Origin of the sequence: Cutibacterium porci, assembly GCF_009696315.1 — a bacterium.
In the GTDB taxonomy this organism is placed as follows: Bacteria; Actinomycetota; Actinomycetes; order Propionibacteriales; family Propionibacteriaceae; genus Cutibacterium; species Cutibacterium porci.
The window spans coordinates 1-111,830 of the sequence record NZ_VUMG01000003.1 but is presented as its reverse complement, the minus strand read 5'-3'; the positions used below and the strand labels follow the sequence as shown (position 1 = coordinate 111,830).

General features: G+C 59.9%; 110 protein-coding genes, 2 tRNA genes, 1 rRNA gene and 3 pseudogenes (1 of these 116 running past the window's edge). 54 read left to right on the top strand and 62 right to left on the bottom strand.

Features of this window, described 5'->3' with window-relative positions; translation table 11 throughout:
• The 3 genes and pseudogenes from FYJ43_RS07955 to FYJ43_RS12435 form a co-directional block, all read left to right on the top strand.
• Nucleotides 1-241: pseudogene (locus tag FYJ43_RS07955) on the top strand (hypothetical protein); its annotated part reaches 712 nt to the left of the window's first position; the annotation flags it as partial.
• A gap of 19 nt (nt 242-260) precedes the next feature.
• Nucleotides 261-1,124: a bifunctional methylenetetrahydrofolate dehydrogenase/methenyltetrahydrofolate cyclohydrolase gene (locus FYJ43_RS07950; RefSeq protein ID WP_154563768.1), complete on the top strand. Its 864-nt coding sequence runs from the start codon at nt 261-263 to the stop codon at nt 1,122-1,124.
• On the top strand, nt 1,121-1,453 hold the full coding sequence (locus tag FYJ43_RS12435) for a DUF3017 domain-containing protein (protein WP_154563766.1): 333 nt from the start codon (nt 1,121-1,123) through the stop codon (nt 1,451-1,453). Before FYJ43_RS07950 ends, FYJ43_RS12435 begins: the two co-directional genes overlap by 4 nt.
• Nucleotides 1,454-1,668: 215 nt before the next feature.
• Here the strand turns inward: FYJ43_RS12435 and FYJ43_RS07940 are convergent, their stop codons facing one another.
• From FYJ43_RS07940 to FYJ43_RS07930, 3 genes are all read right to left on the bottom strand, one after another.
• Complete coding sequence (locus tag FYJ43_RS07940) at nt 1,669-3,012, bottom strand: aldehyde dehydrogenase EutE (RefSeq protein ID WP_154563764.1); 1,344 nt, start codon at nt 3,010-3,012, stop codon at nt 1,669-1,671.
• A 427-nt stretch (nt 3,013-3,439) separates the two neighbouring features.
• Nucleotides 3,440-4,423 (bottom strand): malate dehydrogenase, encoded by a 984-nt coding sequence (locus tag FYJ43_RS07935; protein WP_154563762.1) that lies wholly within the window; start codon nt 4,421-4,423, stop codon nt 3,440-3,442.
• Between the two features lie 179 nt (nt 4,424-4,602).
• A complete protein-coding gene (locus FYJ43_RS07930; RefSeq protein ID WP_154563760.1) occupies nt 4,603-5,454 on the bottom strand; it encodes a formyltetrahydrofolate deformylase in 852 nt (283 codons plus the stop codon).
• A 195-nt stretch (nt 5,455-5,649) separates the two neighbouring features.
• Here FYJ43_RS07930 and FYJ43_RS07925 point away from each other — a divergent pair, with 195 nt between their 5' ends.
• The 11 genes from FYJ43_RS07925 (at nt 5,650) to metG (ending at nt 20,550) form a co-directional block, all read left to right on the top strand.
• Entirely contained in the window at nt 5,650-7,860 is a 2,211-nt protein-coding gene (locus tag FYJ43_RS07925; protein WP_154563758.1) for an NADP-dependent isocitrate dehydrogenase, read from the top strand.
• Complete coding sequence (locus FYJ43_RS07920) at nt 7,857-9,002, top strand: hypothetical protein (protein WP_326833478.1); 1,146 nt, start codon at nt 7,857-7,859, stop codon at nt 9,000-9,002. The genes FYJ43_RS07925 and FYJ43_RS07920 overlap by 4 nt, the downstream gene beginning before the upstream one ends.
• A 128-nt stretch (nt 9,003-9,130) precedes the next feature.
• Nucleotides 9,131-10,498, top strand: coding sequence for a hemolysin family protein (locus FYJ43_RS07915; protein ID WP_326833477.1), 1,368 nt, complete (start codon nt 9,131-9,133; stop codon nt 10,496-10,498).
• A complete protein-coding gene (locus FYJ43_RS07910) occupies nt 10,495-11,733 on the top strand; it encodes an aminoglycoside phosphotransferase family protein (RefSeq protein WP_326833476.1) in 1,239 nt (412 codons plus the stop codon). The genes FYJ43_RS07915 and FYJ43_RS07910 overlap by 4 nt, the downstream gene beginning before the upstream one ends.
• Nucleotides 11,734-11,921: 188 nt before the next feature.
• The gene (locus tag FYJ43_RS07900) at nt 11,922-13,043 is read left to right on the top strand and encodes a BMP family lipoprotein (protein ID WP_326833475.1); all 1,122 of its coding nucleotides are present in this window, start codon (nt 11,922-11,924) and stop codon (nt 13,041-13,043) included.
• A 130-nt stretch (nt 13,044-13,173) separates the two neighbouring features.
• A complete protein-coding gene (locus FYJ43_RS07895) occupies nt 13,174-14,766 on the top strand; it encodes an ABC transporter ATP-binding protein (RefSeq protein WP_326833474.1) in 1,593 nt (530 codons plus the stop codon).
• A complete protein-coding gene (locus FYJ43_RS07890; protein WP_154563754.1) occupies nt 14,763-16,007 on the top strand; it encodes an ABC transporter permease in 1,245 nt (414 codons plus the stop codon). Before FYJ43_RS07895 ends, FYJ43_RS07890 begins: the two co-directional genes overlap by 4 nt.
• A complete protein-coding gene (locus tag FYJ43_RS07885; RefSeq protein ID WP_154563752.1) occupies nt 16,004-17,362 on the top strand; it encodes an ABC transporter permease in 1,359 nt (452 codons plus the stop codon). Before FYJ43_RS07890 ends, FYJ43_RS07885 begins: the two co-directional genes overlap by 4 nt.
• Before the next feature lies 1 nt (nt 17,363).
• Nucleotides 17,364-17,777: a cytidine deaminase gene (locus FYJ43_RS07880; RefSeq protein ID WP_326833473.1), complete on the top strand. Its 414-nt coding sequence runs from the start codon at nt 17,364-17,366 to the stop codon at nt 17,775-17,777.
• Nucleotides 17,774-18,670, top strand: coding sequence for a ribonuclease H family protein (locus tag FYJ43_RS07875; RefSeq protein WP_154563750.1), 897 nt, complete (start codon nt 17,774-17,776; stop codon nt 18,668-18,670). Before FYJ43_RS07880 ends, FYJ43_RS07875 begins: the two co-directional genes overlap by 4 nt.
• 101 nt (nt 18,671-18,771) lie before the next feature.
• The gene (metG, locus tag FYJ43_RS07870) at nt 18,772-20,550 is read left to right on the top strand and encodes a methionine--tRNA ligase (RefSeq protein ID WP_154563748.1); all 1,779 of its coding nucleotides are present in this window, start codon (nt 18,772-18,774) and stop codon (nt 20,548-20,550) included.
• Here the strand turns inward: metG and FYJ43_RS07865 are convergent.
• From FYJ43_RS07865 to FYJ43_RS07845, 5 genes are all read right to left on the bottom strand, one after another.
• A complete protein-coding gene (locus FYJ43_RS07865; protein ID WP_154563746.1) occupies nt 20,537-21,184 on the bottom strand; it encodes a 3'-5' exonuclease in 648 nt (215 codons plus the stop codon). The two genes, metG and FYJ43_RS07865, sit on opposite strands and share 14 nt — an antisense overlap.
• A gap of 158 nt (nt 21,185-21,342) precedes the next feature.
• The gene (locus FYJ43_RS07860; RefSeq protein ID WP_154563744.1) at nt 21,343-23,028 is read right to left on the bottom strand and encodes an MFS transporter; all 1,686 of its coding nucleotides are present in this window, start codon (nt 23,026-23,028) and stop codon (nt 21,343-21,345) included.
• A 30-nt stretch (nt 23,029-23,058) separates the two neighbouring features.
• Nucleotides 23,059-23,694 (bottom strand): uridine kinase family protein, encoded by a 636-nt coding sequence (locus FYJ43_RS07855; protein WP_195839961.1) that lies wholly within the window; start codon nt 23,692-23,694, stop codon nt 23,059-23,061.
• A gap of 61 nt (nt 23,695-23,755) precedes the next feature.
• Nucleotides 23,756-25,432 carry a phospho-sugar mutase gene (locus tag FYJ43_RS07850; protein ID WP_154563742.1) on the bottom strand — a complete coding sequence of 559 codons (1,677 nt, stop codon included), beginning with the start codon at nt 25,430-25,432 and terminating at the stop codon, nt 23,756-23,758.
• Nucleotides 25,433-25,459: 27 nt separating this feature from the next.
• A complete protein-coding gene (locus tag FYJ43_RS07845) occupies nt 25,460-26,272 on the bottom strand; it encodes a purine-nucleoside phosphorylase (protein ID WP_154563740.1) in 813 nt (270 codons plus the stop codon).
• A gap of 183 nt (nt 26,273-26,455) precedes the next feature.
• Here FYJ43_RS07845 and FYJ43_RS07840 point away from each other — a divergent pair, with 183 nt between their 5' ends.
• On the top strand, nt 26,456-27,835 hold the full coding sequence (locus FYJ43_RS07840) for an NAD(P)H-quinone dehydrogenase (RefSeq protein ID WP_154563738.1): 1,380 nt from the start codon (nt 26,456-26,458) through the stop codon (nt 27,833-27,835).
• A 12-nt stretch (nt 27,836-27,847) separates the two neighbouring features.
• On the opposite strand, the gene FYJ43_RS07835 is transcribed toward FYJ43_RS07840, so the two are convergent.
• Both FYJ43_RS07835 and FYJ43_RS07830 read right to left on the bottom strand, forming a co-directional pair.
• Nucleotides 27,848-28,570: a hypothetical protein gene (locus FYJ43_RS07835; RefSeq protein WP_154563736.1), complete on the bottom strand. Its 723-nt coding sequence runs from the start codon at nt 28,568-28,570 to the stop codon at nt 27,848-27,850.
• A gap of 56 nt (nt 28,571-28,626) precedes the next feature.
• Complete coding sequence (locus FYJ43_RS07830; RefSeq protein WP_326833471.1) at nt 28,627-30,396, bottom strand: acetyl/propionyl/methylcrotonyl-CoA carboxylase subunit alpha; 1,770 nt, start codon at nt 30,394-30,396, stop codon at nt 28,627-28,629.
• A 217-nt stretch (nt 30,397-30,613) separates the two neighbouring features.
• Between FYJ43_RS07830 and FYJ43_RS07825 the strand changes: the two genes are divergently transcribed.
• Together FYJ43_RS07825 and FYJ43_RS07820 are read left to right on the top strand one after the other, a co-directional pair.
• On the top strand, nt 30,614-31,150 hold the full coding sequence (locus FYJ43_RS07825; protein ID WP_154563734.1) for an NUDIX hydrolase: 537 nt from the start codon (nt 30,614-30,616) through the stop codon (nt 31,148-31,150).
• On the top strand, nt 31,147-32,145 hold the full coding sequence (locus tag FYJ43_RS07820; protein WP_154563732.1) for a magnesium transporter CorA family protein: 999 nt from the start codon (nt 31,147-31,149) through the stop codon (nt 32,143-32,145). The genes FYJ43_RS07825 and FYJ43_RS07820 overlap by 4 nt, the downstream gene beginning before the upstream one ends.
• A 122-nt stretch (nt 32,146-32,267) precedes the next feature.
• Here the strand turns inward: FYJ43_RS07820 and FYJ43_RS07815 are convergent, their stop codons facing one another.
• A complete protein-coding gene (locus FYJ43_RS07815; protein WP_326833470.1) occupies nt 32,268-33,881 on the bottom strand; it encodes a thioester domain-containing protein in 1,614 nt (537 codons plus the stop codon).
• A 641-nt stretch (nt 33,882-34,522) separates the two neighbouring features.
• On the opposite strand from FYJ43_RS07815, the gene FYJ43_RS07810 reads away from it, so the two are divergent.
• On the top strand, nt 34,523-35,326 hold the full coding sequence (locus FYJ43_RS07810) for a hydroxymethylpyrimidine/phosphomethylpyrimidine kinase (protein WP_326833469.1): 804 nt from the start codon (nt 34,523-34,525) through the stop codon (nt 35,324-35,326).
• Nucleotides 35,327-35,409: 83 nt separating this feature from the next.
• On the opposite strand, the gene FYJ43_RS07805 is transcribed toward FYJ43_RS07810, so the two are convergent.
• The gene (locus FYJ43_RS07805) at nt 35,410-36,138 is read right to left on the bottom strand and encodes an SDR family oxidoreductase (protein ID WP_154563728.1); all 729 of its coding nucleotides are present in this window, start codon (nt 36,136-36,138) and stop codon (nt 35,410-35,412) included.
• Nucleotides 36,139-36,292: 154 nt separating this feature from the next.
• On the opposite strand from FYJ43_RS07805, the gene FYJ43_RS07800 reads away from it, so the two are divergent.
• The gene (locus FYJ43_RS07800) at nt 36,293-36,712 is read left to right on the top strand and encodes a hypothetical protein (RefSeq protein ID WP_154564377.1); all 420 of its coding nucleotides are present in this window, start codon (nt 36,293-36,295) and stop codon (nt 36,710-36,712) included.
• Between the two features lie 63 nt (nt 36,713-36,775).
• On the opposite strand, the gene FYJ43_RS07795 is transcribed toward FYJ43_RS07800, so the two are convergent.
• The 3 genes from FYJ43_RS07795 to FYJ43_RS07785 are packed head-to-tail and all read right to left on the bottom strand — an operon-like array spanning nt 36,776 to nt 39,220.
• Nucleotides 36,776-37,369, bottom strand: coding sequence for a Maf family protein (locus tag FYJ43_RS07795; RefSeq protein WP_229771701.1), 594 nt, complete (start codon nt 37,367-37,369; stop codon nt 36,776-36,778).
• A gap of 49 nt (nt 37,370-37,418) precedes the next feature.
• A complete protein-coding gene (locus FYJ43_RS07790; protein ID WP_154564376.1) occupies nt 37,419-37,634 on the bottom strand; it encodes an acyl-CoA carboxylase subunit epsilon in 216 nt (71 codons plus the stop codon).
• Between the two features lie 11 nt (nt 37,635-37,645).
• Nucleotides 37,646-39,220, bottom strand: a complete 1,575-nt coding sequence (locus tag FYJ43_RS07785) for an acyl-CoA carboxylase subunit beta (protein ID WP_154563724.1) — start codon at nt 39,218-39,220, stop codon at nt 37,646-37,648.
• Between the two features lie 281 nt (nt 39,221-39,501).
• Here FYJ43_RS07785 and FYJ43_RS07780 point away from each other — a divergent pair, with 281 nt between their 5' ends.
• Entirely contained in the window at nt 39,502-40,248 is a 747-nt protein-coding gene (locus FYJ43_RS07780; RefSeq protein ID WP_326833548.1) for a biotin--[acetyl-CoA-carboxylase] ligase, read from the top strand.
• 47 nt (nt 40,249-40,295) lie between these two features.
• Nucleotides 40,296-41,012: a Type 1 glutamine amidotransferase-like domain-containing protein gene (locus FYJ43_RS07775; RefSeq protein WP_154563722.1), complete on the top strand. Its 717-nt coding sequence runs from the start codon at nt 40,296-40,298 to the stop codon at nt 41,010-41,012.
• Here the strand turns inward: FYJ43_RS07775 and FYJ43_RS07770 are convergent.
• Complete coding sequence (locus FYJ43_RS07770; RefSeq protein WP_154563720.1) at nt 40,999-41,535, bottom strand: PH domain-containing protein; 537 nt, start codon at nt 41,533-41,535, stop codon at nt 40,999-41,001. The genes FYJ43_RS07775 and FYJ43_RS07770 overlap by 14 nt on opposite strands.
• A 90-nt stretch (nt 41,536-41,625) precedes the next feature.
• On the opposite strand from FYJ43_RS07770, the gene FYJ43_RS07765 reads away from it, so the two are divergent.
• Together FYJ43_RS07765 and purE are read left to right on the top strand one after the other, a co-directional pair.
• The gene (locus FYJ43_RS07765) at nt 41,626-42,798 is read left to right on the top strand and encodes a 5-(carboxyamino)imidazole ribonucleotide synthase (RefSeq protein WP_154564372.1); all 1,173 of its coding nucleotides are present in this window, start codon (nt 41,626-41,628) and stop codon (nt 42,796-42,798) included.
• A complete protein-coding gene (gene purE, locus FYJ43_RS07760) occupies nt 42,791-43,378 on the top strand; it encodes a 5-(carboxyamino)imidazole ribonucleotide mutase (protein WP_154563718.1) in 588 nt (195 codons plus the stop codon). The genes FYJ43_RS07765 and purE overlap by 8 nt, the downstream gene beginning before the upstream one ends.
• Nucleotides 43,379-43,437: 59 nt before the next feature.
• On the opposite strand, the gene FYJ43_RS07755 is transcribed toward purE, so the two are convergent.
• Both FYJ43_RS07755 and FYJ43_RS07750 read right to left on the bottom strand, forming a co-directional pair.
• Nucleotides 43,438-46,395 carry a glycoside hydrolase family 2 TIM barrel-domain containing protein gene (locus FYJ43_RS07755; protein ID WP_154563716.1) on the bottom strand — a complete coding sequence of 986 codons (2,958 nt, stop codon included), beginning with the start codon at nt 46,393-46,395 and terminating at the stop codon, nt 43,438-43,440.
• A 141-nt stretch (nt 46,396-46,536) separates the two neighbouring features.
• Complete coding sequence (locus tag FYJ43_RS07750) at nt 46,537-47,784, bottom strand: LCP family glycopolymer transferase (RefSeq protein WP_456064353.1); 1,248 nt, start codon at nt 47,782-47,784, stop codon at nt 46,537-46,539.
• Between the two features lie 105 nt (nt 47,785-47,889).
• On the opposite strand from FYJ43_RS07750, the gene FYJ43_RS07745 reads away from it, so the two are divergent.
• Nucleotides 47,890-48,912: a glycosyltransferase family 2 protein gene (locus FYJ43_RS07745; RefSeq protein ID WP_154563714.1), complete on the top strand. Its 1,023-nt coding sequence runs from the start codon at nt 47,890-47,892 to the stop codon at nt 48,910-48,912.
• Nucleotides 48,913-48,914: 2 nt separating this feature from the next.
• On the opposite strand, the gene FYJ43_RS07740 is transcribed toward FYJ43_RS07745, so the two are convergent.
• Nucleotides 48,915-49,637, bottom strand: coding sequence for a TIGR03089 family protein (locus tag FYJ43_RS07740; RefSeq protein WP_154563712.1), 723 nt, complete (start codon nt 49,635-49,637; stop codon nt 48,915-48,917).
• 76 nt (nt 49,638-49,713) lie between these two features.
• On the opposite strand from FYJ43_RS07740, the gene FYJ43_RS07735 reads away from it, so the two are divergent.
• The 5 genes from FYJ43_RS07735 (at nt 49,714) to FYJ43_RS07715 (ending at nt 56,814) form a co-directional block, all read left to right on the top strand.
• Nucleotides 49,714-50,790 carry a mannose-1-phosphate guanylyltransferase gene (locus FYJ43_RS07735; RefSeq protein ID WP_154563710.1) on the top strand — a complete coding sequence of 359 codons (1,077 nt, stop codon included), beginning with the start codon at nt 49,714-49,716 and terminating at the stop codon, nt 50,788-50,790.
• Entirely contained in the window at nt 50,787-51,470 is a 684-nt protein-coding gene (locus FYJ43_RS07730; RefSeq protein WP_326833468.1) for a hypothetical protein, read from the top strand. The genes FYJ43_RS07735 and FYJ43_RS07730 overlap by 4 nt, the downstream gene beginning before the upstream one ends.
• A gap of 134 nt (nt 51,471-51,604) precedes the next feature.
• The gene (locus tag FYJ43_RS07725; RefSeq protein ID WP_154563708.1) at nt 51,605-51,862 is read left to right on the top strand and encodes a WhiB family transcriptional regulator; all 258 of its coding nucleotides are present in this window, start codon (nt 51,605-51,607) and stop codon (nt 51,860-51,862) included.
• Nucleotides 51,863-51,991: 129 nt separating this feature from the next.
• Nucleotides 51,992-55,318: a glycosyltransferase family 2 protein gene (locus tag FYJ43_RS07720; protein ID WP_326833546.1), complete on the top strand. Its 3,327-nt coding sequence runs from the start codon at nt 51,992-51,994 to the stop codon at nt 55,316-55,318.
• Nucleotides 55,315-56,814, top strand: a complete 1,500-nt coding sequence (locus FYJ43_RS07715) for a DUF5719 family protein (protein WP_154563706.1) — start codon at nt 55,315-55,317, stop codon at nt 56,812-56,814. Before FYJ43_RS07720 ends, FYJ43_RS07715 begins: the two co-directional genes overlap by 4 nt.
• Nucleotides 56,815-56,819: 5 nt before the next feature.
• On the opposite strand, the gene FYJ43_RS07710 is transcribed toward FYJ43_RS07715, so the two are convergent.
• Nucleotides 56,820-57,239, bottom strand: a complete 420-nt coding sequence (locus FYJ43_RS07710; protein ID WP_154563704.1) for a metallopeptidase family protein — start codon at nt 57,237-57,239, stop codon at nt 56,820-56,822.
• Nucleotides 57,240-57,378: 139 nt separating this feature from the next.
• Between FYJ43_RS07710 and FYJ43_RS07705 the strand changes: the two genes are divergently transcribed.
• The 5 genes from FYJ43_RS07705 to aroQ are packed head-to-tail and all read left to right on the top strand — an operon-like array spanning nt 57,379 to nt 60,529.
• The gene (locus tag FYJ43_RS07705; RefSeq protein ID WP_326833467.1) at nt 57,379-57,756 is read left to right on the top strand and encodes a DUF3499 family protein; all 378 of its coding nucleotides are present in this window, start codon (nt 57,379-57,381) and stop codon (nt 57,754-57,756) included.
• A 10-nt stretch (nt 57,757-57,766) separates the two neighbouring features.
• Complete coding sequence (locus tag FYJ43_RS07700) at nt 57,767-58,045, top strand: Trm112 family protein (RefSeq protein WP_154563702.1); 279 nt, start codon at nt 57,767-57,769, stop codon at nt 58,043-58,045.
• Nucleotides 58,042-59,061 (top strand): phosphoheptose isomerase, encoded by a 1,020-nt coding sequence (locus FYJ43_RS07695; RefSeq protein WP_326833466.1) that lies wholly within the window; start codon nt 58,042-58,044, stop codon nt 59,059-59,061. The genes FYJ43_RS07700 and FYJ43_RS07695 overlap by 4 nt, the downstream gene beginning before the upstream one ends.
• Complete coding sequence (locus tag FYJ43_RS07690; RefSeq protein ID WP_326833465.1) at nt 59,058-60,071, top strand: cation diffusion facilitator family transporter; 1,014 nt, start codon at nt 59,058-59,060, stop codon at nt 60,069-60,071. The genes FYJ43_RS07695 and FYJ43_RS07690 overlap by 4 nt, the downstream gene beginning before the upstream one ends.
• Complete coding sequence (gene aroQ / locus FYJ43_RS07685) at nt 60,068-60,529, top strand: type II 3-dehydroquinate dehydratase (protein ID WP_154563700.1); 462 nt, start codon at nt 60,068-60,070, stop codon at nt 60,527-60,529. The genes FYJ43_RS07690 and aroQ overlap by 4 nt, the downstream gene beginning before the upstream one ends.
• Here aroQ and FYJ43_RS07680 read toward each other — a convergent pair.
• Nucleotides 60,523-60,765, bottom strand: coding sequence for a DUF3039 domain-containing protein (locus FYJ43_RS07680; protein WP_154563698.1), 243 nt, complete (start codon nt 60,763-60,765; stop codon nt 60,523-60,525). The two genes, aroQ and FYJ43_RS07680, sit on opposite strands and share 7 nt — an antisense overlap.
• Nucleotides 60,766-60,851: 86 nt before the next feature.
• On the opposite strand from FYJ43_RS07680, the gene FYJ43_RS07675 reads away from it, so the two are divergent.
• Both FYJ43_RS07675 and malQ read left to right on the top strand, forming a co-directional pair.
• Nucleotides 60,852-61,661, top strand: a complete 810-nt coding sequence (locus tag FYJ43_RS07675; RefSeq protein ID WP_326833464.1) for an RDD family protein — start codon at nt 60,852-60,854, stop codon at nt 61,659-61,661.
• A 102-nt stretch (nt 61,662-61,763) separates the two neighbouring features.
• Nucleotides 61,764-63,872 (top strand): 4-alpha-glucanotransferase, encoded by a 2,109-nt coding sequence (gene malQ, locus FYJ43_RS07670; RefSeq protein ID WP_154563696.1) that lies wholly within the window; start codon nt 61,764-61,766, stop codon nt 63,870-63,872.
• 67 nt (nt 63,873-63,939) lie between these two features.
• Here the strand turns inward: malQ and FYJ43_RS07665 are convergent, their stop codons facing one another.
• Both FYJ43_RS07665 and FYJ43_RS07660 read right to left on the bottom strand, forming a co-directional pair.
• A complete protein-coding gene (locus tag FYJ43_RS07665; RefSeq protein WP_154563694.1) occupies nt 63,940-64,215 on the bottom strand; it encodes an HU family DNA-binding protein in 276 nt (91 codons plus the stop codon).
• Between the two features lie 194 nt (nt 64,216-64,409).
• The gene (locus tag FYJ43_RS07660; RefSeq protein WP_154563692.1) at nt 64,410-65,750 is read right to left on the bottom strand and encodes a nicotinate phosphoribosyltransferase; all 1,341 of its coding nucleotides are present in this window, start codon (nt 65,748-65,750) and stop codon (nt 64,410-64,412) included.
• Nucleotides 65,751-65,833: 83 nt separating this feature from the next.
• On the opposite strand from FYJ43_RS07660, the gene clpS reads away from it, so the two are divergent.
• A complete protein-coding gene (gene clpS / locus FYJ43_RS07655) occupies nt 65,834-66,136 on the top strand; it encodes an ATP-dependent Clp protease adapter ClpS (RefSeq protein ID WP_154563690.1) in 303 nt (100 codons plus the stop codon).
• Nucleotides 66,136-66,696 carry a DUF2017 family protein gene (locus FYJ43_RS07650; RefSeq protein ID WP_154564362.1) on the top strand — a complete coding sequence of 187 codons (561 nt, stop codon included), beginning with the start codon at nt 66,136-66,138 and terminating at the stop codon, nt 66,694-66,696. Before clpS ends, FYJ43_RS07650 begins: the two co-directional genes overlap by 1 nt.
• A 3-nt stretch (nt 66,697-66,699) precedes the next feature.
• Here the strand turns inward: FYJ43_RS07650 and FYJ43_RS07645 are convergent, their stop codons facing one another.
• Genes FYJ43_RS07645 through FYJ43_RS07635 form a run of 3 tightly spaced genes read right to left on the bottom strand, consistent with a single transcriptional unit; the run spans nt 66,700 to nt 69,570 of the window.
• Nucleotides 66,700-67,242 (bottom strand): NifU family protein, encoded by a 543-nt coding sequence (locus FYJ43_RS07645; RefSeq protein ID WP_154563688.1) that lies wholly within the window; start codon nt 67,240-67,242, stop codon nt 66,700-66,702.
• A complete protein-coding gene (gene feoB / locus FYJ43_RS07640; RefSeq protein WP_229771678.1) occupies nt 67,242-69,206 on the bottom strand; it encodes a ferrous iron transporter B in 1,965 nt (654 codons plus the stop codon). Before feoB ends, FYJ43_RS07645 begins: the two co-directional genes overlap by 1 nt.
• A gap of 52 nt (nt 69,207-69,258) precedes the next feature.
• The gene (locus FYJ43_RS07635) at nt 69,259-69,570 is read right to left on the bottom strand and encodes a FeoA family protein (RefSeq protein WP_407643735.1); all 312 of its coding nucleotides are present in this window, start codon (nt 69,568-69,570) and stop codon (nt 69,259-69,261) included.
• 178 nt (nt 69,571-69,748) lie between these two features.
• On the opposite strand from FYJ43_RS07635, the gene murI reads away from it, so the two are divergent.
• Genes murI through FYJ43_RS07605 form a run of 6 tightly spaced genes read left to right on the top strand, consistent with a single transcriptional unit; the run spans nt 69,749 to nt 74,723 of the window.
• The gene (gene murI / locus FYJ43_RS07630) at nt 69,749-70,603 is read left to right on the top strand and encodes a glutamate racemase (RefSeq protein ID WP_326833463.1); all 855 of its coding nucleotides are present in this window, start codon (nt 69,749-69,751) and stop codon (nt 70,601-70,603) included.
• Nucleotides 70,604-70,634: 31 nt separating this feature from the next.
• On the top strand, nt 70,635-71,399 hold the full coding sequence (gene rph / locus FYJ43_RS07625; RefSeq protein WP_326833462.1) for a ribonuclease PH: 765 nt from the start codon (nt 70,635-70,637) through the stop codon (nt 71,397-71,399).
• Nucleotides 71,396-72,010: an RdgB/HAM1 family non-canonical purine NTP pyrophosphatase gene (rdgB, locus tag FYJ43_RS07620; protein ID WP_154563684.1), complete on the top strand. Its 615-nt coding sequence runs from the start codon at nt 71,396-71,398 to the stop codon at nt 72,008-72,010. The genes rph and rdgB overlap by 4 nt, the downstream gene beginning before the upstream one ends.
• Nucleotides 72,011-72,823 carry a thymidylate synthase gene (locus FYJ43_RS07615; protein WP_154563682.1) on the top strand — a complete coding sequence of 271 codons (813 nt, stop codon included), beginning with the start codon at nt 72,011-72,013 and terminating at the stop codon, nt 72,821-72,823.
• A gap of 32 nt (nt 72,824-72,855) precedes the next feature.
• Nucleotides 72,856-73,326: a dihydrofolate reductase gene (locus FYJ43_RS07610; protein ID WP_154563680.1), complete on the top strand. Its 471-nt coding sequence runs from the start codon at nt 72,856-72,858 to the stop codon at nt 73,324-73,326.
• Nucleotides 73,323-74,723 carry a DNA polymerase IV gene (locus FYJ43_RS07605; RefSeq protein WP_154563678.1) on the top strand — a complete coding sequence of 467 codons (1,401 nt, stop codon included), beginning with the start codon at nt 73,323-73,325 and terminating at the stop codon, nt 74,721-74,723. The genes FYJ43_RS07610 and FYJ43_RS07605 overlap by 4 nt, the downstream gene beginning before the upstream one ends.
• Nucleotides 74,724-74,734: 11 nt before the next feature.
• On the opposite strand, the gene FYJ43_RS07600 is transcribed toward FYJ43_RS07605, so the two are convergent.
• A complete protein-coding gene (locus FYJ43_RS07600; RefSeq protein WP_154563676.1) occupies nt 74,735-76,636 on the bottom strand; it encodes an alpha/beta hydrolase in 1,902 nt (633 codons plus the stop codon).
• 184 nt (nt 76,637-76,820) lie between these two features.
• Here FYJ43_RS07600 and dcuC point away from each other — a divergent pair, with 184 nt between their 5' ends.
• Together dcuC and FYJ43_RS07590 are read left to right on the top strand one after the other, a co-directional pair.
• Entirely contained in the window at nt 76,821-78,188 is a 1,368-nt protein-coding gene (dcuC, locus tag FYJ43_RS07595) for a C4-dicarboxylate transporter DcuC (RefSeq protein WP_154563674.1), read from the top strand.
• A 38-nt stretch (nt 78,189-78,226) separates the two neighbouring features.
• A complete protein-coding gene (locus FYJ43_RS07590) occupies nt 78,227-79,117 on the top strand; it encodes a MurR/RpiR family transcriptional regulator (protein ID WP_154563672.1) in 891 nt (296 codons plus the stop codon).
• Here the strand turns inward: FYJ43_RS07590 and FYJ43_RS12475 are convergent.
• The 5 genes and pseudogenes from FYJ43_RS12475 to bcp form a co-directional block, all read right to left on the bottom strand.
• Nucleotides 79,107-80,147 carry a lyase family protein gene (locus tag FYJ43_RS12475; RefSeq protein WP_326833545.1) on the bottom strand — a complete coding sequence of 347 codons (1,041 nt, stop codon included), beginning with the start codon at nt 80,145-80,147 and terminating at the stop codon, nt 79,107-79,109. The two genes, FYJ43_RS07590 and FYJ43_RS12475, sit on opposite strands and share 11 nt — an antisense overlap.
• Nucleotides 80,105-80,471 (bottom strand): annotated as a pseudogene (locus FYJ43_RS12260) (hypothetical protein). The gene FYJ43_RS12475 and the pseudogene FYJ43_RS12260 overlap by 43 nt, the downstream one beginning before the upstream one ends.
• A gap of 659 nt (nt 80,472-81,130) precedes the next feature.
• The gene (locus tag FYJ43_RS07580; RefSeq protein WP_154564354.1) at nt 81,131-81,949 is read right to left on the bottom strand and encodes a lysozyme; all 819 of its coding nucleotides are present in this window, start codon (nt 81,947-81,949) and stop codon (nt 81,131-81,133) included.
• A 184-nt stretch (nt 81,950-82,133) separates the two neighbouring features.
• Nucleotides 82,134-82,215 (bottom strand) — tRNA-Leu (locus FYJ43_RS07575).
• Nucleotides 82,216-82,263: 48 nt separating this feature from the next.
• Nucleotides 82,264-82,749, bottom strand: a complete 486-nt coding sequence (gene bcp, locus FYJ43_RS07570; RefSeq protein WP_154563668.1) for a thioredoxin-dependent thiol peroxidase — start codon at nt 82,747-82,749, stop codon at nt 82,264-82,266.
• A gap of 83 nt (nt 82,750-82,832) precedes the next feature.
• On the opposite strand from bcp, the gene FYJ43_RS07565 reads away from it, so the two are divergent.
• Entirely contained in the window at nt 82,833-83,399 is a 567-nt protein-coding gene (locus FYJ43_RS07565) for a DUF3618 domain-containing protein (protein ID WP_154563666.1), read from the top strand.
• A 62-nt stretch (nt 83,400-83,461) separates the two neighbouring features.
• Here the strand turns inward: FYJ43_RS07565 and FYJ43_RS07560 are convergent, their stop codons facing one another.
• From FYJ43_RS07560 to FYJ43_RS07550, 3 genes are all read right to left on the bottom strand, one after another.
• Nucleotides 83,462-84,331: a carbohydrate ABC transporter permease gene (locus FYJ43_RS07560; RefSeq protein ID WP_154563664.1), complete on the bottom strand. Its 870-nt coding sequence runs from the start codon at nt 84,329-84,331 to the stop codon at nt 83,462-83,464.
• A complete protein-coding gene (locus tag FYJ43_RS07555) occupies nt 84,328-85,365 on the bottom strand; it encodes a carbohydrate ABC transporter permease (protein ID WP_154563662.1) in 1,038 nt (345 codons plus the stop codon). The genes FYJ43_RS07560 and FYJ43_RS07555 overlap by 4 nt, the downstream gene beginning before the upstream one ends.
• Before the next feature lie 114 nt (nt 85,366-85,479).
• A complete protein-coding gene (locus FYJ43_RS07550; protein WP_154563660.1) occupies nt 85,480-86,793 on the bottom strand; it encodes an ABC transporter substrate-binding protein in 1,314 nt (437 codons plus the stop codon).
• Nucleotides 86,794-87,440: 647 nt separating this feature from the next.
• Between FYJ43_RS07550 and FYJ43_RS07545 the strand changes: the two genes are divergently transcribed.
• Nucleotides 87,441-88,088 (top strand): tyrosine-type recombinase/integrase, encoded by a 648-nt coding sequence (locus tag FYJ43_RS07545; protein WP_195839940.1) that lies wholly within the window; start codon nt 87,441-87,443, stop codon nt 88,086-88,088.
• Nucleotides 88,089-88,120: 32 nt separating this feature from the next.
• Here FYJ43_RS07545 and FYJ43_RS07540 read toward each other — a convergent pair whose 3' ends face one another.
• The 24 genes and pseudogenes from FYJ43_RS07540 to FYJ43_RS12595 form a co-directional block, all read right to left on the bottom strand.
• The gene (locus FYJ43_RS07540; RefSeq protein WP_154563656.1) at nt 88,121-88,411 is read right to left on the bottom strand and encodes a hypothetical protein; all 291 of its coding nucleotides are present in this window, start codon (nt 88,409-88,411) and stop codon (nt 88,121-88,123) included.
• A gap of 3 nt (nt 88,412-88,414) precedes the next feature.
• Nucleotides 88,415-89,269: pseudogene (locus FYJ43_RS07535) on the bottom strand (peptidoglycan recognition protein family protein); the annotation flags it as partial.
• Complete coding sequence (locus FYJ43_RS07530) at nt 89,266-89,616, bottom strand: hypothetical protein (protein WP_154563652.1); 351 nt, start codon at nt 89,614-89,616, stop codon at nt 89,266-89,268. The pseudogene FYJ43_RS07535 and the gene FYJ43_RS07530, both read right to left, overlap by 4 nt.
• 1 nt (nt 89,617) lies before the next feature.
• The gene (locus FYJ43_RS07525) at nt 89,618-89,992 is read right to left on the bottom strand and encodes a hypothetical protein (RefSeq protein ID WP_154563650.1); all 375 of its coding nucleotides are present in this window, start codon (nt 89,990-89,992) and stop codon (nt 89,618-89,620) included.
• Nucleotides 89,989-91,209, bottom strand: a complete 1,221-nt coding sequence (locus FYJ43_RS07520; RefSeq protein WP_154563648.1) for a hypothetical protein — start codon at nt 91,207-91,209, stop codon at nt 89,989-89,991. Before FYJ43_RS07520 ends, FYJ43_RS07525 begins: the two co-directional genes overlap by 4 nt.
• Nucleotides 91,206-93,323 (bottom strand): phage tail protein, encoded by a 2,118-nt coding sequence (locus tag FYJ43_RS07515; protein WP_154563646.1) that lies wholly within the window; start codon nt 93,321-93,323, stop codon nt 91,206-91,208. The genes FYJ43_RS07520 and FYJ43_RS07515 overlap by 4 nt, the downstream gene beginning before the upstream one ends.
• Before the next feature lies 1 nt (nt 93,324).
• Nucleotides 93,325-93,462, bottom strand: a complete 138-nt coding sequence (locus tag FYJ43_RS07510; protein ID WP_154563644.1) for a hypothetical protein — start codon at nt 93,460-93,462, stop codon at nt 93,325-93,327.
• On the bottom strand, nt 93,459-93,731 hold the full coding sequence (locus FYJ43_RS07505; protein ID WP_154563642.1) for a hypothetical protein: 273 nt from the start codon (nt 93,729-93,731) through the stop codon (nt 93,459-93,461). The genes FYJ43_RS07510 and FYJ43_RS07505 overlap by 4 nt, the downstream gene beginning before the upstream one ends.
• 6 nt (nt 93,732-93,737) lie before the next feature.
• Complete coding sequence (locus tag FYJ43_RS07500; protein ID WP_154563640.1) at nt 93,738-94,130, bottom strand: HK97 gp10 family phage protein; 393 nt, start codon at nt 94,128-94,130, stop codon at nt 93,738-93,740.
• A 7-nt stretch (nt 94,131-94,137) separates the two neighbouring features.
• The gene (locus FYJ43_RS07495) at nt 94,138-94,572 is read right to left on the bottom strand and encodes a hypothetical protein (protein ID WP_154563638.1); all 435 of its coding nucleotides are present in this window, start codon (nt 94,570-94,572) and stop codon (nt 94,138-94,140) included.
• Nucleotides 94,569-94,931, bottom strand: a complete 363-nt coding sequence (locus tag FYJ43_RS07490; RefSeq protein WP_154563636.1) for a hypothetical protein — start codon at nt 94,929-94,931, stop codon at nt 94,569-94,571. Before FYJ43_RS07490 ends, FYJ43_RS07495 begins: the two co-directional genes overlap by 4 nt.
• Nucleotides 94,928-95,248, bottom strand: a complete 321-nt coding sequence (locus tag FYJ43_RS07485; protein WP_154563634.1) for a hypothetical protein — start codon at nt 95,246-95,248, stop codon at nt 94,928-94,930. The genes FYJ43_RS07490 and FYJ43_RS07485 overlap by 4 nt, the downstream gene beginning before the upstream one ends.
• 2 nt (nt 95,249-95,250) lie before the next feature.
• Complete coding sequence (locus tag FYJ43_RS07480) at nt 95,251-96,798, bottom strand: HK97 family phage prohead protease (RefSeq protein WP_195839939.1); 1,548 nt, start codon at nt 96,796-96,798, stop codon at nt 95,251-95,253.
• Nucleotides 96,791-97,918, bottom strand: coding sequence for a phage portal protein (locus FYJ43_RS07475; RefSeq protein WP_154563630.1), 1,128 nt, complete (start codon nt 97,916-97,918; stop codon nt 96,791-96,793). The genes FYJ43_RS07480 and FYJ43_RS07475 overlap by 8 nt, the downstream gene beginning before the upstream one ends.
• A gap of 26 nt (nt 97,919-97,944) precedes the next feature.
• Complete coding sequence (locus FYJ43_RS07470; protein ID WP_154563628.1) at nt 97,945-98,148, bottom strand: hypothetical protein; 204 nt, start codon at nt 98,146-98,148, stop codon at nt 97,945-97,947.
• Complete coding sequence (locus FYJ43_RS07465) at nt 98,148-99,608, bottom strand: terminase large subunit domain-containing protein (RefSeq protein ID WP_154563626.1); 1,461 nt, start codon at nt 99,606-99,608, stop codon at nt 98,148-98,150. Before FYJ43_RS07465 ends, FYJ43_RS07470 begins: the two co-directional genes overlap by 1 nt.
• Nucleotides 99,601-99,924, bottom strand: coding sequence for a hypothetical protein (locus FYJ43_RS07460; protein ID WP_154563624.1), 324 nt, complete (start codon nt 99,922-99,924; stop codon nt 99,601-99,603). The genes FYJ43_RS07465 and FYJ43_RS07460 overlap by 8 nt, the downstream gene beginning before the upstream one ends.
• A gap of 124 nt (nt 99,925-100,048) precedes the next feature.
• The gene (locus FYJ43_RS12600; protein WP_195839938.1) at nt 100,049-100,342 is read right to left on the bottom strand and encodes an HNH endonuclease; all 294 of its coding nucleotides are present in this window, start codon (nt 100,340-100,342) and stop codon (nt 100,049-100,051) included.
• Complete coding sequence (locus FYJ43_RS12050; RefSeq protein WP_195839937.1) at nt 100,339-101,169, bottom strand: hypothetical protein; 831 nt, start codon at nt 101,167-101,169, stop codon at nt 100,339-100,341. Before FYJ43_RS12050 ends, FYJ43_RS12600 begins: the two co-directional genes overlap by 4 nt.
• Nucleotides 101,166-101,357 carry a hypothetical protein gene (locus tag FYJ43_RS07450; protein WP_154563620.1) on the bottom strand — a complete coding sequence of 64 codons (192 nt, stop codon included), beginning with the start codon at nt 101,355-101,357 and terminating at the stop codon, nt 101,166-101,168. Before FYJ43_RS07450 ends, FYJ43_RS12050 begins: the two co-directional genes overlap by 4 nt.
• On the bottom strand, nt 101,354-101,557 hold the full coding sequence (locus tag FYJ43_RS07445; protein WP_154563618.1) for a hypothetical protein: 204 nt from the start codon (nt 101,555-101,557) through the stop codon (nt 101,354-101,356). Before FYJ43_RS07445 ends, FYJ43_RS07450 begins: the two co-directional genes overlap by 4 nt.
• Nucleotides 101,554-101,775, bottom strand: a complete 222-nt coding sequence (locus FYJ43_RS07440; protein ID WP_154563616.1) for a hypothetical protein — start codon at nt 101,773-101,775, stop codon at nt 101,554-101,556. Before FYJ43_RS07440 ends, FYJ43_RS07445 begins: the two co-directional genes overlap by 4 nt.
• Nucleotides 101,772-102,557, bottom strand: a complete 786-nt coding sequence (locus FYJ43_RS07435) for a hypothetical protein (RefSeq protein ID WP_154563614.1) — start codon at nt 102,555-102,557, stop codon at nt 101,772-101,774. Before FYJ43_RS07435 ends, FYJ43_RS07440 begins: the two co-directional genes overlap by 4 nt.
• Nucleotides 102,554-102,757, bottom strand: a complete 204-nt coding sequence (locus FYJ43_RS12595) for a helix-turn-helix domain-containing protein (protein WP_195839936.1) — start codon at nt 102,755-102,757, stop codon at nt 102,554-102,556. The genes FYJ43_RS07435 and FYJ43_RS12595 overlap by 4 nt, the downstream gene beginning before the upstream one ends.
• An 89-nt stretch (nt 102,758-102,846) precedes the next feature.
• Here FYJ43_RS12595 and FYJ43_RS12590 point away from each other — a divergent pair, with 89 nt between their 5' ends.
• On the top strand, nt 102,847-103,152 hold the full coding sequence (locus FYJ43_RS12590) for a helix-turn-helix transcriptional regulator (protein WP_154564352.1): 306 nt from the start codon (nt 102,847-102,849) through the stop codon (nt 103,150-103,152).
• On the opposite strand, the gene FYJ43_RS07420 is transcribed toward FYJ43_RS12590, so the two are convergent.
• The 3 genes from FYJ43_RS07420 to FYJ43_RS07410 form a co-directional block, all read right to left on the bottom strand.
• Nucleotides 103,114-103,186, bottom strand: a tRNA-Lys gene (locus FYJ43_RS07420). The two genes, FYJ43_RS12590 and FYJ43_RS07420, sit on opposite strands and share 39 nt — an antisense overlap.
• Before the next feature lie 56 nt (nt 103,187-103,242).
• Nucleotides 103,243-103,971 (bottom strand): type 1 glutamine amidotransferase, encoded by a 729-nt coding sequence (locus tag FYJ43_RS07415; RefSeq protein WP_154563610.1) that lies wholly within the window; start codon nt 103,969-103,971, stop codon nt 103,243-103,245.
• On the bottom strand, nt 103,968-105,122 hold the full coding sequence (locus FYJ43_RS07410) for a MurT ligase domain-containing protein (RefSeq protein ID WP_154563608.1): 1,155 nt from the start codon (nt 105,120-105,122) through the stop codon (nt 103,968-103,970). The genes FYJ43_RS07415 and FYJ43_RS07410 overlap by 4 nt, the downstream gene beginning before the upstream one ends.
• 337 nt (nt 105,123-105,459) lie before the next feature.
• Between FYJ43_RS07410 and FYJ43_RS07405 the strand changes: the two genes are divergently transcribed.
• From FYJ43_RS07405 to FYJ43_RS07390, 5 genes are all read left to right on the top strand, one after another.
• Complete coding sequence (locus tag FYJ43_RS07405; RefSeq protein ID WP_154563606.1) at nt 105,460-106,056, top strand: hypothetical protein; 597 nt, start codon at nt 105,460-105,462, stop codon at nt 106,054-106,056.
• The gene (locus tag FYJ43_RS07400) at nt 106,046-107,638 is read left to right on the top strand and encodes a Y-family DNA polymerase (protein ID WP_154563604.1); all 1,593 of its coding nucleotides are present in this window, start codon (nt 106,046-106,048) and stop codon (nt 107,636-107,638) included. Before FYJ43_RS07405 ends, FYJ43_RS07400 begins: the two co-directional genes overlap by 11 nt.
• Nucleotides 107,635-111,039, top strand: a complete 3,405-nt coding sequence (locus tag FYJ43_RS07395; RefSeq protein ID WP_154563602.1) for an error-prone DNA polymerase — start codon at nt 107,635-107,637, stop codon at nt 111,037-111,039. The genes FYJ43_RS07400 and FYJ43_RS07395 overlap by 4 nt, the downstream gene beginning before the upstream one ends.
• Before the next feature lie 56 nt (nt 111,040-111,095).
• On the top strand, nt 111,096-111,308 hold the full coding sequence (locus tag FYJ43_RS12045; RefSeq protein ID WP_195839975.1) for a hypothetical protein: 213 nt from the start codon (nt 111,096-111,098) through the stop codon (nt 111,306-111,308).
• A gap of 261 nt (nt 111,309-111,569) precedes the next feature.
• Nucleotides 111,570-111,830: ribosomal RNA gene (locus FYJ43_RS07390) — 16S ribosomal RNA — on the top strand; the annotation flags it as partial.

The window sequence follows — 111,830 nt, the reverse complement described above, 5'->3', positions numbered from 1 at the left end:
CCTGCTGCGCGACGGTGCTTTCCCACCCGGGCGCTGACGGGCTAGCAGACCAGTTACGAAAGGTCGGTGTGGTTGGGCCACTGCACTGGGATCGGCCACAGCATCTCGACGTCGACTGGCCCGAAGATCTCGTCAGTCTGCCTCCTGTGATGGATGAGGCGACGATAGACCGGGTTATTGATGTCACTCAAAGTTGGTCGAGGCAATGGCGCTGTCGTGGAAAGATAGTGACTTGTTGAGGTGTGACACAAGGAGGATCCATGACCGCCCAGAAACTCGACGGCAAGGCAACGGCTGCCGCGATCAAGTCCGAGCTAGCCGAACGGGTAACAGCCCTGCGCGATAAAGGCGTTGTGCCGGGGCTAGGGACCGTGCTCGTCGGGGACGACCCGGCATCGCACCAGTACGTCGCTGGCAAGCATCGCGACTGTGCGCAAGTGGGCATTGAATCGATCCGTGTTGACCTGCCTGCTGATGTCACCGAGGATGACCTTGCCCAGGAAATTCGCGGACTCAATGCCAACCCGCATTGCACCGGTTACATTGTTCAGCTGCCGCTGCCCAGCCATATTGACACCAACTGGGCATTGAACCTGATCGATCCCGATAAGGACGCCGACGGTTTGACGCCAGCATCGTTGGGGCGACTTGTCCTTAACGAGCCGGCCCCACTTCCGTGTACCCCGCGCGGCATTGTCGAGTTGCTGGTCCGCCACGGCATCGAGCTGCAGGGTGCCAACGTGTGCGTGGTCGGACGTGGCACGACGGTGGGACGACCGCTAGGACTGCTGCTGACCCGCCGTTCTGAGAATTGCACTGTTACCCTTTGCCACACTGGTACTCGTGATCTTGCTGATCACACCCGCCAGGCCGACATCATCATCGGTGCTGCTGGGTCTGCGGGGCTGATTGATGCCAGCATGATTCGTGACGGCGCGGTTCTTGTCGACGTCGGTGTGTCACGGTCTGCCGAGGGCAAGATCCAGGGTGACTTCACTGCCGATGTGTGGGAAAAGGCCGCGTGGGTCTCGCCGAACCCCGGTGGCGTCGGCCCGATGACTCGCGCCATGCTGCTGTCCAATGTGGTAGACCGAGCTGAGCAACTCGCTGCGGATCTGTCATGACGGGCCATGCCGCCGGCCTACCCGCCAGCACCGCCACTCGACACGCCCGGCGAAGCGAGCGTTGCGCTCAATCGCAGGAGCATCTCCAATCGTGGTGGGCGCTCGCTGTCTGTTTGGTCGGCGTTGCTGCCTCGGCCGTCATCATGGGCATTGGGCACTGGCGTCGTGGCGCGATGGTCTTCGCGGCGTCAGTGCTCATGGCAGGGGTGTTGCGGGCAGTGTTACCCGACCAATTGGCCGGACTGCTAGCGGTTCGGGGACGATGGGCCGATTCGGCGCTCCTCTTAGGGTTAGGGACAGTAATGGTCGTCGTTATTCTCACACGGTGACGCAGACCCGCCCGCTACAACGAATCTGCCCGCGACGACGAATCTGCGCCATGCCTCAGCTACGCTCAAGATAGCGGCGAGGCATGGCGCAGGTGCTCCAGCGGCAGCGTTACAACACGCTGTCAATGTGCGTCCACGCAGTGTCAATGTGCGTCCAAGACGCAGTGTCAATGTGCGTCCAAGACGCAGTGTCAATGTGCGTCCAAGACACAGTGTCAATGTGCGTCCAAGACGCAACGCCTCCGACGGGCGAAGCTGCGGGGCGACGTCAGTCCCTCACCGGTGGGGCCCGCGATGGTGAAGGTGGCGAACCCCTCCCCGTTAATGCCAATACCGGCGAAAGATGGCCCATTCTTGACGAAGATTGTCGTCTGGATACGCCGGGCCATGAGATCCAACCGTGACACATCTTTAGAGTGCATGATCGCGGTGTGACGGTTGCCGTGCTCCAACTCGACGGCCAAGTCAATCGCGGTGAGGTAATCGGTGACGGGCACCACCGGCACCACAGGCATCAGCATCTCCACCTGCACGAACGGGTCAGACGGGTCAGTAACCATCGTCACCAAGCGAGCGTCTTGGTTAGGCTCAATTCCGGCAGCGCGCAGGATCTTCTGGGCATCTTGGCCAACCCATGCGGTATTCGGTCGCGTACCAGAAGGATCGAGTAGCAACGAACGCAGCGTGGCGAGTTCGTCGGGATCACTGACGATCTGTGCGCCATTGGCCGTCATAGCTGTCATGAGCTGGGGCAGCACATCGGCGACGACGATAATTTCCTTCTCTGCGGTGCACGGCAGGTTGTTATCGAAGCTAGCCCCCTGGACGATGTCACTGGCGGCCTTCGCAATGTCAGCGGTCTCGTCGACGACGACAGGTGGGTTGCCTGACCCGGCGCCGATGGCCTTCTTGCCGCTCGACAACACCATGTTGACGATCTGCGGGCCGCCGGTCGCGACGAGCATCGTGATGTCGGGGTGATTGATGAGAGCCGTGGTAGTTGCTGGGGTCGGCTCGGCGATGAGAGTGATGAGGTTCTCAGGAGCTCCCGCCTCGATCATCGCGCGATTGAGTACGTCGACCAGCCATGCGCTGAGGCGACGGGCTCGCGGGTGAGGGCTGAAGACAACGGTGTTACCGGCAGACAACATGCCGACGGTGTTGCAGAGGATCGTCTCAGTGGGGTTCGTCGTCGGAGTGATGGCGCCGATGACTCCGTAGGGGGCGTATTCGAGGGTGGTTAAGCCGTCGTCACCTTGGCGCGCCTCCATGACGAGGTCCTCAACCCCGGGGGTGCGGGTTGCCGCATAGAGATTCTTGAGGACCTTGTGGTGGGCGTTACCCATCCCAGTTTCCTCGACGGCAGCGGTGGCCATGTATTCCAGACGCTCCTGCTGGCTGGCTGATTCGCGTACGGCCTTGATGAAGGTGCGACGCTGCGCCAAGGAGCAATCAGAGAAGGCGACGAAGGCCTCGCGGGCGGCGGCTACTGCGGCGTCGACGTCAGTGAATACTCCAGCAAGCTGGGTGCTGGTGGGAGGGACTGCGGTGGTGGTCATAGCTGCTGGCTCCTTCGGGTGTGGAGTCCTGGGGAGATCCGCCTCCTTGCGGTGGACTTCAGGACACCTGATGCATCGACCATAGGAATGGCCACAATCGTTCGTCCAGAGCAAAAACCAGAACGGGTCCGAAGTGCAGTTGAGGCATGCCTGAGCGTGCACTAATGCGCATTTCTGCGGGAGTCTCAAGTGTGGCCTTTGCCACTGTGGACCAGGAGGGGAAAAGGAGCTGCAAACCGCCTTATATCAGGGTGATAAGCATCATTACTGACGACGTTGGATGCATAGTGGAGTGCACATTCGTGCACAGGTGTGGTGCATCTCTCTCGACGGTCGGTAATCGGTCGCGCACACCGATTTTTCACGCCACGACGCACACAACGGGCCCGAAGACGACGTCTCCGGGCCCGTTGTGATTTCAGGTCGATCAGATGAGGCCGAGCTCCTTGACGGCGTCACGCTCGCCAGTGAGCTCCTTGGCAGAAGCATCCATCATGGTGCGCGAGAAGTCGTCGATCTCGAGGCCCTGGACAATCTCAACTTTGCCGTCGGTGATGGTCACCGGGAACGAGTAGAAGAGGCCCTCGGGTACTCCGTAGGAGCCATCAGACGGGATCGCCATGGACACCCAGTCACCCTCGGGGGTGGTGCCCATCCAGTCGCGCATGCACTCGACGGTGGCGTTAGCAGCAGAAGCAGCCGACGATGCACCGCGGGCGTCGATAATGGCGGCACCACGCTTTGCGACGGTCGGGATGAAGTCGTCCTTGATCCACGCCTCGTCCACCAGATCGGCGGCTTTCTGGCCAGCGACCTCGGCGTGGAACACGTCGGGGTACTGGGTCGAGGAGTGGTTGCCCCAGATGGTCATGTGGCGCACGTCGTTGACGGTCTTACCTGTCTTGCGGGCAAGCTGCGTCTTGGCGCGGTTGTGATCCAGGCGCGTCAGAGAGGCGAAGTGATCGTTCGGGATGTCGACCGCGTTGGTAGCGGCGATGAGGGCGTTGGTGTTGGCGGGGTTGCCCGTGACGAGAACGCGGACGTCATCGGCAGCAACGTCGTTGAGGGCCTTGCCCTGGGCGGTGAAGATGGCACCGTTCTTGGTCAACAGGTCGGAACGCTCCATACCTGCCTTGCGGGGCATAGCGCCGACGAGGAAGGCGGCATTGACGCCGTCGAAGACCTTCTTCGGATCGTCGCCGATCTCGATATTCACGAGGTTCCCGAAGGCGCAGTCGTCAAGCTCCATGACGACGCCCTCGAGGGCCTTGAGGGCCGGGGTGATCTCGAGAAGACGAAGCTCGATGGGAGTGTCTCCGAGCAGCGATCCGGAGGCAATGCGGAACAGCAGGCTGTAACAAATCTGGCCGGCAGCTCCGGTGACAGCAATCTTGACTGGGGTCTGGGTCATGGATCTCTCCTTGAAAGTCCTCGATGACACTTGGCTATTGCGAAGCCTACTCGCGGTGACGGCGCGAAGTTGGCTGGGGGACTCATTCGTATCAAGAAGTACGTCACCTATATAAGTTGGGTAGGTTGGGCGCCCACTCAGTGTGGGATCAGCGGGCCGCGTGGGGCGTCGTGGGATCGCTACTGCAAGATGACGGTGCGCATTCCGTCGAGGAACGTGCGGTGTTCTGCGAACAGTCGGACGGCCTCGTTAAGGGTTGCGGACTCGGTGTCCTGGCCAACAGCGGTGAGTTGAGCCACTGTTTGAGAATGGGTGACTCGTTGCACTCGCTGTTCGATGATGGGGCCCTCATCAAGGTCGACGGTGACGAAGTGGGCCGTCGCGCCGATGAGCTTGACCCCGCGGGAATGGGCCTGACGATACGGGTTGGCGCCCTTGAATCCGGGGAGAAATGAATGGTGAATGTTGATGCACCGACCTGAAAGGCGTTCGCATAATTCGGGAGAAAGAATCTGCATATAGCGGGCCAATACGACGAGCTCGACGTCGAGATTGCTGACGGTTCGTAACACCTCCTGCTCGAAGGAGGCTTTAGATTCCCGGTCGACTCTCTGCCACTGGAACGGGACCTTATAAAAGGCGGCTAAATCAGCGAGGTCAGGATGATTCGCCATGACCTGGACGACGTCGATCGGCAGACGGCCAGCATCGCGGTTAAACAGCAGGTGAGAAAGGCAGTGGGGTGCTTTAGAGGCCAAGATGAGGGTGCGGACGGGACGCCCCAGCTCGTCGACGCAGAAGGTTGCGTGGTATTTTCCGGCAAGCTCTCTGAGGGCGGATTCCAGCTCGGCGCGGCTGCTCGCTGACTCGACCTGCAACCGGATGAAGAAGTTTCCGGTATCGGTGCTGGTGAATTGCTGACACTCTGTGAGGTTTCCGCCCACCCGGGCGCACGCCCCGGTAACGGCATGGACAAGTCCAGGGCGATCTGGGCTAGTCCAGGTGACGACGAGCTCATGGGATTCCAGCATGACCGGTACGGTAGTCGAGCTCGTCGCACCAGGTGTGAGGTCTCGCGAGCTGGATCATGGTAATCCAGTGTTGTGCGGTGTTCCCTTTCGGCGCGTCAGAGATGTCCACAGTCTCCACTATTCTGAGCATGAAGTGCCGCTAGAGGCCCTGCCGGGGTGCACCGCGGCGTTCCTCTCGACCACAGGAGTTCGTGCATGCCTACCATCGTCTGGACCAAGATTGACGAGGCTCCCGCCCTCGCGTCATATTCCTTACTACCCATCGTGGAGGGATTCCTCGACGAGTCGGGTATTGACATTACGACCTCGGATATTTCGTTGGCAGGGCGCATTCTGGCCCAGTTCCCGGATCGTCTGAATGAGGATCAGAGAGTTGCCAACCATCTGGCTGAGCTGGGCGATCTCACCGGTTCCCCGGATGCCAACATCATCAAGCTGCCGAATATCTCTGCATCAATTCCACAGCTGAAGGCTGCTATTGCCGAGTTGCAGTCCCAGGGCTACGACCTTCCGGATTTTCCCGACAAGCCTTCCAGCGACCAGGAGAACGAGATCGCCGCTCGTTACGCCACCGTGCTGGGATCAGCGGTGAACCCGGTGCTGCGTCAGGGGAACTCCGATCGTCGAGCCCCCGCTGCCGTCAAGGCTTACGCCAAGGCTCATCCCCACAAGATGGGGCCGTGGAGTGACCAGGTCAAGGCGCGAGTCGCATATATGGATCAGGGAGACTTCTTCGATCACGAGGAGTCATTCGTTTCCCATGGGCAGGATCTCGACGTCGTCCTCGTCGGACCTGACGGTTCCGAGACGGTCTTGGCTCGTGGCATCGAGACCCTCGACGGCGAAATTGTTGACGCTACGTTCTTGTCCGTTGATGCCCTCGACGAGTTCTATGCCTCCTCCCTAGCCCAGGCTAAGGAAGAGAATTTGCTGTGGTCGGTTCACCTCAAGGCGACGATGATGAAGGTCTCCGATCCGGTCCTCTTCGGCCACGCGGTGCGCACCTTCCTGGCTGATGTTTTCGATAAATTCGGTGACGACCTCAACTCGGTAGGCGTCAACCCCGATCTGGGGTTGGGTGATCTTTACTCTCGTCTTGAGAAGCTTCCGGAAGAACGCGCAATCGTTATTAAGGAGGCCATTGATTCAGCTTTCCAGGCCCGACCAGCCCTGGCCATGGTGGACTCTGACAACGGCGTCACCAACCTGCACGCCGGAAACCTCGTCATTATTGATGCTTCCATGCCCACCGTCGTCCGTGATTCTGGATGCATGTGGAACTCCGAAGGCAAGCGTCAAGAAACCCTGGCCTGCATTCCCGATCGTAGTTACGCCACAATATATGCCGCAATCATGGATGACTGCCGCGAACATGGTGCCCTTGATCCAGCGACGATGGGCGACGTCCCGAATGTCGGTTTGATGGCTCAGAAAGCGGAGGAATATGGCTCGCACCCGACCACATTCATTGTCGCTCACGATGGGCGCATTGAGGTGCGCTGCGGCGATGAAGTGCTGACGAGTCAGCAGGTCGAGGTCGGCGATATTTGGCGTATGAGTCGAGTCCGCGACATTCCAGTGCGCGACTGGGTGCGTCTGGCTGTCGAACGGGCGCGCATCACCAATACCCCGGCAGTGTTTTGGCTTGACGACAACCGCGCCCACGACGCTCGGGTTATCGAGAAGGTCAAAGCCTACCTGCCGGAATACGACACCGAGGGGTTAGATATTCGCATTCTGGCTCCTGCCGACGCTATGAAATTCACGCTGGCGCGCATTCGCCGTGGGGAAGATACGATTTCGGTAACTGGCAATGTGTTGCGTGACTATCTCACCGATCTCTTCCCGATTCTGGAGATTGGTACTAGCGCGAAGATGCTGTCAATCGTCCCGCTATTAGCCGGCGGTGGTCTGTTCGAAACCGGTGCCGGAGGCTCGGCTCCCAAACACGTCGCCCAGTTCGTGGCCGAGGACTACCTGCGATGGGACTCGTTAGGTGAGTTCTGCGCCCTGGGCGCGTGCCTCGAACATATTGACCAGACCAGTGAGGGAACCAAAGCGGGAGTACTTGCCGCGACCCTTGACAAGGCCATCGGCGCGTTTCTCGAGAACGATCGCTCCCCGGCTCGCAAGCTCGGCCAGATCGACAACCGAGGGTCCCATTACTGGCTAGCCCGCTACTGGGCCGCCGAATTGGCTGCCCAGCAGGATGACGCCGAGCTTGCTGACCGGTTCTCCGATGTCGCAACCGAACTAGCGGCACGCGAGAGCCAGATTCTCAAGGAACTCAACGAGGTTCAGGGCAATCCGGTCGAGTTGGGTGGGTACTATCACCCCGACGAGGAGCTCGTCGAGGATGCCATGCGACCTAGCACTACCCTCAACGCCATTATTGAATCTCTGTGAGGGTAGATCCGATTCTGGCTCATGATGAGGCGGTAGACCGACGCCGGTGGTTCAACACCATTGGCGTCGGCCTCGCTGTGTGGGTGGCTCAACGTCTCGCACTCATCGTGGCTATGGCTTGTGACGGTCCGATCATTCCGAGACTGACTCGGTGGGACGGTAAATGGTATTCCGTCGTTGCGGCTGGCGGATATCACTGGCCCCGACCCCTTTTTGGCCATACCAATCCATGGATATCTGATCTGGCTTTCCTGCCGGGGCTACCAGCTCTTGGCAGGGGCATCATCCTAATCACGGGTTTGCCGCCGCGTACAGCGATCTTTATCGCCGGTCAGATGGGTTTTCTGGCAGCCGCTGCGGTCATTGCTGCGGTTGGGTTCAAAGTGGCGACACCGACGGTAGCTGTGCTGCTAGTGGCCTGCTGGGGTGCCGCACCGCGCGCCGTCGTTGAGTCAATGGGCTATACCGAAGGCTGGTTCATTGCCCTTGTAGGGCTAGGACTGCTCGCAATCCTGTCTGGACGGCCGATTACCGCCGGGGCATTCGTCGCCGTTGCTGGTCTGTTCCGGGCATCCGTTGCGCCCGTATGCATTGTCTTCGGTATCGCGTGGCTGACGAGCGTGGTCCGCAGAGAGTCAGGGCAGCGATGGCGTCGTTTCGTTGGGATGGCGCTAAGCCCGTTGGGATTGCTGACGTGGTTCGTCATTGTTGCCTGCCGTACTGGTAGATGGAACGGTTACTTGCTCGTCCAAAAGGCATGGGGGAGCGAGATGGGTACCTTGCGCGACACCTGGGATGTCCTCCAGTCACGGATGGATGTGGTCCCGTTTGATTGGCGCTATATCGGGCTCATTGCTTTGACGTGGTGTCTCTATCTCGTTCTGGGTATCGTGATGGCGCGCCGACGTGAACCAGTGTGGTTGACGGTATATGTGCTTGTGACTGTGATCTTCGTCGCTCACATGCAGGGTTACTTCAACTCCAAAGCCCGGTTCCTGTTGCCTGCTTTCCCCGCGTTTCTGCCGGTGGCGAGACTACTCGACCGGGCTCCACGATGGCTCCAGGCGGTGTTCGTCCTCGTCATATCGGCAGTATCGACGTGGTGGAGCCTCGACGTGTTAGGGCATAGTCTCTCCCCCTGATGTGCTGTGCCGTGGAGTTCTGTTGGAGTGAACCCCTATTCTTAGTCCTATGCACAACGATGACCGGGAGGGCGATAGTCCCGTCACCTTCGTTATTGCCTCTGTGACGAGAGGAATGGTGAAGGTCCGTGGCTGAGGCCCTTAAGAACGCCGCCCTTATTCTGCTATTTATCCTCGTGGGCGGGGTGTTTTCGGCTGCTGAGATGGCTCTGGTGAGCCTTCGTGATTCTCAAGTCAAACACTTGGCAGCGACTCGTGGGTCTCGCGGTCGCTCTATCGAAAAGTTGCAATCTGACCCCAATCGTTTCCTTTCTGCGGTGCAGATTGGCGTCACCGTGTCGGGCTTTCTCGCCTCGGCTTTCGGTGGCGCAACGGTTGCCAGTCAGCTCGCGCCGGTCTTTGAGTCCTGGGGAATGTCGACATCGGTAGCTGCAACAGTTGCCCTCGTCATCATCACGATTATTATTTCCTATTTTTCAATCGTGCTAGGCGAACTTGTAGCCAAGCGATTGGCTATGCAGCGTGCAGAAGGATTCTCCTTGGCGCTTGGCCCAATGGTGAATGGCATCGCGACGTTGTTTCGGCCCGTTATATGGTTCCTGGGAGTGTCCACGGATATTGTTGTCAAGATTCTTGGTGGTGATCCGGCCGCAGCTCGCGAAGAGGTGACGGACGAGGAGATTCGTTCCATGGTCGTTTCGTCAGCAACCCTGGGCGATGAGGAGCGCACCATTCTTGACGAAGTATTTGCCGTGGGTGAGAAATCCCTGCGTGAGGTGATGGTTCCGCGCACAGAGGTTGACTTTCTGCAGGGATCCATGAAAGCTGTTCAGGCTGCTCAAGTGGTTCGAGATGGAGCCCATTCTCGGTATCCGGTGATCGATGGATCGGCTGATCGGGTGCTCGGATTCGTCCATGTTCGTGATCTACTCGAACTTGATCCTCAGATTCGTGCCAGTCGGGTATCTCAATTGGTGCGTGCTGTCATCTCATTACCCGATACCGTCAAGGTACTTAAAGCGCTTACCGAGATGCGTCGCACTAACGCTCACCTAGCTATTGTGCTTGATGAATACGGTGGCACAGCTGGCATTGTCACCTTGGAAGATCTCGTCGAGGAAATTGTTGGCGATATTACTGACGAGTACGACACTATTGAGCCGTCTGATTTGGCGCACGTCAGGCAGCGCGATATTGACGGTTTGACGACCCTTGAGGAGTTTTCTGACAAGGTCGGTTTAGTGCTTCCTGAAGGGCCTTACGACACGGTTGCAGGGTACTTTATGGCTCAAACTGGCGAGGTTCCTACTAAGGGCGCCCAGGTTGACGTCCACCTTGATCCGGTTGGATATGTCGCCGATGAGGATGGCGACGTCGAGCCCGCTCCCAATTTTGAGTTGACAGTTACCGAGGTTGACGGTCTGCGAGCCGCCTGGTTGAGGATCCGTCGCTTGCCGGTGGCCTCTCGGACTGAGCGCGAGGTGGCGAGCGCGTGAAGCGGCCTGCGTGGCTCGGTGGTCCCGGAAAAGATGCCGACGGGGCGCTCCTGCTGACCGGCCCGGAAGCCGGTGAGCTACTGAAGGCAGCTGTCGATCATGCTGGTGGGAGCCTTCTTGATTGGCATCTCGACCACGTTGACGCGAATCCAGGCGAATCCACGACGGCGACCTATCAGGCTCGGGTGCAGTGGGCTTCAGGGCAGCGGCAGGAGCTATTCGGCATGAGCGCCCGGGCGAGTGGCCCTGCCGTGACCGATTCACGCGCCGATATTTATGTTGACGGGTCCCGAGAGGTTGCCGTCTGGCGTTATCCCGACGACCCCGATCTGCCTGGGCTGTCTCGTGCGGCGTATCCAGAGCAAATGGCGGCCATTATCTCCGATCTGAATCTGGTGGATACCCCGGTGACTGCCCAGCAGATTAACCTGCGCATGATCGGGTACCGGCCGCGACGTCGGGCGGTGCTGTGCGTTGAGGTCGACAATCGACGCTTCTACGTCAAGGTGCTGCGCGACGGCATCTTCCAGGCGACGTTGGCGAGGCATGACCTGCTGACCCGTGCGTCGGTGCCGAGCCCCCGGGTGGTCGGTACCACCGACGACAATTTGCTGTTTCTCACCGAGCTGCCGGGATGTCCGCTCAGTAAGGCGCTTTTTGAGCCAGGAGACCCGTGTACCGCAGAGGGCCTCGTCGACCTTCTTGACCAGTTACCTCCTCAGGTGTGTGATCTTCCGCGCCGGTCGCCGTGGAGCGAGTCGGTCGACCATTACTGCCGCATGGTTGCAGCTGCCATGCCGAACCAGAGTGAGCGGTTGGAGAGAATGGCCCAGATCATTACCCAGGGGCTGTCAGGGGTGCCAGAAGGTAATGAGCCCACTCATGGGGATTTTCATGAGGGACAGATTCACGTGTGGAATGGCCACGTGTGCGGAATCCTTGACGTCGACACTATCGGCCCAGGACGCCGAGCCGACGATCTTGCGTGTTTGGTGGCTCACTTATCGACGGTACAGCGCATGAATGCGTCTCAGGCCAATCGCATGCGCCAGATCCTGGCCGCGTGGGTGCCGGTGTTCGATTCTCGGGTTGACCCGATCGAGCTACGACTTCGCTCTGCGGCGGTCGCGATTTCGCTGGCCACCGGGCCATATCGCAGCCAAGAGGATCACTGGCAGGCCGAGACCTTGTCGATCATTGACGCGGCTGAGGCTCTGGTCAATCAGGTGGTCTAGCGTCGTCGTTGCGTCATGAATTGCCGAGCGGCCACAGAAGCGTGACATTTTCCCACTTCTTGGGGTCAGTTTGAGCGTTAAGGTGTCGATTCCACCACTCAGGGGTTACAGTTTTATGGCCCGCGTGGCGAAACCTGCCACGCGGGCTTCCTAATCGTTGGATCATCGTCTGCTCCAGGAGGCAGTCCGTGAAGAAGTCACACCTCGCTATCCCCGCTGTTTTTGCTGCAGCGGCCATGTCGCTGTCGGCCTGTGCGCAGGCTCCTGACGCGTCCACGGGTTCCTCTGCGAGCTCCACCACCTCGGCTGCTGGAAACGGCAATGCGAACTCCGGTGAGTTCAAGGCCTGCATGGTTTCCGACTCGGCTGGTTTTAACGACAAGTCTTTCAACGAGACGTCTCTACAGGGTCTGAATAAGGCCGCTAGCGACCTCGGTATCAAGACCGCCAAGGTTGAGTCGAAAGACGATAAGGATTACGCCACCAACCTGCAGTCCATGGTTGACGCTAAGTGCTCGATCATCGTCTCCGTTGGTTTCTTGCTCGAAAAGCCCACCATCACCGCTGCGAAGGCAAACCCGAACGTCAAATTCGCCATCGTCGATGACAACCCGGCCAATCCTCCTGAGAACCTCAAGCCGTTGATCTTCAACACTGCCCAGTCCTCTTTCGAGGCCGGCTACCTCGCTTCCGCACTGACGAAGACCGGCAAGGTTGCCACCTTTGGCGGCATGAAGATCCCGACCGTCACGATCTTTATGGACGGCTTCGCCCAGGGCGTCGACTACTACAACAAGCAGAAGAACAAGTCGGTCCAAGTCATTGGTTGGGATGCCCAGAAGCAGGACGGCCAGTTCGTCCCGCAGCCCAACCCGTTCCAGAACGTTTCGGGTGGCAAAACCACTGCTCAAGCACTACTCAACCAGGGAGCCGACATCATCCTTCCGGTGGCGGGCAATGCTGGAAACGGTGCTTTGCAGGCCGTGAAGTCCTCGGGAGGAAAAGCTAACGCTATCTGGGTCGATGGTGACGGTTGCAAGACTCAGCCAACCTACTGCTCCAGCATCATCACCTCAGTGTTCAAGGGCATGGATGTTGCTGTTTTCGACGCGATTAAGGCTGCTAAGGACGGCACATTCAATAACGAGCCGTACGTCGGTTCCCTTGAAGACGGTGGTACTGGCCTGTCGCCGTTCCACGAGTTTGATTCCAAGGTTCCTGCCGACGTCAAAGATGAGTTGAAGACGATCAAGGACGACATCAATTCCGGCAAGATCAAGATCACCTCGAAGGCCCAGCCCACGAAGTGAGTCTGAGCGCGAACTCGGTTCGCTCAGCCGCTGTGCAACATTGTGAGCCGACGACGCGCCGATCTCCTGTGGAGGTCGGCGCGTCGTCGTCGGCGCACGCGACATCACCAGACGTGGAAGGATCTGCCCCGTGACCACCACCAACACCACCGCTGCTCCACCCGGTGACAATGCACCCCTCAAAGAAGGGTTGAGCCTGCGAGGCGTCACGAAGAGATTCGGGACCTTGACGGCCAACGACCATATCGACCTTGACATTGTTCCTGGGAAGATCCATTGTTTGCTCGGCGAAAACGGTGCCGGCAAGTCGACCCTCATGAATATCTTGTACGGTCTGCTGCCCTCTGACGAAGGGCAGGTCTACATCGACGGAGTGGAGCAGCACTTCGATAATTCCAAGCAGGCCATGGCGGCCGGTATTGGGATGGTCCACCAGCACTTCATGCTCGTCAACGTGTTTACGGTGGCTGAAAACATTGCGTTGGGACGAGAAGAATCGACGGCAGGAGTGTTGTCGATGCGACGGGCGCGCGCGAAAGTGAGCGAGCTGTCTCAGCGGTACCACTTTGACGTCAACCCAGACTCGGTGATTGAGAACCTGCCAGTTGGGGTCCAGCAGCGTGTCGAAATCCTGAAATCGTTGGCCAACGACGCCAAGTACCTCATTTTTGACGAGCCAACCGCTGTGCTCACTCCGCAGGAAATCGACGAGCTCATGGCCGTCATGAAAACTCTGCGTGATGAGGGTCGCGCCATTGTTTTTATTACCCACAAGTTACGCGAGGTTCGCGCTATCGCAGACGACATCACTGTGGTCCGGCGGGGACGTATTGTCGGTCAGGCCAGCGCTAACCAGTCTGAGGCCGAACTCGCCGAAATGATGGTGGGGCGAGCGGTCAAGCTTGTCGTCGACAAAGACGAAGCCAAGCCGACCGATCCTCGCCTGGAAATCGAAAACCTTACGGTGGCCGATGACCGCGGATCCGTCGTTGTTGACGGCGTGTCCCTGTCCGTCGCAGGTGGTGAAATTCTCGGTGTTGCTGGGGTACAGGGCAATGGCCAGACGGAGCTTGCATCCTCGTTGCTTGGGCTCATCAAGCCGACGTCGGGAACAATCCGCATTGATGGCAAGGACACCACGGGGGCGCCTCCTGCCAAGGCTATTGAGGCCGGGCTCGGGTTCGTTCCCGAGGACCGTCAGCGGGACGGTTTTGTCGGGGAATTCTCCATTGCCGAGAACCTTGTACTGAACCAGGTTGGTGCGTACTCCAAGCACGGGAACCTGCAGCTCAAGCGGATCGCCGACAACGCGCACGACCGCGTAGAGGAGTTTGACATTCGTACCCCGTCGGCCTCGTTGCCGGTGTCATCGCTGTCAGGTGGTAACCAACAGAAGGTCGTGTTGGCACGTGAGCTTTCGCGCCCGTTAAGTGTTCTGGTTGCGTCCCAGCCGACTCGCGGAGTCGACGTCGGTGCTATTGAGTTCTTGCATAAACGTATCGTTGACGAGCGCGACAACGGTACGGCGGTACTCATCGTTTCCACCGAACTTGACGAGATCGAGGCGCTGTCAGACCGCATCGCCGTGATGTACCGCGGTCGTATCGTCGGCATCGCCCCGGCGGGAACTCCCCGTGACGTTCTCGGCCTCATGATGGCCGGATTCAGTTATGACGAGGCGTGCGACAGCGTCGCCCAGGGACACAAGGAGGTCTCGGAATGAGTGCCCCGAAGTCGACTGCGTCGAAAGATGCCCCTTCGTCGACGGCAGCGGCCCCTGCGAAGCCACGCCGCTTCATGGCCGACGTATGGGTGACGGTCGCCGCATTTGTGCTGGCGTTCATCGTCTCAGCCATTGTCATGGTGGCTGCCGATCCCGAGATCAATAAGGAGTGGAGTTACCTCTTTTCTCGCCCCGACGCTCTGACCGACTCGTGGGCCCAGATTTCTTCGGCCTACGCAGCCCTGTTCCAGGGAGCTTTCGGGTCGTGGCAGGCTTTCACGGCGACGACGGCCCAGTCGGCTCCTCTCATATGTGGCGGTCTTGCCATCGGTCTGGGTTTCAAAGCTGGCCTGTTCAACATTGGTGGTCAAGGTCAGGCAATTGCCGGGGCGACTCTCGCCGCATGGGTTGGGTTTAACTTCCACTCCTTGCCGTTGCCGATTCACCTGCTCTTTGCCGTGATTGCCGGTTTCGTTGGTGGGGCGATCTGGGGCGGTATTGCTGGCGTTCTCAAGGCTCGTGCTGGTGCCAACGAGGTCATCGTGACGATCATGCTCAACTACGTTGCGAGTGGTTTGCTGGCCTGGTTACTGACGACCAAGGCCTTCCAGATGCCTGGCCGTACTGACCCGATTGCTCCAATCGTTGACTGGAACGCCACGTTCCCAAGGATGGTCGGGTCTCAATTGCACCTCGGATTCTTCCTGGCTTTGCTGCTCGCCGTAGGCACTTGGTGGTTACTTGACCGCACTGTCCTTGGCTTCCAGATCCGTGCGGTGGGCTCTAACCCGAACGCCTCGGCTACCGCTGGTATGAATACCAACTCGATTATTGCGTGGACGATGGTCATCTCTGGTGGCTTGGCTGGTATGGCCGGCGTCGAGGTGGCTCTAGGCCCTATCTCCGGTGCCACTCCGACCCAGCTATCTATCGGGCTGGTGGGAACAATCGGCTTTGACGCCATCACGGTGGCTCTGCTGGGACGTTCTAAGCCGCTCGGCATCGTCCTCGCTGGCCTGTTCTGGGGTGCGATGAATCAGGGCGGATTGCGTATGCAGGCCATGACTCAAACCTCGCTGGATCTGGTTCGGGTTATCCAGGCTGTGATCGTCATGTTCGTGGCCGCTCCGATGCTGGTTAAGACGATCCTGCCGTTCCTCAAGACGCGCAAGGAAAAGCACACCAATAAACGTGACCGTGGGCCGGTCCCCGCTGACACGACGAAGGGAGCCTTGGCATGAGTCCGGCATCACGCGTTCCGCGTCCCATCACCTCTGACATCACCAAGACCGGTATCGACCTTCCTGCCGAGGCCAGCGAGGCCCTCGATAAGGAATTGGAGTTCGAGCAGTTGGAATCCCGTGAAGCTCGTACTCATCGGCTGTCTACCGGAGTGCTTATCGGCATCATGGCATTGGTGCTGTTTTACCTGCTAACTAAGACGTCAGGAGAGGCGCATTTTGCTTTTACCGACGCCCTCGCTGGTAAAGAATTGGGTACCCTGAAGGTGTCGGGATTCCCGGTCGTACTCGTCAGCGCCATCGCGTGTTTGCTGGCGGCCGGAGCGTTCTTTATGGGACGCAGTCGTCATACCCTCACCGTCACCGCCGGTGTTGTCGCCGGAGCCGCTATCATCGTCGGCTTCCTGAGCTGGGCGGCCGCTGGGCGCGGCTTGCCGTTTCAGGTTGCAGGTCAGCTTCAGGGCACCCTGTCGGTGGCAACTCCGCTAGTCCTCGGTGCGCTGTGCGGTGTCATGTGTGAGCGTGCTGGCGTCGTCAACGTCGCCATTGAAGGCCAAATGCTCACCGCCGCCTTTGCGGCAGCCCTCGTCGGATCCATGACACAGTCGGTCTTCGCTGCGATCCTGTCCGCGATCATCGCGTCTGTGCTGACTGCTGCCTTGCTGGCTGTCTTTACCATCAAGTATGTCGTCGATCAGGTTGTCATGGGCGTGGTCGTCAACCTTTTTGCATCCGGTCTCACAGGATTTTTCTACACCCAGCTGCTTTCTCCGAATGCTGAAGAATACAACACTGCGCCAATTATGGAGGCCGTCGCAATACCGGGGCTCTCGAAGATTCCGTTCTTCGGACCTATTTTCTTCGATCAGACAGTGCTGGTGTACATAGGATTCCTGTGCATTCCACTGGTGTGGTTCCTGCTGTGGCGTACGAAGTGGGGGCTGCGGGTACGCTCTGTCGGTGAACATCCTGAGGCTGCTGACACTGTTGGCATTTCGGTCGCGGGAGTGCGATGGTCCGCAGTGCTCGTCGGTGGAGTTTTCGCAGGCCTAGGCGGTGCTTATTTCACCATTGGAACTGTCGGATCGTTTTCGAAGGACATCACCGTGGGTAACGGCTTCATCGCCCTCGCTGCCCTCATCATGGGCCGGTGGCGTCCAGGGCTGGCCGCCGTCATGGCGTTGTTCTTCAGCTTCGTAACCCAGCTGTCCACCGAGCTATCGACGATTAGCGCGCCTATGCCGTCGCAGTTCCTGCTCATCTTGCCGTACATTGCGACGATCGTCGCTGTGGCCGGTCTGGTTGGCAAAGTCAGGTCGCCAGCGGCTGACGGTACCCCCTACATCAAGGAGTGACGTGAACGTCGACTGGGACGAGTTGCGCCGCCGAGCTCGTGAGTTGACCAAGCGAGCGTATGTGCCGTATTCCCACTTTCCAGTGGGGGCGGCAGGGCTCGCTGAGGACGGTCGCGTCGTCGTCGGATGCAATGTGGAAAATGCTGGTTATGGTGTCACGTTGTGTGCAGAGTGCGGGCTTATTAGTGACCTCGTAGCTGGGGGAGGCGGACGCATCCTCGCTTTCTGCTGCGTTGACGGCAGTGGGGAGACGATCATGCCGTGTGGGCGCTGCCGCCAGCTACTGTGGGAGCATGGCGGCCCGGACATGCTTATAGACACTCCAGTCGGGATTACGACGATGACCGAGGTGCTACCGCAAGCCTTCGGCGTCGATAACCTTGACCGTGTCGCTCACCAGCAGGAGAAGTCATGATAGTAGCCGCAGCCGACGGATCCTCCCTCGATAATCCTGGACCGGCCGGCTGGGCTTGGTATATCGACGACGACACCTGGGCTGCCGGTGGCTGGCCGCGCGGCACAAACAACATGGGTGAGCTCAAGGCTGTCCTCGAAGTGTTGCGCGCTACCCGTGACGTCGATCAGCCGCTGACGATCTTGTGCGATTCTCAATACGCTATTAAGTGCTGCACCATATGGATTTCCGGGTGGAAACGCAAAGGGTGGCGTAAGCGTGACGGCAAACCGGTGCTCAACCGGGACTTATTAGAGCCCATTGATGAGGAACTGGCCGGGCGGGATGTGACCTTTGAATGGGTGAAAGGGCACGCTGGCCATGCCATGAACGAGGCCGCCGATCAGCGTGCCCGCGCTGCCGCTACCGCGTTCCGAGACGGTACCCCAGTCGATCACGGTCCAGGTTTCGGTAGTGCCGTTCGCGAGTCGACGTCGGAACAGGAAAGTCCGGTACCCAGCGTTGTGCAGGAGAGACTATGTGATCTACCTGAGCGTCCCGCCACCGCTGACCAGGAGCTCATCGGCACGCTTACCGGCTTGGAACGTCGCCTCCTCGACACTGACGCCGTGGCCCACCGCAGCGCTGTAGAAGAACTTGTTGCCTCGGACTTCGTCGAGCATGACGGGACGGGCAGACTGTGGACGCGTGGTCGGGCCTTGGCCGATATGCCAGCCCCAGAGGTGACGTCCAGCATTGAGATTCTCGGAATGGTGAGGGTCGGGCCACAGGATGTCCTGCTGCGATGGCGAGCTCGGGCTGGGTCACGGGTAAGCCTGCGAGTTTCTCTGTGGCATCGTGACCCAGATAGGGGCTGGCAATTGAGGTTCCACCAAATTACCCCGGTTCGTTGACGGGTAGCGCGCACCTGCGCGAATATCGTCGATCGCGACAGGGCGCTGGGCTGTTTTAGACACTGTCATGTTCGGCGACGTCAACCGATAGAGTAAGCCACATGTGTGCCAACGTTCTTGCCGCTGTCGCGTGGCCCTACGCTAATGGGCCCCGACATATCGGCCATGTGTCCGGATTCGGTGTCCCCTCTGACGTCTTCGCCCGGTACATGCGAATGTCGGGGCACCGGGTTCTCATGGTCTCTGGTTCGGATTGTCATGGCACTGCTATCTCAGTCAAAGCCGATCAGGAGGGGCTGACGGCTCAAGAGTGTGCTGAGAAATACCACCGCATCATCGCGGCGGACTTGCAAGGGCTCGGGTTGTCGTACGATCTGTACACCTCGACGATGACCGATAACCACGCTCACGTCACGCAAGAAATCTTTACCCGTCTCTACGACAACGGTTACGTTGTCAAGAAGTCCGAGATGGGGGCTTTCGAACCGTCAACTGGACGCACGCTGCCCGATCGCTACATCGAGGGCACCTGTCCGGTGTGTGGGTACGACGACGCCCGCGGTGACCAGTGCGACAACTGCGGTCGCCAGCTTGACCCAGCCGACCTCATTAATCCCAGGTCAAAAACCACCGGGGCGGCCCCCGACTTCCGTGAGACCGAGCATTTTTTTCTCGATCTCCCCGCTCTGGCGGAATCATTGACGTCGTGGATTGATACTCGCACCGACTGGCGACCCAATGTCTTGAAGTTTTCCCACAACTTGCTCGAAGAACTGCGTCCGCGCGCTATTACCCGCGATCTCGACTGGGGAATCCCGGTGCCGGTAGAAGGCTGGCAGGACAATCCGATGAAGTCGATTTATGTGTGGTTTGATGCCGTTATCGGCTATTTATCTGCCTCGATAGAGTGGGCACGCCGTATTGGTAAACCTGACGCTTGGCGCGAGTTTTGGAATGACGAAGATGCCCGGTCTTATTACTTCATGGGCAAGGACAATATCGTCTTCCATTCGGTTATTTGGCCCGGTATCCTATTGGGTACAAATGGTCGTGGTGATAAGGGGGGAGAACCGTCAGAAGAGCTCGGGATCCTCGACCTTCCTACCGAGATCGTGTCCAGCGAGTTCTTGACGATGAGTGGTTCCAAAGTGTCGAACTCTCGCGGTGCCACTATTTTTGTTGGTGATTTCTTGCGCGAGTTCGGTCCCGATGCGCTGCGCTATTTCATTGCGGTGGCTGGTCCAGAGAATCAAGATACTGACTTCACCTGGGAAGAGTTCGTCCGTCGTGTGAACTTCGAGCTTGCCAATGAATGGGGAAACCTCGTTAACCGGTCCATCTCGATGGCTTTTAAGAATTGCCGCAAGATCCCAGCTGCTGGTGAGCTGACGGACGCCGACCGTGAGTTGTTAGATGCCTCCTCAGCTGGATTCGATACCGTGGGCGAGCTGCTTTCCCACGCGAGGTTCAAGGCTGCTATCACTGAGGTGATGAGGATCGTCGGGCTTGCCAACGCCTATATCTCTGCTGAGGAGCCCTGGAAACTCAAGGACAACCCTGAACGCCGCGATACCGTGCTGCACGTGGCGTTGCAGGTCGTCAGTGACGTGAACACCATGATGACTCCGTTCATGCCCCATTCGGCGCAGAAGATTTATGAGGCCCTTGGTGGTGAGGATGTGTGGGCGGCTCAGCCTGAGCTCATCGAGACCGATGGGGCACCAATCCTCATGGGTGATTACGCCACCGAGCAAGCCTCGTGGGGTCGTCACGAGATCGCGGTGGGAACTCCGCTGGCCAAGCCGAGCCCGATCTTCCGCAAGCTTGACGCCACGCTCGCCGAGACCGGCCCTGAGTGGGCTCCGGTTAATCCGCAGTGAGCCAGCTCGCTTGCGCCCGTCTCTGTAACTCGCAGACGATGAGGGCGCAGGCTTCGGCGTCGGAGTCGGCTCGATGGTGGTTGAGCTGGTAATTCGGGGCACAGGCGTGAAGCACGGTGGGAAGCTTGTAGTTGGGTAGCCCAGGAATGAGGCGCTGTGCTGTCCGGTACGAGCAGAAGAAGGGTGAGGGCAGGGTGGCAGTGCCGAAATACTCGTCAAGCTGTCGCCACACCCGGGAATCGAAAGCAGCATTGTGGGCGTATGTGGTGGTGCCGTCGACGAAGCGTGAAACGGTATCGGCGATGTTGTCCCAGCTGGGGGCATCCGCGACGTCAGCTGCTGAGATGCCGTGCAGATAGGTGAACTCGAAGGAGTCCCATCCCTTGGGCGGACGAATCAGGGTGTTCAATCGATCGACGATCTGTCCGTCACACACCTTCACCATCGCTAGTTGACAGGCCGATACCCCGCCCATCCGGTTGGCTGTCTCGAAGTCCACCGCGACGAAACTCCGCTCGGCAATTTGCGTGGCAGAGGGGACGAAAAAGGACCGATGCTGAGCCTTCCTGGTCGGCGTGGAGCCTGCCGGTGTGGCGTTGCTCGCGCCTCGCCCGGGCCATTTCTGCGCCGTCATCCGTACCTCCGCTATAGCCTTCTATCGTGACGCCGCCCGAAAGCGACGTGCGTCAGGATAGTTCCCGGTTGCGACACGGGATCCGCTGCGGCGGCATCGTCGAGGGGGCAGCTATGTTTGCCACTCCCCGCAGTGCGGGCTCGCCAGACGGATGCCCGCTAGTCGCCCTGCTTGCGTGCCTCGTGCCGTACCATGATCGCGCCGAGCAAACCGATCACCAGAAACAGAGACGATAATCCGATCGACCACGCCGCTGCGTGAGCGAAACCGGTCTCCAGACTGTTGATGACGGCGTCGCGGGATTCACCGAGTGGGCCAAGGCTGGACGCATTGCGAAGTCCTGGAATAGCTGAACCGGCTGAATCTTCGGTAGCGCGAATGAGCTTGTCAAGGATACTGGCCGGTACGGTGGTGACCGATGCCACGGCGTCGGGGATGGTGTGGTTCATCGCCGATCCCAGCGCCGACCCAGCAATAGCGGCACCGAGGGCTGACCCGAGCTGACGCACCGTTGACTGGGTGGCTGAGCCCGCCCCGGACTGGTCGGCAGGAATATCGTGTAACACCGTCGAGGTCAGTTGGGCTGAGGCCAGGCCGAGTCCAACGCCATAGACGACGAGGGTGACAACGATCAGCCACGTTGATCCCTGCATCCCGACAACCCCGGCCAGGAGGCCGACGCCGAGAACCTCAAGGGTCAACCCGAGGATTACCACTCCAGCCGCACCCATCCTCGCGGCTAGGTGGCGTGCCGACGCTCCTGAGAAGAATGCACCCAACGCCATCGCTGCCAGCACAATGCCGGTACGTACCGTAGAAAGACCGAGCGAGTTCACGAGGAACAGCGGCAGCACGAACATGAGTGAGAACTCGCCGATAGCGACCGTTGCTGCGGTGAGATTACCCCAGGAGAATGTGCCCACCCGGAACAGGGATAAGTCGAGTAAGGCGTCACGACCGACCTTGGCACGGTGTTTTTCCCACACAATGAACAGCACAATAAAGAACACACCGATGGCGATCGACCATGGTACGGGGGAGATGGACCAGCTGGCTGGCCATCGCCACCCGAAGACCTTCAAGGTTTCTTTCTTGCCCCACCACCCCAGAGAGGTAGCTTCAATTAACCCAAAGACGAGCAGACCAAAGCCGATGGCCGAGGTCAGTAAGCCGTCGACGTCGACCCCTCTTTCAGCAGGTTTGCCACGGGTTTGCGGCACCCATGCGGCAATGCCGATGAATACGAGCAGTCCCAGCGGCAGGTTGACCCAGAAAATCCAGCGCCACGATGCGTATTCGGTCAAGATTCCACCTAGTAGCGGGCCGAGGGCCGCCATACCGCTCATAACAGCACCCCATACGCCAAACGCGGCAGCGCGGTCTTTTCCCCGAAAGAGCGAGTTGACTGATGACAGGGTGGACGGCAGCACGAGGGCGCCACCGACGCCTTGGACAGCACGTGAAGCGATGAGAGAACCAGGTCCCGACGCTGTCGCGGCGAGTAGGGATCCTCCGACGAAGAGGACGACTCCAGCCGCAAAGGTGGTTCGGCGCCCAACCCGGTCACCGAGGCGCCCGGCTCCAAGAAGGAGAGCAGCGAAGATGACGTTGTATATCGCATTGACCCACTGAGCGTCAGTGAGGTTGAGATCGAGGGCAGAAATCATCGTCGGCAGCGCGACTCCGACAATTGTGCCGTCTAAGACGATGAGTGAAAGCCCCGCAGCGAGGACAGCAAGGGCCTTCCAGCGGCCAGGGAACGGCTGGGCGGGAATGGAGGTGGCGTCCGACACGACAATCCTTTCGACCCGGTCGATACTACGAAGGTGGCGTCCCATCGGCATCGGCCAAAAGGTTGAAAAAGCGTCCGGCAGTCAGCTCATGAGAGCCGCAACGGCAGCGCTTGCTCGCCTCATACTCATGGGCTGAAATCCCACGACGATGGCTCGCGATCGCATGGCTGGCTCAGCCCGGCACAACGCCAGACCCCGGCGAACCAGTACCCGACGGGATTTCCGTTGCTGGCGCACATCTCGGATGAGACGCCGGACGAAATTGAACCAGCGCGGTCGGTCCAACCAAATAGGGACCACGTTGAGACCGATCTGTAGGCATGGCTCCAACACGTCGAGGGCAAAAATCCCCTCTGCGAGGATTACCGGTGCATCGTCCGCCTCGACGACGTGGGTGCCGTCGGCCCGGGACTGCGCGATGTCGTAGCAGGGGACGACGGTGTGCCCAACGGTGGCGAGTTCTCGCAGGGCCTCGACGGCTGCCGGAAGTTTCCAGGATGCGACGTCGTCCCAGTCGACCATGTCGTGTATGCGGGGGAGCCCGGGCTCATCGAGATCTCGGTAAAAGTCGTCGAGGCGTAGCTCGGGCACATGTGCCATGTGAGTGAGACGGGATTTCCCAGATCCAGAGGGTCCTGCCAGCAGGATGATCGTGCGCGCCACGGCTGCCGAGTCTATCGGGAACGTGGGCTTGCCCGTTGCGGTGAATGGTCTCAGGCCCTGATACCCACAGAGCCTCCGTAGCGCAGCATCGCCTTCGTCGTCTTCTCCGGCAAGCTCAGATGCCGAGGGTCTGGGACATCTCGTCGCGCAGGGTTGCCATGTCTGTGTCGAGACGCGCCTTGGTGGCTGACAGATCGGCTGCCGATTCCTCCGGGGTCGCACGTACTTCGAGGTAGCACTTGAGCTTGGGCTCGGTGCCAGATGGCCGGGTGACGACGTGAACGCGAGGTCCCGTCAGCTCAATCGCGTTCTGCTGTGGTAGCCCGGAACCATTACTGGGATCGTTGAGGTCACAGACGTCGACGCGGTCACCTAATAGTGTCGCGGGAGGGTTGCTGCGCAGACGGTCCATGGAGTCGGCGATGATCGACATATCGGTGACGCGCACCGACAATTGGCTGGTGCGGTGCAGACCATGGGTGGCCCAGATCTCGTCGAGCCGGTCGGCGACGGTTGTGCCGGACGCTTTGAGCTCGCCAATCAGCCGCATAATCGTCGCCAGGGCGGTGATGCCGTCTTTGTCTGGCACGTAGGAAGGATCGCAGCAGTACCCGATGGCCTCCTCATAGCCAAAGACAAGTCCAGGAACGCGACCGATCCATTTGAATCCGGTCAGAGTCACGCGGTGTTCGCGACCGCAAGCCTGAGCCATCCGTCCCAGACATGTCGACGAGACGACCGAATTGGCGTAAACCCCATCGAGGCCGCGACGCAGAGCGTCGTCACCAAGTAATGTGCCCAACTCGTCGCCGGTAAGCATCCGCCAGTCCCCGTCAATGACGGCAGCGACGGCACAGCGGTCGGCGTCGGGATCAGACGCGATGACGACGTCGGCGTCATGCTCGCGTGCCCGTGCAATGGCTAGATCAATTGCGCCTGGCTCTTCGGGGTTCGGGAACGCGACCGTCGGGAAGTCTGGGTCCGGGTCGAGCTGCTCGGTCACTCCGACAAACTCGGGCAAGCCCGTCTTCTCGACCAGCCGACGCACAACCCGTGTCCCGACGCCATGCATCGCGGTGTAAACCCACGTGACGTCAGAATTGGCTGCGGTCAGCTCGGCGGCCCGACACACGTAGGCATCAATGAGCTCGTCGCCGATGAACTCGACGTCGTTACCGCGAGGAATGGCGCTCACCGGCTTCTCAGACACCACCTCGATTTCGTGGGCGATTTCGGTGTCAGTGGGCGGGATGATCTGAGAACCGTCACCCAGATAAACCTTGTACCCATTATCGGCGGGCGGGTTGTGCGAGGCGGTCACCATGACGCCGGCAACTGCCCCATAGTGCTTGATAGCAAAAGCTGTCACCGGCGTCGGGATGGCGGAGTCGGCCAGCAACGCGTGGAATCCTGCTCCGGCCATGATCTCTGCGGTATCGCGTGCGAAGACGTCCGAGTTGTGTCGGGCGTCGAACCCGATGACGACGCTGCCTGCCTGGTGGCCGTGAGAGTGCAGCCAGGCGGCGAAACCGGCTGCCGCACGCTGCACGACGATCCGGTTCATTCGCGACGGGCCAGGGCCGAGCGCCGCACGCAGGCCGGCGGTGCCGAAGGTCAATGGGCCAGCAAAGGCGTCCTCCATCGCTGCGATGGCTTCAGCGTTACCGGACTGGGCACGGGCGAGCAGATCTGACAGTTCAGCGCGGGTGGCCGCGTCGGGATCCTGGTCAAGCCAGGCCTGAACCTCTGTGACGAGCTCGGGACGAGGCCCCTGAGAGCAGGTGGTGGTCATGATTCCTCGATGGGGTTATGGGACGGATCAGATGGCAGCGGTGATATCGGCGAGCAGACTGGCTAGCCGGGGAGCAGCTTCCTCGCCTGCAGCGATGACCTCGGCGTGGTTCAGCGGAGCGTCGGTGACCCCGGCCGCATGGTTTGTCACGAGGGACAGCCCGAGTAGATCGAGACCGGCTTCGCGGGCGGCAATGGCCTCTAAAGCGGTCGACATTCCGACGAGGTCGGCGCCGATAATACGAGCCATGCGTACCTCAGCCGGCGTCTCGTATTGGGGGCCGCGAAATTGAGCGTAGACACCGGTCGGAATGCCAGGTGCGATCCGTTCGACGACCTCCAGCAAGCTTGGGGTCCAGGCCTTCGACATATCAATGAAGGTGGCGCCGCGCAGTGGGGTAACACCGGTGAGGTTGATGTGGTCGCTGATAGCGACGACGGTTCCAGGCCCCCACGATGGGTCGAGGCCGCCGCAGCCGTTCGTGAGGATCATCGTGCTCGCGCCTAGCGCGGCGATAGTGCGCACCCCGTGGACCACCGGCTCAACGCCACGGCCTTCGTAAAGGTGAGTACGTCCAGTGAGGACGACCGCAGTTTTCCCGGTGGGTAGGGCTACCGCCACGAGGTCGCCGCCGTGTCCGGCAACAACGGGTGTAGAGAATCCGGGAAGCTCACCCAGGGGGAGCCGTCCGAGAACAGTGCCTAGGCGGTCAATTCCAGCCGACCATCCTGAACCAAGGACAAGGCCCATATCGACGCTGGCGAGGGACAAGCGGGAACGGATGGCATCGGCAGCATCGTGGGCGATGGCATGGGGGTCGGTGAACTCCGGTGACGTCATGGGGTTAACCCTAGAGGTTTTCGCCGTCCTGAGAGCGCGAACCCCCTATGGTGCGATTTTCGTCGGCTGAGATAGCTGTCGGGGCTCTCAGTGCCGAGATGCGCCAGGAGCCGACAGTTTTCTCATAGCGGCGATTTCTCTCGATGTCGACAGATGAGCCGTCGCGGCTGAAAGAATGCCGTTATGACGTCCATGGTGATCATTGGTGCAGGGCCCGGAGGATATGAGGCTGCCAGCGTTGCGGCAGCTGGCGGTGTTGATGTCACTGTCGTTGAACAGACTGGTATCGGAGGCGCGGCTGTCCTTACCGACTGCGTTCCGTCGAAAACACTCATTGCTACTGCTGAGGTCACGTCGATGTTGCGCCGCGCAGCTGAGCTCGGATTGCGTCATACCGAGACATTTGAGGTTGATCTCGACGCCGTCAACTCTCGGGTGCGCCGGCTTGCCCAAGCCCAGTCTGATGACATTGGCCGTGGCCTTCAACGCAAGGGGGTGCGGCTGATCCGTGGGCGGGCGCGCCTGACGACGGGAGCACCAGGGCACCTTCATCGGGTTGTTACCGATGATGGCGAGACCATCGACGCCGACATCGTGCTGTTGGCTACCGGCACCACCCCACGCGAGCTGCCTGAGGCCCACTGCGATGGTGAGCGCATCCTCACGTGGAAGCAGGTGTACTCGATGCGGCAGGCTCCTGAGCACCTTATTGTGGTTGGGTCTGGCGTGACCGGCGCCGAGTTCGCCTCGGCCTACGATTCGTTGGGGTGTCGGGTGACGCTAGTGTCCTCGCGTGACCAGGTTCTCCCCGGTGAAGATCCCGATGCAGCACAGGTATTGCAACAGGTCTTTGAATCTCGTGGAATGGAGATTCTGTCGCGTTCTCGCGCAGTATCTGCGGTCCGTGACGGGGACGGCGTCGTGGTGGGGCTAGAGGATGGCCGCGCTGTGCGTGGGTCCCACGTCCTCATGGCGGTTGGGTCGATCCCCAACAGCGCGGATCTTGGTTTAGAAGAGGTCGGTGTGGCCGTCGGTCCGCGGGGTCACATTATCGTCGATAAAGTTTCGCGCACCAACGTTCCGGGTATATATGCTGCTGGGGATTGTACCGGCGTGTTCGCCTTGGCGTCGGTCGCAGCTATGCAAGGACGTATCGCGGTGTGGCACGCCCTTGGTCAGGCGCTTCAGCCGCTGGATCTGTCGTTAGTGTGTTCCAACGTTTTTACCTCTCCAGAAATTGCCACTGTCGGTGTGACGCAAACCGACGTCGATTCTGGACGGGTGCAGGCAAGGTCCACGTGCCTGGATCTGTCCACCAACCCGCGTGCCAAGATGCAGGGGCTTCGCGACGGTTTCATCAAACTTTTCTGCCGCCCAGCGACGGGAAACATCATCGGAGGAGTGGTTGTATCACCGCGGGCCAGCGAACTTATCCATCCCATTTCCGTGGCAGTAGCTGAACGCATCCCCGTCGATGCTTTCCAACACGACTTCACCGTCTACCCATCGCTGTCAGGGTCTATTTCGGAGGCAGCTCGTCGGTTGCAGACGTTTGTGGCCTGAGCGCCGCCGGGATCAGAAATCGTCGAAGAGGGCGGAGAAGAGGCCCAGCCCGACGAGGCCGAGACCGCCAACAGTCAAACCGCTAATGACAGGGTCAGATTCGTAACGGCGGTAGTATCCCTGCACCCACGGGGCATAGTCGGGGCCAGCCTGCCAGTAAGGTAGCTGGACACCATTGACGTCGACGGTGCGAATCCAGGGGGAACGACCCTGCTGAACGCGCTGGGCGTCGGCGGCACATGCGGGTACTTTGCGCGCTACCCCGCCGTCGGGAGAGTACAAGACGTCAGTGGTTGACGGGCCGTGGGCCGGATCAAAGAAACATGGTGGACGCACCTGGGGGACAGGTTCGCCATTAGCGCGAGCCCGCACGCAGGCAATGGCGTGACGACCCTCCTCAAGTGTTTCCGTCACAAGCGGGATCGAGCGGGTGCTCTTGTCTTGGGCCATTAATGTCTTGGCGCGGTCATAGCAATCAAGGGCCATATTCCAGTCTTTGCGACCGTCATCCGATATGTCCTTGCCAACCATGTCCATGTCGAGGTCCCGCAAGGCTTCCCCGAATGTGGTGACGTCTTCTTCGGTTTCCTGCCGCATCTGGGAGACTTTGGCCTCGATAGCTTTCGCGCGCTCAGCCTCCACCTCGCGGGACTGACGCTGGGCGCGCATGAGGGATGCTGTCGTCGCTACCAGCCCTACGAAGAAGAGAACGAACAGCAGGAAATCACCGGACATAGTCACCAGAATGCCGTCTCGAGGCGACGCTCACAAGCAAAACCATGCTCTGAGCCTCACTTGTCGACAATCTCGCAGATGACCTCGCCGGAGGAGACCGTCGAACCGACCGTAGCACCGAGGTTGCGAACAATGCCCGAGCGGTGGGCAGCGATGGGCTGTTCCATCTTCATGGCCTCCATAACGACGAGTTGGTCGCCTTCGTTGACTTCTTCGCCCTCCACAACATTGACCTTGACGATTGTTCCCTGCATTGGACTTGCCACGGAGTTGCCGGTCGCTGCGGCGCGACGCCCGGCGCGATTACGACGGGTGGGGCGGCGGGACGCGGTGTTGGGGGCCTGACGGGCGCCGTGCAAGGAGGCGGGGATGCGCACTTCGACTCGCTTGCCGTTGACCTCGACGACGACCTCACGGGGTGGCTCGGAATCGGCAGATTCGCCCAGGGACCCGTTGTATGGTTCGATCTGGTTGTCGAATTCGGTTTCGATCCAGTCGGTAAAGACGCCAAAATGACCATCGGTGGCGGTGAAAGCTGGGTCGCGAACCACGGCCTGGTGGAAAGGAATGACTGTCGGCATTCCGTCAATGACAATTTCGTCAAGGGCACGAGCCGCTCGGGCCAGGGCCTGCTCGCGGCTATCACCCGTGATGATGAGTTTGCCGATGAGAGAGTCAAAGGCACCCGGTACCGTCATGCCTGAGTGGTAACCCTCGTCCATGCGCACGCCGGGGCCGTACGGTGGCTGCCACGAGGTTAGGGTTCCGGGAGCTGGCATGAATCCCATTCCGGGATCCTCCGCATTGATGCGGAACTCGAAGGAGTGACCGCGAAGCTGCGGGTCCTTGGGCTCAAGGTGGCCACCCTGGGCGACGTGGAACATCATCTGCACCAAGTCGACTCCAGCCACTTCTTCGGAGACGGGGTGCTCTACCTGCAGCCGGGTATTGACCTCTAAAAAGCTAATCGTTCCGTCCAGGCCGACGAGGAATTCGCAGGTTGCGGCACCGACATACCCGGCTTCTTTGAGGATGGCGCGAGACGACTCGTAGAGTCGGGTCAGCTGCTCGTCGCTGAGGAAAGGAGCGGGCGCCTCCTCGACGAGCTTTTGGTGTCGACGCTGCAAAGAACAGTCACGAGTCGAGATGATTTGCACGGTGCCGTACTGGTCGGCGATACACTGAGTTTCGACGTGGCGCGGCTTGTCTAAGTAGCGCTCGACGAAACACTCTCCGCGCCCGAAGGCAGTGACGGCTTCACGGACCGCTGACTCATACAGGGGAGCTACTTCGTCCATCGAGTGGGCGACTTTGAGGCCGCGCCCGCCGCCGCCGAAGGCCGCTTTAATGGCGAGCGGTAGGCCATGCTCTTTCGCGAACTCAACGACTTCGTCGGGTCCGTTGACCGGATCAGCAGTGCCCGGCACGAGTGGTGCGCCAACTTTTTGCGCAATGTGACGGGCCTGCACTTTGTCGCCCAGGACGCGGATGGCATGGGGCGGCGGGCCAATCCACAAGAACCCAGCGTCGATGACGGCTTGGGCGAAGTCGGCGTTTTCGGAAAGGAACCCGTATCCGGGATGAATTGCGTCGACCTCGGCGCGGCGAGCAATGTCAAGGATCTTGTCGACGTCGAGGTAAGTCTGGGCAGGGGTAACGCCGTTGAGAGCGAAAGCCTCATCGGCGAGTTTGACGAATAACCCCTCAGAATCAGAGTCCGCATAGACGGCTACGCTCGTAATGCCGGCGTCTTTGGCGGCACGGATGACGCGCACCGCGATCTCGCCACGGTTCGCGATGAGTACCCGCTTGATGGTCCTATCCACGGTTCCTCCGATCGACTCTTGGGGCGGATGCCCTCACGGCGAGTCTAGGGGGTCAGCCAACCTTGCACGCTCATTGTCCATCTGTTCTCGGTCCAGCTGTCCTCATTGCACCGTTGACGGGGGCATCTGTGCGTACGCAGGCGTACAACTTGCTAGCGGTGGCATAACGTGTTGCTGATGGTCCGGGGAACCCGTCGAGGAGGCTAGCGTGGCTGTCATGGCGACACCACAGTTCATCCTGGACCTGAGACGTCACATCGGTCATGCGCCGTTGTGGTTGGCCGGCAGCAGCGCCGTCGTGGTGCGTGACGGTTTGCGGGGCCGTCAGGTCCTGCTCGTGCAGCGGGCCGATAACGGGGAATGGACCCCAGTGTGCGGAATCATCGAACCGGGAGAGAGGCCCGACGAAGCCATCCTTCGGGAGATTCACGAAGAGACAGGGGTCATGGCAGAAATTGTGCAATTAGTTCGAGTCAACGTCGCTGCCCCGATTACTTATCCGAATGGGGATCGCTGTCAATTTCTTGACCACGATTTTCTGTGCCGGTGGGTGAGTGGTGAGCCTCAGGTTGGTGACGATGAATCAAGTCATACTGCATTCTTTGATCTGGACGAACTGCCTGACATGAAAGCGTGTCATCGCCGCCGTATTGAAACGGCCATTCACCCGCCACAGTGTGTGATTATGAGTTCGGATGCTGAGTATTCGGACGTTACGGAAAATGTTGACGTGACGTATCAGGAGATCCGATGAGTTTGCCGCGGCTTTCTTCCCGGGTATGGAAGGACGGTTCGGTTGTCGCTGAATCAGTGTCCCTGGAGACCCTTAGCGACGAATTATCCAATGATCAGACGCTGTGCTGGTATGACTTGGCAGCTCCTAACCATGAAGACATCGACATATTGGCTGACGAACTTCATCTAGATTTCCACACCGTTGAGGACGCCGAAGCTCCTGGAGAGCGCCCGAAGGTGACGCGATATCCGGACCATCTCTTCCTGACGACTTATGCCGCCGTGATTGGTGAGACGGATGATCCCAATAGTCGCCTTGTCGTTTCTCGGCTTTCGGTGTGGGTATTTGCGCATGGGGTAGTGAGTGTTCACCGCGACGATGTGCCAGAAATTGCGGATGTTCTCAAACGTCTCGATGCGAATCCCGACCTCGTTTCGAATGGGCCAATGGGTATCGTCCATGCCATTCTCGACGTCCTAGTTGACGGACATTTCGACACCGTTCAGCATATCGATGACGTCGTTGAGGACGTGGAGGATCAGCTTTTTGACGACTCCATTGATACCCAACAGGTACAATTTCGGGTGTATCGCCTTCGCAAGGAGCTGGTGCAGTTTCGCCGGATCGTACTCCCGATGCGTGAGATTGTCTCCACAATAAGCCGACCGAGCCGGGAGGTTGTTGCCGTCCCGCGTGTACTTGAACCTTATTTCAACGACCTCTACGACCACTCAATGCGTGTTTCTGAGTGGTCTGATTCCCTGCGAGACCTGGTGGCGACTATTTTCGAGACAAATCTTTCGATTCAAGACGCCAAGCTCAACATCGTTATGAAGAAGTTGGCTGGATGGGCTGCGATTATCGCCGTGCCAACTCTTATTACTGGCTGGTTTGGTCAGAATGTACCTTTCTTGGGAGATGGACGTCCGCTCGGGTTATGGATCTCGATTGCGCTTATCGTCGTTTCGAGTGTCGTCCTGTACCTCATTTTCCGTAAGGAGGATTGGATCTGAGAGCCACGATTACGGTGCAACCACCGTGGTCTCGACGAAGCCGAGCTGTCACACAACGGGGGTGCCCACCAAAGTGGACACCCCCGTTGTAACGGATCCGCTATAGGATCATCAGGCCCTCATCAGACACCCGTCTTCGGCATGTACCTCGGGTGGCTCGGACCAACCGGAACCGAGATAGAGGAGGCAACCGGGGTCACCAGCGGAGAGACCGGAGTCGACACGGTCGCCGGAGCGGGGCTCGTGACGATGGTGGTTTCGCTGGGTTGGCCGCACTTTTCTTGGGACAGGACGTTGCCGTTCTTGTCGGTAAGGGTTTCTTGCCAGTAGTAGGTGCCGGGTTCGTTGACGGTGACCGTCGGGGATTCGATGGTGATCGCCGTGGTGTAGTTTCCGGCTTTGACGCTGACGGGTGCGGTGACTGCTGTCGGGGTGGTGCACTCGTTGGTGTTGGTCTTCTTGTAGAGCGCGAAGACGATGGTTGCGCCTTCGGGGACTGTGCCGGTCACCTTGGCGGTGTCGCGGAACGGTTTGCCGACGACGGCGTTCTGATCAGCGGTGGTCGTCACGGTGACGGTAGCCGCCGGAGTCGGCGTCTCGGTCGGCGTGACGGTTGGCGTCGGTGTCACGGTTGGGGTGACGGTTGGCGTCGGTGTCACGGTTGGGGTGACAGTCGGCGTGGTGGTCGGGGTGACAGTCGGTGTCACGGTTGGGGTGACGGTTGGCGTGACGGTTGGCGTCGGGGTCACGGTTGGGGTCACCGTCGGCGTGGTGGTCGGGGTGGACGTCGGTGTCACCGTCGGGGTGGTCGTCGGTGTCACGGTTGGTGTCGGTGTGGGAGTCGGATTGGCGACCGGCTCGACCGGGACGATGACACGGTTCTGGTGCCCCGAATTAACGCCGGTCTTATTTGGACCCAGATTCAGAGTGGCACCCGCTAAATCGGTAGTGCCCTTGCCGTCAGGATTTGAGAGTAGAGGATCCGTAACCGGAACGGCCTTAGTAATGAGATAGTCGTAAAGGCTGACTATACGGTTCTTTTTCTCGTCGGATACCTGGACTAGTGAACCATTGACGAATTCTGTGATATCGCTTGAGTCCAGTGTGTAGCCATCGCTAAAGTGCCAGATGGCGGCCTGCGTGGCGGTTACGGCATCCTTATTGTCTAATCCGGTCGCGGCACTGTTGCCGTTGGCGGCATTAGCTTTCTCTGCGAGATCACTGAGTGATACGGTAGGGAATCCGTTCTTAGCAACCCACCCGATCATAGGGAGTTCGGTAGTGAGAGCGGCATTGTAATGCGGTTTAAATTGATCCCACGTGGTAAGAGCGCCAGTGTCTTGTGTGCCTCGCCCTTGCGCACTCTTCATCTCGATACAGTAGGTGAGAATCGGATCGCCATCTACAGTCTTAGAGTTATTGGCTGTGTCCGTTGGATGCAGTATGGATATATCAGCCATAGCGGCGGCTGTCCCGTTTTCGAAGTTATATCCAACGTAATAGCTGACTTCGCCGCGACTGATGGGATCGGCTACGTAAGAAGGGAGCTTCTTATAGAAAGGAGCTGTCGAGAATGCGGTAAGAGAGGCAGTGGCTTGATCCCCTGCCTTTGCGTAAATTGCATTTGCGTCTTGTGCATGTGATGAGGAGGAATTACCCAAAATGGCAGCGCCGGCAATTAAGGCTCCGGCGAGCACTGCAGTCGTTGGAGACTTTAAGGCTCTCTTTGTAATCACTAGTGTTCCTTTTGTGGTTCGTATTTAGTTCTACTAAATAGACTCGCGATGTGTTCTTGTGGAGGTGGGGCTATTTACGTCGATATTAAGCCGCACTATGCCACGAATTTGGATGCACTTCCCTCCAGGATCTAAATGACCTACGCATGTCGCACGTGAAACTATCAGGGCGAATACGTTGACTTCAACGCGAGCGCTATAATTCACAGGCTTTCATAGGAAACCACAGGTTTATCACGGGATAGTGACAGCGAATAGATAGAGGTCTTGTGTGATTAGAGGCTGTGATTCCAGGGGGCGCGGGATTTAGGATACACCGCCATTGAGTAAATCACTCAATAGTTATGCCGTACTCTTAATAAAACTGCATTTAGTATATAGAATTAGCGCCACGATAAGGGCAGTGACAAGACCAAAAGAATGCCGAATTAAGTGAGAATGGTATCAAACGATCTATGCCGAGAGCTTAACCGCAGTATAAATCAAGACGGCAGTCGTCATCAAGTTAGCCCAGGCCGCGCAACACCCCATGCCGCTAGGTAGCCGTCAACCCCTCTCCCTATGGCGCCTGTCTGCTGGCGCATCAGCGGCAAAAGGCTAGGTGAGCTACATGTCTGGACAGTTCTTCTACACTTGTCGATGTGACGAAGATTGCACTTGCTATTGCCGGGTCTGAGGCCTCTGGTGGCGCTGGAGCCCAGACTGACCTCAAGACCTTTCATCAACTTGGAGTGTTCGGGTGCACGTCCCTGACCTGCATCGTCTCCTTCGATCCTCACAATGACTGGGGGCATCGGTTCGTGCCGGTCGATCCGCAAGTCATCCACGATCAGATCGAGGCCACAGTCGCTGTCCATGGCCGAATCGATGCCGTGAAGATCGGTATGCTCGGTACTCCGACAACGATTGGCGTCGTGGCTGAGGCCCTTGAAAGATACGACTTTCCGAAGGTGATCCTCGATCCCGTCCTCATCTGCAAGGGCCAGGAGCCCGGCGCGGCTCTGGATACCGACAACGCCCTGCGCGAGAAGATTCTTCCGCACGCTGACGTCGTAACCCCGAACCTTTTTGAAACCCAGACCCTCGCCGGGGTCGATGAGATCACCTCTGTCAACGCCCTCAAAGATGCAGCCAAGAAGATTGGTGACCAAGGAGTCCCGGTCGTCATCGCCAAGGCCGGCACCTTGCTTGGTACCGGTACCGCTCTTGACGTCTACTACGACGGTCACGACTGCGAGGTTCTTGAGGTTCCTGCCGTTGGCCAAGAGAGGGTTTCCGGAGCCGGATGCACCTTGGCGGCTGCGATCACGGCGGAGATTGCCAAGGGTGCGAACGCACTTGATGCGGCCCGAACTGCCAAACAGGTCGTCGTCTCGGCGATTGAGAACCGGATGCACGGTAACGCCCCGTTCGACTGCGTCTATCAGGGCCACTACCAGGCCTGAGCTTGGCGAAGCATGCCAATTCGGCCTCGGCACCTCATGGTGCCGAGGCCGCTTACTACAACCACCGTGGCAGTGCGCGGCGGTCAGTTTCGGAAGACTGGACGGATCGACAACTCCTCTATCATGGCCTCTGGGCTAGCCTCCAAGGCCGCGCGCACTGCAGCGGCAACCGACTGCGGGCGCAGATGCTCGGAGGCCACATAGGGACGTCCGGACTGGGCCTGAAGCTCCACCTGCATGTCCGTGTCGACGCGACCAGGGTGGATCGACGTCACCCGGACTACCCCACGCTCCTCCTCACGCAGCGCATGGGTGAGGGCCCGAAGTGCATACTTCGAAGCAGCGTACAGACCACCACCAGCGGGGGTCCGCAAGAATCCCGATCCGGAATTAATCATGACGACATCACCGTGGCTAGCTCTTAGCAGGGGAAGCACGAGGCGAGTGAGGTCGGCGACGGCGATAACGTTGATCTCTAGCACTCGTCGCCACTCGTCTCGGCTCTGGGAAGCGATGGGGGATTGCGCGGCGACGCCGGCGCTGTTGACGAGCACATCAAGGTGGTGAAGACGGGAGACAGCTGCGGCGGTGGCCTCCTCATCGGCCAGATCCGCAATAAACGGGGACGCGTCAGGCAATGCCGAAACCACCTTGTCGACGGCATCTCGGTGGCGTCCTCCCACAATGATGTGGTGGTCGCGTCCTAGATCCTCAGCGATGGCTCGCCCGATGCCACGAGTGGCCCCGGTGACAAGGACCGTTTTGGTGTCGCGGTTGGAGCGTGACGTATGCGACGTTGTGGGAATGTCCATGACGCCACCGTACTCGTCGTGCAGCGCTATGGGGCTGCCGGTATCGACGTGCCAAGGATGTCGAATTGCGGCTGGGGTGAGGCGGTCCACACTGCATGTCGTGCATGGTGCTGTGGGCGAGCTACGAGGCGCGACCAGCGATAACATCGGCGGCATGAATGGCAGGGCAGTGATAGCGATAGCGGCTCTGCTCGTCGTGGCAGGGTGCACTCCCTCGCACCAGAGTACTGTTCCGAGTCCTGAGGCTGTGTCCGCTACTCCTGCTCCTGCCGGGGCGGAAACGCTGGCAGATCTGGGGTTTCAGTATGGCCCTCGGAATTTTCGGCTGCCCAAGGGCCTGGTCGTAACGATGCGGGTCGATCACGTCAATAACATCACTGTGCTGACCGAGCCGGATACGTCTGGCAATGTGCATGACTTCTTGGCCGACAATTTGTCGGCGTCGGGTTTCACCGTGACGGGAAATGCCAACGGGGCGTTGACCTTTATTTCAAACCGTGACGACACTAAAGGATGGAGTGGCGCCTTTGCCAGTTCCGATGAGGCGGCGGGGCTAACGCTGCGTCACGGCTAAAGCTATGGCAGCACCGGGATCAGTCCAACGGCGTATGCACGCCGACTGCGTGATACCTGTCCGTCAGGCCAGATGCCCACCCTTCGGGCCGTTCCATAGTGAGGACCATTCGACGTCGAGGTCTAAGAGCATCTGGCGTAGCAGGGGCAGGGAGATGCCAGTGACGTTATGCGGATCGCCGTTGATACGGGTGATGAAGGCGCCGCCCAAACCGTCGATGGTGAATGCCCCGGCCACCTTGGCAGGTTCGCCACTGTCCACGTAGGCGTCGATCTCGGCGTCGGTAAGGTCTGCGAAGGTGACGACGGTTTGCCCAACCCTGGTCTGCTCACGCAACTGCCCGTTCGCAATGACCGCGACGTGATGGCCGCTGACCAGCACACCCTGATGGCCGCGCATCCGACGCCACCACCGTCGGGCGCGTTCGGCAGTATGAGGCTTGCCGAGGATGCGTCCGTCAAGGTTAAGAACGGAATCGCATGCCACCACAATCATCCGGTCAGCGCAATAGTCTTCAAGAAGTGTGGACTCGATGACTGAGTGGGCCTTGAGGCGGCACAACCTCGCTGTCATGGTGACGGCGTCTTCCCCGGGCACACGACTCTCATCAGCTCCCGATGCGATAACGATGGGCTCGATACCGGCGGAACGCAGCATACGTAGCCGGGCAGGGGATTTCGAGGCGAGAACGAAACACGTCGTCATGTCAGTAGCGTCGCAGAGATCCGCGCCAAGCTGCCTGGCCTGGCATAAAGGGTTCGCGAATAGTACGCCAATATGATTTCCAGCCGAACGCGATCGGACGGTCGTCAGGCACGTAGGCGTTCGGGCTCGGGCGAGTGAGCTCGGCCAGTACCGCCACCAAGGCACCGAGCTCTTCGTCGGTGAGATTCCCCTTCGTCACTGTGATCGCGTCATCCATAGTGTTCTCACTCACAGCGGGATGTTCCCGTGCTTCTTGGGAGGCAAGGCCTCGCGTTTGGTACGTAATAGCCGAAGAGTGCGGATGACTGAAGCGCGCGTCTCGTGTGGATGAATGACCTGGTCGATCCATCCTCGCTCGGCGGCCTGGTACGGGTTCGACAGGGTCGTCTCGTATTCGTCAATGAGTTCCTTGCGCTTGTTCTCTGGGTCAGGATCGGTGGCAAGGGTGCGCCGATGAAGAATGCTGACGGCCCCTTCAGCCCCCATGACGGCGATCTGAGCGGTTGGCCAGGCAAGATTGACGTCGGCACCGAGGGTTTTGGACCCCATGACGATGTAGGCACCGCCGTAAGCTTTGCGGGTGACGACAGTCAAGAGCGGTACCGTGGCCTCAGCGTAGGCGTAAATGAGCTTGGCGCCGCGCCGAATAATGCCGTCATGCTCTTGCTCGACTCCGGGCAGGAAGCCTGGGGTGTCGACGAAGGTAAGCACCGGGATGTTAAAGGAATCGCAGGTACGTACAAACCGGGCGGCCTTCTCGGAAGCGTCAATGTCAAGAGTGCCAGCATTGACCATCGGCTGATTGGCGACGATGCCAATGACGCGGCCCTCAATGCGCCCGAATCCGCAGATGACATTGGGGGCAAAGAGTTCGTGGATCTCCAGGAAAGTGTCCTCGTCAAGCACGGTCGTAATGACCTCATGCATGTCGTAAGGCTGATTCGAGGAGTCTGGAATAAGGACGTCGAGCTTGCGGTCGTGATCGGTGATCGTCAGGTCTGCCTCACCGTCGTCGTAGAACGGCGGATCCTCAAGGTTGTTCTGTGGCAGGTAGCTGATGAGATCACGGACAAACTCGAGAGCATCGTCCTCGTCATTAGCTAGGTAGTGGGAATTGCCCGATTTAACGGAGTGGGTTCGTGCCCCGCCCAGCTCCTCTAGAGAGACATCCTCACCGGTGACCTGTTTGACGACGGCAGGGCCAGTGATGAACATCTGGGAGGTCTGGTCGACCATGATGATGAAGTCAGTGAGGGCGGGAGAATAGACGTGACCTCCGGCTGCCGCACCCATGATGATGGAGATCTGGGGAATCACACCCGAGGCTCTGGTGTTGCGGCGGAAAATGTCGCCGAAGCGGGCAAGAGACGCCACACCTTCCTGAATACGGGCACCGCCGCCCTCATTAATACCAATGAGCGGACAACCGGTCTTGACCGCGAAGTCAATGATTTTGCAGATTTTCTCGCCGTAGACCTCGCCGAGGGACCCGCCGAAAATAGTGACGTCTTGGCTGAATACACAGACCGGACGGCCATGAATTGCACCGACGCCAGTGATGACGCCGTCGGTGTACGGACGTTTGCGGTCCATGCCGAAATTCGTTGAGCGGTGCCGGGCGAACTCGTCAAGTTCAGCAAACGAATCTTCGTCTAGCAACCGCAAGATGCGCTCCCGTGCGGTCATCTTTCCGGCGGCATGCTGCTTTTCGATGGCCGAGGGGGATGCGGCATTGACGGCCTCGTCGATCCTCCGACCGAGGTCGGCGATCTTTCCTGCCGTGGTGTGGATGTCGATCTCCATATGCCGAGACTATCCGCCGCCGACGACACACGTGGCGTAGGGCCGTTCCGCGGGACGCGTTACCGCAGGATTTATGGCATGGGGCACGGTCGTGTCGTGCCTGCTCAAAGATGCACCACGTCATAAATCGCGCTGATTCAGCCTGGACCGGCACTTCGCAAGCCAGTACTTCTGGATAGTCTGAACAGGTGCCATCCACACCGTCGCCCACCGCAGACCGCGTTATTGACCGCGCCGGGGACACCCTTTTTACCGGGCCGCGCGGGGGAGGAATCGCCTGCATTGATTCCACCGGGTCCACCAACGCCGACATGGCTGCCTTCGTCCGGCAAGGTGGAACGTCGTTCCGTCTCCTCGTTGCTGACCACCAAGACAGCGGCCGTGGACGATTCTCCCGCAGCTGGCAGGATGTTCCCGGTACGGCCCTGGCGATCTCAGTTCTGGTGCCCAACGATCGTCCACCGCAGGATTGGGGTTGGCTGTCGATGGTGGCGGGCCTTGCAGTCGTCAGGGTCATTGAGGAGGTTGGCGGGGCCGACCGTTCTCGGGTGACGTTGAAGTGGCCCAATGATGTGTTGGTGGATCTGGGCACCGACCATGGCGGCAAGGTGTGCGGAATCCTCTCAGAGCGCGTCGATGGCCCAGCTGGTCCACATGCCATCATCGGTATTGGCATCAACGTTTCGATGGGACGCGACGAGTTGCCACTACCGACGGCGACCTCATTAGCGCTGTGCAGGCTCCATCACGACAAGAATGAGTTGTTAGCCAGCCTCCTCGTGCACCTTGACGAGCTACTGACGGTCTGGTTAGACACCGGAACTGTACGTGACGAGTATGTGGCGCGTTGCGACACCATTGGTACTCCGGTTCGCCTGACCTTCGACCCAGATACGATCGGCGGCGGGGCACAAGCCGTTGAGGGCATCGGTGTCGGCGTTGACATTGATGGCGCCATCGTGGTGGACACCTCTTCTGGTCGTCGCAGCTTCAACGCAGGCGACGTCAGTCATTTACGAACCAGGTGAGATCCATCACGGCTCCCTCATCGTTCCCACCATCTAGACTGCCGACCATGACGACCCATATCTTGGCTCTTGGCGGCGGTGGCTTCTCGATGTCGAACCGTGGCGAACCTACTGCCCTCGACCGTCACATCCTTGACCTCTCTGGAAAGTCTTCCCCTCTGGTGTGTTTTGCACCGACCGCAGCTGCCGACGACCCGGTCTACGTCAACCGTTTTCTCGCTGCTTACTCGGCCCTCGGCGTGCGCACCATGGTGTTGACGCTGTGGCAGGGCGCGGCTGAGTCAGTGGAGCGCCTGTCCCAAGCTGATATCGTCGTTTCCGGTGGTGGGTCGGCCGCAAATCTCATGGCGCTGTGGAAGATGCATGGGGTCGATCACGAGATCCGGCGCATGATTGCGGCCGATAGTGACATCGTCCTCGCCGGGGTCTCTGCAGGCGCAGCATGTTGGTTTTCAGGCTGCCTGACTGACGCCTTTGGAGACCTGCGAGCCTGGCGTGGTGGAATGCGGTTGCTGGACGGGTCCTTCTGCCCGCACTTTGATGGTGAATCCGAGCGGGCACCCATATACGCTCAGGCTGTCGCCAACGGGGTGCTTCCTGCCGGGTACGCGGTCGATGATGGGGCCGCAGTGCATTTCGTCGATGGTGAGTTCGCTGGTGCCGTCGCTGAGCACGAAGGAGCTGAGGTCTCGAGGTTCTCCGCATCCGAAGAGCCCACATCGTCGGGAATCTTGCGCGAAGAACTTGACGTCACCGTGCTGTGACCGAGATGTCATCGTCGTCCAGGTAACCGCCATACCCGGCATATTCACCGTCGGTTAGCTCCGCGAGCAGATCGGCGATGCGACGCGGGCCAGGGACGTCGTTGAGCACCATCTGGTCGGACGCACTAGTGAGAATGAGTCTTCCGCAGCCCATCATTCGGTCACTGATCCCGGCTTGCCACGACACATCGACAAGACTGTCAACCATGATGTCGTGACCGCGCCGAACGACGACACCGTGGCGCAGCATGACACGACGGTCGGTGATCGTCATTGTCGTTGTGAACCACGTCAGCCACGGGACGACGGTGCCGATGATGACAATCGTGGCTGCAAGTGCGGCGACGATCGGCCAGTACTGCGTACGCATGGCGGTCGGCATGAGTCCAAGCAGGGCGGCCGCACCGACGATTCCAATAAATCCCACGACGACGGGCCAGAAGAGAGCTTTGGCGTGGCGACGGGTATGCACGAGCACCGTTTCGTCACGGTTTCGCCTCAGTGGCTGTCCGACTCGCACCATGCCTCCAGTATGGACGATGCGCCATCGGCGGCGATGATCGCACGGGCCCCGCCGTCAGTGGTGGGCATTGTGGGGCTGGTGGCCGTTACGATGAACGTCGTGACGTCCTACACCATCGGAATCATTGGCGGCGGGCAGCTAGCCCGCATGATGCATCAGGCTGCAATCGGATTGGGGGTGCGTACCCGCCTGCTAGCTTCTGGCCCTGACGAGTCTGCGGCCCAGGTCATGTCTGACGTCGTCGTCGGCTCCCACCTCGACCATGACGCCGTCATGAGTTTCGCCGCGGGTTGTGACGTTGTTACGTTCGATCATGAACACGTACCAACAGCCCTTGTTGAGGAGATGGAGCAGGCTGGCTACGCCGTCCGGCCAGGATCAGCTGCCATGGTTCATGCCCAGGACAAAGTTGTCATGCGCGAGTTCATGGCGCGCGCGGGATTCCCGAATCCCGCGTGGACCGTCTGTGACACCCCGGCAGATCTCGTCGCTTTCGGCAATGACCACGGTTGGCCCGTCATTGCCAAGACGTCCCGTGGCGGATACGACGGCAAAGGAGTTTTTAAGATCGACGGCCCCGAAGGTGTTAGTGAGCCCTTTGACGCTGCCGGGGGCTTAGCTGACGGAAAACAGCCGATTCGTATCCTCGCCGAGGAATTCGTCGACTTCCGACGCGAACTCTCCGCGGTCATTGTGCGCTCCCCGTCTGGCCAGGGTGCTGCATACCCAGTTACCGAAACTATTCAACGTAACGGGGTATGCGCCGAAACAATTAGCCCAGCCCCTGGCCTGTCCTCAGACCGTCAAGTTGAGCTTCAGACCATGGCTCTCGATATCGCTGGACGCCTCGACGTCGTCGGGGTGCTGGCGGTCGAATTAATGGAGCGCGAGGACGGCTCAGTCGTTGTCAATGAGCTGGCGACCCGTCCTCACAACACCGCTCATTGGACGATTGACGGGGCAGAAACGAGCCAGTTCGAAAACCACATGCGTGCTGTGCTTAACCTGCCGCTCGGCTCACCAGCCTTGACCGCCCCCGTTGTCGTCATGGCCAACGTCCTCGGTGGTTCCGAGGACGACCTGACTGGGGCTTTGCAACATTGCTTCGCTCGTGACCCAGAGCTTCGCGTCGAACTGTACGGAAAGTCCGTGCGGCCCGGTCGCAAAGTTGGTCACGTCACCTGCCTTGGCAACGACGTTGAGACGACTCGTCGCCGGGCCCGCCACGCTGCCGCCTACCTCATGGGAGAACACAATGCCTGAGACCACGAACAACCGCACACCGCGCCGAGGCAAGAAGGCCGAGACATCGGCTGGGGCCGCGCGCCGACTGGCAGGTGACACGAGTGGCCCGCACGTGTCGATCATCATGGGCTCAGACTCTGATTGGCCGACGATGGAGCCCGCAGCCCAGGTACTCACTGATTTTGGGGTGGGCTTTGAGGCTGACGTGGTGTCGGCCCACCGTATGCCTGAGGACATGGTCGAGTTTGGTCGAGGCGCGCACGAGCGCGGTATCAAGGTGATTATCGCTGGCGCCGGTGGCGCTGCCCATCTACCCGGTATGGTCGCTGCACTGACGCCACTGCCGGTCATCGGAGTTCCTGTGCCGCTCGCTCACCTTGGCGGTATGGATTCCCTGCTGTCGATCGTTCAGATGCCAGGCGGTGTGCCAGTGGCGACGGTTGGCGTCGGTAATGCCAAGAACGCCGGTCTGCTTGCAGTGCGGATTCTCGCAGCGTCGAACCCTGAACTATGCGAGGCGATGGTCAGATACCAGACCGAATTGCACGATATGGCGGCGGGTAAGGGCGAGAAGGTGCGTCGCCACTCCCATCCCTGAGTGGACGTCGATGCTCAGATGGCCCAGAACCACGGTGGTTCTGGGCCATCTGTGATCTGTCAGACCAACAACAGGGTTAGCGACAGGTCAACCGGTTGGGCGTACAGCCGGTGAGACATGATTGGCATCGGGCCACAGGACGTCGATCCCAGCGGAGCCGAGATGGCATCCACTGTGAGCCACGTGTGTCCGTCAGGTTCCAGCTGCCAGGTATGAGTCGCGTCCATCAAAGCCTGTGATGTCCACGGCCGAGCTGCGAATGCTGGCTTGCTTCCGTCGGCAATGAGCCGCAGGCCGCCGTCGGGGCCACTCAATGTTAATTCGTGGATTCCCTGACGAAGACCATTCTCCTGGGGCATGACATACGGGGTTTGTAGGTCAGCTACCGTGCTATTCCATCGTCCCCATATAGCGGCGCGCTGAGAGTCGGGGTAATTCTCGGTCGGGCCGAGCCCAAACCACGAAACGTTGGTCCATTCTGCCGGCAGACCCATCGTCACGCCGATGCGCCCAAGCATCGCGGGCCAATGGCCGCGTGGATCGACGTGGAGGCCAAGATGAATCCCCTCAGAACCATCGTCGGTGCGGATGGCACGCCACGTCCACGTCGCCAGCATGGAATTGCTGGCAGCGGCGGCAGCGCTGCGCGTAACGACAACGAGGTCGTCACCATCCTGACGCACCGACGTCGTCGTATGGACGAGCCGGTTGAGGCCAGCCGCGAGCGCGACGTCACCAATGTTGTCTCGAGCCAGCGAGCTAGCCCGATCATTGTCAATGGGGGCGCGGAAAAGGTCGAGAACAGGGGCGACGAGGTCTGCGCCGCCCCATGTGACAAGGCGGCCGCGGCGGTCGAAATGCGCAGGTCCAAGGCTCCAACCGTGACCGTCTCGACGCGGCTGGGATGACGTCGACACGTGGAGACTGGGCCGCGATGGTGGAGTCAACAGGGCCGACGTGCGAGCTACAACATGGCCTGCCGGTGCCCAGATGGTGTCGTCAATGAGTCTGGCATCCACGACGACAACCATTCGATCCGTGACGTCGTCTGGACGGGGTACGGTCCCGGTCCAGGTGTGGTGGGCGGCCAGGGCACCGACGTCGAGCATTCCCGCTTGGACGCACTCGCCGTCGTCGAGGATCTGCCACCTGAATTCAAGGTCGGATAGGTCTGCGAAATCGCGTCGGTTAATGACGGTGACGCCGTTACCATCGTGCTGATGGTCACCGTCAATCTCGATGCGCACCGCTCCCATTGTTGCCGCGAACTCCAGTAAGCCTGGGGAAGGGGTGCGATCGGGCATCACAAGCCCATCACAGACGAAGTTTGAATCATGCAGGGGCTCGCCAAAGTCACCTCCGTAGGCATAGCCACGTCCAGTGTCGATGCCGTGATCGATCCACTCCCAGACGAACCCGCCGTGCATCCGGTCGCGGTGGAAGTGCGGGTCGAAACAGCGTTCCTCGTAGTCGGCAAGTTCGCCTGGGCCATTGCCCATCGCGTGAGCGAACTCGCACATGAGGAAGGGCAACCCACGTTCGCGTCCAGTTTGTGGAGCAGGATCGGCTCCAGGCATGACCGTGCGATCACGCACAGCCTCTACCCATTCCATAGCCGGATACATGATCGACCACACGTCGCAGATGGCGTGGGCGTAGTCGCCCTCGTAGTGAGTGAAACGGGATGGGTCCCGATGCTTGACCCACTCGTTCATGAGGCGAATGCCTTCGCCGGTGTGGGACTCGTTGCCCATGGACCAGCCGATGATGGCGGGATGGTTCTTGTCGCGTTCGACAGTGCGCTGGATGCGGTTGAGCAGGCAGTCGTACCAGCGGTCGTCGCCGGTTGGGTTTCCTTTCCAATCGCTCCACTCGAACCCGTGCGTCTCAAGGTCACATTCGAGGAGGACCCAGACGCCATATTCGTCACACAGATCAAGGAAACGGGCATTCGGTGGGTAGTGCGAGGTACGAATGGCATTGATGCCGTGGCGCTTCATGAGTTCAAGGTCTGCGCGCATCGTCTCTTCGTCGAGGGTGCGCCCGGTGCGCGGATGCCACTCGTGGCGGTTGACCCCGCGGAAAATGATCTTTTCTCCGTTGACGACGATGTTGTCTGCGTCAATAGCGACAGTCCGAAACCCGATCCTGACGGTGACGGTCTCGGTGCTGGTGGAGACCGTGGCGTCGTAGAGCTTGGGGGTTTCGGCGGTCCACGGCTGCGCGTTGGGGATGGTCACCGTGGTATTGCAGCTGGTGGTGACGTCGAGTTCGGGGATGGTCACGGTTGCGCCCTCTGGTCCATCAATGAGGAGCGTGGCGCCGTCGTCCCACGATGCGTGGACGAAGAGGTCGTCAATTCCATCATGGGGCCTAGCCAGGAGGGTGACTTCGCGGAAGATACCCGACATTCGCCACATGTCCTGGTCTTCGAGGAATGTACCGTCGGACCACTGACTGACGGCCACAGCGAGGACATTGCGACCCGGTCGTACGTGAGCAGTGACGTCGAACTCGGCGGTCAAACGCGACCCCTTAGTCCATCCGAGCTCGGTCCCATTGAGCCAGACTCGGGCAAAGGAATCAACGCCCTCGAAGCGCAGTAGCACTCGCTCGGCGTCGGTGAAGTCGCTTCCGACGTCAAAAGTGTGTCGGTAGCACCCAGTGGGGTTCTCATCGGGGACGACGACGTCTTCGTCTGGTGCGGGAACCGGGATGGGGTAGTTGACGTTGAGGTAGGCCGGGCGACCAAAAGGTGCGTCTCCGGCTGGGTCGGTCATCTGCCAGCATGACGGCACGGCGAGGTCGACGAAATCTCGGTCGTCGAACTCGGGGTCAGTGAAGCCCTCCGGTGTCTCGTGAGGCGAGTCAACTAGGCGAAATCGCCAGGTCCCAGACAGGTCGAGGGCGGGGGCGTCAGTGTGCAGATGAGCTCGGGGAGCTATCGGACCGTCCCAGGGGATGAGGTTCGTGAGGGCATCGTCGTATCCGTGTGCGGTGTCGGCATTGGCAACCATGACATCCACCATAGAGCGTCACGATGAAAACGTGTACATCGCGCTCTGAAAGGACGCTCGCTGGGCAAGGTCATCGCAGTGAGGATGGTGAGGGGGGGGGGAGCGCCCTGCGGCGTCACGCGCCGGTGAGGTGTGCAGGTATCAGGACAGTGCAGTCACCTTTGAGGTATCGCCGTTGCGCAGGTCATCCCATAGTTGGTTGGCTTTGTTGTCGTTCCACAACACCGACGATCCAGCTGACGTGTACGCAGAGGCGGTCGAGATCGGGACGGTCATTTTGATTCCGTCGTTTCCAGAGACCTTCATGAGCCCTCGTGCTGTTTTGAGAGCAGTAAATGTTGAGGTGTCGTTACCGAGCTTGATAGCTCCCGCGGCAGCCATATTCACCTTCCAGTAACGCACCGGGTTAATGAACGTCCACGGGCTGAGAGCTTTTTTAGCTACTTGGGATGCTACTTTTTGCTGCCTCTTGACGCGGCCTAGGTCTCCCTCAGCGTCGGCTTTCCGCATGCGCACATACCCGAGGGCCTGGACGCCGTCGAGGTCCTGGGTGCCGGCTGGAAGATTGGTGTGAGAGTCCTTGTCAACCATTGGTTTATCGAGGGTTACTTGGACTCCGCCAACGGCGTCAACCATCTGGACGAAGCCGCCAAATCCAATCTCAACGTAGCCATTAATACGCAGGTTCGTGACTTTCTCTATTGTTTCAACAAGAAGCTTTGCTCCGCCCATTGAGTAGGCTGCATTGAGCTTGTTGTGGCCATGCCCTGGAATACGCAGAAAGGTATCTCGCGGCAGGGAAATCAGCACATTCTTGCCTTGTGGTGGCATATATAACAGCAGCATCGTGTCAGTGCGTAAACCGACCTCGGTGCCAGTGCCCAATTGCTTTTGTTGCTTGGTAGTGAGGTTCTGGCGCTCATCGGTGCCAACCAGGAGAACAAGGGTGCCCGGATGATCTGCGCCTCGCGGTCCGTCCGGGGTCGCGTCAACTGTCCCAGTATGGCTCAGCGCATATGACGGTACCGCGACGAGCCACACGAGCCATGCCAATAACAGCACCATGATGACCTTGCCAGGGTGGCGGCGTCGACGAGTTGAACGGCTGGCGCCCCGATGTCGCTGTGCGGTCTGGCGTGGGGACCGGTACTGAGCGGTGGGACGGCGCCGAGAAGCTTGCGGATGTGAGACTGGATCGGGCCTCGGGGCTTGACGCGGCTTGGGATGCTGGCCGCCACGCGGACGACTCGCCCCGCCACTCGATGCGCGGCGCGGTGGGCCCACTGGATCAATGCGAGTCGCGTCGTCGTCAACCCCGTATAGCCAGTCCAAGTCAGACTGACGAGATCGCTCGTCGCGGGGCCCGTGCCCAGTCCCTCGATAAGACATGAACTCCACGGTAGCCGTAGGTCCATGCAGATCCGTGAGGCTGAGCGGGCGAGTCTCGTGTGCCTCGGGATTCGCAGGCATGTGGGACCTGGCACAATGGCCTACATGCCGTCATACCTTGCGCCTCCGGTCAGTGTTGTCATACCGGTCAGGAATGAGGAACGATATCTAGAAGAGTCGGTTGTTGGAGTCATCAACCAGGGCTATCCAGGTTTATTAGAAATAATCCTCGCCATCGCACCCAGTACTGATCGCACTGCCGAGATAGCTCACCATCTGGCAGCCCAAGACGACCGCATCCGCGTCATTGACAATCCTGACGGCACCACTCCCAAGGCGCTCAATCTCGCTGTAGCCGTCTCCCAATACGACATTATCGTTCGCGTTGATGCCCACGGCGAGCTCGGCCCGGAATACATTGCAACTGCCGTCGAATTGCTGGAACGTACCGGTGCCGCCAATGTTGGCGGAATCATGGACGCGCAGGGTTATACCCCCTTCGAGCAGGCTGTGGCGGTGGCTTATACCTCCAAGCTGGGTTTGGGCAGCAGCGCGTTCCATCAGGGAAATGCTCCTGAAGGACCGGCTGAAACGGTCTTTCTCGGCGTCTTTCGCAAGGCTGATCTGGAGGCTGTTGGCGGTTTTTGTCCGGAGTTTGACCGTGCTCAGGACTGGGAGCTCAACTATCGGTTGCGCCAATCTGGCCGCGAGGTGTGGTTTAGCCCGAATCTTCGCGTGACCTACCGGCCTCGCTCGACTGCCAAAGCACTAGCGAAACAGTTTTTCCGTACTGGGCAGTGGCGTCGCGAGGTGATGCGTCGCCATCGTGATTCAGTGAGTCTGCGGTACTTGGCTGCCCCCATCGCCGTCGCGGGCATCACGGCGGGGACTGCTCTTGGCCTCGTCGGGGCCGTTCAGGCCGCCAAGGGTAAGACGCTCAAGCGCTGGCCGCTGATAGGCTGGGCGGCCCCGTTGGGCTATGCCAACATCGTCGGGGTCGGGTCGGCGGTTATGAAACGCGACATGGATCCCGGCGTCCGAGCCCGTTTGCCCCTCGTCTTGGCGATTATGCACATGAGTTGGGGGGCCGGATTCATCGTTGGCCTGGGTGATCGCTCACACAACTGACGTCATACCTCGGTGGCGCCTTCCTGGGTCGCGATGGCAGCCACGTCGTCGGCGGATTCGACGAGAACCAGCGAGCCACCACCGAGGAGGCAACCGACGAGGGTCGTGGCTACCAGCTCGCCGCCCCCGAGACGGATGCGATCAGGAGAGAGCACGACCGGCTGGTTCAGTGGCGCGACGCCGAATAGGTGTTCCCCCGTCCAGTCGTGGCGGCCGCTGAGCCATACCTCGTCGGCCATGGCAGGCCGCGCAGCGAGAAGGTCGTCAGGGCCAGCGAGAACGTCTGCATTGTCGATCGCTCCTGGCAACAGGGTCTCGCAAGCGGTAGCAAGGGGTGTCAGGCTGCACTGGATGAGGACGTCGGCGGAGCTGACGGTGTCGGCGTCAGGGCCAATAACCTCGACGGCGGGCTCAGCGTGGCCAGTGACATCGGCTCGAAGCCCGGCCCACCACGAGGCCAGCAGCCACACACAGCTTGTCCAATGGCCGGGGCGAGTAGCGCATATGGAAAGACGGGCGACACCTCCCGGCTCGACTCCTTCACTATCGAGCAGATGAACAGACTTCGTGACCCATGTCAGCAAGGTTTGAGCTGACAGCTCACCGCGATCAGCGCCGTGATACCACGTCAACAATGGCAGGGCCCCAGCCACCTGGCTGCGCTGCCACAGGGCTGTCAGAGGATCATGGCTGCGAGCCGGTGTCGGTCGAGTAAGGGAAACCATGGCACCTATTGTGAAGGATGAGACGCTGTGGTGCGTCTACCACGATTGCGTCGTTGCGGACGGATAATCTGTCAACATGCAGCACGTCCTCATCCTGGCCGGAGGATCCGGTACTCGTCTATGGCCGTTGTCCCACCAGGGAGAACCCAAGCAGTTATTGGAGTTTATTGACGGAGTCAGCCTGCTTCGGATGGCCTACGAGCGGGTTGCTGGGGTGGTACCCGATGCCAATATTTTGGTATGCACCGGTGCCTCGTATGCCGATACTGTCGCCACGTTGTTGCCGGAAATACCCGCCGAGAACATTCTGGGGGAGCCAGTGGGGCGTGACTCCCTCAACGCCGTGGCATGGCCAGCTGGGCTCATTGCCGATCGCGATCCTGAGGGCGTCATGGCTGTCGTCACCGCGGATCACATCATTCGTCCTGTCGACGATTTCCGGATGGCCCTGCAATATGGTTTTGACCTTGCTCAGGCTGATCCCACAACGTTGGTGACATTCGGCGTCGTCCCGACTGAGCCCAATACTGGATTCGGATACCTTCACCGGGGCGCACCATTGGAGCCCGGCTCGCGTGCACACGAGGTGCTCGAATTCGTCGAGAAACCGAGTATCCAGGTGGCCCGTCAATACTTGGATTCGGGCGAGTATTGGTGGAATTCCGGCATGTTTGTGTGGCGGGCATCAACCCTGCTGGATTGTTTATCCCAGCTCAAACCGCAAACGCGTCGTTATGTTGATGAATTGGTGACTGATCCATCTCGATTGACTGAGATCTATCCGCTCATGGAAAAGGTTTCGGTTGATATAGCTGTGATGGAGCCAGCATCTCGCGGTGGATGTGGGGTTCATGTTGCAGCCGTTCCGTTGGAGATTCAGTGGTATGACGTTGGCTCCTATGAGGCGCTGGCTCCTCATCTACCTGGCGACGGGATGGGTAATAGCGTGACGGGTTTGACGATCTCGATTGACTCCACGGGAAACCTGCTTATCAACGACCGTCCTGACGCCGTCTTGGCTGTCGCCGGCTTGCACGACATGGCCGTCGTGAGCACCGATCGTGCCACCCTCGTGGTGCCGTTGTCGCAATCGCAGCAGGTCAAGGCCTTAGTTGCCGAGGTTGCCGCCAAAGCGGGGGGGCAATACGCGTGAGGGATGCCCGAGAAATTCGCGAGCCTCTCGCGTGGACAGTTATCGTCGTCAGTATTGGCTTTCTTGCTGCATTCGTAGTGCATGTGATTGTGATGTTGACTCACGATCACAGTGGACTGTTCGAGATGGCTCGAAGCTTATCGGGTACGTCACTGGGAATCGGTATGATTCTGTTGCTTTTGGCGGCAGTTCTGGTGTGCCGGTTTATTCGTCCAGTGACGCCACATGCCGAATTACTCGGTCGGGTATCTGCTCTTATTGTCGCTATTTCAGCTGGATGCGATCTTATCCTTGCTTTGCTGTCGCCAATTCACGGTCCAGGCGGGGCATTTGGGGCGATTCTGGGAATCTTTGGAGATCTTTTAGCGATCGCCGTCAAAGTGCTTGCTGCCTGGGTCTTATTGGCCTTAACGAAGCCCGAGGCAGTCTCCACTAACGACGTCGATGATTCTGGAAATGAGCCTGAAGCCGCCCACGATGACGTCCAGCTCCTGTCTGGAGATCAGGCAGAGGTTCCAGACGATGGCGTCAGCTGGCCGGAGGGAGTCGGTGCGGTGTGGACGAGGGCCGGAGACGCCGCGAGCGGTGCGGGGGCGTCGCCATGGGATCACAATGATGCTGGCAGTAGCTGGACGTCAGACTCGTCGGGGGCTGGCTCACAGCAGACATCCCAGGCGTAGAACCACACATCAATGGTGCGACACGCCACTGCCTGCGTGGTTTTTCACGAGACGAAGTCGCGCGCTGAATCTCACGCGTGTAGTTTGTGCATCGGCGCGGAACCCGCCGCGTCTGATCTCGAGGAGCTTCCCCCATGGACGAGATTTTGACGTTGCTTGCCGGAGGCGGTGACGACGAGCCGGAGTGGCACGACAAGGCATTATGTGCCCAGACCGATCCGGAGGCATTCTTCCCTGAAAAGGGCGGATCCACCCGTGAAGCCAAGCGCATCTGTGATGCCTGTGAGGTACGCCAGGAGTGCTTGGAGTACGCGCTTGAAAATGACGAGAGGTTCGGAATCTGGGGCGGGCTGTCTGAGATGGAACGGCGTCGGCTGCGCAAGAGGGCGTGATCTGACAACGCCGCGGCTGCCGCTGAAACCCGGTAGAATGCCCTGTCTGCCCAGGATGAGTAATGCGTCATATGATCAGGTGGCGCGCATCCCGTGCTCCATGACGTCGACGAACAGGTGGCCTGCCAGGTGAGTGACGAGAAGTACTCTGCGCAGACTGGGTCCGGTGAGAGCCGCCAGTCTGACCGCGGCGATGCTCCCCGCACCGCGGAGGGATTGACTGACTGGACTATCCCTGTCATCCCGTCAGTGCAAGTTGATCCCGAGGATTGGGCGTGGGCCCACGAGCGACGCACGCCCGTAGATCCCGACATCACGGCCGACCAGGTTGCGACTATCCTTCTCGTCCACCAGGCGGCAGAGTGGTTGCCGCGAACTCTCAGCGCCTTGCGACGGAGTCAAGAACGCGCGGCAGTACAGATTGCCGTCGACCTCGGCTCGACGGACGGTTCTTCCACGCTACTCACGGATGCTGTGGGCGAAGGACTGCTAGAAGAGTGTGTGACGGCACGCGCGGACACCGCTCCTGGCGAGGGCATCAAGCTGGCGATCGACAGGCTTCCCGACGACGTCACCCATATCTGGATCTTGCACGATGACGCGGAGGTGCGTCGCGATTCTCTCACGTGCATGTTGCGAGAGGCTTCGCGTAAACCCCACCCTGACGTCTTATATCCCACATTGCTTAAGCCAGCCCGGCATAACTACCCGGAGTTCATTGATGAGCTGGGCCAAAGCGTCAGTACGAGCGGTGCTCGCATTCTGCCGGTTGTTGACCTCGGCGATATTGACCAAAAGCAGGCTGATCCAGGCCCGATCTTGGGCGGCTCCACAGCTGGCATGTTCATTCGACTAGACGGGTGGCGTCGTCTTGGTGGATTCGACCCAGCACTTCCCCTTTTTCGTGACGGCGTCGACTTTGGCTGGCGAGCCAACGAAGCTGGCATGGTAGTTCGCACGGCGCCGAGTTGCACTATTCATCACCGCCAGGCGGGTCGAGGCTGGCAGCGGGAATCGCATTTGGCACCTCGTCCAGACGTCACTGACCGCCTGGCAGGGATGCGCATGGTTGCAGCTCGGACAGGTCATCCCATCCGCAGCAGTCTGGCCTTCCTGCTAGCTAGCGTGTGGCGTTTCCTCGTTCTCCTCATCGGGAAGGCCCCGTCGCGTGCTGCCGATGAGTGGCGGGCCGGTTGGCAGCTATGGCGGTCGCGTTCAGTGACCCGCGAGATGACGAGGCGCCTGCGGGATTTTCACGCGCAGTGCGATCCCGACGATCTTGAGAACACGAATCGTCTCATTCCAAGCCGACGTAGCGTTTGGGCTCGCGCAGTCGACCGCTACGCCGGGGACTTGTCCGACCGGATCCACCCGTGGCGCAATGAGGATGGGGCAACGATCGACGATCTCACGGGTGACGATTTCACTGTCCGCGACCACCGCTCCGTCGTCAACCCCTACACCGTCATGGTCAGTCTTCTGGCTGTGGTTGGGCTCGTCGCATGCCGCGGTCTCTACGGGCCAGGCAAGGCGACGTCGACGTGGCTCGCACCAGCCCCAGACGGATTGGCCGGAGCATGGCATCGTTGGTTAACGGCTGTTCCCGGCACATCTGGAGCAAACGCGCCGTGGCTGGCGTGGCCAGCGTTGGGGTCGGTGCTGACGATTGGACAGCCGGAGGTGTTAGTCCGGATTCTGCTCGTCGTGGCACCGCTGCTTGCGGCGATGTCGGCGCATCGACTATTCCGTCGCGTGGTCGGCCTTGGTGCTACGGCGGTGTTACTCGCGACCTTTTGGGGCCTGCTTCCCGTGCTCACCGGTGGTCTAGCTCGCGGTTCGGTGACGGCGCTAGCCCTGGGGGTGATCCTGCCTCACATGGCCCTGCATACCTGGCGGCTACTCAATCCCGAGACTGTCGACGTCGCCGAGTTGCGCGGTGCTGGTAGGGGTAGACGTCCGGTGGGAAACGTTTCCTCAGCGGGTGGTGTGGCTGTCTGGTCAGCTCTCGCTATGAGCCTTGTCCCGGCACTGTGGATATACCCGGTTTTGGTGGCCGTCGGCGTCCTGATGAGTCGTCCTCGACGCGTGCTGCTCGGAGCCATTGTTGCATTAGGACCACTGTTGGTTATCGCGCCGTGGATTCCTCGGCTCATCAGCGATCCAGGACGCCTAGCGACTGGGGCAGAACCCCTACTTAGTCCGGCTATTGAGACCCGAGCAGGATTGTGGCTACTCGTTGGCCGCGCGATCGTACCCGGTACTGCTCCTACTGCGTTCGCCATGGTGGCGATGGTGCCGTTGTGGATTGCTGCGTTGTGGGCGGTGTGGCGTCTCGTTATTGATCGTTCGGCATCTACCGGATCCCTGACCGGCCATCCTCGGGGTTGTGTATTAGCCCTCATCATGGTCTACCTGGTATGCCTTGCTCTCGCTGGTGTGGCGTCGCGTACCGTGATCACTGTCTGGGGTGAGCAAGTACACCCAGCCATCGAGCCGTGGCAGTTGCTAGGCGTTGGGGTGCTGCTATTGCTGGTAGCAGCTGCCCGTCAGTCGGCCCTGTTGAAGGGTGCCGAAGCCGACCACCTGCCCGCTGATGAATCCCCGACTCTCGGCCAGTTGCTTGTCAGCATGGGCAACCGATGGTTGCCGGGGGTGCTGGCCATATCTGTGGCCGCCAGTGGTGTGTGGTGGCTTGTGGGAGGCGCTCGTGGCCCGATGTCCACGACCGATGCCCTGCGCCCGGCCTACGTCACAGCAGTCGAGAATTCTGCTCGCCACACCCGCACACTTATGGTGAATGTGCAAGGCGCCGACGCTCAGTGGAACCTCGTCGATTCTGATACCCCGAGCTGGGGAAGTGGTGAGCGCCCGACGATCTCATCTGACAGCCGCATCGCTGATCCGACTGCTGACCTTGCCCTCGCGGTGGCGACCGGAGCTGTCCCAGATGACCTGGCTGACCGTCTGGCTGGTTTGGGTATCGGCCATCTGTGGCTGCGGGGTGCAGGGGCTGACGTGGTATCCCAAGTTGGTAATGCTGCAGGTTTGACTGCCGCAAATACTGATCCCACGACGACGGTGTGGACAGTCGACGGAAATCCCTCGCGGTCCCTCCTGAGTCGTGGTGGCGACGACGTTCCGGTCGCTGGAAAAGTGTCTCAGTCGGGAACCCTGACGATCCTCGAGCCGCGCGACGATCGTTGGAAGGTTGAGGTTGGGGGAACACAGTTGAGCCCAGCGCCGCACCGTGGAATAGGACAGTCCTACCGGGTGGGCTCGGCTCGCGGTGATCTGACGTGGTCGATGCCAACCCAGGGCTGGGCCTGCGCTAGTGAGCTGATTGCCTTTCTTGTCTTGATGGTGCTGGCTGGGCCTCAAGCTACTCAACGCGGCCGCACCGCTGCCCCCCGTCGCTCCGCGCCAGCTACACCGCGTCGTCATCAGGAGGAGTCATGAGCGATCGTCCCCGTCGCGCCCTGACAGATGACGAGGAGCCTGAGGAGATTCCTGAGGCTCGTGCCGCTGACGTGACGCCAGCGCGTCGCGCGGTCGATCCCGACGACGTCAGTGCCCGGCCGCCCGCGCATGCCGCCCGCGCCCTGCCTGAGGAGCCTGATTCTGACAGCCACGATGACCAGGGAGACAAGAAGGGTAGGGACAAGAAGGCTAGATACCTGTGGAAAGGGCCGGTGTGGGCAGTAACACTGGCCGTCGTAGCCGTCGCGATCTCGGTGGCCACGTCAGCGATTCCGGCCACCCCGCGCTCTGCTCCGAAGGCCCAGCCCATCTCGTCGGGGCGCACCCTGGTGTGCCCGCCCTCTCAGGGAAAAGCCAGCCTCGCTGCAGGCTCCGTGGCTGGAAAACTCCAAGTTGGCACCTCGGTCGGTAACCTCGCTGATGTCACGGCACCGGTCGTCACAAAGCTCAACACGTCGGCGGGTTATGTCCGGTCCATGGCTGGGCAGCGACGGCCCTCTGGCTCGGCGCTCTCCTCAGAAGCTGGCATGACGACGTGGGTGCCGTGTATTGGCGCGGCGACTGGAGGAGCAGTCAGCGTCACTGACCCCTCGACCTCTGACCTTGTGGTGGTTAATCCCGATACCCGCGCAGCCACCGTCGACGTCACGATGCTGGGTTCAACGGGAGAAATCGTCACTGCTGGGATGCGAGGGATTCGCGTATCCCCAGGGCAGACCAAGGTATTGCCGATGTCAGTGTGGGACAACGGCACTACCCCTGTGACTGCTCTCGTCAGCGCACGTGAAGCACGAGTAGTCGTCGGTGCTCGTACCTGGGCCAATAAGGGCCGAGAGACGATCGCGATGGCCCCGGCATCGAAGACCCTCTTTTTACCGGCCGTGCCTGCGAAAGTATCGACGGCTGTCCTCGTCATCTCGAATCCCGGCACGAAGCGATTGAGCGTATCGGGGACGGCACTCGCTGGACGGGGGCCTTTCACCCTTGACGGTGCCGACGAGATCAATATCGACCCGCGATCCACCATCCAAGTTGACCTGTCAAAGGCGTTGGCAGGGGAGGGCGTCGGGCTACGGCTCACTGCCGACGAGCCAGTTATTGCCAGGTTGTTCGTTCAGGGTAAGCCGGGCACAACCGATTATGCCTTGGTCGGTCCGGGAGGGGCGAGCAAGGTGCTGGAACAAACCGTGGCGACGTCAGGAACCCTGGAGCTTTCAAACCCGGGGCAGGAGGCCGTCACGTTCTCGGGTGAGCTGAGAGGGGCCAACGGGAATAAGACGGCGATCGAGGGCACCGTTCCCGCCGGGTCTACATGGTCGGGCAAGGTGCCAGCAGCTGGTCACCTGCACATTGTTGGATCGGCTCCGCTTATCGGCGGGGTGGTGTCGAGTAGCGGTGTGGCTGTTCTACCGCTGGAGGCCGCTGCGACCACGACGAGCGGTCGCAGAGCTGATATCGATCCACAACTACGCTGACAGCATTAGTTGTCAATGCTGGGATCAATCGTCTCGACTGGGGTGCCAGTCAATGCGGACAACTGTTCAACCAGGGTCCGATGAACGAGGATGGCTAATCCGCGCCGACTGGCGGTCCGCAATTCGAGAGGCCGCCGGTAGATAACAATTTTGGCGGGGGAATGTTCGCTCCCGTCGACGGCAGAGGACAGCGGTACTCGTCCTTCCGTCCAGTCCGGCACGGTCGGTACGTCCTCAGCCCCGACGATGACGTTATCGAGTATCCCTGGGCACGACATTTGTATGTGCTGAACGGCTCGTGCCAGACACGCCGTGAAGAACTCGGCATGGGTGGGGTCAATGCGGTCAATGCGTCCGCCGTAGGAGCGGGGCAAGACGACTGGACCACGCTGGCCACGACCATGACGGTTACGACGCTTGGACATGGCGCCACTGTATTGCGGTTGGCAAAAGGTATTGCGGTTGGCACCAATGCACGATCACGTGTCGGTCTAGGGGTACGACTGAGCGCGTGTCGTTTGGTGTCCGCGTGGCAACTGTGTGAGCACCGGTGGGTGGCGTACCGTGCCCTGGGTGAGAGAGTGCATTCGCCCCGGATGTTCCCGACCAGCGGTCGCGACGCTGACTTATGTCTATGCCGAACGCACCGCAGTCCTTGGACCGTTGGGCCCTAGCCGTGAACCTGGTGCCTATGACATGTGCGCCGACCACGCCGAAGCCCTCTCAGCGCCGGTGGGATGGGACGTTATCCGACTGCCCGGTATTGACAGCCCACCCCCAGACCCGCCCGCTGACGATCTGATGGCATTGGCAGCGGCAGTACGAGAAGTTGGAATGCTCGAGGATGAAGTCATGCCTGACCCTGCATCCGTGCACGTTCTAGGTCGGCGTGGGCACCTGTCCGTTATTACGGACGCGAATCCCGACGTCCCAAGACACTAGGATGACGGTCATGCCTGATTTACCGCTGGCCCCTGAGGCACTAGACCTCTCTCCGGCATTCCTTGAGGTGGCAGCGTGCCCGGCGTGCCATTCTCGGTTCGCCCTGGATTTCGATAGTGGAGAACTGGTGTGTTCCTCACCATCATGCGGACTGGCCTTCCTTGTGCGTGACGGCGTTCCCGATCTTCGCCTCGACGCGGCACGCAGGCGCGGAGGCGGCCAGACGGACAGTGCCGAAGATACCGAGGCTTTTGAGCCCACTCACCGTCACGAGATGGGGTCGCAGTGACCTTCGACGACTCCCGTCTGGATGCGCCCCTCAACCCATGTGCCGAAGGGGTGCTGCGTCTGCTAGCCAGTACCGGCGCGCGCATCCGTCGCGATTCGGCTGACCTCGACGCCGTCCATCGAACGGTCGGTGAATGGGGGCAGCCCCGAGGGGTTCTCGTTGTCGGCCCCGAAGCCCGCCTGGTGCGGTCTGTCCTTGAGCCGATGTGCCCCGTTCCGCTGGTTGCCTGGCCCTTCTTGCGGTTGCCAGCGTGGGTTGGTCCCCTTGATCTTGTTGTCGCTCTCGATACCGACGGACGCTGTGCAGCCCAGGTGGCTGAGGCCCGACGTCGAGGCAGCGCCATTATTTTGGCCGCTTCCGAGGAAGCTGAGTCCTGGCAAGCTGCCGGTAACCACGGCACAGCCCGTATCCCGATGGCTTCTGAAGATGCGTTGTCGGCGGCCGTCGCGGCTCTGTCGGTGCTCAGCGACCTAGGTCTTGGACCAGTCGTCCATCCCGGACAGGTGGCTCGGGTTGCGGATATGGTCGCTGAGTCGGCGTCGCCGCACCGTAACCTTGCCGTCAATGCGGCGAAAGATCTCGCATGTGCGCTGGCCGACGCCGAGCCTCTACTGTGGGGAGGGTCGGTTCTTGCGGCGCGGGCATCGCGACGTTTGGCACAATGGTTGCGACGAGCCACGGGGCGTATCGCCTTGGCAGCTGACTTTGAATCACTGCGACCCGTCATTGAATCGGCTCCTCGGCGGGATCTCTTCGCTGATCCTGACCTCGACGGCGAGACTCGTCGTCCCGTCCTTGTCGTCATGGATGACGCTGAGACCGAACACGTCGACGTTCGCAGCGAGCTAGAGCAGCTGTGCGCCGCACATGACGTGACGGTGCGCAGCGTTACCTTGCCGCTCGGCATTGATGAGCGGTCGTCGTCGATGGATCGTTACGTTGCCTTGCTCCTTCAGGGCAGTTTCGCTGCCGTCTACGTGGCTCTTGGACTGGATCGTCTGGAGGAGATGACGTGAGTCAAACACCCGCAGTCCAGAAGAACACGCCAGCCAATACGAATCAGTCAGGCCGCAAAGCGATTATCGCGGCTGCCTCGGCTAATCTCGCTATCGCAGTGACGAAGGCTATCGCGTGGGCGCTCACAGGGGCATCATCGATGCTTGCCGAAGCTATTCACTCGGTGGCGGATACCGCCAACCAGGTTGTTCTCATGGTGGGTGGTAAAGAATCCCACAAGGAGGCTGACGAGGACCACCCCTTCGGCTACGAGAGGGCGCGGTACCTGTCCGGGTTCGTTGTCGCGATCGTCATTTTTTCACTCGGTGGTCTATTTGCCTTGTACGAGGCCTACGACAAGGTCAAATCGACGCTGATGGGTCAACCTGACGAGTTGCTCGATTCCCAGTGGTGGTGGGTTCCGCTTGTGGTCGTCGTGGTTTCTATCTGCGCTGAAGGGGCGAGCCTGCGCACTGCCCTCAAGGAGAGCGCCCAGGATCGCGAAGCCATGACGGTTTTGCAATATATTCGGAAGGCCAAGGCTCCGGAGCTTCCGGTCGTCATGCTGGAGGACTCTGCCGCCGTTCTTGGCCTGATCTTTGCATTCTTGGGCGTTGGTCTAACCCTGCTCACCCACAACCCGATCTTCGACGGTATCGGTTCGGCGTTTATCGGTATCTTGCTCGTCGTTGTCGCTGGGATACTGTCTCGCGAGATGAAATCCCTCTTGGAAGGGGAGTCGGCAACCCCGGAGTCGCGGAAAGCTATTCATGACGCTCTGGTGAATTCTGACGGCGTGGATTCGGTGATCTACATGAAGACGGTTCATCTGGGTCCTGAAACGATCTTGCTGGCTGCGAAAATCGCTGTTGATCCAACTGATTCTGCCCTCGAAGTGGCACGCATCATCGATAACGCCGAAGTAGCAGTGCGCGCGGCTGAACCATTGGTTGGTCCGCTCTTCCTGGAACCCGATATCCGTTATGGGGATGATCGCATCAGGGACGGGGAGGAATGGCCTCAGTCATGAGTATGCAAGTGTTGGTCCTCAACGGTCCGAATCTGGGTCGGCTTGGTCGACGCGAGCCACAGGTTTATGGGACGACCACCTATGACGATCTGGCGGCCCGGTTGGTGGAGTACGGTCGTGAGCTGGGGCTGGACGTCGAGGTGCGTCAAACCGATTCCGAGGAGCGGATGATTGGATGGATTCACCAGGCTGCTGACGGCGGTCATCCAGTCGTCATTAATCCGGCGGCGTGGAGTCACTACAGCATTGCTATTGCCGATGCCCTCGCCCAATTAGAGGCACCCTGTATTGAGGTGCATATCTCCAATATCGCTACCAGGGAAGAGTTCCGCCATCACAGCGTGGTGTCGGCGTATGTCACTGGGACAATCGCGGGACTGGGATTGAAAGGGTACGAGCTCGCGTTGTCGTGGCTAGCTACGTATACAGCCCCGCCCCATAATCAGGGTGCTCACTGATTCATCGACTCGAAAATTTCCTTGCACTCTGGACAAACGGGGAACTTTTCGGGGTTGCGGGAAGGCACCCACACCTTTCCGCACAGCGCGACGACGGGGGTGCCGTTGACCATGGCGTCAGTCAACTTTGCCTTGGGGACGTAATGTGAAAAGCGCTCGGCATCACCGTCATCGAAGGATGGACGAGTCTTCTCTTCGACCGCCGTGCTGGAACCTGGTGCCACCTGTGTGCTCATAATCGACCAGTGTACGTGGCTGGCCCAGATGTTGCTCGTTGCGACGGGTGACTGGCGTTATCGGGGCGTCGTGAAACAATAGACCGGTGACGAATGCGACTCCACCCCCCATGGGCTGGTACCCCGACCCTGCCGGAAGTGACCAGGAACGGTATTGGGACGGCGAGCGTTGGACTCGGAACCTGCGCAATCCGCCGGATCCTCAGCCGCGTCATGGCGTCGGCCATGTACCCGAGACACTCGCTCCGGTATCACGAGTGCCGTCATCGCCGCGACCGGTTGTAGCCACTGCGCGCCGCAGTGGGTCCGATGAATCGCAGGACAAGAAGGGATTGACGGCGGATGGAGTCCCGCTGGCAGGCTGGTGGTGGCGAGCCTTGTCAACCATCATCGACGCGCTCGTGGTGTGGATCGTTGTCGCAGTGACAATGCGTGACACGATTGCGAGCATCGTCCACGGTTACCAACAGTTCCTTGGGGACTCAATGCGCGCGATCAATGCTGGGGCTAATCCCGCTGATGTCATCACGACGCAGTCACTGATGCAGGCCGAATTCGTCAACGACATGTCGAATCTCGTCGGTGCGGTGATCGTTTCGCAGGCGATTTACCAATTCATTATGTTGACGGCGTGCGCGGGCTCGGTGGGTCAGTTGATATGTGGGTTACGAGTCGTCACGGTGGGTAAGGGCAAGGAGAATCGCCGTCTGGTGTGGTGGCGTGCCCTGATACGTGCGGCTGCGTGGGCCTGCGTCGAGATCGGCAACCAATTCATTGTGCTGCTCACGCCTTTTAGTTACCTCATGCCGTTGTGGCAGCGTTCGCGTCAGACTATTCACGACGCAGTGGCGGGAACCCAAGTCATTCGGCCAGGCCGTCAGGCTGACGCCGAGTAAGGTTCCTCATCGCGGGGCGATTCGTCGTCTCAGCAGATTCGTCTCAGCACATTCGTCCGATCCCGACTTCCGCCCCGGCGATTGGGGCGCCGAAAGGCCGTCATGTCCTTGACACATTCTCACCTGACGACCCTGGCCGATCATTTCGGCATCGCTCGTGACTACTACGACTGGAAAGGCCAGTACACCGAGGTCGAGGACGCGACTGTTATCGCCGTCCTTGCCGGGTTGGGAATCGACGCCTCGACCCCCGAACGCGCCGAGCGTGCATGTCATGAGGTCGCTAACCGAACGTGGCGTCGGGTGCTGCCTGGGATCGTCGTCCTGCGCGAAGGCCAGGAGGGGCGCGTCGACGTCCATGTCAACGCAGGGGAATCGGTGGAGGTCCATATCGTCTGCGAGGACGGTCGGCGTCGTGAGTGTTGGCAGGTTGACAATTGGAACCCTGATCGCCGAGTCGATGACCGCTGGATTGGTGAGGCAACTTTCGGCATTCCAGGCGATTTACCGCTGGGTTACCACACAATCGTTGCGACGACAGCCGATCGTCGCGCAACCGCGACACTTGTTGTGTCCCCAAACTGGCTCGGGCTACCCCGCTCGATGGGCTCGTCTCGGGTCTGGGGCCATGCCGTGCAACTGTATTCAACCCGTTCGCGCGCGTCGTGGGGAATGGGTGATTTTTCTGATTTGGCGGACCTGTCTAGCTGGGCCGCCACCCAAGGCGCCGATTATGTGCTCGTGAACCCGCTTCATGCCAGCCAGATTGTCTCCCCGATTGAGCCTTCTCCATATTTGCCGTGCAGTCGCCTTTTTCTCAACCCGCTCTATGTGCGTCCCGAAATCATTCCCGAATTCGCCAACCTTGACGCCTATCAGCGTTCTGAGGCTCGCGCGGCTCGCGCCCAGGCGGCGGCTGAGGTCGAGGCGATTGATCGAGATCGATCCTGGAGTGCCAAACTGCCGGTGTTAGAGGCTGTCCATGCCCTTGGCGTGGCAGGATCGAGGGAGCTTTCCTACCAGGCATTTCGCCGACTGCGTGGTACTCGTTTGGTAGATCTTGCGACATGGTGTGCCCTGACGGAGGTATACGGCAACGACTGGCGCACCTGGCCCGAGGAATACCAGAACCCTGACAACCGTGCTGTTATCGAGTTTGTGCGCGCTCACGAGGAACGCGTCGATTTTTTCATGTGGTTGCAGTGGATTGCTGACCAGCAGCTTTCTGCCGCCCATTCTGCCGGACGCGACGCCGGAATGTCATTGGGGCTCGTCTGCGATATGGCCGTGGGTGTTTCGGGTGCTGGAGCCGATGCGTGGATGCTGGGGAAAGTCTTCGCTGACGGCGTGTGCGTCGGGTCTCCACCTGATGCCTTCAACCAGGCTGGACAAGAGTGGGGACAGCCTCCGATGCGTCCCGACATCCTTGCCGATATGGCGTATCAGCCGTTCCGCGATATGGTGCGCGCTGCGTTGCGCCATGCCGGTGGTGTTCGTATCGACCACATTCTCGGCCTCTTTCGGCTGTGGTGGGTTCCTGCTGGTCTCGGTCCACGCATGGGCACCTACATTCGGTACGACCACGAAGCCATGGTTGGCATCTTGGCGCTCGAGGCGTACCGGGCTGACGCCCTCGTCGTCGGTGAGGACCTTGGCACGGTAGAGCCATGGGTGCGCGCATATTTGCGCGAGCGCGGCATCATGGGAACCTCAGTGCTGTGGTTTGAAAACGGTGAGGACGGCAGTCCGCTGGCCCCTGAACAATGGCGCGAGTACGCCATGAGCTCGGTTACCACGCATGATTTGCCCCCCACGACTGGGTATCTGGCTGGCGATCACGTCGAGGTCCGCAATGAGCTTGGTTTACTCACCGAACCTGTCGACTACGAGCGTGCTGAGGCAGCTCGTCAGACGGCCACGTGGATTGCCATTTTGCGCGAACGCGGTGTCTTGACAGGGGATAACCCTTCTGAAGAGGACATCGTGTTAGCGATGCACCGCCTGCTCACTCGCACCCCGTCGAAGGTGCTCAACGCCACCTTGACTGACGCTGTGGGGGATCGCCGTACCCAAAACTTGCCAGGCACCACGAATGAGTACCCGAACTGGCGAGTTCCCCTCAGCCATCCAGACGGTTCCCCGATGTGGCTGGAGGAGGTCTTCACTGACGAGAGAGCATCGAGACTTTCCCACGTCATGAATGAGATGTAATTGATGCGAAGACAAAAATGAGGTCCAGCGCTGAGATTAGCGCTGGACCCCACATAGATCAGATCGCTCAGTCGGCGACGGCTTTCTTGAGGGTGCTGGAGGCCGAAATCTTCACGGCCTTGTGAGCCGGGATGGTCATGGACTCGCCTGTGCGGGGATTGCGGCCATTGCGAGCGGGGCGCTCAACGGCCTCAGCGGTGAACAAACCGGGAAGCTGCACCTTCTCGCCCTCAGCCAGAGCGCTGGTGATGACGTCGGTGAGAGCCTTGACGGCCTCGTTGGTCTGGGCCTCAGTGAGTGAGGCCTGCTTGGCGACGGCCTTGATGAGCTCGGACTTGGTCATGGGGTCTCCTCAAATGGATTATGCTCGGTTTTCGGCTTGTTGCCGTTTCCCTCATCAATGACATTAGCGGTTGTCGGCCCTCAGTCAAGCCCAAATCCGCTTCATATGGGGCTGCTGGGGCGGATTTCGAGCAGTAGTTAACCTGCGTGTCACTTTTCGAACGCTCCTGGGCGGTTACTGTGGAGCGTGGCGTCTCAGGACAGTGATGCTCCAAGAACTGTGTCAGTGCCGTCATCGCCCTGCTTCACCATAACCGTCGGGATGGCCTGGTCGCCACGCGAGATGCGGCGCCCGGAGATCGGCAGCTCAGCGATGGCAGCCTGATGACGCGCACGCGCCGCCGCTAGCGGTTCACGACCCACAACCTCGCCGTTGACGATAAGTGGGACGATGAGGTTACGATCATCAGCTTCAACAGTCGGTTCCTGACCCACCCCGACGACTTCTGCAGTGGCAATCCCCCCTGAGCCGATACGGCGTACCGCATATTTGCGTCCGCCTACAGTGTTCTTGTGGGACGATTTCTTGGCCACCGGCAGCAGCTCGGCGTCAGGATCGGTTGAGGTGGCGCGGGCGACTAGCTTATAGACGAAGGAGCACGTTGGTGCTCCCGAACCGGTAACAAGGGAAGTTCCGACGCCGAATCCGTCGACGGGGGCGCCACGCAGAGCAGCGATTTGCCATTCGTCGAGGTCGCTTGTGACGATGATGCGAGTCTTGGTTGCGCCGAGGTCGTCGAGCAGGTCGCGGACTTGGCGAGCGACGATGGACAGGTCGCCGGAGTCAATACGGACCGCGCCGAGACGCCCCTCGGTGAGGTCGACAGCGGTGCGTACCGCCTTGTCGATGTCGTAGGTGTCGACGAGCAGAGTCGTTTCCTCGCCATAGGCTGCTAGTTGGGCGCGAAAAGCGTCGTCCTCGGTGTCGTGCAGCAAGGTGAAAGCGTGGGCAGCGGTGCCAGAGGTGGGGACGCCATAGCGGATACCGGCGGCCAAATTAGAGGTTGGGCCGAAACCGGCAATCCAGGCGGCGCGGGCGGCAGCGACTGCGGACTCTTCGTGGGTGCGGCGCGAGCCCATTTCGATGATGGGGCGGCCTTCAGCCATCATGACCATGCGGGATGCGGCGGAGGCGATAGCAGAGTCATGGTTGTAAATGCTCAGCAGTACGGTTTCGAGCACGCAGGCTTCCGCGAACGTGCCTTCGACGGTGAGTAGTGGGGAGCCAGGAAAGTAGAGATCGCCTTCAGCATAACCGTGGATGGATCCGCTGAATCGGTAATGCGACAGCCACTCGGCCATGTGCGGGCCGACGACCCCGGTGCGTTTCAAGAAAGAGACGTCTTCGTCGGTGAATCGGAAGCTTTCGACGGCGTCAAGGACACGTCCGGTACCAGCCACGACGCCGTAACGGCGGCCTTCGGGCAGACGGCGGGGGAACAATTCAAAGACGCAGCGCCGGTCAGCGGTTCCCGATGCCATGGCGGCTTCGACCATGGTCAACTCGTAGTGGTCGGTGAACAGTGCGGTCGACATAGGTCACAGTCTAGAGCGATGCGTTCCGGAAGGGTCCGCGTCAGCGACGCTTGAGTGTCCCAGCCGGGTGACACAATGAGGACATGCCTGTAGCCGTTGCGCAACCTGTTGCACACCGTCTCGATGATCAAGAATCGGTGTGGGATCAAGAATCGGTGTGGACGACGGTCGTCTGGGACGATCCGGTGAACCTTATGGACTACGTGACGATGGTATTTATGAGGTACTTCGGGTATTCGCGGGAACGCGCTAGCCAACTCATGATCCAAGTCCATAATGAGGGTCGAGCGACGGTTGCCGAGGGCAGTAAGGACGATATGGAGATCGCTGTGCATGCCATGCACAGTTACGGTTTGCAGGCCTCGGTCGAAAAGGCGGCCAAGTGATGAAAATTGAGGGTACTCGGAATCGCTGGGTGTGGTACTTCGACTATGGCGAGATTATCGGTATCGAGATCCCTTTAGGTCACTATATGGAGGCGCTGTCGCGTCTGCGTGCCACTCCTGCACACGCTACGTTGGACGGGGACCCGTTCGCTTTTTGGGAGAGCCAGTTCTCCGGGCCTTACAGTGACGGTGAGGTGCGTCGATGTATTCTGCCGGGTGCGTACCGCGACGACGAGTCAGCTGATGCGCAATTCCATGCTGACCATGACGCCGGGGATATCGCGGCGCGATGGAACGACGCGCAAGCCTTGGGTGCCGATATTGAGTATGTGCACCGAGTTGGCCATATCGTCATGAACCCTGAGATGACACAACGGTGGCTTCGCACCGTCAACGCGTTGCGAGTCATGGTGGCTGCCAGGTTGGGGATTACAGATCAGGTCACTGCCGATGAGGTCGCTCGGGTGGCCCAAGAAGGGCGCGACGCCGAGGAAGAGTGCATCTACGAGTGGCTCGGTGTGGTTGTCGAGGTGCTCGTCGAGGTGGAGTTGTCGGAATAGGGGTCAGACTTCCCGTACGGTGACCGGCTCGCACAATCGCAGACTTAGCTGACGCTCCAAGCGCTGATGCAGGGTAATGATCGCTGCCGGGCAACCTCGGCATGCCCCCCGCATCGTCACGTCGACGATGCGCTGATCGCCGTTGACTGACACGTCGACCAACTCGATCAACCCACCGTGCATCGCGGCAACTGCGCCGACGGGTCCGCCAATAAGTTCGTTGGCACACCGCCGCAAGGTTTCGACCTCGTCGAGGTACTGACAGTCAGGGGCACCCACCCACGTATCGGTGTGCTCCAGTGCCGTCGTCAAGGCTGTCCGGAACCTGGTACCGATGTGCCCCCATGCGCTGTCGGGGGCAGTCGCCACGACAGCGCCTACCGTCACTTCAACATGGATGTAGTCGAGGAATTCGTCGAGGCCAGGTGCACTGACCAGCAGTCCAGCGAAGGGCAATGGCACTCCCGAGACTACCCAGCGCAGGGTGGCAGGGTCGGCGGTGGCTTCCGGGTGCACCGCAGTAGATGGGCGAGAGGCGAGCTTCATCAGATCACCAGATTCGTGATGAGGTGGCCGATAAAGGCCATCATCCACGCCAGCACAAACATGTACCCGAAGGCAATCGCGGGCCACTTCCATCCGCCTGTCTCGCGTTTCATGATGGCGACTGTCGACATACATTGCAGGGCGTAGGCAAAGAAGAGTATGAGAGAGACGATCGTCGCCGGTGTAAAGACTTTCTCGCCTTGGTGTTCTCCATGAGTCCACGTCCAGCGATCGAGTTGCTGGGCGACTTCTACATCGTCTTCGGGATCGGTAGCCGAGGCCATCTGGCCGAGAGTCGACACCGCCACTTCGCGGGCGGCCAAAGAACCTATCAGGGAGACATCAATTCGCCAGTCGAAGCCGAGCGGCTTGAATACTGGCTCGACAGTTTTTCCTATGCCGGCGGCGATGGAGTGGTCCATGGTGTAGGCGGCCACTGCGACATCGTCGCTGGGATTGACTCCGGCCTTGGTGAGTTCATTATCGGATCGCATGGGGAAGGTTGTCAGTGCCCAGATGATGATGGTCGCCAGCATGATGATGGTGCCGGCCTTGCGCAGGAAGGCTTTGGTAGGTTCCCACATCGCGATCGCTACCGAGCGCACAGTTGGAATGCGATACGGCGGCATTTCCATGTAGAAGGGCAGCAGGAGCCCGGAACGATCAGTGACCTTCTTGACGACCCAAGCCGCCGTCATTGCCGAAATCGCACCAAGGAGGTAGAGCAGGAACAGGGCCACCCCTCGACCCGAGAACGGTCCGACTCGTGTGGCGTCGGGGATGAGCATTCCCACAAGCAGTACGTAAACTGGCAGACGGGCTGAGCAGGTTGCCAGGGGGACACCGAGCATCGTGGCAATTCGGTCTTTGGCTGAGGGAATAGTTCTTGTTGCCATAATGCCGGGTATCGCGCATGCGAATGAGGACAACATGGCGACGAAGGCTCGCCCCTCCAGCCCGGCACGACTCATGACTTTGTCCATAAGGAATGCCGCCCGCGACATGTAACCCACGGCATCGAGTAACGCCAGCAGCAGGTACATCAGCAAGATCTGCGGGATGAAGGTCAGCACCGCGCCGACACCGCCGATGATGCCGTCGCCCAGGAGGCTGGCCAGGATCGGGGTGGAGATGTGGCCATCGACCCATTCAGCAAGCCAGCTAAAACCGTTGTCGACGGCGTCCTGGAGTGGTGCTGCCCAGGTGAAGAGAGCCTGGAAGAACAGGAACATCACCAGGAAAAAGATGATCGTTCCGAACACTGGGTGCAGGAGCACGGAGTCGATGCGTTCGGTGCGGGCGTCAGGGTGAGGATCTTGGTAACCGACGCTGGCGAGCACCGAGTCGACCCATCCGGCGAGCTCCTCAGTGTCAGTGGGTGGGGCGACAGGTGGACGACTCCAGGTCTGCCACTCGCGGATGAGGTGACGCAGCTCCCCGATCCCAATGCCACGATTCGCGACCACAGACACCACCGGAACGCCCAACGCTTGGGACAAAGCGGCGATGTCGAGGCTACCGCCGCGGCGTCGTAACTCATCAGTCATGGTGACAACGACGGCGGTGGGCAGATTGCGTTCTAGCGTTTCGGCAAGGAGTAGCAGCGAGCGGCGCAGTGCCGTGGCATCGGTGACGACGAGGACGGCGTCGGGGGCTTGGATGCCTTCGAGTGAACCGTCCAGAGCTTGGGCGACGACGGCCTCGTCGGGAGAAATGGGGGTCAGGGAATAGGCACCGGGGAGGTCTTCGATGCCGTATTCATCGGAGCCGATACGGCAGATTCCGGTACTGCGAGAGACGGTGACTCCGGGGTAGTTGCCAGTTTTGGCATGGAGGCCGGTGAGTCGGTTAAAGATTGACGTCTTGCCGCCGTTGGGCGAGCCAACCAGGTCCAGTTTCGGGGAGCCCTTCGTTGGCTCCGCTGTCGGAACGGCATGGCAGGACGTTGCGGTGGGTGTGGGCATCAGGAAACCTCGGATGGACGGACGCTGGGTTGCGCGCGATGACGGTGGAGAATCACGCGGCGGCAGCGGTGACGCGTGAAAGAGCAGTTGGCTGCGGCTGGGGCGTCGGACGGACCATGATCATGTCGGCTTGGGCGCGGCGCAGGCACATGTGAACGTCGCAGACGTGAAACACCATGGGGCCGCCGAAGGGTGCTTGACGAATCTTGGTGATTTCACGGCCCCGTCCAAAACCGAGCATATGGAGGCGGTGGCAGATGTGATCGGCGCAGTCCGCGGAGATGTCCTCAATAGTTGCGCTGTGCCCAGCTGGCAGTGAACTCAGCGGTACAACGAATGAGTTGCTCGCAATGCTACGGTTCATGTGCCTCGTCATCCTGCTCCTCCTTGATGGTCATGACGACGCCGGAATCCCGGCGCACCACCAGAGCATAGCCTAGCCTTACCTCATTGTCATCACTGGGCGACGATTTTCGTCAAAAGATCGTTATGAAAATCGAGGTTGGTGGTTCTGGCGCGTCGGCGCGGTAGTCTGTCGAGTCGTGACCGAACCTGATTTCGACGTTGTCGACTCACCGATCGGCATCTTCGATTCTGGATTCGGAGGCCTGACGGTGGCCCGATCGGTTGTCGACCTTATGCCCAATGAAGACATCGTGTATCTGGGAGACACCGACCGCGCCCCTTATGGTGAGAAGTCCATTGCGGACGTGCGGCGGTATGCGCTGCAATGCCTCGACCGGCTTGTTGCCCACGGCGTCAAGGCTTTACTTATCGCCTGTAATACCGCATCCTCGGCGGTATTGAGAGATGCCCGGGAGCGTTACGAGGTGCCGGTTATTGACGTCATCATGCCGGCTGCCCGTCGGGCCAGTGCTGCTACCCGGAACGGGCGAATTGGTGTTATTTGTACCGAAGCGACGGCTCGTTCCCTAGCGTATGAGGACGCATTGGCTGCGGTGCCCGGCATCACGTTGACGACTCAGGCCTGCCCGAAATTCGTCCCTCTCGTCGAGGAAGGGATCACAAGCGGGCACGAGCTAGAGGCTATCGCCCGGCAGTATCTGGCTCCTATCCAAGAGGCGGGTTGCGACACCCTCATTTTGGGGTGTACCCACTATCCACTGCTGGCTGGGATTATCTCGTATATCTTGGGCGACGACGTCACCCTCATTTCTTCTTCTCATCAGTGCGCTCGTGCGTCGTACTCTCTGATGGCTGAATCTGGGCTGTTGCATTCCCGGCCTCGCGAATCGAACCGCTATTTCCTTACGACGGGGAACGCTGAGCGTTTCGAGAGATTGGGGCGACGGCTCATGGAGGGGTTCGTCCACGACGTGCAGTCAGTGCACACCGATGTGCACCCACTCGGTGACCGGGCGGTTGTTCGGGGTTGACCCGCGCCGTGGTGTTTTCTCACCCCAAAGTGTGTCAGTGTGGCCCATTACCCTTGGCAGGGTGAGTGAGACTTCTCGAATTGACGGACGCCGCCTCGACCAGTTGCGAGACGTCAGGATTGAACGTGGCTGGTTATCTCAGGCCGAGGGTTCGGTGCTGGTGAGCTTTGGTCGCACCACCGTGCTGTGTAATGCCTCGGTCACTGAGGGTGTGCCGCGCTGGCGCAAGGGATCCGGGCTGGGCTGGGTCACCGCGGAGTACGAGATGCTTCCGCGTGCCACTAATGAGCGGTCCGGTCGTGAGTCGCGCAAGGGTAAGGTCGGAGGCCGGACTCACGAGATCTCCCGCCTGGTAGGCCGTTCCTTGCGTGCTGTCGTTGACGACAAGGCGTTGGGAGAAAACACCATTATTCTCGATTGCGACGTGCTGCAGGCCGACGGTGGTACCCGCACCGCCTCTATCACCGGCGCTTATGTCGCCCTCGTCGACGCCGTCGATTGGTTGCGGAAGCGGGGTGGGCTGGTTGGTGAACCTATCACCGGATCGGTGCAGGCAATCTCGGTGGGTGTCGTCGGCGGTATCCCAATGCTTGACCTCGCCTATGAGGAGGATTCGCGTGCCGACACTGACATGAACGTCGTCATGAGTGGTAACGGAGATTTCGTCGAGATTCAGGGGACCGCTGAGGGTACCCCCTTTAACCGCGATCTGCTCAACGAGTTGCTCGATCTAGCTGCCGGTGGTTGTGCAACCCTCAAGCAAGCCCAGTCTGAGGCTTTGGGTGTGAGACTATGAGTCGGATTGTGCTGGCATCTAATAATGCTAAGAAGCTAGTTGAATTGCGGCGCACCTTTGAAGCGGCGGACACCGACGTCGAGATCGTCGGTCTGTCGGAGGTCAGCAATGCCCCAGCCCCGGAAGAGACTGGCAGAACCTTTGTCGAAAATGCCCTTATTAAGGCGCGTGCTGCGGCTCACGACACCGGGTTGCCTGCGCTGGCTGACGATTCCGGACTAGAGGTTGACGCCCTCAATCGGATGCCCGGTATTCGTTCTGCGCGGTGGTCAGGGCCTCACGCTAATGATGAGCGCAACCTCCAGTTGCTGCTCGATCAGACTTTTGACCTTCCGGACGAGCGGCGTCACGCTCGGTTCGTGTGTGCAATGGCCTTTGTCGACCCGAATGGCACCGAGATCACCAAGGTGGCAACGATGGAGGGGCGAATTATCTCGCAGGCCCGTGGGGAAAATGGGTTTGGTTATGACCCGATGTTCGTTCCCGATGCTCAGCCTGGTGACCTCACCAGTGCTGAGATGACTCCAGAGGTCAAGGACGCTATTAGTCATCGAGGACAGGCCGTTCGCGCGATCGTTCCGGCGGTCGTCGCCCATCTGGGGGAGCACTAAATGCAGATCTACCTCGATTTGTTGCGACGGATCCTTGACGAGGGCGTGCGCCGTAAAGACCGCACCGGGACGGGGACGGTCAGCGTCTTCGGTCATCAGATGGTTTTTGATTTGCGCGAGGGATTCCCCCTGGTGACGACGAAGAAGATCTACACCCGCAGCGTATTCGGGGAACTGCTGTGGTTTTTGCGTGGGGATACCAATGTCGGCTGGCTGCATGACAACAACATCCACATTTGGGACGAGTGGGCCGACGAGAACGGTGATTTAGGGCCGGTTTATGGTCATCAATGGCGTTCTTGGCCTGACGGCGACGGTGGCACGGTGGATCAGATCGCCAATGTCATTGAGCAGATTCGCACCAATCCGTGGTCGCGTCGCCACATCGTCTCGGCGTGGAACGTGGCCGAGATCGACGAGATGGCCTTGCCGCCGTGCCATGCTTTATTCCAGTTTTACGTCACGCCGGATGATCGGGGAACCCCGACGTGGTTGAGCTGCCAGCTGTACCAGCGTTCCGGTGACACATTCCTCGGAGTGCCGTTCAATATCGCGTCATATGCCCTGCTTACTCATCTGGTGGCGTCGGTGACCGGGCTTCAACCGTTGCGGTTCATCCACACGCTGGGCGATGCTCACCTGTATCTCAATCACCTTGACCAAGTTCATGAGCAGTTGAAGCGTGAACCACGGCGCTTGCCAACACTGACCGTCAACCCGGATATCCGTGACATTGATGGGTTTGAGCTGTCCGACATCACCCTGACCGGCTACGACCCGTATCCGGCACTGCCCGCTCCGATCTCGGTCTGATCGGCACCGAGGTTTTTATCACGGGAGGACAGATGAAGGTTGTCGCGATCGCAGCCGTTGCCGACAACGGCGTCATCGGGTCGGGGCAGGAGATGCTCTGGCATATTAGTGAGGACTTTCGTCGCTTTAAGGCTGTCACGATGGGGCACACCCTGGTTTTTGGGCGTCGTACCTTCGAGCAGATCGGCACGCTTCCTGGGCGCCGTCACATCATCTGCACCCGCGACCCGCACTGGTCCCATGAGGGGGTGGACGTCGCACTCAGCCCCCGTCAGGCTGTCGAGATGGCGCGTGAGGCAGGCGAGGAGATCTGTTTTGTTGCCGGGGGTGGACAGATTTACGCTGATGCCCTCGATCTGTGTGACGAGCTCGACATTACTGAAGTCCACCAGGCACCAAACGGTGCGGCACGGTTCCCTGCCATCGACCCCACAGTGTGGACGGAGGTCCGGCGCGACCCTCGCGATGGATTCGATTTCGTCGGGTACCGGCGCCTGGCATGAGATCGACAGCGTCGATCCTCCACCTGGACATGGACGCTTTCTTCGCCTCGGTGGAGCAAAGAGACAAGCCTTCCCTCGTTGGCAAGGCTGTCATCGTCGGTGGGGTCAGCGGTAGGGGAGTCGTTGCGACGGCCTCCTATGAGGCCCGCAAATTTGGGGTGCACTCGGCAATGGCCGGGTCTCAGGCGCGTCGACTGGCCCCGAATGCTGCGTTTTTGTCCGGACGGTTTGAGGCTTACCGGGAGTCTTCGAAGGTTGTCATGGCGACGTTGCGGGAGCTTTCTCCGCTCGTTGAGCCACTGAGCCTTGACGAGGCCTTCGTTGATTTAGAAGCAGGTGGAATTGACGTTGAGGATCTTGACGTTGTGCACCACGTTGCCGCTCAATTGCGTGCCCGAGTGGCAGAGCGCACTGAGGGATTGGGCTGCTCGGTGGGTATCGGGTCAAGCAAGTTCATGGCCAAGGTTGCCTCCGAGATGGCCAAGCCGCAGCGCGGTCATACTGACCAGATTGCCCTTATTACACCCGGTAGTGAGGCTGACACCATCGCACCGTTGCCTGCTCGGGCTATTCCTGGGGTGGGACCGGTTACGGCGGAACGGTTGGAGAAGCTGGGGCTTCGCACCATCGCCGATGTTCGGGCAGCGAGGGAGTCGGAATTGGTCCACGAATTGGGTCATGCCGCTGGTACAAGTCTCGTCGCCCTGTCGCGGGCCTGGGATGATCGGCCGGTCGTGGCTAGCAGAATCGCCAAGTCGATCTCAGTGGAGGATACCTTTGAGCGGGATCTCACTGATCACGAGGAGTGCCGCCGAATCGTGGAACACCATGCGGTTTTGGTGTGCGGACGGTTGAAGAAGTCCGGGCAGTTTGCTCGCACTGTCACCCTCAAGGCGAAGATGGCTGATTTTACTGTCTGGTCGCGGTCGGTGACCCTGACGGGGGCCACCGATTCGTTGGAGCGGATATCTCAGCTGGCGGTTCGAATGCTCGATTCCCTTGAACTGCGCGAAGGAGTGCGACTGCTGGGCGTCGGAGTATCGAATTTCGCTGCGTCGGCTCAAGAAGAGCTTTTCGTCGTCGACGGCGACGGGAAGCTGCTCGACGAACCCGAGGTGACGGTTTCGCCCATCCAGCCGGGCCCTTTTGGCCGTCGTCGGTCCTTTGATGGACGGACCTGGTCTCCAGGCGCTGACCTCATTCATGATGACTACGGACGCGGCTGGGTGTGGGGGTCTGGCCACGGCATTGTCACCTGTCGATTTGAGTACCGGGGAAGCGAGATCGGTAGGGTGAAGTCGGTTCGTCAAGACGATGAAGCACTTCACCCGGCTCATCCTCTTCCACTGGCATGGAAGCCCCCTGGCGAGGACGTTTTGAGTGATGCCGGGTCATGACGTTGGGCAATTCAGAACATGGGGATATACGCCACCGATCCACCGAGTGCCATGAGCGCGAAGATCGTGGTGGTGATGATCGGGCCGAGCCACACCCGACCGGTGGCATGGTAGAAGGCGCGGTTGAATAGCGGGAGCACCACCATCATCGGTAGCAGAGACTGCAGCATGTTGACGTATAGCCAGCTTGTCGTCCAGAACACCGTCCCGGTCGAGAAGAATGTGACGTATTGGATGACGAAGATCGCCGCCAGACCGATGGAGTTGGCTAGCGCGATGATGAGCCAGTTGACCCAGCGACGCTGGTTGTTGAACCGCATAGAGACGTTGACCCGTAACGAGTTCGAGAAGAAAAACAGGAATAATGCGGGGACGTAGGCCGGCGCGATGAGGAACCAGCGTTTTGTTAATGGCCGCGCAGCAACCACGAAGAGTCGGTAGTCGACGTGGAAGAAGCCGTAGCAGGCTGCCAAGATAACGTAGAAAATGGCGACGACCAGCAGGGCCAGGGTAAGGGTCCGTCCCGTCTGGGCCCAGCCCATCCGAACGCCCCAGTCTTTGGCCTCGTCGCCGTGTTTCTTTGATATGGCGTAGCTGATCCACAACAGGATGAGTCCTAATAGACCGTTAACGAGCGACCACAGCACGACCCCGTTCACCATTCGTCCGGGAAAGAACCAGCCGTTGTGTTTGTTGGCCGCCGCCGAAAAGACGTGCTGACTAGCTGCCGACAAAGGGATAAAGGTTGCGCAGGCAGCAGCTGCTGACACGACGAAGATTGTCCAGAACAAGACCGCGCTTGTGCCTTTGGGCTTTGATGGGGCGGGCGAGATGTCGGTACGAGCTGCCGCGAACCATGGAATTGTCAGAAGTAGTTTCGTCAAGGGCACGAGCATGACCAACGCTGCGACGAGGGATAGGCCGTTAAAGAGTTCTTTCAGCCACCACGTTTGGTTGGAGGTACTCATGTGGTGTGGGGCGCCGATGGTGTCGTCGAAAAACTGAATCATCGACCCGATCGCGCTAGGTGTGAGCGGTTGGAACGGGTGGATCGTCCGGTCGTTATATGCCACGCGGTAGGTTCGATCGGCAGCTGACCCGTATCCTTTCCCAATGGCCACGTGATTGACGTGCTGCGACGTCGGCAGACCAGAGTTGATGACGGCAATAGCCTCCGGGGCGTGACGCAGATCGCCATTGTGGTTCTTGTTGCGGTAGCCGCCTTCGTCGTAGAGGGCGTAGCCGATGCCGACATTGGACCGCACGTTTTTGAATTTTGAGGCGTTGAGCTGCTGCAACCAGCCCGAGATGAAGACAGAGCGGATGGGGTTGAGTTGTTCGGCCTTTTCGCGCTCGTCCTTGGTGACCGTCGTGCCGCCAGGGGAGCCGGGGGTCTTAGCTTTCTTGAGAGCTTTGACCTCTTTGGCGCCATATTCTGCGGCGATCCTGCGCACTTGGGATCCACCTGCCGAGTGGCCAACAATGCCGATCTTCGTCTTGTCGACGTAGTCGAGGGTGTCGGATCGCGACGCGTAATCAACGGCTGGCTGGATGGCGGGGTCGTCGTTATGGGGAGGTTGGGAGGTTGATTCGCCTTGGTTGTACGGATCGACGACGAGGGTGACGTATCCGCGTCGAGCAAGTTCGAGGGAGTAGGAGATCTGAGTCTCCTTCGTGCGCTGGAATCCCGGCGTCACGATGATGAGCGGAGCTGGGTGTGCTGCCGTTGCCGTATCAGGTCGGAAGAGGTCGGCGCTCACTACGGCACCATCTTTGCCAGGAATCGTGAGCCCTTGGACACTGATATGACCGCCATCGGTCTGGACGAGGCTCGCCCCCATCGCCCCCGCAAGAATGAGTAGCAGACAGATGAGTGACGACCGGGACCGTCGCAACGTAGTTGCTGAGTGCATCACAGTACTCCTTGGTTTCCATGGCTACGGATTTCATGGGGATGCCAGGCCATAAAGGGCAGCGCCGCCAACTGGAGTAATGTTAGTAGTTTTTCGGATAATGTCGAGGTTGTATATTATGTTTCACATGGTCCGGTTCACACGTCCCGTTTCACCATGATGCTGAGTTGACGAAGGAGTCATCATGACAGCTGTGCTTGCAGTGTGCGCACTGCTCGTGACGGTTTTTGCAGGGTGGCTGCTTGTCAAGCGGTACACGCCGGTGCTCGTTCTAGTCGGTGCCGGATTACTGCTCTTGCTAATCAGGGTGATTTTCCGGCCATCGGTGCCGTTGATGAAGAGCGACGAGAGTTCTGGCAGTGTTTGGTTTGACATCATTGGACTCATCGAGTCCATTGCAAAGGACCAGCTCACGGGCGTTGGACTCATCATCATGGCTGCTGGTGGCTTTTCTGCCTACATGAATCGTGTGGGAGCCACAGAGGCTCTTGTTCGGCTTGTTATTACCCCAATTACCAAGCTCAAGCGGCCCTATGTCGTCCTTGTATTGGCCTATATCATCGGTCAGCTTCTCTTCATGGTTATTCCGAGCGCCGCTGGCCTCGCGATGCTGCTGGTGGTCGTCCTGATGCCCATCATCATTGCGGCGGGAGTTAGTCCGGCGGCCGGTGCTGCTGTCATTGCGACAACAAGCGCCATGCCTATTGGCCCAGCTACTGGAACGGAAATCTTGGCTGCTCACACTGTGGGTCTATCTCCAGCAGTCTATTTCGTGAAGCACCAGCTCCCGGTGACCATACCGACGGTCATTGCGGTAGCGATCACCCATTATTTTGTACAACGCCGTTTGGATCGCATGGGAGAAGATGACGTTGGCGAGCGTATCGACGAGCCGAGCTCCTCGGGTCGGCGTGCACCGCGTTGGTATGCGCTGTTTCTGTTGTTGCCGATTATTCTCTTGGTCGTTTTTAGTCCGCTTGCCGTCACGTCTATTCAGCTCTCGACGGTTTCGGCCTTTCTCTCAGTGTGGGTGATTGCAGCTATCGTCGAACTCATTCGCAACCACGATCGCTCGGCGGTCCTTACTGACGCGAACGCGATGTTCGTCGGCATGGGAAACATGTTTACCAAGGTGGTGTCTCTCATCATTGCGGCTCAGCTCTTCGCCGAGGGTCTTAAGCAGGCTGGCGTCATTACATTGCTCGTTCAAGGAGCTGAAGGGATTGGTCTACCGTTGTGGGGGATGGCAATCTTGTTCACCGTGGTTGTCGGTCTGGTGACATTTCTGACTGGTTCGGGGGTTGGGTCGTTTACCTCTTTCGCCTCGCTGGCTCCTGGGATTGCCAGCGGACTTTCAGGCAGTGCGACTACCCTCGTTACCCCGATGCAGTTTGCCGGTGGGTTGTTTCGTTCAGTCTCGCCGGTCTCCGGTGTCGTCATTACGGCAGCCGGAGCTGCGGGGGCCTCTCCGATGGCCGTCGTCATACGAACCGTGCTTCCCATACTTGTCGGATTTATCGTCATGATGGCCTCGAGCCTGCTCCTTATTTGACGCCCAGGTATTATTTACGGCTATCACAGTGGTTCACCATGGAGGAGACGAGGATGGCTGCGTCGAAGGATTCGGCGTGTGATGGTCTGTATGCCCGGTTGGGAGAGTTACAGGTAATGACGCCGACCGATGCAGTTATTGCTCGGTATTGTGAAGATTCTTTTCCGCATTTGGCGTTAGAGAACTTAGATGAGATCAGTGCCGCGACAGGTACCTCGACGGCCTCGGTGACCCGTTTCGTGCGGAAGTTGGGGTATGCCAGTTTCCGTGACTTCTCGCGGAGCCTACGTGAGGAGGTCGCTGCCAACTTTGACCTTCCTAGTGATCGCACGACCGATGACCTCACCACCGATGAACCGGGAGCCATGTGGCGCTCCAAAATGGAGGCTGCTCGACGCAGCATTGATATTGGCTTGAATTCTTTGGATGGTGAAACATTCGATCGAGTCGTTGAATTGCTACGCGACGATTCCCGTCCACTCTGCCTTGTCGCTGCTGCTACCGGACATGCTCTGCTTGACTATTTCCGGTTGTTGATGCGCTATTACCGGCGTGACGTTATCTTGTTGGATTCTTCGGATCGAATGGCCCATCAGCTTATTGACCTTCCCGATAACGCTATCTTGTTGGCATCTGTGTTCGACAGGCATTCCCGGATGGTTGAGTCGGTCTTGCGGCTCTTTCACCAGCGCAACATGACAACGGTGCTTCTGACGAACCGTTCGTCCACTCCGATGCGTAGGTACGCCGACCACGTTTTGTTGGTGTCCTCGGAGTCCTCGACGGCGTTTCGGTCAAGGGCCTGCTATCTCATCTTGCTGGAATCATTAGTGGCTGCCTTAGCCCCGGCAGATCACGAGGTCGAGCGTTCCCGGGTTGAAACGATGCAGGGGCTGTTTGACGAGCTCGGGGTTTTCATTACTCCGTGATGTCGGTTCCGGTATGAGGCTGGCCAGTGGCAATGCGTCGCGACAGCTTGGCAGATAGGCCGGTGTACGCCGACGGGTCCGATAACGCCTCAAGGTTGATGGTGTCGAGGCATTCAGTGATTTCTGGCCTTTCTGTAACGAACTCGCGCAGGCTGGTTCCATCGGCCCGGTATGCGGCTGAGTAATCCTGTAGCAGATCGTGGGCTCTTTCGTGACCTAGTTGCGCAGCAAGCTTCATCATGATTCCCTCGCTCACAAGCAAGACGCCTTCCCGGCGGGCGTTGGCGTCGAGATGATTAGCATCGAAGTGCATGACGTCCAAGAGCTTGAGTAGGTTCTGCCCCGCACCGTCGACGGCTGCCAGAATGCGGGGGATGGCATCCCTTTCGACCTCGAGCTGACGATGATCCCGCTCGAAGTCGCCGGGTGAGTTAGTGAGGATGGTGGCGGCGGCGCCGGCAGCTATTCGGGCAGCTGCTGAGATTTTCATCGTGGAGAAGGGGTTGCGTTTCTGCGGCATGGTGCTTGAGCCGGACAGGTGAGGATCGAGGGCCTCGGCTGCTTCCTGGAAATCGGTGCGCTGCATGTCGTAGAGATCCTCGGCGATTTTTCCAAGTGTCTGTGCGTGGATCGCGAGGTTGCATGCCAACTCGGTGAGGCCGTCTCGGGAGGAGTGCCAGGCGATGAGCTCGCAGACTAAGCCGAGCTCCCGTGCGATGCCCATGGCGACAGTGGTGCCGTGGGAACCCATTGATGCGTATGTTCCTGCGGCTCCCGAGAACTGCACGAGCAGGCAGCGCTTGCGTACGTCGGTCAGGCGATCGCGGGAGCGTTCGAGGTCGGCCACCCAGCGGGCGAACCTCATACCGAGGGTCGTGGGGACGGCGTGCTGGCCGTTAGTGCGTGCCACCATAAGGGTTTCGGCGTGGCGCCCGGCGAGGTTGCGGATGCGTTTCAATAGCGTGTCGGTGCAGTCATCAATGAGGCTTAAGGAGTCTCGGATTTGTAGGCTGCGAGCAGTGTCGAGGATGTCCTGGGTGGTGGCTCCGTAGTGGACCCACTGGCGGATGTCGTCATCGACGGCGCGTCTGAGCGCGTCGAGGCCTAAGGCGAAGGGGTTACCGCTTCCGCTGCTAAGAATCTGCGTCATAACGGTATCGGTGGCCTTGGCCTGGCCGGTGATTTGGGCACCGGTTGTGGCCGGGATCATCCCGATGGCGCTCTGGACTCGCGCCAGGGCAGCCTCAACATCGAACCAGTTTTGAACCGTCGATCGTTCTGACCAGATCTGGTCCATCTGCTGTGTGACGTAGCCGCGACGGGTGATCTGGTTGTCGAAGGATCCGAACGCCATTGTCTGCCGCCTTTAATAGCTGACTATTTATGTAAGTAATTTTACATCTCTGGGCGGGGTGCGCGCCGGGGGGCTTAACTCTTCCCGCGCGGCAGGTGTACAGTGTGCCGTCAGTCCAAAGAGATGGGTTGATGCCTGAGTGATGTGGGGAAGCCGGTGTGAATCCGGCGCTGTCGCGCAACCGTGACCATGTGTCGGAGTACCAGATCACATCGGGGTGGTATGAGGTTCCGTCGTGGGTTACGGGATTGACATCGATGCTTTGTCAGCGTTGTCTATGCGGTCCGTGCTGGTGGACTTGAGAAGTAACCACGCTGGATGTTTATGCAGGTGTGGTGACGGTAGCTTTCTTGGCACAGGCGGGCCGGAATACTCATTGGCAATGATTTACCATTGTGTTGTTGTAGGTATGGGAATTTTGCTGGTAGGCGCCATTTCTAGGGCAAAGCCTTCGTCATGTATCGGCTCCATTTCCTGTGCTTCTCGTCGCTGGATGAGGACTCAGTATCTCCGGGATCGACGCATCAGAGTGGTCGCCATTTAGTCATTGTGGAAATGAGCGGTTAGCTCATCCTGTTTTTGGCTGCTGTCGCGAGAAGATGACGGGGCTCTCGTGGGCATGGCCGTTGTGGTCGTCAGCAGGAACACCACTCTAGGACCTAATGACGTGGCGTTGCAGTTTCGTTGGTTGCGAATTTCTCGAGGCCTTCGCGGGTTCCGGCCATCCGGTCATGGTCGTAACCGGTATCCGAATACTGCCACGCCGTCCATGCGTCCCATCCCGACGGTAATTCCCCTACGGTGGAGGAGTATCGGGCGATCCATAACGGTGCGACGGCTGTGATATCCGAGGCTGCCGACCCCACACACATGTTCCACCAACTCGTGGACGTGTAAATCATGGGAGCCCTGCCCCATCGTTCTTGATAGGTGGACACGAAATCACGGATCCACGAGGCCATCGCGGTCTGACTCATCCCATAGCAGGCATTCTCGCCGTACGGGTTGTACTCCAGGTCCACGACCCCAGGCAGGGTGTAGCCGTCCCCGGACCATCCGCCGCCATGGTCGGAGAAGTACGTCGCCTGGGCCTGCCCGGACGAATTCGATGGCAAGGCGAAGTGATAGGCGCCCCGGATCAGACCGGCGCTCTGGGACCCGTTGTACTGAGAGGTAAAAAACGGGTTTTTGTACGACGTTCCTTCAGTGGCCTTCACCCACGCAAATGACATCCCCGATGAAGCCCTCGCTGGCCAGTCAACGTTCCCATCATGGCTGGAGACGTCGATCCCCTCAGGTTCGGCGTCTGTCGTCAAGCTCTGCACCCGATTGGTCACCACGCTTCCGTGCTCATGCTTCTTGATTTGAGACCCCATTGCGTGGTCGCTGGGGGCCGACGGCTCACCGGGTAGCTCGGAGCTGGACGCATGCGCAGCAGTGGCCGGTACTAGGGTGGTTAAGGTCAAGCCGGAAATCATCGCGGCGAGCCATGATCGTTGACGATGGGTGAACGAGTAGGTCATACAAACCCCCACGACTAGGAACTGGCCTCAGCATACGGCAGGGATCGCTCAACTGTTCGGCCGGACGATCTTCCAGAGGTACTCGTGATCGACTAAGCCGACATTCATTCGGGCGACAGTCAAACAGATATTGCTACGGTGCCGGAGAAGGGACTCGAACCCTCACACCACAAGGCACAGGAACCTAAATCCTGCGTGTCTACCAATTCCACCACTCCGGCATAGGGGCGCTGCCGCCCCAGGCCACCAAGGGCCACGGGAATCCCGTATCAGCAGTCGATGTTGAGCTCCCTGCAGAGCTTGTCGACGTGACCCTTGGCTCGTACATTGTACTGGGCTTCGGCGATTTTGCACGAACCGTCTTCATCAACGTCAACAACGAAGGTGGAACGAATCACCCCGACGATTTCTTTGCCGTAGACGTTCTTGGGTCCGTAAGCCCCATAAGCCTTCATAACCTCCTTGCTCTCATCGGAGAGCAAGGTGAGGGTCAGCGACTCCTTAGCGATGAACTTTTGCAGCTTGCTGACGGGGTCAGGAGAGACTCCCAGCACTTTATACCCAGCCCCCTCAAAGTCGCTCAGATGCGCGGTGAAATCGACGGCTTGGGTTGTGCATCCGGGCGTCATAGCGGCGGGGTAAAAATACACGATGACGCGCTTTCCGGTGAAGTCCGAAAGGGTGACGTGGTCACCGTCAGCGGCGGGCAGAGTGAAATCGGGGGCCGCAGTACCGGGCTGAAGACGGGTGCTCATGACCACAACGATATAGGCTATTGCCAGACCAGCGCCGCGCCCACGCCGGCGCAAAGCGCAGATACGGCACCAGGAGGAGTCATATGGCTGATAGCAAGTCAAAGGCAAAAGACGAGCGCACTGCCGACGAGATTAGGCGGGATATTGCAGCGACTCGTGCTCGCCTGGCGGCCGGGGTGGAGAACCTTGTCGAGGAGGTGCATCCGGCAACTCTTAAGCGTGAAGCATCTGATCGCGCCCGTGACTTTGTGCAGGGCGAGTTTGACCAGGTCAAAGGCCAGGTCAAGGACGAGCACGGTTGGCGCGTTCAGCGGATCGCGATTGCCGGAGGCGCGCTCGCTGCTGGCATCGTCAGCATCATTGTGCTCCGCGCGATTGTCGGTCGTGCTACCGGCGCCACTGCTCGTCGCAAGCTTGAGAAGTTGCAGCTTTCTGAGGCCAAGCGGATTCGTAAGGATGCCAAGCAGCGCCGTAAGGATGATGCTAAAGCAGCTAAGAAGAATGCCAAGCTCGGCAAGAAGAACGCTAAGAAGTACGCCAAGCTTGATGCTGATGACTCGTCGGTGAGCAACCTTGCTGAGAAGATGCTCAAGCAGGCCGCTGTGCTGCGCGCACAGGCAGCTGCCGAGCGTGAAGAGGGCGTGGCCTGACTCGTCGTGAGTTGAGTGGTACGTGGCAAGGGCCCGGTCCGGCATGGACCGGGCCCTTCACATTACTTGACGCCTCCAGCAGCTAGGCCTGCCACGATGCGACGCTGGAATACCAGCACCATGATGACTAGTGGCACCGTCATGATGACGCCAGCAGCCATCTGCGAGCCGAACGGGGTGTTGAACTGTGAGGCTCCGGTGAACTTCGACAGCAGCACCGTGGCGGGCTCCATCTTCGGATCGTTGATCATGGTGACGGCGACGAGGAACTCGTTCCACGCGCCGATGAAGACGATGATCGCGGTGGTGAAGATACCCGGTGCTGCCAGCGGGAGGATGATTTTTCGGAAGGCCTGAGCCGGGGAGCAGCCGTCGATCATGGCCGCCTGCTCCAGTTCATCGGGCATCTGCTTGAAAAAGGTCGTGAGATTCCACACCGCTAGAGGTAAGGAAAACGACAGATCCGGGATAATCATGGCCTGGTAGGTGTTAATCCAGTGCCATGCTGAAAAGTTTTTGAGTAGCGGCACGATGATGGCCACCAACGGGAACATTGACGTCGCGATAATAAGGATGAGGAATCCACCCTTGCCGCGGAAATCTAGACGCGCAAGTGCGTAAGACGCGAATGTGGCGATAAGCAAGGCGATGACCGTCACCGCGACAGAGACAATGAGGGAGTTCAGCAGGCCGCGCAGAAAGTTGTTGCTCGGCTGAAAGACCGCCTGGTAATTCTCCATCGACGGATGGGCTGGCCACCAGGTGTTGTCGAAGATCTCCGAGTCTGGACGCAGTGAAGACACCAACATCCAATAGAACGGCGCCAGGCAGTAGATGACGATAAGGACGATTCCGATGATCGGCAACACCGTGGCCCAGGTGCTCTTTTTATGATGGGTCTCGGAGCTCACCGGCGCAGTTGCGGTGCTCATGACGCCACCCCCTTGCTAGCTGCGGCTGCGGCGTTGGCCTTTTGTCGGGCGCGACGGCCACCCGGACGTCCACCGGAGATGAAGGTGGTGGCCTTCATCTTTGTACGTTTGTGCTCGTCGCCGACGAGATCGGCCCCGAGTATTTTGATGAACGCGAATGCGATGATGAACACGTAGAGGAACAGAATGATCGCATATGCTGCAGCAGCGCCATATCGCAGATTAGAAGCCTCATCCTGAACCAGCATGGATAACGTCTCGACTGACTTCATACGAGGTCCGACGAGAATGAACGGCAGGTCGAACATACGAAGAGCATCAAGGGTTCGAAACAGCACAGCGACGACGAGTGCTGGTTTGACTAAGGGCAAGGTGATGGAGACGAATCTCTTCCACGCATTAGCACCATCTACCTTGGCAGCCTCGTAAACCTCAGCCGGGATCACCTGCAGACCAGCAAGTGTTAGCAGGCCGATGTACGGAGCCGTTTTCCAGACGTCGGCAATGATGATTGACCACTTTGCCGTCCAGTTTCCCGAGGCCCACATAATGTGCTTGCCAATGATGGCATTCGCCACACCGTTTTGGTTAAAGATCCAGCCCCACAAAATGGCTGAGACAGCGGTGGGGATAGCCCAGGGGACCAAAATGGCGGCTCGAACGACGCCGCGTCCTGCCATCGCCCGGTGCATGATGAGAGCCATAATGACGCCGAGGATGGTTTCGAGTACGACCGTGACGACACCAAACAGGGTGGTGTTCCAGAAGGCGGTCCAGAATCTGTCCCCGGAGCCGGTGAAGATGTCAGTGAAGTTCTTCATCCCGATGAATGGCTCGGTGTCGTTGACGAATCCAGTTTCTGGATCTAGTCCGGGCTGGCCATAGAGGGCCTGCTTCACTGACTGAATGACGGGGATGACGATAACTATCGTCAAGACGATGAGAGTGGGTGCGATGAGTGCTAGGGCTAAACGTTCTTGGGATTTAGCCCGCGAAGACCTTTTGTTGGTCCGCTCCACTGTTGCAGTGGTCATGGTAAAGCTCCTTGTTCCCGGCGCTATGTGGCTGGGTGGTATGAGCGAGATCACAGATACGGCGGGGTGGGTGATCCGCTCCGCCGTATCTATGTGGTCAGTTCTGCGTGGCAGTCAGTTCTTGATGATCGTCTTGAGCTTGTCAGCCAGTTGCTTGGCTGCGCTCTCGGCATCACCCGTGCCTTGCAGAGCTGGGTAGATGGCGTCCTGAATGGCTGCGGTGACGTCACCATAGGCGACGGCGTGAGGACGTCCCTTGGCGGCATCGAGAGAACTCTTCAAGGTTGGCAAGTACGGGAACTTCTTGACGTTCTCGTCCTTGGTGTATAGCTCGCCGTAGATGGGGGCGTTGGACTGCTTCTCAAGGTTGTATTGTTCAGACTCTTTACTGGTCCACCACTTGACGAATTTAAGGGCCGTGGCCTTGTTCTTGCAGTTGGTGGTAATAGCACAGTTGTGGCCACCCAGGGTCGGCATGTAGGGCTTGCCGTCAATGGAGGGCAGCGGGGCTACGCCGAACTTATCCGGGCCGAGTTCTTTAAGGTCGTTGCCGTACTGATAGGGCCAGTTGCGCAGGAAGAGGACTTTGCCAGATTCGAAGCCGTTGCGGCTATCCTCTTCCTTCCACTCTAAAGCAGCGGTCGGGATAAGCTTGGACTTGAAAGCATCGATGGCTGTCTGGATGCCCTTGATGGATTCCGGGGAATCGACGGTCACCTTGCCGGAGTCGTCGACGATCCCACCACCACAGGTATTGATGAACTCGGCGATGTTACAAGTCAAACCTTCGTACTTGGCCCACTGACCGCCAAAGCCGCCGATATTCTGCATCCCAGGGAGTTTGCGGACGGCTTCAACGGCCTTATTAACGTCTTCCCACGTCTTAGGAACCTCAACCTTGGCCTTCTCGAGGAAGTCCTTGCGGTAGTACATGATCGGTGCGTCAGTGGCGTACGGGACGGCGTATTGCTTGTTGCGGTAGGAGCCGGTTTCCCACACTGAGTCGATGACGCCGTCAGGTTTCATATCTGACGGGATTTCAACGATCCAACGGTTGGCGGCGAACTCGGCTACCCACACTAAATCAAGGCCGATGACGTCGTAAGCCGCAGAGTTGGTCTGGGCGGCATTGATGAGTGACTGGCGCTGTTGATCCGCCTCGGAAGACAGCTCAATGAGGGTAACTTTTTCCTTGGGATACTTTTTATTCCATTCGTCGAGGCGCTTCTGGACCATCCCGCCAGAGAAGTCCTTGCCCTGAACCCAACTGATGGGGCCCTCACCAGTGAAGTCCTCTTTTTTGGCTGCGGGTTTGTTGGATTCCGAACCCTTCGAGTCGCCATTGGAACAGGCGGCCAAGGCACTGAGCGCCAGTGCTCCGATAGAGCCCTGAATGAAGGCTCGGCGGGAGTGCGTGTAGTGCATCATGTGACTTCTTCCTCCTTGAAACAGCGATGTCGACAATGACATCAAGCGACATCACTTGTGCATCGGCGGCTTTCTATAGGTGCGGTAGATCACAACCGTAAGCAGCACCCTACACTGTGTCCCCGGCGTGTGTGCACGCTGTTTCGGTGTTGAGCTGAATAATTGTGCAGAAGATGTGGGGATGAGAGGTAATATCTCGCAAGAGTGTCAGTCCAAAGTGTGGGATTATGACCGATCTAGCTTGGGTGTTCTGTGAAAAGAGGTAAGTCTCTACTAGAGATGGGGTATGCGATGGTGATGAACCCAGAACTGTATGCTGCCAGCTGGAGCCATGGTGGCAATGAAAAAGTCGTTTCACCCCAGTTGGAGGGTGAAACGACTTCCACTTCGGTGCGCCGCCAGGGACTCGAACCCTGAACCCGCTGATAAGGCTTTGGGCGTTGTCATGGCGTTTAGGGCACTATCTGGTCATGGAGAGAGGTTTGCCCGTGCGGCCTGACACGTGGGTGAGTGCCGCGACGCAATGGTGTGATTGGTTGAGGGCGGCTGGACGACCGTCCACGACAGTGCAACTCAGGCGGTATCAGATTTTGCGGCTCGGCGAGTGGGTCGGGTGCGGGCCGTGGGAGGTACGCGGGGAGCAGATCGTGACGTGGTTGTCATCGTCGGGATGGTCGCGGGAGACGATGAGGTCTCACCGGGCTGGGGTTGCGGGGTTCTACGGTTGGGCTGTCCGGCGGGGCTGGATTGAGTACGATCCTACCCTTGATGTTCCAGCTATCCGTCCGGCCCGGCATTTCCCGCGTCCGGCACCTGATGAGGCTGTCAGCGCGGCGATGCGGGATGCTGATGAGAGGACACGGCTCATGGTCGAGCTGGCGTCCAGATGCGGCCTGCGGCGCGGTGAGATTGCCTGCATCTCGTCCGGTGACCTCGTGCGAGACCTAGACGGATGGTCCCTCATGGTGCGCGGCAAGGGCGACAAGGACCGGCTCGTCCCGTTGCCCGATGACATTGCCCGTGCTCTCCGGCGGCATGGTCCCGGGTGGGTGTTCCCAGGCCAGGATCACGGTCACCTGTCGGCGGCCCGCGTGGGTGAGCTTGTGTCAGCGGTCCTGCCCGAGGGGTGGACATGCCACACGTTGCGGCACAGGTTCGCCACTCGGGCCTACTGGACTTCGCACGATCTGCTGGCAGTCCAGGACCTGCTAGGTCACTCGAAGCCAGAGACCACGCGACTCTATGTGTTGACCGAGCCGTCGCGGCTGAGGGTCGTGATGGATGCGGCCGCGTGACTAGCCATTGTTTGCCACATCATGCTGCATGGTTATTCCTGTCCGTGGCGCGGTTCGGGGTCGATGATGGCCATGTCGATGGAGTCGTCGTCGGGGATGATGGCCTCGGCGACGGCTGGTGGGATGACAGCGTGGCTGGTGTCGGGGACGGTCGCCGAGAGGGCGACACCGGGCACGAGTACCGCTCCGATGAGGGCGACCCACAGCGGGGCTTGCTCGTCGCTGATAGCCCCGACCGCGATGAGTAGAGGGATTGCTGCCGTAGCTACTCCGTAGAGCCATCGGCGACCGGTCAGCGAGAGGATACTGTCGATTTTCCACATGTGTCAGATTCCTTTCCGGACTTTATCGAGGGCGGCCTTGAGCACTTTCGCGTGGCCTGGGGAGATTGCCGGCCATGATCCGGTGTCCCATCCTTTGGCGATCGGATTTACATAGTCTGGGCTCATGGGGCCGTTCCCATTGCCTTGGGAGAATTCGTGGTAAAATCCGGAACGGCTATCGAAGATAAGGTACGTCCGTGTTTTCGAATTGAGGTTGTAGTAGCACCCGTTCATGTCCTGGTCTCCTATTTCTGTGAGTGATGGTGTTGGTACGGAAGGTTTCGTATCTTGTTGTCCTGGTGTTCTAACCTCTTTGATGAATTGGTCCCACGGGAATGTGGGGCCGGGGTCGTCATGGTCGGACTTGTGGAATGCCTCGGATACGTCGTTGTGGCCGCAGATTCCGTGCTTCCCGGCTTTCACATCAGCAACGGAGAGTTGTTGCATCGGAATGTTGTGGCGGTGGCAGAGGTCGCGGGTGAGCGCGGCGGCACGGGCGACGGCGGGCCACACTTGGGGGCTGAGCCATTGGGATCTGGTGTAGGCGTGCTCGGGGTGCTGGAATGAGGAGCGGGAGCCGCCGTCGGCACATATTTCGATTCCGATCGACCTTCTGTTTGGTGGGGCGTGCCAGGCGATCACGTCATCGGGCAGGCATTGGATAGTCTCGGCGATGTCGCACACATAGTGTGCTGATCCGGCAGACTGCTCTGATTGGAAATAGCGTGCGGTGGCTTTTGCCTGTCCACCAGCTGATGCGTGGGGGAAGCCAAGGTCGGGGCAGGTGGCGTGGATCACGATCCGGGTGAAGGGGGTGTTCGTGTGGCCTCCGTGATGTGTCGCGGGAATGTATTTCATAAGGAACCCTCTATTTTGTCGATTCTGTGATTCAGTCGCTCATGCTCGTCGTGAGCGGTCGTCTCGATGCGCTGGTCGGCGTCAGCGAGTCTCCCTATGTCGCGGGCCATGCCGCGCATAGTTCGGGCATTGTCGTGTTGTGTAGCCTCGATCCGGTTGACAGCGTCGCGGAGACTGGCACCATGGTCGGGGTCCATCTCGCTAGTGACCTTGCGGTGGAGTGAGCCGATCTCGGCACGAGTTTTGGCTCCTTGCACGATGGCTCCGGCGAGGGCTCCGGCGGCAGTGATGAGGGCGGCGAGGGCGACAATCATGTCATCGAGCTGGTCGAGTGGGATCAGTCTCATGTCAGGCATCCATCTGAATTGCGATCCACGAGACGGGCACTGACTGTGAGGAGGGGAGATTCTGCCCGTCTCCCATAAACAGGCATATTTTCGTGGTGGTGAGGGTGGTGTCATATCCCCGGGAGATGATTTTTCCGGTGCCTCCGGCTGCCGTCGCCACTGATGTGACGACGATTGGAGGCTTGCTGAAACGGCCAGATGGCAGGGGGACGGTGACCGCTTGTACGGTTCCGGGTGACGAGTTGGTTGTGATGGTGGTGACTCCGGCGGCGATAGCTCTGGCGATATGGTCGGCGGTGTCAGGATTCAACGCGTTGTTGACGTCGTCGGCGCTTAGGATTTCGCCGGTCTGGAATGTTTTGTGGGTACTACTCATGGCACGCTCCTGATGGTGGTGAGGGTGGTGGTCCAGGTGATTGGGGTGAGAGAGTGGGCGACGGTCGCGACGATGAGGTGATGTACTCGTCCGCGGATGACGGCGGCGGTGGCGTCGAGGGGTTGGGGCGGGGTTTCCGTGGCGATCCAGTCGGTGCCTTTGACAGTGATGGACGAGACTGTCTCTCCTTTGGCAGTGGATCGGGCCATGATGTCGGCGGCGACTGCTGGTAGGTCAGCGGTGTCTGATACAGAGACGTTAGTGGTTGCTGGGCGGATTCCCCAGTTGGAGATCGATGCCGCGTCTCGCCATGTCGAGGTCGTTGTTCCAACGGACTGTTGCCCGTCGTCACGTGAGATGAAGTGCTGTGACAGTTCGAGCTCGTTGACGATCTGGGATGTGCCTGCGGTGACGTCAGCGTCAAGGAATGACGGTTCTGAGACGTCAGACCACGCGGAGGATACTGCCTGGTTCGGGTTCCTGATTTCGCGGATGGTCGCGGAGGCCACATCAAGGTCTGGGCGGGGGCACCAGAGGAATCCTCCGGTGGTGGCCGACCATGTGAGGTGATCGGAGAGCGAGGCTTCGTCGAGGACGGCGCAGCACTTTCGCCGTGCGGATGTGAGATTTGTGAGATTGTGTATCCACATAGTGGGTAAATCCACATCGAGGCTTTCCCAGATGAGGTGTGTGAATCTGTCGATTGCTGGTTCTGTGTCGATCTGGCGGCCGTATCGTTTGATCCGCTGGGCGTGGGACACCCAGTCGGTAGCGGTGATCGTCGAGGTAGAGCCGCCTTCCTTGTTCCAGGTGACTGTAACGTCGTCTATCCAGCCGGCCCATAGCGGTGTCTGGTCGTATCGGAGACGAATCGGGGTTCCGGGGCCGATGCCGATCGACAGCAGACCGGGCATATCGCGGAGGGTCGCCTCGAGGGTTCCGGTTTCGGCGGTCGGGGAGATCAGGTCTGGGCGGGCTCCCATGACGGAGGAGATAGAGGTGCATTCCTCTGTGATGGACCACCATTCGGCGGGCGGCTCAGCGACGCCTAGAGTTCCGGCATCGAGATGGCCCTCGTCGAGGATCATCTCTGTGCCGCTCATTTCCTGGAGGGGTGCCGATCCGAGCGGTGACAGGTCCAGCCGGAATGCCTTCGACGAGGGGTCTTGGATGAACACCTCGAGGGCGATGTCGTTAGGCCACGTGATCTCGCTCATATGATCGCTACTCCTCTACGCTGCGCGTCGCGGATGGCTTGCACGATCATGCGGCCGACTGCTGGTGTTGGGTCGAGGCACTGCACGTTGACGGTGATAGGTGCAGCGGTCACTGCTGGAGTGCTGTTTCCGGTGAAAGCCAGGTCAAGCGGGGCGGGAGTGGCATTTTTGGTCACGGTGGTAGCGATGACTCTCGACGCTGCGGCAAGTCGGCTGGCGCGGTCGGTCAGGCCGAGTTCCATGCCTCGGACAGTTTGGACACCGATGTCACGGAACACTGTCGACGGGGAGTGGATTCCGAGGCGGGCCTTGGCGGCGTTGATGGCGTTGCCGACGGCGTTCTTGGCCGCTGAGACCAGGTTCCCGGCGGCGGAGCGCACACCGGAGATCATGCCGGAGATGATGTTCGACCCGATGGAGCGGGTCCGCGCCGCCATGTTGCCGATGCCGGATACGACACGGCCGGGCAGGCCTCGCACGGTGGAGACCAGGGAGGACATGCCGTGGGAGGTGGCGGAGCGGGCCGAGTTCCACGCCCTCGACATGACCGAGGCGATCCGGTGGCCCAGCGACGACAGCGCGGAGACGGCCTTGCCCGGCAGGCCTCGAACGAAGGAGATGACGCCGGAGACGCCGCGGGAGGTGGCGGAGCGGGCCGAGTTCCAGGCGGAGGTGATGTGGGACTTCACGGACGAGCCGAACCGTTTGACGGCGTTGACGGCCGTGGACAGGGCCGACCCGATCGACCGGAGCACGGACATGAATGCATGCCCCCCGGCGGTGGCGGCGTGCTTGATGCCGTTCCATGCCGCGGTGACGACGGCCCGGAAGGTGGCCGACTTCTTCCAGGCGATAACGAGGGCGGCGACGAGGGCGCCCAGGGCGATGACGACCAGGCCGATCGGGTTGGCGTTCATGGCGCCGTTGAGCGCCCATTGTGCAGCCGTCGAGGCGGCGGAGGCGATCTTGTGGGCGGCCATGATGGCGATGTCCTTGGCCTTGGCTGCGACGGCGAGCATGTGGGCATCGCGGACGGCTCGCAGGACGACGAGGGTCGCTGCCTGGGTGGCATTGGCGACGGCCTGGGCCGTCTTCCATGCCTTGACCCCGGCAACGACGGTGCCGATCGTGGTGGCCAGCACGGTGAGGGTGGTCTTGTGCTCGGACAGTGTCTTCGCAGCCTGGACGATGGTGGGGAGCATCGCCACGGCCGCCGATGCGGCGTTCTTGAGCGCGGGGATGACGGTGGTGGTGGCGATCTGACCCAACTGTGTCAGTGACGGCTTGACCTTGTCGACGGCCCGTTGTGCGGTGGCGAAGGCGGGGTCCATGTTGCGTCCGACGACGTCGAGCAGCCGGTTGAGGACGGGCAGGAGTTGCGCTCCGATGGTGGCCTTGATGTTGGCGAAGCGGGCCTGGAGGACTTGCACCTTGTGCTGGGTGGTGTCGGTCTCGCGGGCGAACTTGCCGTGTGCGGCGGCTGTCTGCTCGGTGATGAGGGCGAGGGTGGCGGCCTGCTGTGCCTGGTTCGAGAAGGACCCTCCGACCTTCTTGAACCCCATTGAGGCGGCCTTCGCGTCGATTGTCGCCTGCTTGAGGCTGACGCCGTAGCGCTCGATCGGATCGCGTTCGCCCTTGAGTGCCGAGGAGATGGCTTCGACGGCGTCCTTGGTGGATCCTCCGAACTCGGCGGACAGGTCGGCTCCCACCTTGATGAGGTCGTTGGTTTTGCCTGCCAGGTCCTTCATGGCGGTCCCGCCATTGTGTAACTGCGTGCCCATGAGGACGGCGAGTTCGCTGTACTCATTCTTGGAGAGGCCGACTGATGTGGCGGCGTCGGCGGCCCATTGTTTGACGGTTCCCGACGACTTGCCGAAGACGTCGTCGACGGCTCCCATGGACTGTTCGAGGTTGGATGCCTCGGAGATGGAGTCCTTGACGAGTTTGATGGCCGCGGCTCCGGCGGCTGCTCCGACGGTGGCCAGTGCCGCTCCGGCCTTCTTGGCGACCGAGGTCAGTTTGTCGAAGCCGGTGGCCTTCGACAGGTTCGACATCGCGCGGGAGAACTTCCGGGTGTCTGCCAGCACAGACACTTGGATGGTGTGTCCTGCCATGTCATGACCTTTCTTCGTTGATGGCGGCGACGATGGCGGTGGCCTCGTCGAGGGTGAGCGCCCGGACCTGGTCGAGGGTCCAGCCGGTCGCCACGGCGATCCGTGCGACTGTTCTGGTCCACTCGTCCGGGCCGGTCATTCCCCCGCTGCCTCCTCGGTGTCATCGGCGAGGCGGGCGGTGATGTCGTCGAGGGACATGGCTCGGGCCTCGTCGAGGGTGGCGGCCGGGTTGTCCGACTTGAGCATGAGCCAGCCGATGGCGACCATGACGCGGGCGGGCGGCATGGTGGTGGGGCTGCCCTGGTCGTCGGTGCTGATGTTGATGTCGGCAATGTCCTGGAGGGAGACTCCGAGGTCGGTCTCGAGGGTCTCGAGGTCTCCGAGGTGGAGGGTTGAGGTGTCGAACATGGGTCCTCACTTGATGTCGAAATGTCGTTTTCCGATGAGGTCGACCAGGCCCTTGTCGAGTTGGGCGAGGACACGCGGGCGGGTGGCGTTAATCGCGTCGACCAGGAACGGGTTTGGTGAGATGTGGTGTCGGGGCCAGCCGTAGTGCTGCACGCCGGCGTAGGGCACCCTCGCTCCTCCTGCCCGGATGACGGCTTTGGTCTTGCCTCGTCCGGGCCGGATCGAGGAGGCCATGGCCCCGGTGTGGTGGCGTGCGAGTGGCTGGGCTGCGGTGGCGACGATGGAGCCGAGTTGGTGCATGAGGGTTTTCATGTCCTCGGCGTCGGCTCCGGCGCGCTGGAGGTCGCGCAGCGTCGACCGGAGTCCGGTGACACGGATGGTCGTGTCACCGGACGTCACGGCGACGTCAGCCCCTGTCAACTGCGGTCAGAGCCCCGGAGGAGACGAGGGTCTTGGTGATGCGGCCGGACCACTCGGTCTCGAAGTCGAAGACACTGTCGACGCCGGCATCCCCACCGAGGTCGGGAATGTTGCCGATGGTGGCCTCGAAGTCGACGAACGGCTCGGCGTCGGAGGCTGTCTCGTTGCCGTGGGGGGCGAGACGGACCTTGGCCGCTTCCCCGGTGTGCTCCCAGCAGAATCGCCAGAACGACTTGGCCTCGGTGGACTGGATGGCCTTGATCTTCAATGTCCCGGAGATGATGCCGGTGGCGATGTCGCCGAACGTCAACCCGTCGGCCTTGTCATCCTGGCTGAGCGTGTAGGAGATGACGTCGCCGTCATAGCGGTCCTGACCGACCAACATGCACAACTTGCGGCCGTAGATTCTCTTTGAGGTCATGGGTTCATTCCTTCCATGGTGGTGATGGTGAGTGCGCAGGTGAGGAGGAGTTGACCGTCGGGGCCGGTCATCGTGGTGAACGGCTCGACCTCGGTGAGATCGTCGATGCCGTCGATGAGGGCGGAGACGGTGTCGTCGAGCCAGCCGATCATCGTGGAGTTGTCTCCGGGGCGGGCGATCACGAGGACTCGCCAGGCGATCGACCAGGTCCCGAACCGTGCCGTAGTGATGAACGGGGTTCCCTCGGTGATGAGGATGGCGGGAAGGTCCAGGCGGGCCGGGACGGACTGATGGACTGGCACGCCTGGGCAGGCCCGGGTGGCCTGGGCTGCGACGCGGCTGCGGGCTTCTGAGATCATGCGATCACCGGCGGGAGCCAGGGTCGCAGGAGGGTGCGGGCCGTGGCCGAGCGGTCACGGGACACCCTCAGTGGCACGGTGCCGTTAGCGTCGGCGAACGTGGCGACCCCGTTCGGGGACGAGCGCGCGTTCCACAGGTCCGCTGACGTGTCGATGATGGCACGACGTAGGACCGGTGCCGGAACAGTCACGTCCCCGACGATGCGGGAGACGATGGCCGTGGCCTCGTCGAGGGTTTCGGTGAGCGCATCGACGCGGGACGGATCAGCGCCGATACGCTCAGCTAAGACCCCGACAGGGATGTCAACGGGAATCATCGTCAGGCTCCGGCACCGACAACGACGGGGAGGAGAAGGTCGGGACGCTCGACGCAGGTGGCCGAGAGTTGGTGGAGGCTCCACTGGCCGGTGAGGTTGATGACGTTGGTGTCCTGGAGCTGGACGACACCGTTGGTGCGGATCGACACGGCGTCGCGTGCCCAGAATGTCATGGTGTTCGCATCGGCCTTGTTCCATAGGGTGACGCGGATGGGGCCGAGCTGACCCGACAGCCCGTCGATGACGCCCTGGATGTTGTTGTTGGTGCCGAAGGTGCCCATGAGCCAGTGCCCTGAGGTGTCCTTGAGCTTGCGCAGCTCCTTGAATACGTCGGGCGAGACGAGGAGGCCGTCGAGGGGAACACCGGTGTCGAGGAACTTGATCTGTGCGTCGACGATCGCGTCGGACCAGGCGTCAGCGGAGGTCACGGCTGAGATACTGACCTTGTCGGTGGATTTGCGCTCGTCAACAGCACTCTTGAGGGCGGTGAGTAGGCGGTCTGCGCGGGCCTTGCCGATCTCGACGGCCATGGCCTTAAGCATCGTGTCGAGTTCGGGAACCTCCATGCGCTGCACGGTGACAAGGTCGAGTTCGGTCCAGCCTCCGAATACCTCGATCGGTGCCGAGGCGGTCTCGAAGGCGACTTTGGATGGGCCGGGCAGATCAGCGCCTGGGGAAGACTGCTTGCCGACCTTGATCGTCTTGTCTTTGATTTTGAGGAAGTTCACCTGCATGCCGGTTGCTGGAAGGCCTGCGGTCTTGAATAGTCCGGCAACCGGGTTAGCAGTGTCGATGACCTGGACCAATGATTCGATACCGGCAGGGATAGTGGCGGGAATGTCGTCGAGGCCAGCTCCCTGGTAGGCCCTGTCCTGCCAGCGGTTCGCGGCGTCGATTGTGGCGGAATCCCCGGCGATGATCGCCTTGATGATCTGTCCGGCGCTGCGGGTATCGCGACGCTCCTGGGCGGGTGCCGCGGTGATCGTCTCGACGCGGCGGGTCAGCTCGTCGAGGTCGGCGCGGGTGGCGAGGGTGTCAAGGTCGGCTCGGGTGATCTGGTCAGTCATGTGGTCCTCCTGGTGGCGGTGTTCGGTGATTTGTGCGGTCGGGTAGGCGGGGAAAGGCACGATTGAGGCCTCGCGGATGATGGTGTCGGTGCGGGTGATGAGGGTTCCGTCGGCGTCGCGGGTCTCGTCGGCGGCGACGGGCTCGAACCCGATCGACATGCGGTCGAGTACGCCGTCACGGATGAGGGTCAGGGTGTCGTCGCCGGTGGCAGTCGCCGAGATATGCCCGGTGACGTGTAGGCCGTCGTCGTGGTCGTCGAGGGCGGTGATGCGGCCGATCGGGGTCCTGTGGTCGCGGAACAACATGGGCGGCTGGTCGGGGTCGATGCGTACCGAGCCGGGGGCGAACTGTTCTCGCAGCCCAGGGAACAGGGTGGTGGGCGTGTTCCAGGGCACGACGCGTCCGGTGAACGTGCGAATGTCGTCGGGCTGGGTATCGGTGCGGGTGTCGAGGATGACGGCACGAGTCTCAATGTCAGACATTCGCGTCCTCCTGGGTAGTGGCTTGGGTAAGGGGTTCGAGGCCTTCGATGCGGCGCACCTCATCGATGGTGAGGAATCCGGAGTCCAGGGCGACCTTGTGGGCCTGGTAGCGGGTCAGGGTGTCGGGTCTCAGGATCGCGTCGAGGTTGAATCGGGCGGTGTTGCCCCGGGGCAGTAGCCAGGAGACGGCTGCCTCGATCTGACGCAGGTAGGCCATGAGGGTCCAGCGCACGAATGAAAGTTCTTCCTGCTGCTGGTTGGAGTAGGTTTCAGTGCCGCCATCGGGGGAGGCGAGGATCAGCCGTGGCGGGATACCGAAAAGTCTGGCGATGCCGATGGTGTTGAGTTGTTGCGCGTCGATCCACTGGACCTCATCGGGCTTGAGGAGGAGGGGGCGGTAGTCGGTACCTTGACCGAGGACGACTGGCTCGGTCGCTTTGACAGACTCAAGGAAGGAGTCCTTGATGGTGCGCGCCTGGTCGGCGGTAAGGAGCTGGTCGGAGGTGAGGACTCCGTTAGGGACAGTGCTTGTGTCCATCCATGCCCCGGCGTAGCGTCTCAGCTCCACAGCGGAGATGATTTGGGCTTGCGCGGCTTGGATCGGGCCGAGGCCGAGCGGATGGCGTGCCCCGGGGCGTCGCATGAGTGCCAAATGCGCACAGTCGCGTCGAGTGAGGGTGGAGCTTCCTACCCGGTAGGTGGGGATCCCTGCCGGTGAGACGGTGATGTTCACGCCGAGGGGGTCGAGGATCGTGAGGGCGACGATCTCTCCGCTGCCTTTGCGCTTGATCTGCCAGAAAGCGTTGCCCCGGAGTGCGAGAGACGCCACGGTTTCTTCGAGGAATGTAGAGGTTGGTCGCCACGGGTCGGGGGATAACACCCACGAGGGCGGATCGATCTGGATCGCGCCTCGCCACACGTCGAGAGTGAGTTGCCCGGCGGCGGTTTGGAGGACCTGGACGGCCCGGTACACGGCATCAAGGGACAAGGCGAGGTCATCGGTAACCGTAGCGGGCCGCGAGTCGGGGATGATGGAGCGCATGGGCTGCCCGGCGGTCGCGGGTGCGGACTCGCGGACGATGAGGCCGAGACGTTCTGCAGTTCTGGTTAGTGCTCCCATGTCCACTAGTTTCCGGTCCCTAGTATTCAGTTCCGGCCCATAGCGGCGCGGCGGGCGCGCGCGATGTTGGATTTGAGGGGACCCTGCGATTCTCCTGGGTGAATGTCACGCTGGTGGCGTTGAAGGGCAATGAGTGCGGCGAGCTTGGACGTTTCTGGATTGCCGCGCCATCCACAGTCGCGGCAGATTGGCAGGTGGGTGAGGGCTGATGAGTCGACGGTGTAGTGCATTAGAACACCTGGATTTCATGGGGTCTGTCGAGAGCGCCGTGGAGGGCGGCGGTCGCGGCGATGAGCGGGTCGATAGGGCCGTGGGACTGGCGTCGGGAGAGGCTGGTGACGTCCCCTGTCTGTCGGGTTTGAGCGGCGACCAGAGCGGTGCGGAGCGATGGCGACCCGGTGTGGGTGAGGGTGGCGTCACTGATAGCGGATTCCATAGTTGTCCAGGCCAGGGAGGCGTCGCGGGAGGTCATAGTGGTGGGTGGAAGTCCGGCCTTAGTGAGGGCGTCGATGACGAGCCGGGCGGGGCCTCCATCGTCGAGGGTGACATCGTGGCCGTCACGGATAAGGTCGGCCAGCTCGTCGATGAGCCATCGCCACCCGGGCCGGACCGCCCAGGGGATCAGCCAGGTATGCCCGGTGTCGTCGGACCAGGCGGCGAAGATCGAGGCGGCGGTGCGGTCGAGGGCGACATCGGCTCCGAAGTGAAGGGTCGTGCCGAAAGGTGGCTCCTCGACGTCGTCGGCGAGGCCGTCCCAGGCCATCATGTCGACCAGGCCGCTGTCGCGGCGCGTCGAGCGGTTGAGGTAGGAGCGGATAAAGGGCTCTTGGGGACCTCCCGCCTCCCCGGCGAGGTCAGTCAGTGAGATGAGATGTCCGAGAGCTGGGTGATATTCCCAGGTGCGGGGGTCGAAAGGGTCGGCGTCGTCGGGCGGGGCGTACTCGATGTGACAGTGAGTCGAGGATGGGTCAGCGGTGGCCTTCCGGCCCTGAGCGACGAGATCGTCCCACCACAGCGAGTCCGGGTCGCCAGCGGCCGAGACGATGATGATCTGTCGGTCGCGGCGGGTGATCATTGAGGGGCGTATCGCGGTCAGGAGCTCGGTCCCGGCGTCTCCCGAGAATGCCCATGCCTCGTCAACGAAAACAAGGTCAGGTGATTTCCCGTGCCCGGCTTCCCGATTCACCGGGAATGGTCTGATGGTTGACCCGTTCGCGAATTTGAGTGTTTGGTCGCCTTTCCCGGATTTCGCTTGCACAATGTGGCGATATGGGCAGGAGTCGGCTGTGAGCCAGTCGCGCATGTGCTCCCACAGTTCGGAGGCGTCTTTGCCGAGCTGGGCGGTGTGGCGGATGTCTGAGCCGGGGAACAGCATGGCCCGGGTAATCATGAGGACGGCTGCGAGGACGGTCTTCCCGGCCTGCCTCGGGATCTGGACGGTCACGAGTGGCCACCGAAAAGTGAGGCGTGACCCGGCAGGATTCAGCTCGGTGATCCTGGACGCGGCCTGGATTTGCCAGGGCTGGAGTGGCTTGCCGATCGCCCGTGACACAGTCGTCGCTTTCGCGCCGAGGTTTCGTCCGAGTGGCGTGCCGGGTGCCCAGCGGGGCGAGGGTGCGGGGCGTCCTGTGAGTTCAGCGTCTCGCGCCCTCAGAGCGTCTAGGTCGAATGGTGGGCGGTCGTCAGGCATTACGGAGGTCTTCGAGGGCGGCCATGAGATCGGCGGTCGCTTGATCGTCGGCGACGATCTCGGTGCCGGGCAGGGTGAGCATGAGGTCGCCGAGCTGGCGGAGCATCGTGGTCGTGGCGATAGAAACTTTCGGGGCGTCCAGGCCACGGTCACAGGCCCTCGCTAGTGAGCGGATCATCTGGACGATCAGAGTGTGAGCCTCGGTGAGATGCTCGTGTTCTTTCAGCGATGCAATCGAGGTGTCGGCGGCGGTTTCAATAGGACCCTGATGATATTCAGGTTCTTTAACATCGAATAGTGGCCTATTTTGTGTCATTGTTTTAATCCTGTCGTTTTCCCAGTTTTTTCCTGAGTTTTTGGGGGGAATGGAAATGGGGGGCGGGGTTTCCAGGGGGTGGCCTGTCGGAGAAAACGGCCCGGCAGCCGGTCGGCCTGCTGGGTCAACCGGCCCGTCCGGGCCGGGTTGCCCAGTCGGGTCGGCCTTCGGCTCGTCTGATCGCTCCGATTGGTCGGGCCTGCCGGGCCGTGTTGCAGTGGAGGTGGGACGGCCTCAAGTTCGTGATGTCATCAGTTCCTCCTTGCGAGCGAGGCTGAAGGTGCTCCACGGACAGTCCCATCGGCGAGGTCGACGGGACAGTCAGGTCGATGAGCTCACCGCAATGAACACACCGAGTTCCGTAGACAGCGACGACCTGAGCACGGAGTCTGGCTACCCGTCGTCCTCCCCACCTCATGACAGTGCCTCGTCGGCTGGCACAGTGACTGGTTGTGGTCGGTGACGGCTTGGGTCGGCCAGTGAAGCCCGTAGGCATGTCGGCATAGGTTGCCCGCACACCTCGCAGATGATCCGGGTTCCCGCCTGTCTGGCTCCTGAGTGGATGATGGGCTGCTCAGTAATCGTGGGCGGTAGTGGCGTACGCCGGCTCGGCTTGTGGTAGCTGGTGCAGGTGGTGCAATCGGTCTTATTGAGTCCGTGAACGCATTTAGTCATGGTTGCTTCTTCCGGTGTGGTGGTGGCGGTGGGTATGTGCCCACCGCCTGTCGGGGTGGACATACCCCTGTAAGGAGTAAGGGTGGAACTCAGTTCCCCTCGGACTGACAAGGGGTTATGCCTGCGGAGCCACGATTTCGGGGCCTGTGTCGTCCATGTCAGCGTCGAGGCGATCCGAGTCCGAGTCTCGGCGGCACGGCGGGACCGGCGAGACTCGAGGCGGCCCCTGGCGGCCCGGATAAGGGCTGACAGGGCACGCTTACAGATACGGACAGTGCCCGGCCTGGGTCGACCTCGATCAAGCCACCCGGGCACCCACACGATGAGCCCCAGATCATGAAGGACATGCAGACACCGTGATGTCCAGCGCAGGGACATTCCCCCGGCTGTGTCAGCAACCTGGGCACGGGTGATCGTGCCCTCCCCAGACCTGTGATCGGTCAGGTCCACGATGGCCTGAAGGACGCGACGGACCCCGGCCATACGCGGTCCGTCAAGGTCTCCCCAACCGGCCCGGGAGAGGCTAGTCATCAGCGCTGGAGTGTCCCACACAGCGGTCGGGGTGCTCATATCGATCCCCACTCGTCCCACATGATCAGGGCAGTCACGATGACCAGGGCAGGCAGAACACCAACAATGACAGTCATCGCTGCCATGTCATAGCGGCCATGAGTCACAGCAACACCCGCGACAATGTCCAAGACGGCCGAGACCGTGAGGGCGATGAGGGCGGCAAGACGAGTCCACACAATCCTCATTGGTGGCCTCCCCGGGCAATATGGTCGGCACCCCAGTACCGCAGCGCGTCCACCTCTTGCTCAATCACGTCCATGTCAAGGCAGATGAACCGCTCCGGGACACCATGACGGCGGTCCCGTGCAAGGGCCTGAGCGGCGGCAACAACCGCCATGACGCGAATGAGGTACTCCTCGTCGACGGTGATCTTCTCGGCGCTCATAACTTGAACTCCACTCCTGAGGAGTGATACAGGTGGGTTAGAGCGTGGTAGAGACGCAGATTCACTTCGGCAATAGCGTCAGCGTCGTTCGGCGTGAGCGTCGAGACTCGCCGACGGGCTGACTCTGCGATGAGCACATCCTGAACCGTTTCCTGGAGCTCCAACACCGCATCGAACTCGGCGCGAGTCAACGTAATATGAGGCTTATCGGCAGTCATCGAGATTCATCCTTTCCAGCTAGGGTGCGCCGCATGGAATGGTTTGTTGTGGGAGCATCAGTCGGATCAACACTGATTTCGGCGGCGACATTGTGGAGGGCCGAGCACTTGGCCCGAGAACAGTCGATCCAATGGGTCGGCCTGTTACGTGCCGACGGCGAGTCACCCGTCGTCGAGGTCTCCTTGACAGGGGCTAGACGAGTGTGGTGGCCACGGGTCGCTGTGGTGTGGTGGTCAGATGAGGGGGAACCTGGATTGACACGGCCTGACGACTTTCCGCGCCACCTCAGCGAGGCACAGAAGCTGACGATCGCGATCCCCAAGGACGCCGCCACGGATAGAGAAATGACTCTCTTGTTCACCTGGTACACCGGTTTGGTACGCCACGACGCCCGGGTCCGTGTCGCCTCATCCGTGTTCCCCGTGCAAGTGTTCTGACGGCCACGGAGCCGCTCTGCCAGAGACTCAGAGACCAAACTGGTGACCTTGTCATAGTCGAGGCGGTGCGGGTTGAAGAACAGGCCCAGCCCAGACTCGGTGACCAAGAACCCAGCCTGACAACCATGCAAAGCGATCATTTTGTCGATCTGCCGGGCCGTGTATGACACCGACTCAGTGCTGGGGCTATCTGTGCTTAATGGGTAACGATGAATAGAAGATGGCACATAGGTCTTACTTGCGGCCCGACCGTGGCGGATAGAAGCCACAAGACCATACGCGAGCAACGAAGTGAACACGGCACCCACCACCGCGACCACTGACGCAATTTCGACGGCGCTCATCGCGACCGCCTCGAAGCCTGCTCCCGCTCACGCTTAACCCGCTCGATTTCGTCAGGATCAAACAGAAATGCTCCGGTGTGGCCCGGGAGCTTTCCAGCTGTAGCGATCTGGCCTCGCTTGACTTGGTCTATGAAGGTCCTACGCGGCATCCGCAACAGTGCACACGCCTCCGAAGAGGATAAAAGCTCTAAACTTGTCATGCGCATGATAATAGCAGCAAAACTGTGCGTATGACTGATTTTGGTAGGTCAAGTAGCTTGGATGGTTAGATGTTGCTAAACTTGGCACTATGACAACACAGCCATGGACCTTCTCAATTCCTGAGTTTGATAGGTCTGACCGTCTACGTAAGGCGCGTGAACATGCAGGTCTGGAGCAGAGTGAATTAGCGAGCACTATCGGCGTGTCGCGCAATACGGTGAGCGCTGCTGAACGCGGCGTAAGTGCGCCCCGGCGACATGTAGTCATGGCCTGGGCGATGGCGTGTGGAGTCCCTGTGGAGTGGATAGAAACAGGTCGGGCCCCTCACCGTGATGATGAGGGGCCCGATGGTGGGTGCGCCGCCAGGGACTCGAACCCTGAACCCGCTGATTAAGAGTCAGCTGCTCTGCCAATTGAGCTAGCAGCGCCGACGACAAGAAACATTAGCGGACTTCGGCCTCGATGCAAAATCGAGGTGACAAGCTCATGGCCGACCGGTACGCACAGCCTCGATTCGACGCTGCCGCAGCGCCGTCATTTCTGGTATATCAAGGGGCTCTAAGCGGCATCCTAGAGCCATTTCAAGCACATGGTCGGCTAGCTGTGGGTTGCGGGCCAGCACTGGTCCGTGAGGATACGTGCCGATGACGCGACCTTGCACAGCCCCTTCGTCACGACGGTTACCATTGCCCCAGCCAGTATCCACGGCAGCAAGCGGTTTGGCGTCGGAACCAAGTTCTGTCCAGCCGCCATGGTTTTCGAAACCGGTGATGGGGCAGGTGTTACCGTTGGGCTGGGTCCAGATATGTAGCACTTCCCCGACGGCACGTTCTGGGCCCCGTCGAGTTTCAGTATCGAGGAGTCCTAGCCCTTTGATGGCCTCGTCACGGGACCCAATAGTGAAAGACTTTCCGCAGATCTGGTAGCCGGCGCATACTGCAAAGAGCACTGCGCCACTATCGAGGGCGGTGAAAAGCCCGCCATCAGCTTCGAGTTCTTGTACAGCGGTGATTTGAGCGGTGTCCTCTCCGCCTCCCAGCAGGTAAACGGCACCGTCAGTGGGCACAGGTTGGCCAGGTTCGACGGTGAGGAGTTCGGCGTCGATGCCACGCCATTGCAGTCGCTTGGTGAGGACGACGGCATTGCCGTGATCGCCGTAAATACCTAACAGGGACTGGTACAGCAGGACGATTTTGGGACGGTCGGTATTCATGCCAGTCCTCCGAGTCGGCGCAGTTTCTGGAAAGGCGTGTAGGTTGACAACACGTCAATGGGGTGTTCGGCGTCCCACTTTCCGGCCAGGAGAGGGGAGGAGAGCGCCTGGGAGAGATCCTCAATGACGACGTGATGCACCTCGGCGTATTGCAGCCTGACGGCTAGGTCTAGGGCACGTGGCCCAGTACAGATGACGGTTCTTCCGGCTAACTGTTCGTAGTCGACGTCCCAAAGCCATGAAACATCCTTGCCGTCGGCGGCTACAGCATCAATAGCCAGCACTAGCGGGTCTGAAGTCGTCAGTGGCAGAGATTCTGTCCAGCCTGCAGGGTTTTTTGATAGCAGTAGACGGCAGTAGGTGCCGCTGATGGTGCAGGTGGCGTAGCGGCCGGCAGGGGATTCTACTGTGGCGATTCCGCGCAGGGCGTCTTCGGGTTGGATGCCCATATGAATAGCCGCTGCGAGGGCGCAGGTGGCGTTGGTGAGGTTGAACGTGCCTGGCACCTGTACGTCAAGGGGGAAACGTCGTCCGGAAGCCTCAACAGCGTCATGGCCTTCTACCCACCAATCCGCGGCTGGCTGTTGTAGTTCGCATCCGGGGCAGTCCCACCCCTGGTCGCCATGGGTAAGGACAGCACCACAGTTGGGGCACAGCGTCGAATCGGCTGTCCAACGAGGTTTGGTATCTACCCAAATGACGTGACAAGTTTTTTGGCATACCCACACGATGAGCGGGTCGCAGGCATTAGCAACCACCGTCGGCCCGTGTTCGGCTGCTTTCTCGAGGGCTGTCCGCCAATCGCGCCCAAGGAAGGTCAACTCGTGATTGCGGTCGAGTTGGTCGCGGCTGAAATTAAGGAGTACCAAAACCTCCGGTGCTCCTAGTGCCACGATATCGGCGACGACTCGCTCGTCGGTCTCCAGCACCGCGATAGTGGCATCAGGGGCTTGTCCCAGAGCCGAGACGATGCCGTGGCGCAGGTTTGCGCCGTCAGCATTGGTGACGACGGTTCGCTGACCATCGGGGGTTCCAGCCCGCATTGCGGCCGCGAGGAAGTGAGTCGTTGTGGTCTTGCCGTTGGTCCCGGTGACGCTTGCGATACGACGCTCCGCCAATAGCTCAGGCAAAGCCGTGGGTGCCAGTTTCATTGTTACTTGACCCCGGATCGACGCCCCCGAGCCCTTCCCGGCCATGCGGGAGACTGCTGCAGCTGTCCGCCCAGCTAGCACGGCCAGTTGCAGTCGCGGGGAGTTGCGATGTCTTCGAGGTGACGAGGTCATGGTTCCAATCATGACAGGAAAGGATGACGACATCGAAGTGCTTAGCCTGGCATGAAGACGCTCTTAGAGCCGCGCCGATGCGGATTGACAAGGGTGTTCGCTGTTGTTCTGGTGACTCGCCGGTAAAGCTGTCGGGTACGCGTGTCACGGTGATTCCCGTCGAGAGGCCGATGGATGCCAGATAAGCCAGACAGGGGGGTATGCAATGGTCGACGTTGACGCATTAGTGAGTCGTGGTGTCGATGGGCTAAGGACGCCTGGCGGTCATGCTATTCATCCGCTGCTTCAACCGCTCTTTCCTGGTGGACTCATGCCTGCGGTGTATCAATTGGACGGGGCATCTTCGGTGGGGCTGGGGTTGCTCACTCATGGGTGGTGTGGGGTGGTAGGCCTGCCCGAGTTGAGCGTCGAGGCGGCTCGGCAGTGGGGAGTCGAGCTGTCCCGACTGGTGCTCGTTCCCGATCCAGGTAACTGGCTCGAGACGGTAGCTACCCTCATCGAGGGGCTCGATGTTGTCCTCGCTGCAGCACCGCCACCGCTGCCAATGACAGCAGGACGGCGGTTGACAGCTCGGTTGCGTTCTCGCGGTTCAACTCTGGTGGTGCTGGGGCCGTGGTCTAGCCCGTTTGCTCGAATCAATGTGCGCACGATCGGTTGGCGAGGTCTCGGGCAGGGGTACGGCTATCTATCAGCCCAAGAACTTGAGGTGACGGTGGTCAGGCATCACCACAACCGCTCAGTGAGGCTAGTTCGCACTAGTACGGGGGTGCACTCTGCCGAGGAGATGATGGATGTCTGCTGAACGGTTGAGTCCCCTCCCGGCCCGGGTCCTCTTGGTGGTGATCCCACAGTGGCGGATCGTGGCCGCAGCTCGTCGTCACCCTGGTGACGACCCGCTCATGATTGTTGACCGTGGTGTAGTCATTGACTGTTGTGCGCGCGCAGCCGAGGAAGGTGTAGTTCCCGGCCTGCGGGTGCGCGCCGCCCAACTGCGCTGTCCAGAGGGTGTTGTTGTGCCTTACGACCCTGTCTTTGAGGAGGTCCTCTTTGAAGAGGTGGTTCGTGAGATCGAACAGTCTGTGGCCCCCGCAGTCCATGTGGTGCGGCCAGGAGTGGCTGCAGTGGCGGCTCGCGGCGTAGCCCGTTTTTATGGCAGTGAGGCTGCTGCCGCCGAGCGTATGGGCAATGTCTTGGCCCATATTGGATATCTCCATGTGGGGGTATCGGTGGCTGACGGTCTGTTTGCCGCTGAGGTGGCGGCTACTGACGGCGCTGATGCTAGGAAGCACACCCCTGTTTTTCTCGCATCGGGGACAACTCGAGCTTTCCTGGCCCCCTATGACGTCTCGGTGCTAGCTCGCACTGGGCGAGCCAGTGAGGAATTGGTGCGAACCTTGCGCCAACTTGGGCTAACAACAATAGGTGCTTTCGCTGATCTAGACCGCCACCATATTGTGCAGCGGTTTGCTGATGCCGGTCAGCGTGCTCATGACTGGGCGCGGGGGATGGACGTCACGATGTTGTCGCCTCGGCATCCCCAGGATGACGACACTATGGAGGTCGTCTTTGATGACCCGGAACCTTCGGGTACTCAGGTTGTTGCCAAGGTACGTCCGGTGGTGGAGAAGTTCATGACACGTCTAGCGGAGACTGGACGGGTGTGCTCTCAGGCCCGCATTTTATTGCGAGCTACCACCGGCTTTTCCGAACGTACCTGGCGTCAGCCTTGGCAATTCAGCGGCGATGATTTACTGGCGAGACTGTCGCGTCAGTTTGATGACCTTCCGCGTGGCGTCGATGAATGTGGCGCTGATGGATTTTGTCAATCAGGGGTAGAAGCAGTGCGTATTGTTCCCGCTATTCATCGCGCGGGGGAGGCTGCTGAGGGGCTGTTCGGCGCCAGACCCACCGAGCATCTCGTTCACGTCATCTCTCAGCTACAGCAGAGACTGGGCCCCGAGGGGGTCCTGGTGGGGGAGGTTGTCGGCGGTCGGATGCTCAAGGATCGACGCCGACTCGTTCCTTTTGGGACGGTTGTTGAAGATGCCCGCCCGGTAGATCGCCCTTGGCCGGGCCATCTAGAAGGCCCGGCCCCCGGCATCGTGTATTCCCGGCCTCTGCCAGCCCGATTAGAGGCGACGGATGGTACGCCCCTCACGACTTCATCGGATCTGCCCAGTATCGCGCCTGAGTGGTTTCATGACGGCACGTCGCGACGTCGGGTTATCGCGTGGGCGGGGCCCTGGCCGATACACCAGAGGTGGTGGAGTACCCCGACTGTTTCAGTGGAGCGAGTGCAACTAGTCACTGAGGATCAGCAGGCTTGGGTGTTGGCAGGGGCGGCTGACCGCTGGTGGGTCGAGGCTCGCTACGACGAGGCATGATCGCGGTGAGCTATCACAATCCGCCGATTCCTTGGCGTGAACTGGAAAGACGTATTTCTGGGAGACCTGCTCCCCATGGTCACTGGGACAGTCAGGTCGGTTACCGTCGCGTCCGCAAGCCCTTTGACCGTCATCCAGCCCAGCCAGATGGGCCTGTAGTGCCCTATGCCGAATTGCACTGCCACTCCTCTTATAGCTTCCTTGACGGCGCATCCAGCCCCGAAGACCTCGTCACTCGGGCGGTGGAATTAGGGCTGTCAGGATTAGCTTTGACCGACCATGATGGTCTCTACGGAGTAGTTAGGATGGCCGAGGCTGCTGAAGCCTGTGGTCTTCCTACTATCATCGGGTCGGAATTGTCGATTGGTGTTCCAGAACCGCAGAACGGGGTGGCTGACCCGGTTGGCAGTCATCTACTTGTGCTGGCCAACGGGCCGGAGGGATATCGACGTCTAGCCGAGGCCCTCACCGATGCTTACTTGGAGGAAGGAGGCCATAAGGGCCGTCCGGTGCATGACCTTGACCATCTGGCCGAGATAGCTGACGGGCATTGGACTGTCCTTACCGGATGCCGCAAGGGAGCGGTGAGACAAGGGTTGGCTAAAGGAGCGTCGCAAGCTGAGACAGAGCTGCATCATTTGGTCGACCTCTTTGGTGCCGAGAATGTCCTGGTTGAACTGACTGACCATCGGACTCCCACCGATTCTCGCGACAACGACCTCCTTGCAGAACTAGCTTCTCGTCACAGTTTGTCGATAGTGGCGACGGCAGCTGCTCATTATGCCGGGGCTGAGCAGTTTGAGCTGGCCTGTGCGTTGTCTGCGGTACGGGCCCGACGCAGTCTCGACGAGATGGACGGGTGGTTGCCTCCCGGTCCGGTGGCGCGGCTGCGTAGTGGGGCTGAGATGGCAGATTTCTTTAGTCGCCATCGAGATGCTGTGGACAACACAGTGGCGGTGGCTGAAAAGACGGCCTTCCATCTGAAGTCGGTGCGCCCTCGGCTGCCCGACCAGAAAGTTCCCGACGGCCATACTCCTATTAGCTGGCTGCGTCACTTGGTGTCGGAGGGGTGCCGGGGCTGTTATGGGGATGATCCGGTAGCCAAGAAGCGCTTGGCTACTGAGCTTGACCTCATCGAGGCCCGTGACTTCGCCGGATACTTCCTTATCGTCTCTGACATTGTGGAGTTTGCGCGGTCACAGGGGATCTTGTGCCAGGGGCGTGGATCAGCGGCGGCCTCGGCCGTCTGTTACGTTCTGGGGATCACCGTAGTCGATCCAGTCTTCTATGGCTTGCCTTTTGAGAGGTTCTTGTCGGCACTACGTGAAGAGGAACCCGACATTGATGTTGACTTTGATGCTTGTCGTCGAGAAGAGGTCATTCAGTACGTCTACGCTAAATACGGTAGGCGCAATGCTGCCCAAGTGGCCAACGTCATCACTTATCGCCCGCGCAGTGCTATCCGCGATATGGCTAAGGTTCTCGGCTACTCTCAGGGTCAGCAAGACGCATGGTCGCGTCACATGGAGCGACGATCAGTGCCGTCCTCTCCTCAAGATTCTGAAGGTCCCGAAATACCTGATGACGTCACTGCCCTCGCCCAGCAGGTTATGGGTTTACCGCGGCATCTGGGCATCCACCCAGCCGGAATGGTGCTGACACGAGAATCAGTGGGGCGTATTTGCCCTATTGAGCCGGCTCGGATGCATGGCCGGACGGTGCTGCAATGGGACAAGGAGGACTGTGCCTGGATGGGATTGGTGAAGTTCGATTTGCTCGGGCTAGGGATGCTCTCGGTACTGAGTATTTCCTTTGACCTCATCTTTCGGTATTGCGGACGCTCTTGGAGCCTGGCCGCCATTCCGCGCAATGAGCCAGGGGTGTATGACATGTTGTGTCGTGGTGACAGTATCGGGGTTTTCCAGGTAGAAAGTCGCGCTCAGATTGGCACGCTGCCACGTCTCAAACCGCGCTGTTTTTACGATCTAGCTGTGGAGATCGGACTCATCCGTCCTGGCCCGGTGCAGGGAGGTGCGGTACATCCCTATATCCGCCGACGCACCGGTGCTGAACCAGTTACCTATCCCCACCCGTTATTAGAACCGGTACTCAAACGAACTTTGGGGATTCCGCTCTTTCAAGAACAGCTCATGCAGATGGCTACCACAGTGGGTAACTGCACGGCTGCCGACGCAGACATGTTACGCCGGGCTATGGGGTCAAAACGGGGGGTAGAACGCATTGACGCCCTGCGTGCCAAGCTCTTCAAGGGGATGGCTGCTAATGGGATTGACGACGACACGGCTCAAAGCATCTATGCCAGCATCGAATCTTTCGCGAACTTTGGGTTTGCCGAGTCTCATGCGCTGAGCTTCGCTGGGTTGGTCTACACCTCAGCGTGGATAAAGCTCCATTATCCGGCGGCTTTTTTAGCGGCTTTAATGCGCAGCCAGCCGATGGGGTTCTATTCCCCAGCAACTTTGGTATCCGATGCCCGACGACATGGTGTGGTGACGAGACGCCCAGATATAGCAAGGTCCTCAGTAAGTGCAGATTTGGAATTGTTGGGTTCGCGCTATAGGGGACTTGGCGATGGAGGACTGGAAACGGGGATGGATGGCTGCCTCCGCGATCACGATGAATCCGAGATCGGGGCTTTTGACCCGAACCGTGATGACGGTGACCATAGACGTGATACCTACTTTGCCGTGAGGCTAGGGCTTTCCGACGTCTCCGGTATCAGTATCGAGACGGCGACGCGGATCGTCGAGGAGAGAGAACGCGAACCCTTCACCAGCCTTAACGATCTCGCCCGCCGGGTTGATTTGAGTAGCGAGGAGATCGAGGCACTTGCCCTGGCCGGAGCCTTTGATGATCTCGTCGGCTCTAGGCGCGGTGCTCTGTGGCAGATCGGCCAAATAACTGGTGTCACCTCGGGACAACTGGACGTTCAGATAACTACCCAGCCTCCTCTCCTCCCCGAACCTACCCAGATTGACTTGCTGAGTGACGATCTCCGTGCCACCGGTATTAGTGCAGATGATCATCCGGTCCGTCATATGCGAGGTGTCCTTAACCGACGGGGCGTGGTGCAGGTCGACCAACTAGATAGTGTTGAAGACGGACGACGCATCGAGGTCGCCGGGGTGGTTACCCACCGGCAACGTCCAGAGACGGCTGGAGGGGTGACTTTCCTTAACCTAGAGGATGAAACTGGTCTGCTTAACGTCATCGTCACTCCGGGGGCATGGAGGCATTATCGCCGTGTTGCCCGAACGGCACAGGCCCTGGTGGTGCGGGGGATCCTCGAAAGGGGAGATGAGGGAGTGATGAACTTGCAGGCAGACCGGTTAGAGTCCCTGGATCTATCAGTGCCAACGAGATCGCGTGACTTCTGTTAAATGCGCTCTGACTAGGGGGTATTAGTGGCCAACAGACGTGGATTTGCGTTGGTGGTGTGTTGTGTGTAATGTTCTTCGGGCTGTCGGGGGCTGCGTTGGTGGTCTTGGATGGTGGCTGGATCGGGATTGAGTGCTCGCTGGTTTTGACGGTGGGTGTTGGTTTCGGTAGTGTTGGCTGGGCTGCTGCGTTGTGTGGTGGTGTGGTTGTGGCTGGTTCTGCTGGCTGGTCTTGGGATTGCGGTTTTGTGGTTTCGGGGTTGGTGTGGTAGGGTTGGTCGGGTCGCCTTGTGATGGTTTCTGCGTGGGTGTGGGGGCTGTTGTGTGGGTGTGATGTTTGAGAACTCAACAGTGTGTCTTTGATAGTCAATATGTTTTGATGCATCTTGTGATGTGTCGGATTTTGTTTATGATTCCTTTGTGATTCTGGATATGTGACTGAATTTTTTTGGTCAGTGTTTGGGGTTAGTGTATTGGATTCTTCGTGTGTCACTGTGGCCTGCGCATTGGTGTGTGTGGGTGGTGATATTTTTTCATTGGAGAGTTTGATCCTGGCTCAGGACGAACGCTGGCGGCGTGCTTAACACATGCAAGTCGAACGGAAAGGCCCCTTTGGGGGTACTCGAGTGGCGAACGGGTGAGTAACACGTGAGTAACCTGCCCTTGACTTTGGGATAACTTCAGGAAACTGGGGCTAATACCGGATAGGAACTCTTGCTGCATGGTGGGGGTTGGAAAGTTTCGGCGGTTGGGGATGGACTCGCGGCTTATCAGCTTGTTGGTGGGGTAGTGGC

Excerpts from the sequence above, each read along its gene's own strand:
- FYJ43_RS07750 (WP_456064353.1), bottom strand. The coding sequence starts at position 47,784 with ATGTCTTATCGAGGGACTGGGCACGGGCCCCGCGACGAGCGATCTCGT.
- FYJ43_RS07775 (WP_154563722.1), top strand. The coding sequence starts at position 40,296 with ATGACGACCCATATCTTGGCTCTTGGCGGCGGTGGCTTCTCGATGTCG.
- FYJ43_RS07770 (WP_154563720.1), bottom strand. The coding sequence starts at position 41,535 with ATGGTGCGAGTCGGACAGCCACTGAGGCGAAACCGTGACGAAACGGTG.
- FYJ43_RS07680 (WP_154563698.1), bottom strand. The coding sequence starts at position 60,765 with ATGAGCACACAGGTGGCACCAGGTTCCAGCACGGCGGTCGAAGAGAAG.
- FYJ43_RS07460 (WP_154563624.1), bottom strand. The coding sequence starts at position 99,924 with ATGACACAAAATAGGCCACTATTCGATGTTAAAGAACCTGAATATCAT.
- malQ (WP_154563696.1), top strand. The coding sequence starts at position 61,764 with ATGTCCTTGACACATTCTCACCTGACGACCCTGGCCGATCATTTCGGC.
- FYJ43_RS07800 (WP_154564377.1), top strand. The coding sequence starts at position 36,293 with ATGAATGGCAGGGCAGTGATAGCGATAGCGGCTCTGCTCGTCGTGGCA.
- FYJ43_RS07505 (WP_154563642.1), bottom strand. The coding sequence starts at position 93,731 with ATGTTCGACACCTCAACCCTCCACCTCGGAGACCTCGAGACCCTCGAG.
- FYJ43_RS07515 (WP_154563646.1), bottom strand. The coding sequence starts at position 93,323 with ATGGCAGGACACACCATCCAAGTGTCTGTGCTGGCAGACACCCGGAAG.
- FYJ43_RS07415 (WP_154563610.1), bottom strand. The coding sequence starts at position 103,971 with ATGAATACCGACCGTCCCAAAATCGTCCTGCTGTACCAGTCCCTGTTA.
- FYJ43_RS07940 (WP_154563764.1), bottom strand. The coding sequence starts at position 3,012 with ATGACCACCACCGCAGTCCCTCCCACCAGCACCCAGCTTGCTGGAGTA.
- FYJ43_RS07755 (WP_154563716.1), bottom strand. The coding sequence starts at position 46,395 with ATGGTTGCCAATGCCGACACCGCACACGGATACGACGATGCCCTCACG.
- FYJ43_RS07805 (WP_154563728.1), bottom strand. The coding sequence starts at position 36,138 with ATGGACATTCCCACAACGTCGCATACGTCACGCTCCAACCGCGACACC.
- FYJ43_RS07725 (WP_154563708.1), top strand. The coding sequence starts at position 51,605 with ATGGACGAGATTTTGACGTTGCTTGCCGGAGGCGGTGACGACGAGCCG.
- FYJ43_RS07650 (WP_154564362.1), top strand. The coding sequence starts at position 66,136 with ATGAAAATTGAGGGTACTCGGAATCGCTGGGTGTGGTACTTCGACTAT.
- FYJ43_RS07700 (WP_154563702.1), top strand. The coding sequence starts at position 57,767 with ATGCCTGATTTACCGCTGGCCCCTGAGGCACTAGACCTCTCTCCGGCA.
- FYJ43_RS12050 (WP_195839937.1), bottom strand. The coding sequence starts at position 101,169 with ATGAGCACCCCGACCGCTGTGTGGGACACTCCAGCGCTGATGACTAGC.
- FYJ43_RS07660 (WP_154563692.1), bottom strand. The coding sequence starts at position 65,750 with ATGTCGACCGCACTGTTCACCGACCACTACGAGTTGACCATGGTCGAA.
- FYJ43_RS12435 (WP_154563766.1), top strand. The coding sequence starts at position 1,121 with ATGACGGGCCATGCCGCCGGCCTACCCGCCAGCACCGCCACTCGACAC.
- FYJ43_RS07580 (WP_154564354.1), bottom strand. The coding sequence starts at position 81,949 with ATGATTTCCGGCTTGACCTTAACCACCCTAGTACCGGCCACTGCTGCG.
- FYJ43_RS07845 (WP_154563740.1), bottom strand. The coding sequence starts at position 26,272 with ATGACGTCACCGGAGTTCACCGACCCCCATGCCATCGCCCACGATGCT.
- FYJ43_RS07610 (WP_154563680.1), top strand. The coding sequence starts at position 72,856 with ATGAAGGTTGTCGCGATCGCAGCCGTTGCCGACAACGGCGTCATCGGG.
- FYJ43_RS07735 (WP_154563710.1), top strand. The coding sequence starts at position 49,714 with ATGCAGCACGTCCTCATCCTGGCCGGAGGATCCGGTACTCGTCTATGG.
- FYJ43_RS07925 (WP_154563758.1), top strand. The coding sequence starts at position 5,650 with ATGCCTACCATCGTCTGGACCAAGATTGACGAGGCTCCCGCCCTCGCG.
- FYJ43_RS07550 (WP_154563660.1), bottom strand. The coding sequence starts at position 86,793 with ATGATGCACTACACGCACTCCCGCCGAGCCTTCATTCAGGGCTCTATC.
- FYJ43_RS07885 (WP_154563752.1), top strand. The coding sequence starts at position 16,004 with ATGAGTCCGGCATCACGCGTTCCGCGTCCCATCACCTCTGACATCACC.
- FYJ43_RS07875 (WP_154563750.1), top strand. The coding sequence starts at position 17,774 with ATGATAGTAGCCGCAGCCGACGGATCCTCCCTCGATAATCCTGGACCG.
- clpS (WP_154563690.1), top strand. The coding sequence starts at position 65,834 with ATGCCTGTAGCCGTTGCGCAACCTGTTGCACACCGTCTCGATGATCAA.
- FYJ43_RS07510 (WP_154563644.1), bottom strand. The coding sequence starts at position 93,462 with ATGACCGGCCCGGACGAGTGGACCAGAACAGTCGCACGGATCGCCGTG.
- FYJ43_RS07835 (WP_154563736.1), bottom strand. The coding sequence starts at position 28,570 with ATGTCCGGTGATTTCCTGCTGTTCGTTCTCTTCTTCGTAGGGCTGGTA.
- FYJ43_RS07450 (WP_154563620.1), bottom strand. The coding sequence starts at position 101,357 with ATGAGGATTGTGTGGACTCGTCTTGCCGCCCTCATCGCCCTCACGGTC.
- FYJ43_RS07790 (WP_154564376.1), bottom strand. The coding sequence starts at position 37,634 with ATGGATGACGCGATCACAGTGACGAAGGGGAATCTCACCGACGAAGAG.
- FYJ43_RS07820 (WP_154563732.1), top strand. The coding sequence starts at position 31,147 with ATGAGTTTGCCGCGGCTTTCTTCCCGGGTATGGAAGGACGGTTCGGTT.
- FYJ43_RS07635 (WP_407643735.1), bottom strand. The coding sequence starts at position 69,570 with ATGAACCGTAGCATTGCGAGCAACTCATTCGTTGTACCGCTGAGTTCA.
- FYJ43_RS07785 (WP_154563724.1), bottom strand. The coding sequence starts at position 39,220 with ATGGAGATCGACATCCACACCACGGCAGGAAAGATCGCCGACCTCGGT.
- FYJ43_RS07950 (WP_154563768.1), top strand. The coding sequence starts at position 261 with ATGACCGCCCAGAAACTCGACGGCAAGGCAACGGCTGCCGCGATCAAG.
- FYJ43_RS07400 (WP_154563604.1), top strand. The coding sequence starts at position 106,046 with ATGTCTGCTGAACGGTTGAGTCCCCTCCCGGCCCGGGTCCTCTTGGTG.
- FYJ43_RS07405 (WP_154563606.1), top strand. The coding sequence starts at position 105,460 with ATGGTCGACGTTGACGCATTAGTGAGTCGTGGTGTCGATGGGCTAAGG.
- FYJ43_RS12600 (WP_195839938.1), bottom strand. The coding sequence starts at position 100,342 with ATGAGGTGGGGAGGACGACGGGTAGCCAGACTCCGTGCTCAGGTCGTC.
- feoB (WP_229771678.1), bottom strand. The coding sequence starts at position 69,206 with ATGCCCACACCCACCGCAACGTCCTGCCATGCCGTTCCGACAGCGGAG.
- FYJ43_RS07930 (WP_154563760.1), bottom strand. The coding sequence starts at position 5,454 with ATGCTGGAATCCCATGAGCTCGTCGTCACCTGGACTAGCCCAGATCGC.
- FYJ43_RS07605 (WP_154563678.1), top strand. The coding sequence starts at position 73,323 with ATGAGATCGACAGCGTCGATCCTCCACCTGGACATGGACGCTTTCTTC.
- FYJ43_RS07740 (WP_154563712.1), bottom strand. The coding sequence starts at position 49,637 with ATGGTTTCCCTTACTCGACCGACACCGGCTCGCAGCCATGATCCTCTG.
- dcuC (WP_154563674.1), top strand. The coding sequence starts at position 76,821 with ATGACAGCTGTGCTTGCAGTGTGCGCACTGCTCGTGACGGTTTTTGCA.
- FYJ43_RS07600 (WP_154563676.1), bottom strand. The coding sequence starts at position 76,636 with ATGCACTCAGCAACTACGTTGCGACGGTCCCGGTCGTCACTCATCTGT.
- FYJ43_RS07590 (WP_154563672.1), top strand. The coding sequence starts at position 78,227 with ATGGAGGAGACGAGGATGGCTGCGTCGAAGGATTCGGCGTGTGATGGT.
- FYJ43_RS07490 (WP_154563636.1), bottom strand. The coding sequence starts at position 94,931 with ATGATCTCAGAAGCCCGCAGCCGCGTCGCAGCCCAGGCCACCCGGGCC.
- FYJ43_RS07615 (WP_154563682.1), top strand. The coding sequence starts at position 72,011 with ATGCAGATCTACCTCGATTTGTTGCGACGGATCCTTGACGAGGGCGTG.
- FYJ43_RS07935 (WP_154563762.1), bottom strand. The coding sequence starts at position 4,423 with ATGACCCAGACCCCAGTCAAGATTGCTGTCACCGGAGCTGCCGGCCAG.
- FYJ43_RS07475 (WP_154563630.1), bottom strand. The coding sequence starts at position 97,918 with ATGGGAGCACTAACCAGAACTGCAGAACGTCTCGGCCTCATCGTCCGC.
- FYJ43_RS07520 (WP_154563648.1), bottom strand. The coding sequence starts at position 91,209 with ATGAGCGAGATCACGTGGCCTAACGACATCGCCCTCGAGGTGTTCATC.
- FYJ43_RS07765 (WP_154564372.1), top strand. The coding sequence starts at position 41,626 with ATGAACGTCGTGACGTCCTACACCATCGGAATCATTGGCGGCGGGCAG.
- rdgB (WP_154563684.1), top strand. The coding sequence starts at position 71,396 with ATGAGTCGGATTGTGCTGGCATCTAATAATGCTAAGAAGCTAGTTGAA.
- FYJ43_RS07470 (WP_154563628.1), bottom strand. The coding sequence starts at position 98,148 with ATGCACTACACCGTCGACTCATCAGCCCTCACCCACCTGCCAATCTGC.
- FYJ43_RS12590 (WP_154564352.1), top strand. The coding sequence starts at position 102,847 with ATGACAACACAGCCATGGACCTTCTCAATTCCTGAGTTTGATAGGTCT.
- bcp (WP_154563668.1), bottom strand. The coding sequence starts at position 82,749 with ATGAGCACCCGTCTTCAGCCCGGTACTGCGGCCCCCGATTTCACTCTG.
- FYJ43_RS07410 (WP_154563608.1), bottom strand. The coding sequence starts at position 105,122 with ATGAAACTGGCACCCACGGCTTTGCCTGAGCTATTGGCGGAGCGTCGT.
- FYJ43_RS07465 (WP_154563626.1), bottom strand. The coding sequence starts at position 99,608 with ATGCCTGACGACCGCCCACCATTCGACCTAGACGCTCTGAGGGCGCGA.
- FYJ43_RS07645 (WP_154563688.1), bottom strand. The coding sequence starts at position 67,242 with ATGAAGCTCGCCTCTCGCCCATCTACTGCGGTGCACCCGGAAGCCACC.
- metG (WP_154563748.1), top strand. The coding sequence starts at position 18,772 with ATGTGTGCCAACGTTCTTGCCGCTGTCGCGTGGCCCTACGCTAATGGG.
- FYJ43_RS07555 (WP_154563662.1), bottom strand. The coding sequence starts at position 85,365 with ATGACCACTGCAACAGTGGAGCGGACCAACAAAAGGTCTTCGCGGGCT.
- FYJ43_RS07435 (WP_154563614.1), bottom strand. The coding sequence starts at position 102,557 with ATGAGCGCCGTCGAAATTGCGTCAGTGGTCGCGGTGGTGGGTGCCGTG.
- FYJ43_RS07565 (WP_154563666.1), top strand. The coding sequence starts at position 82,833 with ATGGCTGATAGCAAGTCAAAGGCAAAAGACGAGCGCACTGCCGACGAG.
- FYJ43_RS07395 (WP_154563602.1), top strand. The coding sequence starts at position 107,635 with ATGATCGCGGTGAGCTATCACAATCCGCCGATTCCTTGGCGTGAACTG.
- FYJ43_RS07825 (WP_154563734.1), top strand. The coding sequence starts at position 30,614 with ATGGCGACACCACAGTTCATCCTGGACCTGAGACGTCACATCGGTCAT.
- FYJ43_RS07840 (WP_154563738.1), top strand. The coding sequence starts at position 26,456 with ATGACGTCCATGGTGATCATTGGTGCAGGGCCCGGAGGATATGAGGCT.
- FYJ43_RS07485 (WP_154563634.1), bottom strand. The coding sequence starts at position 95,248 with ATGATTCCCGTTGACATCCCTGTCGGGGTCTTAGCTGAGCGTATCGGC.
- FYJ43_RS07540 (WP_154563656.1), bottom strand. The coding sequence starts at position 88,411 with ATGTGGAAAATCGACAGTATCCTCTCGCTGACCGGTCGCCGATGGCTC.
- FYJ43_RS07495 (WP_154563638.1), bottom strand. The coding sequence starts at position 94,572 with ATGACCTCAAAGAGAATCTACGGCCGCAAGTTGTGCATGTTGGTCGGT.
- FYJ43_RS07440 (WP_154563616.1), bottom strand. The coding sequence starts at position 101,775 with ATGACTGCCGATAAGCCTCATATTACGTTGACTCGCGCCGAGTTCGAT.
- FYJ43_RS07745 (WP_154563714.1), top strand. The coding sequence starts at position 47,890 with ATGCCGTCATACCTTGCGCCTCCGGTCAGTGTTGTCATACCGGTCAGG.
- FYJ43_RS07795 (WP_229771701.1), bottom strand. The coding sequence starts at position 37,369 with ATGCTGCGTTCCGCCGGTATCGAGCCCATCGTTATCGCATCGGGAGCT.
- FYJ43_RS07525 (WP_154563650.1), bottom strand. The coding sequence starts at position 89,992 with ATGAGTAGTACCCACAAAACATTCCAGACCGGCGAAATCCTAAGCGCC.
- FYJ43_RS07665 (WP_154563694.1), bottom strand. The coding sequence starts at position 64,215 with ATGACCAAGTCCGAGCTCATCAAGGCCGTCGCCAAGCAGGCCTCACTC.
- FYJ43_RS07710 (WP_154563704.1), bottom strand. The coding sequence starts at position 57,239 with ATGTCCAAGCGTCGTAACCGTCATGGTCGTGGCCAGCGTGGTCCAGTC.
- FYJ43_RS07865 (WP_154563746.1), bottom strand. The coding sequence starts at position 21,184 with ATGACGGCGCAGAAATGGCCCGGGCGAGGCGCGAGCAACGCCACACCG.
- FYJ43_RS07890 (WP_154563754.1), top strand. The coding sequence starts at position 14,763 with ATGAGTGCCCCGAAGTCGACTGCGTCGAAAGATGCCCCTTCGTCGACG.
- aroQ (WP_154563700.1), top strand. The coding sequence starts at position 60,068 with ATGAGTATGCAAGTGTTGGTCCTCAACGGTCCGAATCTGGGTCGGCTT.
- FYJ43_RS07715 (WP_154563706.1), top strand. The coding sequence starts at position 55,315 with ATGAGCGATCGTCCCCGTCGCGCCCTGACAGATGACGAGGAGCCTGAG.
- FYJ43_RS07445 (WP_154563618.1), bottom strand. The coding sequence starts at position 101,557 with ATGAGCGCCGAGAAGATCACCGTCGACGAGGAGTACCTCATTCGCGTC.
- FYJ43_RS07860 (WP_154563744.1), bottom strand. The coding sequence starts at position 23,028 with ATGCCGATGGGACGCCACCTTCGTAGTATCGACCGGGTCGAAAGGATT.
- purE (WP_154563718.1), top strand. The coding sequence starts at position 42,791 with ATGCCTGAGACCACGAACAACCGCACACCGCGCCGAGGCAAGAAGGCC.
- FYJ43_RS07850 (WP_154563742.1), bottom strand. The coding sequence starts at position 25,432 with ATGACCACCACCTGCTCTCAGGGGCCTCGTCCCGAGCTCGTCACAGAG.
- FYJ43_RS12595 (WP_195839936.1), bottom strand. The coding sequence starts at position 102,757 with ATGACAAGTTTAGAGCTTTTATCCTCTTCGGAGGCGTGTGCACTGTTG.
- FYJ43_RS07560 (WP_154563664.1), bottom strand. The coding sequence starts at position 84,331 with ATGAGCACCGCAACTGCGCCGGTGAGCTCCGAGACCCATCATAAAAAG.
- FYJ43_RS07480 (WP_195839939.1), bottom strand. The coding sequence starts at position 96,798 with ATGTCTGACATTGAGACTCGTGCCGTCATCCTCGACACCCGCACCGAT.
- FYJ43_RS07530 (WP_154563652.1), bottom strand. The coding sequence starts at position 89,616 with ATGAGACTGATCCCACTCGACCAGCTCGATGACATGATTGTCGCCCTC.